Genomic DNA, 110,241 nt, shown 5'->3' with positions numbered 1-110,241 from the left:
GTGGCGGGCCAGTGTTCCAGCGCGGCCACCAAAGCGTCTTGCGCCAGCTCCTCGGCCCGGCCCACGTCGCGCGTCATGCGCGCCACGCAGGCGATGATGCGCGCGGCCTCGATGCGCCACACCGAGTCAATGCTGCGGTGCAGGGCGTCACGGTCGGGCAAGGCGGGCGCGCTCACCGGCCGTCAGCCCAGGGCTTGGCTGGCGTCCACCATGTGCACAAACTCCCAGGTGTGGCCGTCCAGGTCGTCAAAGCTGCGCGAGTACATGAAGCCCAGGTCCTGCGCCGGGCGCGGCGTGGTGGCGCCTGCGGCCACGGCCTTGTCCACCAGGGCATCGACCTCTTCCCGGCTGCTGCACGACAAGCACACCAGCACCTCCGACGTGGTGCGTGCATCGGCAATCGTTTTGTCGGTGAAGGTTTGGTAGAAGCTCTTGACGAGCAGCATCACGAAGAGGTTCTCGCCCACCACCAGGCAGGCGCCCTGGTCGTTGGTGAACTGGGGGTTGAACTCGTAGCCCAGCGCGCGGAAGAACGCCTGCGAGCGGGCCATGTTGTCGATGGGCAGGTTCACGAAAATCTGTGCATGCATGACGACTCTCCAGAAGGGTGATGACGGTAAAGGGAAACGATGGGTTTGGCAAAGGTGAAGGGGCGGTGGCGCGCCTTCATGGGGCGGGCTTCTGCGCCACGGCCTGCAGGTTGGCCAGGCCCTCCTCAAAGTCCTGCCCCACCATGCGGTCCATGTTGAACACCAGGTGGGCGATCTTGGCCAGGTAGGGCACGGGGCCCTGCATGGCCCAGGTCACGCGCGTGGCCCCTGCACCTTCGGGCTGAAGGGTGAATTCCACCTGGTTGTGCGCTTCAAAGGGCTTCACAAAGTCGAGCTTCATGCCCACGCGGCGGGGCGCAGTGGCCTCGACGATCTCCATGCTGCCCACGCCCACCTTGTCGCTCTGCCAGGCGTAGCGTGCGCCAGGGCCGCGGGTGGCGGCGCTGTACTGGCCCTGGATGGCCGGGTCCTTGCGTTCATACGGGTTCCAGGTGTTGAACTGGCGCAGGTCGTGGATGAGGCCGAATACGCGCTCGGGCGGGGCCGAAATGACGCGGCTGCGTTCCACGCGAAAGGTGTCGGGGCGGGTGGCGGCAAACGCCAGCAGCAGCGCCAGGGCCGCCAGCAACACGAGGACGATGGTTTTGACCATGGGGATGTCCTTCACGCCGCGCATCAGCCGCGCAGGGTTTCGAGGTCGCGGAACTGCTCGACGCCATCCACGCCGGCAAAGTCTTCCATTTCGTACAGCTGTCGCACCTCGATCTCGGCCTCCAGGCCCTCGCCGCGCGGATTGGGAAAGCGGCGGGTCCATTCCAGCGCCTCGTCGCGGCTGCGCACCTGGATGAGGGTGTAGCCCGCGATCAGCTCCTTGGTCTCGGTGAAAGGGCCATCGGTGACGGTGCGCGTGCCGCTGGCGCTGTAACCCACGCGCCAGCCTTTGGCGGACGGCTGCAGGCCGCTGGCGTCCAGCAACACACCGGCGCGTGCCAGTTCCTCGTGGTAGCGGGCCATCGCGGTCATCAGGGCTGCGGTTGGCATGCAGCCTTGTTCGGATTCGGTGGTGGCCTGGATGATGATCATGAAGCGCATGGGGTTCTCCTCGGGGCAGTAAAAAACTCGGAAGCGCCAACGGTCCTTGCCAGGTGCTTCACTGTGACGACGAATGGGAGCGCCCGAAATCGACATCCCGATGGGGAAGCCCACGTAAAACAAGGGTTAACACCTATCCTGGGCAGTGGGCGCGCGGGGCGGGCGAGGGGCCGCCATAGGGAGACTACTGAGCGCCCGCACTGGGTTTTGCAACCCCTGGTCGATACAATTTGTAAAGATTGATTCATCGATCTTGAGACTTCGCCTTCCCTTGCCCCTGCCAGCGGAGTCCCCAAGGGGGACCACCGCCCGCCACACGCAGTGCCTTTGCCATGAAACGAGGATCGACCGGTCGACGAAGGCCGTACCGCCCATGGGTGGTCTTGGGCCTGTGCGCTGGCATGGCGGCAGCGCACGCGCAGTCCGACATCGCTGCCATGGCCGACCTGCCGCTGGAGCAACTCATGCAGATGCAGGTCACCACGGCCAGCCGCTATGAGCAGACGGCCCTGGAGGCCCCGGCGGCCGTGAGCGTAGTGACCGCCGATGACATCCAGCTGTTTGGCTACCGCACACTGGCCGACGTGCTGGCCAGCATGCGCGGGCTGTATGTGTCGTACGACCGTAGCTACCACTACCTGGGCACACGGGGTTTTGCCACGCCGGGCGACTACAACACGCGGGTGCTGCTGCTGGTCAACGGTGTGCGCTTCAACGACAACCTCTATGACCAGGCGAGCATCGGCACGGACTTTCCCATCGACCTGGATCTGGTGGAACGGGTGGAGTTTGTGCCGGGCCCGGGGTCGGCGGTGTATGGGGCCAATGCTTTTTTTGGCGTGATCAACGTCATCACCCGCGATGGTCGCCAGCTGGGTGGGCCCCAGGTGAGCACCGAGGTCGGCAGCCATGGCTACGCCAAGCTGCGCTTCTCTGTCGGCGCTACGGATGCACAGGGAGGGGACTGGCTGATCGCAGCCACGCGCTCCACCGCACGGGGTGCCGACCAGTACTACCCCGCGTTCGATGCGCCCGCCAGCCACCAGGGCGTGGCGCACGGCCTGGACTATGACCGCAGCACGCAGCTGTTCGCCCGCATGCGGCGCGATGGGCTGACGCTGACACTGGCCCACGGCGAGCGCACCAAGGGCATCCCGACGGCAGCGTTTTCGCAGGTTTTCAACGACCCGCGCTCGCGGTACATCGACACCAGCACGCGCATGGCTGCCGAATACAACGCGCAATGGCAGCCCACGCTGGCCTTCACTGCGCGCCTGCATGCAGGGCGCTACCAGTACGTGGGCGACTACGTGTACGACTACCCGCCCGTGACGGTGAACCGCGACGTCGGCACAGGCCAGTGGTGGGGCACCGAGTGGCAGTGGGTGAGCACGGCCCTCGCGCAGCACAAGCTGTCCTGGGGGCTGGACTACCGGCGCGATACCCGCATTGCACAGCGCAATGACGACCTGGACCCACCGGCGCAGTACCTCGACACACGCCGCAACGGCAATGTGCTGGGGGTCTATGTGCAGGATGAGTTTGCGCTGCGCCCCAACCTCACGCTGCACACCGGCCTGCGCTGGGGACAGCAGTCGGGCAGCGCGGGCGCCTTGCACCCCCGCTTGGGGCTGGTGTACTGGTGGGACGCTGCCACCGCCGTCAAGCTGCTGCACGGCACCGCCTACCGCCCGGCCAATGCCTACGAGCGCGACTACCGCGTGAACCTGCCCGGCGGTGTGGTGGATACCACCAACATCCGGTCCGAGCGTGTGCGCACCACCGAACTGGCCGTGGAGCATGCACCGACCGGGGCCACGCGCCTGCTGCTGACGGCGTTCCGGTCGGGGGTGAGCGACCTGATCTCGCTGGACAGCCTGGGCAACTCAGACCGCCTCACGTTCAACAACACCCGCACCGTCAAAGTGCATGGCCTGGAGGCCGAGGCCGAACAACGCTGGGCGGGCGGGCGGCGCCTGCGTGTGGCCTACGGATGGCAAAAGGCGCGGGACCCGTCAACGGACGCAGCGCTGACCAACTCGCCCCGGCACCTGCTCAAGCTGCAATGGTCCGACGTGCTGCACGCGCCTGCGGGCTGGGGCTGGAACCCGGGCCGCTACGCCATCGAGGCCATCGGCATCGGCCCGCGCAACACTGTGCTCAACGCCCGCCTGCCCGGGCATGTACTGACCCACGTGACCTATTCCACGCGGATCGCGGACGTGGATGTATCGCTGGGGGTGTACAACTTGTTCAACCGCCGATATTCCGACCCCGCTTCGTTTGAGGTGCGGGAAGACGCGCTCCGGCAGGACGGGCGCACGTATCGCGTCAAGCTGACCTACGCGTTCTGAGCCATGGCCAACACCCAGCGATGGCATGCACTGCTGGCGATCTGCCTGTGGTGGGTGTGCGGGTTGGGCACCAGTGCAGCGCATGCCAATGAGCCCGTGGCCGACCTGGACCTCAAGGCCGCCTATATCTTCAACTTCATCCAGTTCATCGACTGGCCCGATAGCGATGGTGCGCCCGGCAATGACGTCACGGTGTGTGTGTCTGCGTTCAGCCCGCTCAAGCGCGCCTTGACAGCCCTTGATGGCAAACAGGCCACCAAGGGCCGCACCGTCCGCGTGCGCTTGCTGGATCTGCCGGCGATTCGTGGCTGCCGCGTGCTCATCGTCCACAACGCGGAAGTGGAACCTGTTCTGCGGCTGCTGCGTACCCTGCCTCCATCCCACGGCATCCTCACGGTGTCGGACGAAATCACCTTTGTGAATCCCGAAATCGTCATCGCCCTGGCCCAGCAGGAAGGACGTGTGGTGTTCGGCATCAGCCCCGACGCCGCCAACAAGGCCGGCCTCATCATCAGCTCACGGCTGCTGCGGCTGGCCAGGGGAGGCCGGTGAAAACACGCCCCTCTGAAGCCGGCACCGCAGCGCCCGCAAGCCCGGCGACACATCGCCTGCTGTCATCGCGCTTGGTAGTCACCGGCATCCTTGCCGCAGGCATGGCGCTACTGACCGTGGTGCTGGCGCTCACCGGCGTGGACTACTGGAGCACCCGCGCGTCCATGCTGCAAGACAGCCGGGTGGAAGCTGCCATCGTGGCCGACAACATCTCGGCGGCCGTGGTGTTCCGCGACACCAGCACCGCCAACGAAATGCTGGGCGCGCTGCGGTCATCGTCCATGGTGATCAGCGCCACGGTGTACGACAAGGATGGCGTGCTGTTCGCCCACTACGCGCGCGACCGCGACCCGGACTTTCCCACCACGCTGCGTGCCACGGGCTTGGATGGCGCCGCAGAGCGCGCAGGCTGGCACATGCTGGAGATCGCCAGGCCCATCGAGGCGTCTGGCACCACCTGGGGCACGCTATACATCCGAAAGTCGATGGCGGCCTTGTACATGCGCCTGGGTATCCGGTTTGGCACTGCCTTGCTGATCGCCATCTGCGTGATGGCCATGGCCACCGCCATGGTGCTGCGCAGCCGCGCCGCAGTGCGCGATGCCGAAAACCGCCTGCATGAGCTGGCCCACACCGACGCGGTCACCGGCATGGGCAACCGGCATGCATTCAACGAGAAGCTGGCCGCAGAGCTGCAGGGCGCACGTGGCGCTGGCTACCGGGTAGCGCTGGTGTACATCGACCTGGACAACTTCAAAACAGTCAACGACACCTTCGGCCATGCGGCGGGGGACGGGCTGCTGCGCCAGGTGGCCAAGCGCCTGCAATCTGTGGTGCACAGCACCGATACCATCTCGCGCCTGGGAGGCGACGAGTTTGCATTGATCCTGCGGCTGGACATGGATGACGCAGCGCTGGAGAAATACGCACAACGCATCGTCAGCGTTTTCCAGGCCGCTTACACCGAGGTCGGCCAGCAGGTGAATGTGACCTGCAGCGCAGGCATTGCCACGTTTCCGGACGATGCGATGGACATGGACGCGCTGGTGAGCAACGCCGACACCGCCATGTACCGCGCCAAGGAGATGGGCAAGAACCGCTGCGTGCGGTTTGATGCGTCGATGAACCTGGCCGTGGTGCGGCGCCAGGCCATTGAACAGGCGCTGCGTGCCGAGCTGGAGCAGGGCACCGGTTTGGCGCTGCACTACCAGCCCCTGTTTGCCGCCAGCGACCGGGCCCTGGTCGGCGCCGAGGCCTTGCTGCGGTGGACGCATGCGGAGCTGGGCTCCGTGTCGCCGCTCGAAGCCGTGTCGGTGGCCGAGGACTGCGGACTCATTGCCCCGCTGGGCTACTGGGTGATGCGCACCGCCTGCCGCGACGCCGCGCAGTGGAAAGGGGGCCCGCCCCTGCGCGTGGCCGTGAACATCTCGGCACGGCAGCTGGGTGACCCACAGTTTCTGGAACGCGTGATGGACATCCTGCGTGAAGAAGGCCTGCCCGCGCACCTGCTGGAGATCGAGCTGACCGAAACTGTGCTGATGGAAAACATGGAGGCCGGCGCCCACACGCTGCACCGGTTGAGCCAGTTGGGTATTCACCTGGCCATAGATGACTTCGGCACCGGCTACTCATCACTGGCGTACCTGCGCCAGTTGCCCATGCGGCGCTTGAAGATCGACCGCAGCTTTGTCAAAGATTTGCCAGGGCAAGAGCACAGCCGCGCCATCGTCACAGCCATCGTTGCACTGGCACACAGCCTGGGTCTGCAGGTGACCGCCGAGGGCGTGGAAACACAGGAGCAGGCCGACTACCTGGTGCGGCAAGGCTGCGATGTGCTGCAGGGCTATGTGTTTGCGCGCCCCATGCCTGCGCCGCAGTTTCTGGCGCTGCAGGCGAGTGCATCGGCTTGATTCAGTCCACAGCGCCGTGGTAGCAGGGCGCCAGCTCGCGCACCTCTACCGTAGCCCACTCGGCGGCTGGGCATTCGCGGGCGATGGCAAGGGCTTCTTCGCGCGTGGCGCAGTCGATGAGAAAGAAGCCGCCCACCATTTCCTTGGTCTCGGCAAACGGCCCGTCGGTCAGGCGGGTCTGCCCATCGCGCACCTGCAGCCGTACGGCCTGCTCGGTCGAGGCCAGTGACTCGCTGGCGCGCAACAGGCCCCGGGCCTGCAGACCCGCCCCAAAACGCTGCATGCGGGCATAGGCCTCCTGGCCACCGGCCAGGCCCCGCTCGGCGCGCTGGCCGTGGGGTTCCATGATGAGCAACAGGTAAGGCATGGGATCTCCAGAATCGGGGCCAATCGTGCCAGCCGCCATGGGCAGTGGCAGAGCTGGGGGCATTCAAGGGCGTCATGCTACCAGCCTCATTTGCTACATATTTGATAGCTAATTAGGCATATATAACCGGCGCCATAGGCAGATTTCATGCAAATGGTTGCGCACCGCAGCATCGCTGTGCTATCTTAGGCTCCCTATGCAACGCAGCATGTTCCTATCCACCCTATCGCTAGGCCTAGTGCCTGGCCGGGGTCTGCCTGCGTTCGCCACCGTTGCCGTTTTGCGCAACACCTGATCTCCCCCTGACCCCGGCCCGCGAACCAGCCTTTGCACACGCAAAGGGCTGCAGGGGATGTCATTCGTTTTGATTTCTTTCGATTCCGATTGACCCGTGCACCGTGCCTGATTGGCACACCGCACACACCGTTCGTGGAGCCCCTCATGATTGCCAAGCCCGCCACCAAGTACCAGCCCATCGCCCCCATTGCGCTCGCCGACCGCCAATGGCCCAACCGCAGCATCACCCAGGCGCCCGTGTGGCTGTCCACCGACCTGCGCGATGGCAACCAGGCCTTGTTCGAGCCGATGAACGGCGAGCGCAAGATGAAGCTCTTTCACGAGCTGGTGCGCATCGGCTTCAAGGAGATCGAAGTCGGCTTTCCGGCCGCGTCGCAAATCGATTTCGACTTTGTGCGCCGCCTCATCGACGAAAACCTCATCCCCGACGACGTGACCATCATGGTGATGACCCAGTCGCGCGAGGACCTGATCGCACGCACCGTGGAGGCCGTGAAAGGCGCACCCCGCGCCATCGTCCACTTGTACAACGCCACCGCGCCCGCGTGGCGCCGCATCGTGTTTGGAATGAACGTGACGCAGGTGATGCAGCTCATCGCACACCATGTGGGCTACCTCAAGCAGCTCACCGACGCCCAGCCCGAAACGCAGTGGACCCTGCAGTACTCGCCAGAAACCTTCAGTGCCACCGAGCTCAGCGTGTCGCTCAAGGCTTGTCAGACCGCCATCGCCACCTGGGGCGCAGGCCCTGGCCGCCCCATCATCATCAACCTGCCCACCACGGTGGAAAACGCTACGCCCAACGTGTTTGCCGACCAGATCGAGTGGATGGATCGCCACTTGTCGCCACGCGAGCACATCGTCTTGTCGGTGCACCCGCACAACGACCGGGGCACAGGCGTGGCGGCGGCCGAGTTGGCCATGATGGCCGGTGCCGACCGTGTGGAAGGCTGCCTCTTTGGCAACGGTGAGCGCTGCGGCAACGTGGACATCGTGACCTTGGCGCTCAACATGTACACGCAGGGCGTGCACCCGAACCTTGACTTCTCGGACATCACCTCGGTCGCGCGCATTGCCGAAGAATGCACCTCGCTGCCCGTGCATCCACGCCACCCGTATGCGGGCGACCTGGTGTTCACCGCGTTCTCGGGCTCGCACCAGGACGCGATCAAGAAGGGCTTTGCTGCGCAAGACCCGAACGCCTTGTGGGAAGTGCCCTACCTGCCCATCGACCCGGCCGACCTCGGCCGCACGTATGACAGCGTGATCCGGGTGAACAGCCAGTCGGGCAAGGGCGGCATCGCGTTCTTGCTCGAACGTGAACATGGCGTGGTGATGCCGCGCCGCATGCAGGTGGAGTTCAGCGCCGTGGTGCAGCGCCAGACGGACGCGAGCGAAAGCGAGATGACGGGCGATGCGTTGTGGAGCCTGTTCCAGGCCACTTACCTGCAGGCACCCGTACACGCCACAGTACAGGCCGCCATCACCTGCCACAGCCACCGCATCGATGAAGAAGGGCAGGGCATCGAGCTGGACGTGACCATCGACGGCACGCGCCATACCCTGCGCGGCCAGGGCAACGGGCCGATTGCCGCGACGGTGGACGCGCTCGGCCTGCCACTGCGCGTAGACCACTACGAAGAACGCGCCACCGGCACGGGCGCCAACGCCCAGGCGCTGGCAATTGTGGAAGCGGCCATGGACGGCGTGGCGGGCTCCACCTTTGGCGCAGGCGCCAGCCACAACATCGTGACCGCCTCGGTGAACGCCATCGTGAGCGTGGCCAACCGGCTGATGGCACGGCGCATGGCGGCCCAAGCCGTGGCGGTGGCATAAGCGGCTGCGGTATCAAAACGATAGCTGCTGGCGCTTGAAGGACAAGCGCTGGCGGCACTTGGGGCCAATATCCCCTGGCGGCCGGTGGGGTAGGGTGCTGCGCGCCGCCCTATCCGTTACCCTTCGGCCCATGCGCTCTTTTCACCCCCTGGGCCTTGCCGCCGTCTGCACTGCCGCCCTGCTGGTGCTGGCCGGTTGCGGCACGTCGCGGCCTCCGTCCCCTTCTTTCCCTCCATCGGCCTCGGCCCCTTCCCGCACCACGCCACCGCTCACCCCCGAGCAGGCGCACGACATCGCCATCCACGCGCTGGGCCTGGTGGGCACGCCGTACCGCTACGGTGGCAATACTCCCGACTCGGGTTTTGATTGCAGCGGGCTGATCGGCTACGTGTACCGCAACCAGGTGGGCACACCACCGCCGCGCACGGTGGCGCAGCTCAATACCTGGGGCTATCCCATCGACGGCAGCGAGCTGCGCGCGGGCGACCTGGTGGTGTTTGGCACGGGCCGCCAGCCCAGCCATGCGGGCATCTATGTGGGCGAAGGGCGGTTTGTGCATGCGCCGTCCACGGGCGGCACGGTGCGCATGGACCACCTGCAGTCGCGCCACTGGGCGCGGCAGAATGCGGCGTTCCGCAGGCCGTAGCTAGTTCCCCCCCTGAGGCGCTGCGCGCCTTCCCCCCAAGGGGACGACGCACTCGCTGCGGGGCGGCCCTTGCTCTGCGTCTCTCGCGCTGGGCCGCGCCAGTGGTGACGGCCATGCCCTGGTTCTGTCACCAAAAGGGGCCGGAATCCAGCTCCGCGACAATCGGGGCCACCATGACCCACGCACACCGCTCCGCCACCCCCATCTCCACCCACGACACCACCCGCATTGATGACACGCGCATCAAGGCTGTGCGGCCGCTGATCACACCAGCGCTGCTGCAGGAATGGCTGCCCACGCCCGATGCGGCGCTGACCCTGGTCGAATCCAGCCGTGCCGCCATTTCGCGCATCTTGCATGGGCAGGACGACCGGCTGGTCGTCGTGGTGGGGCCTTGCTCCATCCACGACCATGGCCAGGCCATGGACTACGCGCGCCAGCTCAAGCAGCAGGCGGACGCGCTGCAGAACGACCTGCTCATCGTGATGCGGGTGTATTTTGAAAAGCCGCGCACCACCGTGGGCTGGAAGGGCTACATCAACGATCCGCACCTCGATGGCAGCTTTGCCATCAACGAAGGGCTGGAGATGGCGCGTGCGCTGCTGCTGGATGTGCTGGCGCTGGGACTGCCGGTGGGCACCGAATTTTTGGACCTGCTCTCGCCGCAGTTCATCAGTGACCTGGTGAGCTGGGGCGCCATCGGCGCGCGCACCACCGAGAGCCAGAGCCACCGCCAGCTGGCCAGCGGGTTGAGTTGCCCCGTGGGTTTCAAAAACGGTACCGACGGCGGCGTGAAGGTGGCGAGTGACGCCATCCTGGCGGCCAGCGCCGCGCACGCCTTCATGGGCATGACCAAGATGGGCCAGGCCGCGATTTTTGAAACGCGCGGTAACCAGGACTGCCACGTGATCCTGCGCGGTGGCAAGCAGCCCAACTACAGCGCTGCCGATGTGGATGCGACCTGCGCTGTGCTCAAGGCCGCCGGCCTGCGAGAGCAGGTCATGATCGACGTGAGCCATGCCAACAGCAGCAAGCAGCACCAGCGCCAGATCACCGTGGCGGCAGAAGTGGCGCAGCAGATTGCCGCAGGCGACGCACGCATCACCGGCCTGATGATCGAGAGCCACCTGCAGGAAGGCCGCCAGGACATCGTGCCCGGCCAGCCGCTGGCGCAAGGCGTGTCGGTGACCGATGCCTGCATCAGCATGGCGCAGACCGTGCCAGTGCTCGAAGGGCTGGCGGCGGCCGTGCTGGCACGGCGCCAGAAAGCCTGACGGGCACCGCAGCAGCGGTCAGCCCCGGGGCGGGCGTGGGGCGCCGGTGTCGATGTTGCGCGCCGTGGCGAGCAGCGTGGCGCACAGCCGCTCCTGCCCCGCGGCATCCACCGCCCACACATCGGCCGCACAGACGGTGAGCAGGCGCCCCGCATCCACCACACGGCCGCGCGCCCGCAGGCATTCGCCCTGCGCGGGGGCCACAATTTTCAGGGTGGTGTCCACCGTGGCATTGGTCCAGCCGGGCGGCAACACACTGCCTGCCGCGGCCACCGCCGCAAAGTCGGCCACCGCAAACACGGCCGTGGCCTGCAACTGACCGGGGCGAAAGCTGAAGGCCTCGCTCACCGGTATCTCCACCTCCACCCGCCCGGGCTCGGCATGCACAAAGCGCAGCCCCAGCGTGCGGGCCATGGGCATGGCCAGCACCATGCCTTTCAAGGCTTCCATAATGGCTTGGGGTGGGTGGGACTCGGTATAGCTGGACTGGGGTGTCGGTGGAACAGTCATGGTGGTTGTCTCCTGCTGAGGGGGTTGTGCGGGCCCGAGGGCTAGGGCTTGCGGGCTGCCGGGCCGCGCACACGCGGCCAGGGCCTGGCGGGCGTGGTGGCTGGGCCCGAGCGGGTTTGCCGCGCCGCAGATGACGACCGCTGCGGCTGCTGGCGCAACGGGTTGCGCAACCAGGCCTGGTGCGCCTGCACCGTGGATTTTTGGGACTGCAGCGCAGCGATCTGTTGGTCGATGGCGTCCACACGTTCCTGCAAGGCCTGCACCATGTCATCAATGCCCAGGGTACCGGCGCGGTATTCGTCCAGGCGCAGCGCTATCTGCGGCAGGCTGAAGCCCAGCTGCCGCGACATGGCAATGAACACCACCTCGCGCCGCATGCGGGCCGGGTAGTCGCGATAGCCGTTGGCCCGGCGGTCCGGGCGGATGAGGCCCAGCCGCTCGTAGTGGCGCAGCGCGTGGACGGACACCGAGGCCTGTTGTGCGAGTTCGGAAATCTGCATGGGGCCACGTTAGCAAGCCTCGCGTTGCGCGAAGGTTGCCTGGGTGACTGCGCAAGGTCAGAACACTGTGTTTTTTTGGGGCAAACCCCCATGGGCGCAGATCGCCAGCAAGGGCTGTGCGGTGTAGCATTCACACTCTTTGCCGCAGTGCCTGTGGCACTGTGACCCTGAGCGCGCGGTGCAGCCGCATTGCACGCTCCCTCTACTGCCCGATTGCCTTGCCGACGCTACTCCGCCCCGCCACCCATGGCCTGGTCGCACTGACCAGGCTGGGCAGCTGCGTGCGCAGCGGCGCCACGGTGGACTGACCATGCCACCAGCGCAAGCCACCGCAGAGGCCGCACGGCTCCAGGCGCTGCAGTCTTACGCGATCCTCGACACCCCGACGGAAGACAGCTTTGACCAGCTGGCCACCCTGGCCGCGCGCGTGTGCCAGTGCCCTATGGCGGTGGTCAACTTCGTGGACAGCGACCGGCAGTGGTTCAAGGCCGCAGTCGGTGTGCCGTTCAGGGAGACCGAGCGCGCGATAGCGTTCTGCGCACATGCGCTGAGCGGCAGTCGCGAGCCGATGGTGGTTAACGACACGCACAAGCACCCGGTTTTTGCCCACAACCCGCTGGTCACGCAGGACCCCCATGTGCGCTTTTATGCCTGCGTGCCGCTGGTCACGCCCGAAGGGCAGGCGCTGGGCACGCTGGCGGTGTTGGACTCCATCCCCCGGCACATCGAGGCCGAGCAGCTGGAGGGCCTGCGCATACTGGCCGAGCAGGCCATGGTGCAGCTGGAACTGCGCCGCCAGAAGCAGGTGCTGGCCGACCTGGTGCAGCAGCGCGACAAGATGCACGCCGAGTTGCTGGCCCAGAGCGAGACCCTGCGCGTGGCCGGGCAGATGGCCCGCATTGGCGGCTGGATTGTGGAGCTGCCCAGCCTGCAGCTGAACTGGTCGCAGGAGATCGCCGCCGCCTTCGGCATTGCGGGGCGTGTGGGCTCGGTGGAACAGATCATGGAGCTGTACCTGCCCCCGCACCGGCAGGCCATGCAGGCAGCGTTTGAGAGCTGTATCCGCCACGGCACACCGTTTGACCTGGAAGCCGAACTCGTCACACCGGCAGGGCGGCATTTCTGGGTGCGCACCACAGGGCAGGCGGTGCGCGACGCTGACGGCCAAATCATGCGGGTTCAGGGGGCGTTTCAGGACATCTCGGCCCAGCACCAGGCCCGGCAGGCCCGCCGTGAAAGCGAAGAGCGCTTTCACCTAGTCTCACGCGCCACGGCCGACGCGGTGTGGGACTGGAACCTGCACACCGATGCCATGTGGTGGAACGAGGGCATGCAGACCCTGTTCGGCGTGCCGCTCGACCAGTTGCCGCCGGACAGCACCTCGTGGACCTTGCGGCTGCACCCCGATGACAGCGAAGAAGTGCTTGAAGGTATCCATGCCGCCATCGACGGCACGGCCAACCACTGGTCGGATGAGTACCGCTTTCGCCGCCAGGATGGCAGCTATGCCTGGGTGCTGGACCGGGGCTTCCTGATCCGCGACCTGCAGGGTAAGGCCGTGCGCATGGTGGGCGGCATGACCGACATCAGCGCGCAAAAGCTGGCCGACCTGGACGCCCAGCGCGACGCACAGAACCATGCCGAGCTGCTGCAGGTGCAGCAGCGCATCTCGTCGCTGGACATGCCGCTGCCTGAGGTGCTGCAGCTGGTGGCCAGCACCGTGCTGCGCCAGACCGAAGCGCGCGGCGCCATGGTGGAGCTGCTGCAAGGCCGCCAGCTGGTGGCGCAGGCGTCGGCCGGTGACCACGTGCGCCCGGTGGGCAACCTGCTGGCGGTGGACCAGAGCCTGCTCTGGCCCGCGCTCAGCAAGGGCCAGACCGTGGTGTGCAACGACACCGAGGCCGAGGGCTGGGACATGGCGTCGATGCCCCACCGCCACGGCGTGCGGTCGGTGATGGCGGTGCCGCTGCGCAGTGGCGACGCCATCGTCGGGTCGCTCAAGGTCACATCGGACAAGGTCAATGCGTTTTCACGCCGCGATGTGGCGCACCTGGAGATCCTGACCGAGTCGCTGGGTGCCATGGTGCAGCTGCGGCACGTGGCCGGGCAACTGCATGCGTCCGAGCAGCAATACCGCATGCTGTTTGACGAGCACCCGCATCCCATGTGGGTGTACGACCGCGAAACCCTGCAGCTGCAGGCTGTGAACCGATCGATGGAGCGCCACTACGGCTACACCGAGTCCGAGCTGCTGACCATGTCAATGCTGGATCTGTGGCCCGCTGACCGGCGCCCCAACGTCGAGGCCAACATCCGCGCCGTTCCGATGGACCAGCGCAACAAGCCCGTCATCAGCCGCCACATCAAGAAGGACGGCAGCTTCATGGATGTGGAGATCACGGCGGGCAGCATCAGCTTCAACGGGCGCCCGGCCCGCCAGGTGCTGGCCACCGACGTGACCGAACGCCTGCGCACCGAGCGCGAGCTGGCACGCATGGGCCGCGCCCAGCGCCTGCTGAGCGCGTGCAACGAGACCCTGGTGCGCGCCACGTCCGAGACCGCGCTGCTGCAGGCCATCTGCCAGATTGCGGTGGACATCGGCGGCTACCGCATGGGCTGGGTGGGGTTTGCCATGGACGATGAGCGCAAGTCCATCCGCCCGGTAGCCCATGCGGGCTACAACCAGAACTACCTGGAAAACCTGCACCTGAGCTGGTCGGCCGACGATCCCTATGGCCGGGGCCCGGCGGGCATTGCGGTGCGCACCGGCCAGCCGGTGATCGTGCAGGACATCCGCACCGAAGGGGACTTTGCTGATTGGACCGAGCGCATGCTGGAGCATGGCTTTCACGGGGTGATCTGCCTGCCGCTGCGCGAGCATGCGCGCGACCATGCACAAGAGCGCAGCTTTGGCCTGCTGTACCTGTACGCTCCCGACGTGCTGCAGATCAGCCCCGAAGAGGCCGCGCTGCTGCAGGAGCTGTCCAACGACCTGGCCATCGGCATCACCAGCCTGCGCGCGCACAAGGCGCAGCAGCGGCTGCAGGCCTCGGTGCTCAAGGTGGCGGCCGCCGTGTCGGCCAGCACGGGCACCGAATTTTTTGTGCAGCTGGTGCGCAACATGGCCGATGCGCTGGATGCGCAGGGCGGCTGCGTGGTGCGGCTGCTGCCGCAGTCGCAGGGCCAGGCGCCTCGGGTCGTCACGCTGGCGGCCGTGCTCGACGGCCAGATGCTGCCCAACGACGAATACAGCCTGGATGGCACACCGAGCCTGTTGCTGATGTCGCAGCGCACCCATGTGGTGACCGACAAGGTGCAGCAGCTGTACCCCGAAGCCCCCGTGCTGCGCGCGGTGGGTGCCCAGGCCTATGTGGGCCAGCAGCTGTGCAATGCCGACGGCGAGGTGGTGGGCATCGTCTTCGTGCTGTTCCGCCACGCGATTGCGGACACGGACTTCATCACCTCCACGCTGCAGATCTTCGCCTCGCGTGCGTCGGCCGAGATCGAGCGGCAGCTGGCCGACATCCGCATCCGCCACCAGGCCTCGCTGCTGGACAAGGCGCAGGACGCCATCCTGGTGCGCGACCTGGACCACCGCATCATCTTCTGGAACAAGAGCGCGGAGCGCCTGTACGGCTGGTCGCAGCTGCAGGCGCTGGGGCAGTCCATCGAGACGCTGCTGTACGAAGACCCCACGCACTTCCGGCACGCCACGCAGACGGTGCTGGAGCAGGGCGAGTGGACGGGCGAGATCGTGCAGCGCCACCGCGATGGCAGCACCATCGAGGTGGAAGGCCGCTGGACGCTGGTGCGGGGCGACGACGGCCAGCCTCAGTCCATCCTTGCCATCAACACCGATATCCGCCAGCGCAAGGCCAGCGAGCGCGAGATCCAGCGCCTGGCGTTCTACGACGCGCTCACCGGCCTGCCCAACCGCATGCTGCTCATGGACCGCATGCACCAGGCCCTGGCTACCGCGCAGCGGCGCCAGCAAGGCGGGGCGCTGCTGTTCATCGACCTCGACAACTTCAAAACCCTGAACGACACCCTGGGCCACGACCAGGGCGACCTGCTGCTGCAACAGGTAGCGCAGCGCCTGAACACCTGCGTGCGCAGCGTGGACACAGTGGCCCGACTGGGGGGCGACGAGTTTGTGGTCATGCTGGAAGAACTCAGCCCCAAGCCGCACGAGCTGGCGCTGCACGCCCGGGGCGTGGGTGAAAAGATCCTGGCCATGCTGGCCGTGCCCTATGCGCTGCAGGGCTACCAGTACCGCAGTACGCCCAGCATCGGCATTGCGCCCTTCACCGGCGAGCGCACCACGGTGGGCGAGCTGCTCAAGCAGGCCGACCTGGCCATGTACCAGGCCAAGACGGCGGGCCGCAACACGCTGCGCTTTTTTGACCCCGACATGCAGGCCGTGGTCACGGCGCGCGCGGGGCTGGAAACCGACCTGCGCTCGGCGCTGATGCAGGAAGAGTTTTTGCTGCACTTCCAGCCGCAGATCCACCAGTCGGGCCGCTGCGTGGGGGTGGAGGCACTGGTGCGCTGGGCCCACCCGCAGCGCGGCATGGTGTCGCCCGCACAGTTCATCCCGCTGGCCGAAGAAACGGGTCTGATCCTGCCACTGGGCCGCTGGGTGCTGCACACCGCGTGCAAGCTGCTGGCCAGCTGGCAGAGCGACCCGGCCCTGTCGCACCTGACCATGGCCGTGAACGTGAGTTCGCGCCAGTTCCGCCATGCCAGTTTTGTGGACGACGTGGCCCGCGTGCTGGCCATCACCGGCGCACCCTCGGCCCAGCTCAAGCTGGAGCTGACCGAAAGCCTGCTGGTGGAAGACATGGAAACCACCATCGCCACCATGACCGCGCTGCGGTCGTATGGGGTGGGCTTCTCGCTGGATGACTTTGGTACGGGTTACTCCAGCCTGAGCTACCTCAAGCGCATGCCGCTCGACCAGCTCAAGATCGACCAGAGTTTTGTGCGCGACCTGCTGACCGACCCCAACGACGCCGCCATTGTGGACACCATCATCGGCCTGTCACGCAGCCTGGGGCTGGAAGTGATCGCCGAAGGCGTGGAAACGCCCGAGCAATGCGCGCTGCTGGCCCGGGCTGGCTGTCAGCTCTACCAGGGCTACCTGTTCAGCAAGGCGCTGTCGGTGGACGTCCTGGACAGCTTCCTGCGCACCTCGCAGGCGTAAGCGGCGCCCGCCGGGTGTTCCCGGCGCTTGTCCACATCCCAAGCCTCTTAACCCCCTAACTCCCTTCTGAGGGCCTCAGGAGGCCCGTGAGCGGCCTGTGGGTCTGTTTCGGCCCCCCCTGGGCCTGCTTTTGCGCCCAAGGCCCTCCACGGCCTTCTGGGCGGTTCCAGATCGCATCTTGGATCCTGGGCCAGCACTGGTACGCCCGGCATGTGGGTGCGGCTTTCATCCAACCCAGCCGTTTGCGTGGCCCCAGTTGTCCTCTGTCTTCTTCTTATGTCTTTTATAAATACATAGTCGTAGTAGTAGAGGGCGGCCCGGCGTGTGGACAACTGCATTTTTGCCAGCGCTGGCGCGCACTTAGTCCGCTGCCAACCCTGTGTACCCCGCCCTGCTCCCGTTGTCTCCCGAGCGGGGACAAAAGCGGTGCCACGCAGTTTTCTGTGGATAAGCACCCAGTTGTGCCAAAACTATCCCCAGTTTTACGCACCGCGGGCATCTGTGGCAGGAAATGGACCCAAAACGACGGGGAGCGCTACAGCTTCATGCCCTGAATGCTCATTAATTGATAGCAAATGAGTGGAAACCATGCTCCTTCTCCTTGGCTGCAAGGGTTCGGGCGAAGCTGGTGGGACAGGGCCCTCCCTCCTGGCTGAAGGCGGATGGGGTGCCCCAGGTGGCGGAAGCATTGCATCCGCTGGTGTGGCGTGAAAGGCATCGGACCCCACCAGCAACTTCTTTTGCAGCCTCTCAACGGTGTGAGCGATCCACCGGACAGGACCGCACAGGCTGAGCCGTTACTGCTCCATTCCGGCAGCAATCGCCTGTCTGTCAGGTTGTCCAGTCGGCCGATGGGCCGGTCACCGGCGGTGGACAGGTGCCCAGATTGGGAGTTCTGGTTATTCTTTAAAGGCTTTATATATAAATAGCAGTAGTAGTAGAGAACGCCTGTTTGTGTGGACAAGCGCTTTTTCTTCAACGCTGGCGCGCACTTGCGTCGCTGCAAAGTATGTGGGGCGGCGCGCGCAAAGTGTGGGGCTCGCCGACAACAACTTTCGGGCGGCGGCGTTTTGTGTGGATAACTGCCTGGTTGTGCCAAAAATGTGCCCAGGGTTATCCACAGTCGCGTGGGGTTGTGCTCCCTGGCTCGTCTCATGGCCCTGTACGGCACCCTCCGAAGCGGGACTGTCCAAGAAAAAACCCGGCGTTCTTTGTAGAACGCCGGGTTGGCAGGGATAGGAATGACAGAGGGATTTAAAACATTCCCCGGGTGACGATAGGCTCCAGCGCCTGTCGCCCCAGTTCAGGGCTATGCCTTACTTGGCGGGCGCAGGCGTGGGGGCAGGGCCCGGACGGCCTTCGCCTCCGCGCATGCCGCCATGGTGGTCGCCATGCCCGTGGCGGCCCTCACCGTCCCGCATGCCCCCCATGGGGCGGCCGCGGTGGGCCTGGGCATCAAAGGTCTTTTGCTGCTCGGGCGTCAGCGTGGCGTAGAAGGCCTTGGTGGCCTCGCCACGGCGGTCGGCTTCGGCGGCATGCTGGGCGCGCATTGCGCGCATGCGGTCGATGCGTTCCGGCGTGGTCAGCTTGTCCATGTCCTGGCGGTCCAGGCGCGCGGGGCGCTCGCCGGGCTGCATGGCCGTGGTGAAGGTGGTCCAGGCCGATTCCTGGGCAGGGGTCAGCTTGAGCTGGGCTTTCAGGTCTGCCAGCCGCTTGGCATGGCGCTGCGCCATGTCGCCGTGGTGGCGTTCATGGCGGCCATCAGCAGCCTTGGCGGGCGCGGTGGGTGCAGCAGGCGCTGCAGGGGGTTGCTGGGCCAGCACCGGCAATGCCATGGCGGCGAGCAGGGCAGTGGCAGCAATACGGTGGGAGAGGGGGTGAGAGAAACGGGAGGCCATGGTGGAAGTCCTTTCGCGGTGGTGAGCTCGCTGCAACGATCGTTTCAGCGATTGGAGTCCAGTGTCTGCCGCCCACGTATCGCCACCGTGCGTGTTGGGTGAGGCTGTGTAAAGTTGCGGCGAACGCTTGCAAAGCAGCCTGCAGCATCATTTGGGGCAAATATTGGACGATGCGCTGGTGCCATATGCCCCGATTGCTATTGATTGTGTAGCTTTTTCAGTCCCCCAAGGGCTGTCCGTGTCCCAGCGGCCCGGCGCCAGGGTGGCGACCGCCGACAATGGCGGGTTCTGTGTCCGTGTCGTTGTTCGCAGCGACCCCAACCAAAGGTTTTCCGTGTTCAAGAACATGATCGTGTACCGCATTGCTCCGCAATGGCAGGTCGAGTTGACGCAAGTGGAAGAAGCGCTGGCCAAGGCCCCTTTCCAGGAATGTGGCGCCACGCAGGAGAAGTCGCTGGGCTGGGTGCCCCCCCGGGGTGAATTGCACGGCCCCCTGGTCGAGTCGGTGGGCGGGCAGTGGATCCTGCGCTTCATGGTCGAGACCAAGGTGCTGCCCGGCAGCGTGTTGGCGCGCAAGGTCAAGGAGAAGGCCGAACGCATCGAAAAGGAAACCGGCCGCAAGCCCGGCAAGAAGGAAAGCAAGGAGCTGAAAGACGAGGCCAAGCTGGACCTGCTGCCCATGGCCTTCACCAAGCAGGGCTCGATGTGGATCTGGATCGATACGGCCTCGCGCCTCTTGGTGCTGGACACGTCCAGCCAGGGCCGCGCCGATGAAGTGGTGACCCTGCTGGTCGAATCGCTGCCCGGCCTGTCGGTGTCGCTGCTCGACACCCAGACCAGCCCCCAGGCTGCCATGGCCCACTGGCTCAAGGAACAGGAGCCGCCCGTGGGCTTCACGGTGGACCGTGAGTGCGAACTCAAAAGCGCTAACGAAGAAAAAGCCGTGGTGCGCTACGCCCGCCACCCGCTCGACATCGAGGAAGTGCAGGCCCACATCGACGCCGGCAAGCTGCCCACCAAGCTGGCACTCACCTGGGACGACCGCGTGAGCTTCATGCTCACCGAAGGTCTGCAGATCAAGAAAGTGTCGTTCCTAGACACCGTGTTTGAAGGCACCAAGGCGGACGACGGCGGCTTTGACACCGACGTGGCGATCGCCACGGGCGAACTGGTCAAGCTGATTCCGGACCTGATCGAGGCGCTGGGAGGTGAGTCGGAGAGTGGGGTGGCGAGTGCGGCGCAGGCCGTGGCCAGCGACCAGGCTGAAACTGCTCCAGCGGCATCACGGCCACCAATGGCTGCACCAGCACCCTCTGCCCCGGCGCGCAAAGTGGCTGGGGGTGGGGTGGTGACCGGTCCCCGCGAAGTGCCCGTCGATACCGACCCGGAATCGGCGCCGTTCTGACATCGTGGCCCGCCGGGCCACTGTGGCTTCAGCGGCTGCGGTCGCAGGCAGCTTCCACCAACGCCGCCAGCTCACGCACATAGGCATCTTCAATGCTCAGTACCTCGCACTGCTGCATCAGTTGCTCCAGATAGTCCCGGTTGCTGCCAATGCGCCCGCAGGCGGTGGCAATGGTCGCGGCCGTGGCCTGCAGGGACAGGTCGCCCCGGTAATGGGTGTGGGCCGTGTTGGCGACCAGCACCAGCGCCTGCACCTCGCCTTGTGGCGTTGGCAACGGCAGCAGTTGCGGGCAGTAGGCACCCGTGATCATCTCGCGCCGCCACAACATGCGGGACTCGTCCTCCACCAGCGGTGCCGGAATGCGGAATGCGAGGCCCTCGCAGCCCACCTGACCAGCGTCGTTCGTGCGCTGCAAGGTCAGCACCAGGCCTGGGCAATCGGGCGTGCCCCGGCCGATGGTGGTGCTCAGCGCAAAGCGGCGTGCAAACCCGGGCAGGCAGGCGCGGCGCACTTCGCCAAAGTGAAAGCCCGGGTTCCACATCAGCGAGCCATAGGCAAACACCCACAGATCCTTCTGCTGTGCCGTGATGGTGGAAAGCACCTCGTGGCGGGATTGCTCGACCTTGTGGTCTGGCAAGCGCCAGTGGGCGGGCAGGCCCTGGCAGCGCGCCTGGGCGTCCCATTCGGCCAGCACCTCATCGGTAAGGCGCAGGCCCGAGGCATGGGCGGGGGTCAGCCGGCCTTGCAGTTCGGGCAGGTGGAGGAAGGCGTTGTCGGGGGTCATGGGGGGCAGTTCCGTGCGCTGGTGGAGCGTCAGGCGTCTTAACGCCGCGCCAGGTCAAACACCAGCACCTCGGCGTCGTGGCCGTCGTGCAGGGTCAGCGTGGTTTCGCCGTCCAGCAAGGCGCCATCGCCACCAGACAGTGCGATGCCGTTGACTTGCAGCGCGCCCCGCGCCACGTGCACATAGGCCAGGCGTTCAGGGTTCAGCACTTGGGTGGCAGTTTCGCTGCCGTCCAGCAGGCCTGACCAGATGGAGGCATCGGCGTTCATGCTCACTGAGCCGTCCTCTCCCCGGCGCGATGCAATGCGCACCAGGCGGCCCCGCCGGTCTGCGGGCGGGAAGTGCTTTTGCGCGTAGCTGGGCCGGATGCCGGTGAACAGGGGCTTGATCCAGATCTGCAGGAAGTGGGTGGGCTGGTCAGGCAGCGCATTGAACTCGCTGTGCCGCACGCCCCAACCGGCGCTCATGCGCTGCACGTCGCCGGGGCGCAGGATGCCGGTGGGAGCTGTTGGTGGTGTATCGCCTCGAGCCCCGGAGGCCCCCGGGCCGCCAGCGCGTTCGTGCAGGTTGTCCTGGTGGGCGAGGGCGCCGTCGAGCACATAGCTCACGATCTCCATGTCGCGGTGCCCGTGTGTGCCAAAGCCTTTGCCAGGCGCCACCGTGTCGTCGTTGAGCACTAGCAGATTGCCATGGCCCTGGTGGCGCAGGTCAAAGTAGTCGCCAAACGAAAAGCTGTGGGCACTGTGCAGCCAGCCGGTGGAAGACCGGCCCCGTTCGGAGGAGGGACGGACGGTGATCATGGCCTTGTTGCTGGGGTGCCCGTCCCCGCGTCGCGCCGCAGGGGCCAGAGAGTGCGTGGAGCCGTGTAGGTGGTCGTCGCCATGGCGTCACTCTAAGGGCCGACGGGTTCGCCATCAATGGCTGGCGGCTCAACTCACTGTTCCGCGATTCAGTCCAATGCTGTGGGCCGGGGCGTTCACCCAGCACCGCTCCGTGCACAAGCGTGTGCGGTGCAGAAGGTTGGACCGCCGATCAGGCCAGCAGCAGGGCTGCCAGCATCAATGCACCGCCCACTGCCACCAGCGTCCATGAAGACTGCTGCTTCACAAACACAAAGCTGCTGGGGTCGTTGGGCATGTAGGCGATCTCGACCGGGCGATGGGCCTTGAATTCGGCCAGGATTTCTTCCGGGAAGCTGTGTTTCACCACCATTTGCTGGCCGCTGTCGGTCTTGTAGTGGAACTCGGCGGTGTACGTGGAAGAACCGCTTTTCTTGAACTCCGTGTACTGCGTGATGGGCTCCACCACGGCGTGTTTTCCGAGCTTGAGCGTTCTGGAAAGCTCAGACCGCTCCTGCATTCCAAAAGCAACGAACACGACCCCGGCGAGAACACCCGCGATTTTGAACAGCAGCTTGCCTTGTTGGCGTGATGGTTTCATACCCTCTCTCCCTCCGTTTTGGCGGGAGTGTAAGGGCTCTGCTTGAAGATAAGAAAGAGGCTGCCGGCGATGCAGTTGCGCTTGCTCTACCGCCCCACAAACTGCGGGCTCTGGCGCTGGTGAAACGCCTCCACCCCCGCGCGGAAGTCTTCGGTGCCCGCGCAGTGCACAAAGGCGTCTTTTTCAGCGGCCAGTTGCTCGGGCAGCGTGTGGTCCATCGACGCGCGCATCAGGCGCTTCATCGCACCGTAGGCCAGTGTGGGGCCGCTGGCCAGGCGCTGGGCGAGGGCGGTGGTGGCACTGTCCAGCTCGGCGCCGGGCACCACGCGGTTGACGAGGCCCAGGCGCAGCGCATCGTCCGCGGTGAAGGCCTCGCCCAGCAACGCAATCTCCAGCGCCTGGCGCACGCCCACGATACGCGGCAGCGCCCAAGATGCGCCCACGTCGCAGCTGGTGCCGAGGTTGATGTAGGCCAGGTTGAAGCGCGTGCCTTCGGCAGCGATCACGTAGTCGGCCATCAGCACCAGGCTCAAGCCTGCACCGGCGGCCGCGCCGTGCACCTGGGCGATGACCGGCGCGTTCATCTGCGCGAGCAACTGCAGGGCGGCATTGAGTGGCGTGAGGATGTCGATGGCGCCCTGCACCGGATCGGCGCGCAGCGTGGCCAGGTCGCCCCCGGCCATGAAGCCCCGGCCGCTGCCACACAGCACCACCGCACGCACGCCGGGGTCAGCGGCGATAGACTGCACAGCGGCGAGAAAAGCGTTAGCCATGGGCACATCGATGGCGTTGAGCGACTCGGGCCGGTTGAAGCGGAGCGTGGCGATGGCGCCGTTGCGCTCCAGCAGCAGGGGCGGCTGTGGAGAGGGCGCGGACGGTGCGGTAGCGGCTGCCGCAGGGTCTGTGGCGGTATTTTTCATGTCAAATCCGCTTCAAGCGCCAGTGGATATTGCGCTATCAGCTCCTGTTTTGATAGTGAATAGGTCCCAATGCGCTGAGCCCTGGGCTATTGGTACAGCGCCTCGATCTCGGCCGCATAGGTTTTGTAGATGCTTGCGCGGCGCACCTTCATCGTCGCGGTCACCTCGCCGTCGTCGTGGTCCAGCTCTTTGGTCAGCAGGTGGAACTTGCGAATCTGCGAGACCTGCGCGAGGCGCTGGTTGCCCTGGTTGATTTCGGCGTCGATGAGGCCACGCACCTCGGGGTGCTCCACCAGCGAGCGAAAGTGCGTGAACGGAATGCGCCGTGCCTCGGCCCACTTGCCCACGGTCTCGTAGTCGATCATCACCAGTGCGCCGACGAACTTGCGCGCCTCGGCCACGATGATGCATTCCTTGATGAAGGGGCTGCCCTTCATGGTGTTCTCGATCTCGGACGGTGTGAGGTTCTTGCCACCCGCCGTGATCATGATGTCCTTGAGGCGGTCCACGATCTGGATCTGGCCTTGCGATTCACGCACCACATCGCCGGTGTGCAGCCAGCCGTCGATGATGCTGCTGGCCGTGGCCTCGGGGTTCTTGTAGTAACCCGCAAACACCATGTCGCCTCGCAATTGCAGCTCGCCGTTGTCCGCAATGCGGTGCTCCACGCCCAGCGTGGGCACGCCGACGGTGCCCACCACCACATGATCGAGCCGGTGGCCCGTGACCATACCGGTCGATTCCGTCAGGCCATACACCTCGATGAGCGGCACGCCCAGCACGCGGAAGAAGCGCACCACGTCGGGCGGAATGGGCGCGGCGCCCGTGAGCGCCACATGGGCATTGCGCAGGCCGATAAAGTTCTGCAGCGCGCGGAACACCAGCCAGTAGCTGGCGGCAAAAGTCAGCTTGTCGGCAGCGCTCCAGGCACTGCGCGGCTTTTCGGCCAGCGGCTTGCATGCGTTGTAGGCCTTGTGGAACAGTGCGCGGCGCAGGCCACCGGTCTCTTGCAGCTTGATGTGGATGGCCGCGTGCAGCTTTTCCCAGATGCGCGGCACACCCAGGAACATGGTGGGCGCGACTTCGCGCAGGTCTTCCTGCACGGTGCGGATGGACTCGCCAAAGTTCACCTGCGAGCCGATGTACACCGGCACAAAGCTGGTCAGCATCTGCTCGGCCACATGGCACAGCGGCAGGTACGACAGGTGCGTGGTGCCTTGCGACAGTTCCAGTCGGTCCACGATGCCGGGCACCACGCCCCGGATGTTGCGGTACGAAATCATCGCGCCCTTGGGCTTGCCGGTGGAGCCCGAGGTGTAGATCATCAGGCCCACATCGTCGAGCCGCTGGCGCGCCAGCGCATCGTCGATGATGGCCTGTTGGCCCGACGCTGCGCCCAGCTGCTCGACCTCGTCAAAGGTGGTGATGAACTGCCGCACTTCGGGCGAAAAGCTGCGCAGGCCCTTGGTCTCCATCACCACGATCTTTTTCAGGCGCGGCAGATCGGGCAGCGCGGCCAGCAGCTTGTCGGTCTGCTCTTGGTCTTCGCAGACCATGATCTCGATGTCGGCATGGCCGACCACATAGGCCACCTCGTTGGTGGGGCTGGTGGGGTACACACCCACGGTCACCGCGCCCACTAGGCCTGCGCCCATCTGGGCCAGCACCCATTCGATGCGATTCTCCGAAATCACGCCCACATGCCCACCTGCAGGCAGGCCCAGAGCGCGCAGCCCCAGGCCGAAGTGGCTGGCGCGCTGGTGGTACTGCGCCCAGGTGAAGGGCTTCCAGATGCCGAAGTCCTTTTGCCGGATGGCGATGCGCTGCGCGTCGGTGCGTGCGCGTTCGCGCAGCATCTGGGGCAGGGTGAGGTCGGGGAGTTTCATCATGTCAACGGTCCGATGCGCGTTGCGTCAACAGTGGCTTGTGATACTGGCGCGGCGCAGGCCAAGGCAGCCGTGCAAGGGCCGCCCCGCCGCACTGGCTGCGTCCCCCTTCCCGAATGGCGCAGCCATTCGAGAGAAGGGGGAGGGCGCGAAGCGCCTCAGGGGGATGTACTCTTATGACAGCCATCTTTTGCGGCGCTTGTAGTGCTTGATCTCTTTGAAGCTCTTGGCCTCGCCGCCACCGCCCATGCCCAGGTAGAACTCGCGCACATCGGGGTCGTTGGCCAGGCGCTCGGCCGTGCCGTCGATCACGATCTTGCCGTTCTCCATGATGTAGCCCCGGTGCGCCACGGCCAGGGCTATGGTGGCGTTCTGCTCCACCAGCAGCATGCTGGTGCCGCGCTCGGCATTGATGCGCGCGATGATGGTGAAGATGTCTTCGACGAGCTTGGGAGACAAGCCCAGCGAGGGCTCGTCAAGCAGGATGAGCTGGGGCTGCGCGATGAGCGCGCGGCCAATGGCCAGCATCTGCTGCTCACCGCCCGATAGATAACCGGCCAGGCCCTTGCGCCGCTCGTGCAGGCGCGGGAAGTAGCTGTAGACCAGATCAAAGTCCGGCGTCGCATCCTTGCGCCCCGTGAGCGCATAGGTCGCTGCCACCAGGTTCTCTTCGACCGTGAGGTCTTCGAACACGCGGCGGCCTTCCATCACATGGCTCAGGCCGTTGCGCACCAGCTGCTGCGGTGCGAGGGCCGCTGTAGGCTGGCCGTTGAAGTGGATGCTGCCGCTCTCGACCACGCCATCCTCCAGCGCCAGCAGGCCCGATATGGCCTTGAGCGTGGTGCTTTTGCCGGCCCCGTTGCTGCCCAGCAGCGCCACGATCTGCCCCCGCGGCACGGCCAGCGACAGGCCGCGCAGGGCCTGCACCACCTTGTTGTAGATGACCTCGATGTTGTTGACTTCGAGGACGTGGGCAGCTGCGGTTTCGTTCATGTGCATGGGTCGAACAACGCAACGGGTGTGGAGTCAGCGGTGGTTGTGATCGCAGGGCCTGGGCGCGGGGCACCGAGCAAGGGCCGCCCCGCAGCGAGGGTGCCGTCCCCCTTCCCGCAGCGCGCAGCGTTGCGAGAGAAGGGGGAAGCGGCGCAGCCGCTCAGGGGGATGGTCCGCATCAGAGCTTGATCCAGTCGGAGGCGGCGACCATCTTCTGGGCCTTCATGTCCGCGCGGTACACACGGCCCACGGGGATCGAGTTGCCACTGATGGTGATCGGCACACCAATCAGTCCGCCCGTGTCGAAGTCCTTGATGGAGTTGAGCGCGGCCTTGAGGTTGGCGCCGGTGAGTGGCTTGCCCGCATCCAGCGTGCGCTTGGCTGCCTCGGTGAACAGCATCGCGGCAAGGAAGCCCTGGATGTAGGCTGTGCTCTGGTACTCGGGCCGCATGGCACGGATCTTCTCCAGCATGGGCGCCTTCTCGGTGTCGTAGTAGTAGCGATACGGCATCACGCCCATAAAGCCGTCGGCGGCCTCGCCCATCTTCATGACGGTGGAGCTGTCCATGGTCCAGAACGTGCCCATCCACTTGCTGGTCATGCCCTGTTGCTTGCCCTGGGTGATGAACTCGGGGATGGGGGCGAGGATGTAGCCGTGGAAGATGGTGTAGTCCGGCGCTGCGCGGCGCAGCTTGATGACCTCGCCCGATACGTCCACGCTGCCGGCGGGCGTCATGATCTTGATCGGTACCGACAGGCCGAGCTTCTTGGCTTCGGCCTCGCTTTTCTCGATGGGGTCGCGGCCGAATTCCGAATCGGAATAGACGAAGGCTACCTTGGCGCCGGGCTTTTCCTTGGCGATGTGCTTGAGCAAGATGCCAAACATCTCGGTGTAGTCGGGGCCCACGAGGAACTGGTTGGGGTACTTCTTGGGGTCGTTGAGTTCGGTGGCAAACGACGCGCCCGCCATCAGGATGTTGCCGTTGCGGTCCAGCTCGGGGTTGATGGTCTTGGAGAAGCCCGTGGAGTCCCCGTAGTACAGGTTCACCTTGTTCTGGCTGGTGATCTTCTTGAACGCAGCCACCGACACATCGACCTTGTAGCCCGTGTCTTCAGGCACGTACTTGACCTTGCGGCCCTTGATGCCGCCCGCGTCGTTGAGCATCTTCACGTAGTCGCCCATGCCCGCGTTGATGCCGACCCCCGCAAACGCGAACACGCCGGTGAGCGGGATGGAGCCGCCGATCACGATCTCTTCGGCGCCTTGGGCCAGCACCGACAGCGGGCTGGTGAGGGCGGCGGCGCCAGCAGCTGCCAGCAGGGTGCGGCGGCGTGGGGAGGTGGGGGTGGGCTGCATGCGTGTCTCCTTGGGGGTTAGTTTCTGAAAGGCCAGAGATGGAAGAAACGACGGACGCGCCGCCACACTTCGGCCAGGCCATGGGGCTCGAAGACGAGAAAACCGATGATGAGCAGGCCAAAGATGACGGTGCGCACGGGCGAGAGGAACACGGTGAGTTCCGCACCCCCGGGCAGCAGGCCCACCACGAGCTTGAGCAGCTCGGGCACCATGGTCATGAACACCGCGCCCAGGATGCCGCCCAGAATGGATCCCATGCCGCCGACGATGATGGCCGCGAGGAAAAAGATGGACATCAGCAGCGGAAAGCTCTCGGGCGTGACCACGCGAAAGAAGTACGCCCACAGCCCGCCCGCTACCCCCGCATAGAACGACGACAGGCCAAACGACAGCAGCTTGTAGCGCAGCAGCGGTATGCCCAGCACCTCGGCCGAGATGTCGCGGTCGCGAATCGCGATGAACGCACGGCCCACGCGCGTGCGAAACAGGTTGGCCGCGCCCAGCAGCATGAGGAGGGTGACCGGCACGATGAGCCAGTACAGGCGGAACGAGGTGTCGAGCGCCATGCCAAACAGCTTGGCGGGTGGCACGCTCAGGCCCCCGGTGCCGCCAGTGAACTTCCAGTTGGCAAAGATGAAGTGCGCGATGAACGATGCGGCAATGGTGGCAATCGCCAGGTACAGCCCCTTCACGCGCAGCGAAGGGATGCCCACGACGATGCCGCCCAGCATGGCGACAAAGCCACCGGCCAGCAGGTTGAGCACAAAAGGCGTGCCCACCTTGGTTTCCAGCACGGCCACGGTGTAAGCCCCCAGGCCCATGAAGGCGGCCTGCCCCAGGCTGACCAGCCCCGTGTAGCCCGTGAGGATGTTGAGGCCCGTGGCGCTGGCCACGTTGATGCTGACCAGGCAGGCCAGGTACAGCCAGTAGTCGCTGGCCATGAACGGGAACAGCACCAGCAGCGCGGCGCCCACGGCCAGCCACACTTTTTGCGTGCGCGAGTCGAACAGTGCCGCGTCGGCGATGTAGGTTTCCTTGAGGGTTCCGATGCGCATGCTCTAGAGCCTTTCGATCTCGTGCGTGCCGAACAGACCGTAGGGCCGCACCAGCAGCACCGCGACCAGCACGATGAACGTGGCCAGCAGCTTGTATTCGCCACCCAGGTAGGCCCCGGCCAGCGCCTCGATCAGGCCGATGAGGATGCCGCCGACGAGCGCGCCCAGCACGCTGTCGAGCCCGCCCACGATGACGACCACCAGCACCGACAGCCCGAACACGCCCATGCTGGACGAGATGCCGCCAATCGAGCCGACGATGATCCCGGAGATGGCCGCCAGCATGGCCGAGGCCACCCAGGCCAGCGAGAACACACGCGGCACGTTGATGCCCACCGAATACGCGGCGGCCTGGTCGCTGGCCGTGGCACGCAGGGCCACGCCGCCGCGCCAGAAGCGGAACACCACCAGCACGGCCGCGATGAACACGATGGCAATCACGGCGCCCCAGAACACTTTGGGTGCGAGGAAGGCATCCCCCACCATGATGGGCTGCGTGGGCATGAACTCGGGCAGGCGGCGCTGGTCGGCGGTCCAGATCATCTCCACCAGGCCCACCAGCACCGAGGCCAGGCCCACCGTGACCATGAAGACGGAGATCGGCGGCTCGCCCAGCAGCGGGCGGATCATGGTGCGCTCGATCACCGCGCCCAGCAGGCCCGTGCCCAGCACGGCGGCCGGGATGGCCAGCCACAGCGGCAGCGCAAACATCGATGCAAAGGTGAAGAACAGGTAGGCGCCCACCATCAGCAGCTCGCCAATGGCGATGTTGACCACGCGGGTGGCCTTGTAGACCATGACGAAAGCCAGTGCGGCCAGCGCGTAGAGACCGCCACCGGCGATGCCGGTGAGGCTGATCTCAAACAGGTAGGCCCAGTCGAAGTTGCCGGTCATGCGGTGGTCACTCCCTGCAGCTTGGCGCGCAGGTCGCCCACGTCGCCCGCGCCCAGGTAGGCGCGGATGACCTCGGGGTCCGCCTGCACCTGCGCGGGCGTGCCCTGCGCGATGACCTGGCCGAAGTTGAGCACTACCACGTGGTCCGACAGGTCCATCACCATGCCCATGTCGTGCTCCACCATCAGCACAGTCACGCCCCACTCCTCGCGCACGTCGAGGATGAAGCGCGCCATGTCTTCGGTCTCTTCACGGTTCATGCCGGCCACGGGCTCGTCCAGCATCAGGATCTGCGGCTGCATGGCGAGCGCGCGGGCCATCTCCACGCGCTTTTGCAGACCGTAGGGCAGGGCCGAGACGGGTGCGTTGCGGATGTGGTCGATTTCGAGGAAGTCGATGATGCGCTCCTCGATGTCGCGGCGCAGTTCGGCCTCTTCGCGGCGCGCGCGGCCGAAGTACAGCAGCGCGTCGAGCACGTTGGTTTTGAGGTGCGCGTGGCGGCCCAGCTTGATGTTGTCGAGCACCGTCATGCCGCGAAACAGCGCGATGTTCTGAAAGCTGCGGCCCAGGCCCAGCTTGGCGCGCTGGGGCGCGGGCACGCGGGTGATGTCCTGCCCCTGAAAGCGGATCGAGCCCTGGCTGGGCCGGTAAAAGCCCGAGATGGTGTTGAACAGCGAGGTCTTGCCCGCACCGTTGGGGCCAATGACGGCGGTGATGGAGCCGGGCAACACGTCAAAGCCTACGCCGGTCAGCGCCTTCACGCCACCGAACGCCAAGGTAACGCCCTGCACCTGCAGCAGGGGCGTGGCAGCAGCGGGGCCGGAAGGGGTTGTCTCCATTGGCTTTCTAATACGGGTTGACTGCAGCTTTTGACAGAAATTTCGATGGAACCCAGCAGAAATTTCCTACTTGTGCGTAAACTGTTTACTCGCAAGTAGATTCTGGAAGCCGCGACCCTCATCAGCATCCGTACTTTCCCGAGGAACTGCCATCCATGCCCCACGCCAAAGTGGCACCCCGCCGCCGCAGCGCCACCGCCACCGCCGCAGCCCCGTCTTCGCCACCCGCTGCCAAGCGAGCCACGCCGGTCAAAGCGGCCAAGCGGGCCAAGGACACGCCCGCCCCGACCGCCGCGGCTTCTCCCTGGCCCCCGGTGTCACACCGCGAGCGCCAGCGCGAGGCCAAGCGCAATGCCGTGCTGCAGGCAGCGGCCCAGTTGTTCAATGAGCGGGGCTTTCACGCGACGTCGCTCGACGACATCGCCGCGCGCCTGAACGTGACCAAGCCCACGCTGTACTACTACGTGAAGAACAAGGACGAGATCCTGCTGCAGTGCGTGAGCAAGGGCCTCACGATGATGCTGGAGGGGATTGATGCCTCGCGCGCTGCGGGCGGCAAGGCCATTGACCAGCTCATGACCTGCATGCAGGTGTATGCGCGCATCGTCACCATGGACTTCGGCATGTGCCTGATCCGTGTGGGCGATGAGCAGCTGCCCCCCGAAAGCCGCAAGGAGCTGCGCCGCCTCAAGTCCGCCATCGACCAGGAGTTCCGCCGCCTCGTGGCCGAGGGTGTGGCCGAGGGATCGCTGCAGCCCTGCGACCCGAAGATGACGGCCTTTGTGATTGCCGGAGCGCTCAGCTGGATCGGCCGCTGGTACCAGCCCGATGGCGAATACACGCCCGAGCAGGTGGCGCAGCAGTGCATTGCGACGCTGTGTGAGGGGGTGCTGCGGCGGCCTGGGCAGACTCCGGTGTCAACCGCCGAGGCGGGGACTGCACCGGCGCTGCCAGCACGCCGAAAGGCCGCCGTTGGCAAAGCCAAACCCCCTGCGCGGTCGGCGGGCGCCTGAAGGGCTTGGCAGCGCAGGTTTCAAGCAAAAACTGCTCCAAGCGCTAGTGGAATATGCGCAAACAGCTATTGATTTGGTAGTGTTTTGCGCAAGGCCCGGGGGGCGTGTTGTTCTGCCTGCCCGGAGGCCAGATCGTCCAGGATGGGGCAGTCCGGCCGGTCGTTGCCCTGGCAGCAGGACACCAGCGTTTGCAGGCTGCGCTGCATGGCCTGCATCTGGGCGATGCGTTCGCTCAGGTCGTCAATATGCTGCTGCGCGATGCGCTTGACCTGGCTGCTGGCGCGGCTGCGGTCGTGCCACAGGCCCAGCAGTTCGGCGATTTCTTCCATCGAAAAGCCCAGGTCGCGGCTGCGGCGGATGAAGTGCAGGGCGTGCACGTCGGCCTCGGTGTACTGGCGGTAGCCGCTGTCGGTGCGCGCCACGCCGTTGATGAGGCCCAGCGATTCGTAGTGCCGCACCATGCGCGCCGAGATGCCTGCGCGCTTGGCAGCGACGCCGATGGGCACAGGCCAGGCGATGGGGCGGGGTGCTGCGGCCTTGGCGCGCGTGGTCGGCGCGGCATCTGGGGAATGGGGCGTGGTCATGGTGTGGCCCTCGCTGGGTGCGTGGTGGCGTGGCGCTCAGGCCGCGACGGTGTAGCCTTCTTCGGCAATGGCGGCGGCCAGGGCCTCGCGGGGGGCGGTGCTGTCCACGTCCACCTTGCCGCTGGCGCGGTCGATGCGCACCTGGGCGTCGGGATCTATCTGCTGCACGGCCTGGGTGACGGCGCGTTCGCAGTGGCCGCAGGTCATGCCCTGCACTTGGAAAGTCGTGGTGGTGGTTGCCATGGGGTGTCCTTGTTGGGTTTGGAAATGTGGCCGTGGATGCGACCGAAGCGAATGTTGAAGCTTGACATCGTGGCAGAGTCAAACACCGCTCAAGACACTCATGATGTGAGGGTTGATCAATATCAATGCTTGACCTTGCCATCACGTCAAGGATCAGCATCCCGGCCATGAACACCATCACCACCCCCCTCAACACCGCGCCCGGGTCTGTGCACTCGCTGGACCTGGGCATTTCTGGCATGACCTGCGCAAGCTGCGTGGGCCGCGTGGAGCGCGCGCTGCGCAAGGTGCCGGGCGTGCAGGAGGCCTCGGTCAATCTGGCGACCGAGTCTGCGCGCATTGCCTTTGTCACGCAGGTAGGCGCTGACGCCGCGGCCATGGAGGCGGTCCTGCGCCGCGCGGTGCGCAATGCGGGCTACGAGCCGCGTGCGGCGGGGCAGGAGGACGCGCCTGAGGACTTGTCACCCTGGGCGGGCTTCATGCCCGTGGGCATTGGCCTGCTGCTGTCGGCGCCGCTGGTGCTGCCCATGATCGGTGACCTGCTCGGCCAGCACTGGATGCTGCCCGCCTGGGTGCAGTTTGTGCTGGCCACGCCGGTGCAGTTCATCCTGGGGGCACGGTTTTACAAGGCGGGCTGGCATGCGGCCAAGGCGCTGAGCGGCAACATGGACTTGCTGGTGGCGCTGGGCACCAGCGCGGGTTGGGGCCTGTCGATGTGGCTGTGGCTCACGGCGCCCACGGACCACCCGGGGCATGTGCCGCACCTGTACTTCGAGGCGTCGGCCGTGGTGGTCACGCTGGTGCTGCTGGGCAAGTGGCTGGAGGCGCGCGCCAAGCGCCAGACCACGGCGGCCATCCGTGCGCTGCATGCGCTGCGGCCCGATGTGGTGCATTTGCTCACCAAGCAGGGCGAGGTGGATGTACCCGTGTCCGAGGTGCTGGTGGGCGACCAATTGGTCGTGCGGCCTGGCGAGCGCATCCCCGTGGATGGCACGGTGCACGAGGGCCACACGCAGGTGGACGAATCCATGCTGACCGGTGAGCCCCTGCCGGTGGCGCGCGACGTGGGCGCGGCGCTGACGGGTGGCTCGATCAACGGCGATGGCCGCATCGTGATGGCGGTGACGGCCGTGGGTGCCGAGACGGTGCTGGCCCAGATCATCCGGCTGGTGGAAGACGCGCAGGCGGCCAAGGCGCCCATCCAGCGGTTGGTGGACCAGGTGTCGGCCATTTTTGTGCCGGTGGTGCTGGTGGTGGCGCTGGTGACCCTGGCGGGCTGGCTGGCCATGGGTGCGGGGTTGGAGGCGGCGCTGATCCACGCCGTGGCCGTGATGGTGATTGCCTGCCCCTGTGCGCTGGGGCTGGCCACGCCCGCGGCCATCATGGCGGGCACGGGCGTGGCGGCCAAACACGGCATCCTGATCAAGGACGTGCAGGCGCTGGAGCTGGCGCACAAGGTGGACACGGTGGCCTTTGACAAGACCGGCACGCTGACCGTGGGCCAGCCCCGGCTCACGGCGTTTGAGGTGGTGCCTGGCCTGGATGACAGCGCGGTGATGGCGGCGGTGGCCGCTGTGCAAAGTGGCAGTGAACACCCGCTGGCGCGCGCGGTAGTGGCGGCTGCGGGCGAGCGGCAGATCAACGTGGCCACCGCGCAGGATGTGCGCGCCGTGCCCGGGCGCGGCACCGAGGGCGAGGTGGACGGCGAGAGCTACTTGGTGGGCAGCCTGCGCTGGATGCAGGAGCTGGGGGTGGGCCTGGGCCCGCTGTCAGACCGCGCGGAGGCGTTGCAGCGCGAAGGCGCCACGGTGTCCGCCGTGGCCCAGCGGGTCACGGAAGGGTTGGCGCTGCGGGCATTGATGGCCTTTGGCGACGAGCCCAAGCCGGGCGCGCGCGAGGCGCTGGCGGCGCTCAAGGCGCGCGGCATTCGCACCGTGATGGTGTCGGGCGACAACCGGGGCGCGGCCGAGGCCATGGCGCGTCGACTGGGGCTGGACCCGGCCGCGGGCGAGGTGATGGCCGAGGTGTTGCCGGGCGACAAGGCGGCCAAGGTGGCTGCGTTGCAACAGGGCACCGATGGCAAGCACCATCATGTGGCGATGGTGGGCGACGGCGTTAACGATGCCCCCGCGCTGGCGGCGGCCGATGTGGGCATGGCCATGGGCAACGGGACTGATGTGGCCATGCACGCAGCGGGCATTACGCTGATGCGCGGCGACCCGATGCTGGTGGCGGCGGCGCTGGATATTTCGCACCGCACGGTGATGAAGATCCGCCAGAACCTGTTCTGGGCGTTTGCATACAACGTGGCGGGCATTCCGCTGGCGGCGCTGGGTTACCTGAACCCGGTGGTGGCGGGCGCAGCCATGGCGCTGAGTTCGGTCAGCGTGATGGCGAATGCCCTCCTACTCAAGCGGTGGCGCATGTGATAAATACGTACAGCACGGTCATCGATGTCTGGCAAACTGCAACGATTTGTTGCGAATCCGTCGCCTCGGGGGAGGTGCGGCGACCGCATTGGCATAGCTATATCAAGGACGACAGATCATGAATCTCTTCTCGCTCATGCGGCAGTTCACCATACGTTTGCGCATGCTGGGCGCCATTGGCGTGGTGCTGGGCCTGCTGGGGCTGCTGGGGGGCGCGGGCATGCTGGGCATGTTCCGCATCAACGACATGAGCCAGAACTTCATGGACCACTCGTTCGCCAAGGTGAGCAGCATGGCCGAGCTGCGGGGCGAGATGGGGGCCATCCGCCAGTACGAGAAGGACATGATCATTGGCTACGAAAAGCCCGAAGCCGTGAAGGCCGCCCATGCCAAGTGGGTGGAGAGCCAGGACAAGGCCAAGAAGATTGCCAACAAGTTCCTGGAAGGCGGGGAAGACTCTGACAACGCGGTGGTGCGCAACATCGTCAAGCGCCTGGACAGCTATCGCGAGCTGTTTGCGCACGTGGCGCGCCAGCTGGAGGCGGGCGGCTACGACACCGCCACCATTGCCAACCGCATGAGCGGCAAGGCCGTGGCCGAGTTTGCCGAGGCCGACAAGCTGATGGCCGAGCTGGACTCGGTGCTGCGCGCCGAGGTGTCCAAGTCGGTGGCGCAGCAGAGCGAGGTGTCCAACCAGACCAAGTGGCTGTTTGTGCTGGCGGTGCTGATCACCGTGGTGGTGGTGGTGCCCACCACGCTGATGAACATGAACTCCATCTGCAAGCCCCTCGAAGAAGCACGCAAGATGGCCCAGGCCATTGCGGGCGGCGACCTGTCGCAGCACATTGCTGCCGAGGGCAAGGACGAAGTGGCCGACCTGCAGCGCGCGCTGCGCGACATGCAGCAAGGCCTGAGCGCACTGGTGGCGCAGGTGCGGGATGCCAGCGGCAACATCGCCACGGCCAGCCAGGAGATCGCTACGGGCAATCAGGACCTGTCGCAACGCACCGAGCAGACGGCCAGTAACGCGCAAGAAGCTGTGTCTTCGCTGTCGCAGCTCACGTCCACGGTGCAACAGACGGCGTCGTCGTCGCAGATGGCGAACCAGCTGGCCGCGTCGGCCTCGCAGATGGCCACCCACGGTGGCGGCGTGGTGCAGCAGGCCGTAGCCAGCATGCACGAGATTTCGACATCGAGCCGCAAGATCGGCGACATCATCGGCCTGATCGACTCCATTGCCTTCCAGACCAATATCCTGGCGCTGAACGCGGCCGTGGAAGCGGCCCGCGCAGGCGAGCAGGGCCGGGGCTTTGCGGTGGTGGCCAGCGAGGTGCGCAGCCTGGCGCAGCGCAGTGCGGCGGCGGCCAGCGACATCAAGGGACTGATCCAGAGCAGCGTGACGGCTGTGGACGGCGGCGTGCGCCACGTGGAAGAAGCCGGCACGGCCATGAAGGACATCGTGAGCAGCGTGCAGCGCGTGGGCGACATCATTGGCGAGATCACGGCCGCAGCGTCCGAGCAATCGGCCGGCATTGGCCAGGTGAACAGCTCGGTGGGCGAGATCGACCGCATGACGCAGCAGAACGCGGCGCTGGTGGAAGAGTCCGCCGCCGCTGCCGAGTCGCTGCGCGAGCAGGCCGCGCGCCTGTCGCACGTGGTGCAGCAGTTCCGTCTGGCCGAATCGGCCGGTGGCTATGGCCACGGCGGCGCAGTGGCTGCCCCCTATGCAGACCAGGCGCCCCAGGCGCTGGCTGCAGGCCCTGCGCAGGCACGCCTGACGCACTGACCGCACCAGGCCTTTCCTTTCGACGAGCCCCGCAGGCCTGGTCTGCGGGGCTTTTTTGTGGGCGGTGCTGCCCGGCGGTTTATTGACCTGCGTCATGGGCGCACCGGGGAGCGCGTGGCACCCTTGGGGCCTTGTTGAACCTGGGGAGTGCGCCATGCCGTCGATCAGTCTGCGAACCATTCGCGAGGAGCATGCGTCGCTCGCAGCGGTGCTGCACTCGCTGCGCCTGATGCTGGACCAGGGCCCAGGTGACGAGCCCGCTGCGTTCTTTGACGTGATGCGGGCGATGCTGTTCTACATCGATGAGTTTCCCGAGCGGCAGCACCACCCCAAGGAGTCGCAGTGGCTGTTCCCCAAGGTGGCCGAGCGCTCACCCCAGGCGGCCGAGGCCATCGCCCAGCTGGAGCGAGACCATGCCGGCGGCGAGGCCGCGGTGCGCGAACTGCAGCACCTGCTGCTGGGCTGGGAGCTGATGGGCGATGCGCGCCGCGAGGCGTTTGCGCTGGCGCTGGAGCGCTACATCCGCTTTTACCTGGAGCACATGCGCCTGGAAGAAACCGTGGTGCTGCCCGCCGCGCAGGAGGCCCTGCAGCCGAGCGACTGGACCGCCATCGACGCGGCCTTTGCCAGCAACACCAACCCGCTGGCCCCCGGCAAGCCGCGCGATGCGGCGTATGACCGCCTGTTCACCCGCATCGTGATGCGGGCGCCGAGCCCGATCGGGCTCGGTTCACCCTCCTGAGCGGCAGCGCCGCTCGGTGGGGACTCAGGCGCTGAGCGCCGGGTAGTCCGTGTACCCCTCGGCCCCGCCGCCGTACAGCGTGGCCCGGTTCACCTCGTTGAGCGGGGCGTTGGCTTTCAGGCGCGCCACCAGGTCGGGGTTGGCGATGAAGGGGCGTCCAAAGGCCACGATGTCGGCACCGTTGGCCAGGGCGGCATCGGCCAGTTCGCGCGTGTAGGCGTTGTTGACCATCCATGCACCCTTGCCACCCGCTGCGCGGTAGGCGGCCTTGAGGGCGGCGTAGTCAAACGGGCGGCCTTCCACCTCGCGCGGGCCGCCGGTGGCGCCTTCGATCACGTGGATGTAGGCAAGGCCCAGGGGCGCCAGCTGGCGCACCACATGGTCGAACAGCGGCTGCGGATCGGCGTCCACGATGTCGTTGGCGGGGGTGACGGGCGACAGGCGGATGCCGGTGCGGCCGCCGCCGATTTCCTCGACGATGGCGCGGGTCACTTCCAGCAGCAGGCGCGCGCGGTTGGCGATGCTGCCGCCATAGTCGTCGGTGCGCTGGTTGGCGCCGGTCTTGAGGAACTGGTCGATCAGGTAGCCGTTGGCTGCGTGGATTTCCACACCGTCAAAACCCGACGCAATGGCGTTGCGCGCGGCGTGGCGGTAGTCCTGCACGATGCCGGGGATCTCTTCGGCGTCGAGTGCGCGGGGCATGGAGGTGGGCGTGAAGGTGGGCACGCCGTCCTTGATGAGCACGGTCTTGGTGTTGGCCTGCACGGCCGAGGGTGCGACGGGTGCAGCATTGCCCGGCTGCAGGTCGGTGTGCGAGACACGGCCCACGTGCCACAGCTGCACCACGATCTTGCCGCCGGCGTCGTGCACGGCGCGGGTCACCTTCTTCCAGCCGTCCAGCTGTTCGGTGCCATAGAGGCCCGGCACATCGGCATAGCCCTGGGCTTGCGGGCTGATGGCTGTGGCCTCGGAAATGATGAGACCGGCACTGGCGCGCTGCGCGTAGTAGGTGGCGACCAGGTCGGTGGGGATGGCCTCGGGCGAGCGGTTGCGCGTGAGCGGCGCCATGGCAATGCGGTTGGCCAGCTGGAGGTCGCCCGCGCGGGTGGGTTCAAACAAAGAGGTCATGTTGAAGGTGTCCTGTAGAGGTACGTGCAAACAAAGCAGCCTTGCAGCTTAATGCTGCAGCGCAAAACGTGCAGCACACTGGCGTCAACAAGGGCTCCGGTTTTGTGTTAACCCCGTGCTGTCCCGGCGGCGCAAGCGGCGCGGGTGCGGTTGCATGAGAATGGACCGCCATGCCCTCGCCACCGCCCTCCGCACCGCTTTCCATCTCTCCGTTGCGCAGCCTGTGGCTTGCCGTGGCCCTGTCGATGGGGGCCGCCATTTCGCTGGGCATCACGCGGTTTGCCTATGCCCTGTTGCTGCCGCCCATGCGAGAAGACCTGGGCTGGTCTTACACGCTGGCAGGGGGCATGAACACGGCGAATGCGCTGGGCTACTTGCTCGGTGCTCTGGTCACGCCCTGGCTGTTGCGGCGCGTGGCGCCGGGGGCAGTGCTGCTGGTGGGCGCGGTGATGGCTACGGTGTTCATGGGCCTGAGCGGGTTTTTCACGCAGGCAACGCCCTTGCTGGCGCAGCGCCTGCTGGCTGGTGGGGCCAGTGCGCTGGTGTTCATTGCCGGGGGCTTGCTCGCGGCGCGGCTGGGTGCGCAGGTGCCGGGGCGCAGCGGATTGCTGCTGGGCCTGTACTACGGCGGCACGGGTTGGGGCATCAGCCTGTCGGCGCTGCTGGTGCCCGCGGTGCTGGGCGTGGCGCCTGCGCCGCATGGCTGGACCTGGGCCTGGTGGGCGCTGGCGTTGGCCTGTGTGGCGGCCACGCTGGCGCTGCTGTGGCCGGCGCGGGTGTTGAGCGGGCTGGCAGCACCTGTGGCGGCTGCATCCGCGACCACACCGGCGGCTGCAGCGCCCGACCGCGTGCGCTGGCGGGCCTTGGCCCCTGCGCTGCTGGGTTACGGCCTGTTTGGCGTGGGCTACATCGGCTACATGACCTTTGTGGTGGCGCTGCTGCGCGAGCAGGGCCGGGGTGCGGGCGAGGTGACTCTGTTCTACGCCCTGCTGGGGCTGGCCGTGGTGCTGTCGTCGCGCATCTGGGCCGGGCTGCTGGACCGCAGCCGGGGCGGCGAAGCCCTGGCGCGGCTCAATGCGCTGCTGGGCGTGGCCACCATCCTCCCCGCCATCACGGGCGCGTGGCCGGTGGTGCTGGCCTCGGGGCTGCTGTTTGGCGGGGTGTTTTTGTCGGTGGTGGCATCGACCACGGCGCTGGTGCGGCACAACCTGCCGCAGTCGCTGTGGGCCAGCGGCATCAGCGCGTTCACCATCGTGTTTGCGGCCGGGCAGATCGTGGGGCCCACGGTGGTGGGCTGGATCGCCGATGGGCCTGGAGGCCTGGCGCGCGGGCTGGTGTTCTCGGCCTGCGCGTTGTGGGTGGGGGCGCTGGTGGCGTGGCGGCAGCGCCCCTTGTAGCCCCAGCCTTACTTCAGCAAGCCTTCTGCCTTCATGGCCGCCTGCACTGCGGGGCGGGCGCCCACGCGTTCGCGGTAGGCCGCCAGGTTGGCCAGGCCGGAGATGTCGAGCTTGGTGGGTTGCGTCCAGTTGGTCACGGTGAACAGGTAGCCGTCGGCCACGGTGAACTGGTCGCCCATCAGGTACTGCTTGCCGGCGAGCTGGCTGTCCACCCACTGCAGGCGCTGCAGCAGGCGTTCGCGCACCATGGGCTTGTACTCCTCGGGGGTGGCGGGGTTGAACAGGGGGCTGAAGCCCTTGTGCAGCTCGGTGCCGATGAAGGTCAGCCACTCTTGCAGGCGGTAGCGCGCCAGGGTGCCGTTAGCGGGGGCGAGCTGCTTGTCGGGCACTTGATCGGCAATGTATTGCACGATGGCGGGGCCTTCGCGCAGGCGCTCGCCGTTGTCCAGCTCCAGCACGGGCACGTAGCCCAGCGCATTGATGGTGTAGTAGTCGGTGCCGTCCTGCAGCTTGTGGCTCTTGGTGCTGGCCAGCACGGGGGTGTAGGCCAAGCCGGCCTCTTGCAAGGCGATGTGGGGGGACAGGGAGCAGGCGCCGGGGGAGTAGTAAAGCTTCATGGATCGGTCCTTGAAAACGGTCGGAAACCGCCGATCCTATGCGCTGCGCCGGATTCTTGCAGGCGCCGGGGCGCAATCCCGGCGCCCGCTGCGTGGTGCAGCGGGGAGGGGTCGCGTCAGCTGTCGAATCCGGGCAGGTCGCGCTGCACCTTGCGCAGCAGCGCGGGCCAGGCAAAGGCGCCGCCCAGGCCGCCGGTCTGCACGCGCATGGCCTGGGCCACGCCGGTCACGATCTGCGGGTTCACCTGCGTCAGTTCGCCGCCGGCCTGCGCGTCGATCTGGATGCGGCAGGTGTTCTCGAAGGTGTACATGGACAGGAAGGCGTCGGCAATGGTCTTGCCCACGGTGAGCAGCCCGTGGTTGCGCAGCATGAGGAAGTTGGCATCGCCCAGGTCGGCCTGCAGGCGCGGCTTTTCCTCGTCGCGGAAGGCCACGCCTTCGTACTCGTGGTACGCCAGCGAGCCCAGTACAAAGGTGCTTTGCTGGCTGATGGGCAGCACGCCGCCCTTTTGCGCGCTGACGGCCACGCCGGCGCGCGTGTGGGTGTGCAGCACGCAGCCCGCCTCGGGCCGGGCCTCGTGCACGGCGCTGTGGATCACGAAGCCGGCAGGGTTCACGGGGAAGGGCGAGTCGTGCAGCTTGTTGCACAGCATGTCCACCTTGATCAGGCTCGACGCCGTGATCTCGTCGAACATGAGGCCGTAGGGGTTGATGAGGAAATGGTGCTCGCCCGGGCCTGACACCGACTCGGGCAGCTTGGCGCTGATGTGGGTGAAGACCAGGTCGCTCCAGCCGTACAGCGCGACGAGCCGGTAGCACGCGGCCAGGTCGCAGCGCAGCTGCCATTCTTCAGGGCTGACGCTGCCTTGCAGCGAGGGGATGTTGAGCATGGGTGGGTGTCTCCGGTGTTGTGGGTGGGAAGACAACACTGTATGGCGGGGCGGTGGCTGGGTCTGTCAGGCAGGCTACACCCGTGGCCATGTGTCGGGTGCCTTGCGCTTCTTTATTGATAGCAAAAGAGGCATGACTCACTAGCGCTACCAGCCATTTTGACCCGAATCTTTGGTGCATGGCGCCCGCAGCGGGCCCCACGGGCCGATGTCCCCTTCACCGGCCCGTACCCCTCGTCGGCCAGCGCTCAGCCGGCCTGTGGAATCGGTGCGCGCATGCCCGCGTTCAGCAGGTTCCAGGCGTTGATGATGGCGATGGCAAAGCCCAGGTCGGAAATCTCGGCGTCGGAGAACAGGGCCTTCAGCTTGGCGTACTCGTCATCGCTTGCGTCGCTGTGGGGCGTGGCGGTGATGATCTCGGCCCAGCGGAAGGCGGCGCGTTCGCGTTCGTTGAAGAACGGTGCCTCGCGCCAGCCAGCCACAGCGTTGAGGTGGCGCGGATCGGCGCCGTCCTTGACGAGCGCGCTCCAGTGCATGTCCATGCAGTAGGCGCAGCCGTTGATCTGCGAGATGCGCAGGAACACCAGCTCGGCCAGCCGGGTGCCCAGCGGGCCTTTCTTGATGGTTTCAGAGACGTTGACCAGGCCCATGAAGGCCTTGGACGACAGTTGGTGGTAGGGCAGGCGGGCGCTGTGTTGCGACATGGAAAACTCCTGGTGTGAAAGGGTGTTGATAACGGCGGTGAAAGACGGCGCTCGTGTGTAGCCTTGTGGCCTTGCTACCGTGTGGCCACACTGCCGTCTTCCATACCCTTCAAGACGCTGCGCCGCGCCCGGTTGTGACAGGTGGCCTGCGTTTTTTCTGCCCTGGCGCACTCGCCGGAGGTGCCCGCGTGATGGTCTGCGCGAACGGTGCTATGCCCGTGTCTTTACAGCGGCAGCATGGCCGGGATGCCGGCCAGCTTGTCCGGGTTGCGCACAGCGTAGATGGCCACGATGCGCTCGCCATCGGTCACAAACGCCTGGGCCGACTCTATGCGCGCGTCCACATAGCGCAGCAGGCCCGGCTCGCCGTTGATGAGCGCCATGCGGTACACCACCTGCGCGCCCAGGCGCCGGAACACCGCCCAGTACAGGTTGGTGATGCGAAACGGCCCCACCAGCGGCTTGGGAAACGAGGGCACGATGCCACCGCCATCGCCGATGAGCTGGGCGTCTTCGCTCAGCAGCGCCTCAATGGCATGGCGGTCGCCGCTTTGGGCGGCTTTCATGAAGCGTTGCAGCAACTGGTGGTGCACCGCCTGCGGCACCTCGAAGCGGGTGCGTGCCTGCTGCACACGCTCGCTGGCGCGGTGCACCATCTGGCGGCAACTGGCCTCGGTCTTGCCCAGCTGGGCGGCGATCTCGGGGTAGTCGTAGTCGAACACCTGGCGCAGCAAAAAGGCCGCGCGCTCCTCGGGCCCCAGCCGCTCCAACACGTACAGAAAGGCCACCGACAGCTCGCCCGCCAGCTCGGCGGCCGACTCAGGCGTGTGGGCGTCCAGCTCCACCAGCGGCTCGGGCAGCCACCAGCCCACATAGGCCTCGCGCTCGGCCTTGAGCGCCCGCAGCCGGTCAATGGACAGCCGCGTGACGATGGTCACCAGCCAGGCCTCGGCCGACTGCAGGGTGCTGGCATCGGTGCGGCTCCAGCGCAGCCAGGCGTCCTGCAGCACATCCTCGGCGTCGGCCCGCACGCCCAGCATGCGGTAGGCAATGCCGAAGAGGCGAGGGCGCAGGGTGGTGAAGGGGTCGGTAGAGGTGGTCATGGCAATGGCGGCGGTGGAGTGCTTTCAGTGAAGCACAGACGGCGCACACCTGCGGTTTGTGACAGCCTGGCTTGGAACTATCGTTTTTATAGCTGCTAGTGCATGTGGCACTGGCGCTTGAGTTCACTTTTGGGCTTGAAACGCCTGCAGTGTCCCTCCGAGGCCTCGCGAGACAGGCTACGGGCGTGCGGCCGGCTGCGTGAGCGATTCCAGCCGGTACAGGTAGTGCAGGGCGTGTGCCTGGTTGCTGCCGCACATCTCGGCAGAGGGCATCAGCCCTGCGCACACCGCCGGGCGCTCGGGTTGGCCAAAGATGCGGCAGCGCGCATCGTCCCCCAGCTGAATGCAGCGCACCCCGGCCGGTTTGCCCTGGGGCATGCCGGGGATTGGCGAGCTGATGGAAGGGGCGGTGCAGCAGGCGCCGCAACCGGGGCGGCAGTCCACGGGCGGGCCGCCTTATTGGCCGCCAGCGGGCTGCAGGCGGCTGGCGCCCCACAGCACCTGGTCCACCACGGCACGCACGCGGTCGCGGTGGGCTGGCTGGACGAGGGCGCCGCTGTCGTCAAACGCGCTGCCTGCCGAGCCCAGGGCAAACGCTTTGGGCGCCAGCCAGCATTCGGCATTGATCAGCAGGGGTGCCAGGTGGCTTTGCGAGCGCAGGCCACCCAGGGCGCCGGGCGAGGCACTCAGCATGCCCACGACCTTGCCGCGAAAACTCTTGCCACCGTCCTGCCAGTCGGGGTTGCCCTTGACGGGGCTGGAGGCCCAGTCGATGGTGTTCTTGAGCAGGGCGGTGTAGCTGCCGTTGTACTCTGGCGAGCAGATGATCCAGGCCGGGTGCTGCCAGAGGATTTCCTTCAGCCGGATCACGTCGGCGGGCGTGCCCTGGACTTCGAGGTCGGCGTTGTACAGCGGGATGTTGAAGTCCGACAGCTCCATCAGCGTGACGCTGGCCCCTGCATCGCGCGCGATGGCAGCGGTGGCGTGGGCCAGTTTGCGGTTGAAGGATTGCTGGCGGGTGCTGCCCGCGAAGATGAGAAGTTGGGTGGTCATGCGAACCATTGGAGCACAAAGCCGGGGCAGGAATACTGCAAGCTGCCGCTCTCCGTCGCGTGGGGGTGGGTGCTTGTTTCACGTGGAACATCTGCCCCAGGCAGCGGCGGCCATCCGCACTGCGGACGGTTGGTGCAGCCGCTGTGCCCAGGGCTTTGCACAAAAAGCATGCAAAGGTGGGAAAATCGCGGGTTTCCCCTTGCACCCTTGCCGCCCTGGTGGGCCGGTAGTGGCGCAGCCCGCCGCCGTGCGACCCGCTCTTGTGGGGCCGTCGCAGGACGGCAGACGGTTTTGAATGTCGGGCCCACCGTGGCCCCGGAGTGTTCCCCATGTTGTACCCCCAGGAATTTGATGTGATCGTTGTCGGCGGTGGCCATGCTGGCACCGAGGCCGCGCTGGCCGCTGCGCGCATGGGCAGCAAAACGCTGCTGCTGACCCACAACATCGAGACGCTGGGGCAGATGAGCTGTAACCCCAGCATTGGCGGTATCGGCAAGGGCCACCTGGTGAAAGAGGTGGATGCGCTCGGCGGCGCCATGGCGCTGGCCACAGACGAGGGCGGCATCCAGTTCCGCATCCTCAACAGCAGCAAGGGCCCTGCGGTGCGCGCTACGCGGGCGCAGGCGGACCGCATTCTGTACAAGGCCGCCATCCGCCGCATGCTGGAGAACCAGCCCAATCTGTGGCTGTTCCAGCAAGCGGTGGACGACTTGATGGTGGAGGGCGACCGGGTGGTGGGCGCCGTCACGCAGGTGGGCATCCGTTTCCGCAGCCGCACCGTGGTGCTGACGGCGGGTACCTTCCTGGACGGCAAGATCCATGTGGGGCTGAACAACTACGCTGCGGGCCGGGCAGGGGACCCGCCCGCCGTGTCGCTGTCGGCACGCCTCAAGGAGCTGAAGCTGCCCCAGGGGCGCCTGAAGACCGGCACGCCGCCGCGCATTGACGGGCGCAGCATCGACTTTTCGAAGTGCACCGAGCAACCCGGTGACGGCATGCCCGGCGGCGTGAACGAGGGCACCGTGCCCGTGTTCAGCTTCATGGGCAATGCACAGATGCACCCCCAGCAGGTGCCCTGCTGGATCACCCACACCAACGAGCGCACGCACGAGATCATCCGCAGCGGCTTTGACCGCAGCCCCATGTTCACCGGCAAGATCGAGGGCGTGGGTCCGCGCTACTGCCCGAGTGTGGAGGACAAGATCAACCGCTTTGCGGACAAGGACAGCCACCAGATCTTTCTGGAGCCAGAAGGGTTGACCACGCACGAGTACTACCCCAACGGCATCAGCACCAGCTTGCCGTTCGACATCCAGTACGACCTGGTGCGCAGCATGCCCGGCCTGGAGAACGCGCACATCCTGCGCCCCGGCTACGCCATCGAATACGACTACTTCGACCCGCGCTCGCTCAAGAGCAGTTTCGAGACACGGCAGATCCAGGGCCTGTTCTTTGCCGGGCAGATCAACGGCACCACCGGCTACGAAGAGGCGGCAGCCCAGGGCCTGTTCGCGGGCATCAACGCCGCGTTGCAATGCCGGGGCGATGCCCCTTGGCTGCCCGGCCGCGACGAGGCCTATTTGGGCGTGCTGGTGGACGACCTGATCACCAAGGGCGTGACCGAGCCCTACCGCATGTTCACCAGCCGGGCCGAGTTCCGCCTGCAGCTGCGCGAGGACAACGCGGACATGCGCCTGACCGAAATAGGGCGCCAGATGGGTCTGGTGGACGATGCGCGCTGGGATGCGTTCAGTCGCAAGCGCGATGCGGTTTCACGTGAAACAGAGCGACTGAAAGCCACCTGGGTGAACCCGCGCAACCTGCCTGCCGCCGAATCCGAGCGTGTGCTGGGCAAGAGCATTGAGCACGAGTACAACCTGTTTGAACTGCTGCGCCGCCCGGATGTGGGCTATGCCAACCTGATGTCGATGGACGGCGGCAAGTACGCAACCGCCGATGTTTCACGTGAAGCCCTGGGCGACCTGAGCGAACCGGTGGTGGAGCAGGTGGAGATTGCCGCCAAGTACGCGGGCTACATCAACCGCCAGAAGGATGAAGTGGAGCGTGCCGCGCATTTTGAGAAGCTGCGCTTGCCGCCCGACCTGGACTACATGCAGGTCACCGCCCTGAGCATCGAGGCACGCCAGGTGCTCAACCGCCACCGGCCCGAGACCTTGGGCCATGCCTCGCGCATCACGGGCATCACGCCCGCATCGATCTCGCTGCTGATGGTGCACTTGAAGAAGGGCGGGTTCAAGGAGTTCGCCGTGGCTCCGACAACGCCCGCCAAGGCAGAAGGCGAAGTGGCGGCATGACGATGGCGGTGAATACCAACCACGACAACCTGCGCCAGCAACTGCAAACCGGGGCCGATGCGCTGGCGCTGGACCTGAGCGATGCGCAGGTCGGGCTGTTGATGGACTTCCTGGCGCTGCTGCAGAAGTGGAACAAGGTCTACAACCTGACCGCCGTGCGCGACCCGCAGGAGATGATGACGCACCACCTGCTGGACAGCCTGGCCGCCGTGGCGCCGCTGCGCAGGCATGTGGCAGGCCTGCAGCAGGGCGGGGTGGCGGCGGTGAAGCTGCTGGATGTCGGATCGGGCGGCGGCCTGCCCGGCGTGGTGTTTGCCATCTGTTGCCCGGACGTGGATGTGAGCTGCGTGGACACCGTGGGCAAGAAGGCAGCCTTCATCCAGCAGGCGGCGGTGGCGCTCAAGCTGCGCAACCTGCATGGCGTGCATGCGCGGGTCGAGACGCTAACCACGCCGTTCGACCTCATCAGCTGCCGCGCGTTTGCCTCGTTGCCGGACTTTGTCACCTGGTCTCGCAGCGCACTGGCCGCGCCCCACGGTGTGTGGCTCGCCATGAAGGGCAAACACCCGGAGGACGAAATCTCCGCACTGCCTGCGGATGTGTCGGTGTTTCACGTGGAACAGCTCACGGTCCCGGGCCTGGATGCCGAGCGCTGCATCGTCTGTATGAAGCCCACCTGATCACCCGGACCACCGGGCTGCCGACTTTTCGGCAGCCAGGGCAGGGGGCTCGCGTAAACTCGGCTGCTCACCCGGGTGCTTCTTCCCATCGCACCCTCCCCGCGCACCAGGAGAAACCATGTTCGGCATCGCAGACTACGGCGCCTTTGTCGCTGCCATTGTGTTGTTTCTGCTCATCCCAGGTCCTGGCAATCTGGCGCTCATCACCTCTACCAGCAAGGGCGGCATCCAGGGCGGTTTGGCCGCCACCATGGGCGTGATTGCGGGTGACCAGGTGCTGATGTGGGCGGCGGTGGCCGGTGTGGCCACGCTGCTGGCCACGTACCCGGCGGCCTTCAACGCCGTGCAATGGCTGGGCGCGGCCTACCTCGCGTGGCTGGGCTTCAAGATGGTCACGGCCAAGCCGGGCGCCCAGCCCATCCTGAACATCGAGCCGCGCCACTACTTCAAGCAGGCCGGGCTCATCACTTTGCTCAACCCCAAAGCCATCGTGTTTTACATGGCGTTCTTTCCGCTGTTTGTCGACCCGGCCCGGCACCAGGGCATGCTGACCTTTGGCGTGATGGCGGCCACGGTGGCGGCACTGACGTTTCTCTATGGCCTGATCGCCGTGCTGCTCACGCACCACCTGGCCGAGCGCATGCGCGCCAACCCGCGCATCGGCCGCGCGCTGGAAAAAGTCGCGGGCATCTTCCTGATCGGCTTTGGCATCAAGCTCGCCATCTCCAAATAACACCACACGAACTGCAGCACCCACATGGCCAAGATCTTTTGCGTTGCCAATCAAAAGGGTGGGGTGGGCAAGACCACCACCACCGTCAACCTCGCTGCCGGCCTGGCCAAGATCGGCCAGCGCGTGCTGATGGTGGACCTGGACCCGCAGGGCAATGCCACCATGGGCTCGGGCGTGGACAAGCGCAGCCTCGACCTCACGGTGTACGACGTGCTGCTCGAATCCGCCTCGGTGAAGGAGGCGGCCGTGCTGTCGGACAAATGTGGCTACTGGGTGCTGGGCGCCAACCGCGAGCTGGCGGGTGCCGAGGTGGAACTGGTGACGCTGGAGCACCGCGAAAAGCGCCTCAAGGCCGCGCTGGCCGAGGCGGATGCCGACTTCGACTTCGTGCTCATCGACTGCCCGCCGTCGCTCTCCATGCTCACCCTCAACGGCCTGTGCAGCGCCCACGGTGTGATCGTGCCCATGCAGTGCGAGTACTTTGCGCTGGAAGGGCTCACGGACCTGGTCAACACCATCAAGCAGGTGCACGCCAACCTCAACGCCGACCTGCAGATCATCGGCCTGCTGCGGGTGATGTTCGACCCGCGCATCACGCTGCAGCAGCAGGTGAGCGACCAGCTCAAGGGCCACTTTGGCGACAAGGTGTTCAACAGCGTGATTCCGCGCAACGTGCGCCTGGCCGAGGCGCCCAGCTACGGGCTGCCCGGTGTGGTGTTCGACCCGGCCGCCAAGGGCAGCCAGGCCTTTGTGGAGTTTGCCGAGGAGATGGTTGCGCGTGTGAAAACCATGCCCCCAGCCGCAGCCTCCATGGCCAAAATGGCCGCAGGCGCTTGAATGATATGCGCTGCTAGCTATTAAATTGATAGTAATGAAAGCCTCCAACATCCTGCTGCTGCCCGGCTGGCAGAACTCTGGCCCCGACCACTGGCAAAGCCGCTGGGAGGCCGCACATGGTTACCAGCGCGTGGAGCAGCACGACTGGATGCGCCCGCTGCGCGGCGACTGGTCCGCGCGCCTGGAAGAGACCGTGGCCGATGCCGACGGCCCGGTGGTATTGGCGGCGCACAGCCTGGGCTGCATCCTGACGGCCTGGTGGGCAGCACACACCCGCCATGCGGCCAAGGTGCGCGGCGCGCTGCTGGTGGCCCCGGGCGATGTGGAGCGGCCCGACCTGGCCGCGCAGATCCACGGCTGGGCGCCCATTGCGCGCCAGCCGCTGCCATTCCCGGCCGTGCTGGTGGGCAGCCGCAACGACCCGTACTGCAGCTTCGAGCGTGCCGAGGGGCTGGCGCAGGCCTGGGGTGCGCGGTTTGTGGACTATGGCGAGCGCGGGCACATCAATGCCGAATCCGGGCTGGGCGACTGGGACGAGGGGCAGGGCTGGCTGCTGCAGCTCGCCACCCCGGCATGAGCCGCTGGGTTTTTTGGCGCAAGCGCCCGCCGGTGATGGCGGACGGCGCTGTCCCTCCACCTCGGCGGGTCACGGCTGACTTCTACTGGCTTGGCGATGCCTTACAGGTGGTGCTGGCCTGGCTGCTGCCCAGCAGCGCAGTGGTGGTGGGCGCGCTGGGGCAGTTCATGCTGGCCCTCGTGCTGCTCGCGGTGGCCTTCGGTGTGTGGTTGCGCCTGTGGCGCAGCCGCAAGCGGCGCCGCGTGGCGAGCCGCTCCGCACTGTGACGTTTTGAACCCTGGCCAACGACCCATGACCAAGATCAGCCTGTCTGCCCTTGCCGACCAACTGCCCCGCGCCTGGAACTCCACGGTAGTGGGCCGCGCTGCAGGTGCCAACCTCAAGGTGCTGCGCATGGATGACGCGGCCTACCCCGACGAGTCGCACGACTTTGACGAAGCCCTGCTGGTGCTGGACGGCTGCATGCGCCTGCACCTGCAAGGGCAGGTCACCGAGGTGAACGTGGGCGAGGTGTTCATCGTGCCCGCAGGCGTGCCCCACGCCGTGGCGCCGGGCAGCCACGGCACGCTGGTCATCATCGACCGCTGATTCTTCCTCCTTTCCTTTTTCCTTTCGCGAGACGCATTTCATGGTCACCAAAAAACCCAAGGGCCTCGGCCGAGGCCTGGAAGCCCTGCTGGGCCCCAAGGTCGAAGACAAAGTGGAACAGGCCCAGGCCGCCGAAGCGGGCCTGCCCAGCAGCCTGCCGCTGTCCGAACTGGTGCCGGGGGTGTACCAGCCGCGCACGCGCATGGACGAGGGCGCGCTGTACGAGCTGGCCGAGTCCATCAAGGCCCAGGGCATCATGCAGCCCATCCTGGTGCGGCGCCTCACGGGCGGGGAGCACGCGGGCAAGTACGAAATCATTGCGGGCGAGCGGCGCTTTCGCGCCTCGCGCCTGGCGGGCCTGGCCGAGGTGCCGGTGCTGGTGCGCGATGTGCCCGACGAGTCGGCCGCTGCCATGGCGCTCATCGAAAACATCCAGCGCGAAGACCTCAACCCGCTGGAAGAAGCCCAGGGCCTGCAGCGCCTGGTCAAGGAGTTTGGCCTCACGCACGAGCTGGCTGCACAGGCCGTGGGCCGCTCGCGCAGCGCCGCCAGCAACCTGCTGCGCCTGTTGAACTTGGCCGAGCCCGTGCAGACCATGCTGATGGCGGGCGACATCGACATGGGCCATGCGCGCGCACTGCTGTCGCTGGACCGCGCCGCACAGATCACGGCCGGCAACCAGATCGCGGCCAAGAAGCTGTCGGTGCGCGAGGCCGAGGCGCTGGTCAAGAAGATCGGCGCCGAGTTCAGTCTGGTGCCACAAAAGCCTCAGAAGGAAAAGTCGCGCGATTTGAAGCGCGTGGAAGAAGAGCTGTCGGACCTGCTGATGGCCGAGGTCGAGGTGCGCGTGAAAAAGCGCGTCAAGCGCAACGGCCGGGTGGAGGACATGGGCGAGCTGGCGATCCAGTTCGGGTCGCTGGAGGCGCTCAACGGGCTGATCGACCGCCTGCGCGGTTGACCCGCTCATCGCTCCGGGGCGCGGCGTTGTCGCCGCGCAAGATGGCGTGAAATAGCGCACAGAAACGGTTTCCACAAGTAACTTGCACGGGCAAAATGCGTCCTTGCGGGGCCTACACTGCGCTGCGTTCAACACACCCGGATTGACCGCAAGGCCTCTTCACAGGGCGGCGACGAAGCCGCTTTGCGGCCCACGATGGTTTGCCGGGTGATCCACGTATCTCCTGGAGCAGACCCGATGACAACCCCTTTGCGCTATCTGACCCCCGCCTGCCTGGCCGCCGGCCTGTGCATTGCCAGCCTGGGCGCCCAGGCCCAAAACACCAAGGCCCCCAAGGTGCAGCTGTGGATGGACCTGTCCACCGGCACCATGGCCGGCATGCCCGAGATGGACAGCCTGCCCGGTGGCGGCGGCATGCTCGGGGGCCTCATGGGGGGCATGGGCGGCGGCGCTGCGCCGGGCATGGGGGGCGGCAGCAACACGTCGTATGGCAACGCCCGCGCCATGTCCATCATGCCGCCGCGCGTCATCGATATCGCCTTGCACAACAGCCTGCGCCCCGGCGTCGAGGCCAGCCAGTCCATCCCGCACGGCATGCGCATGGGCGAGTCCCTGCCGCTGATCCCGCCGCGTGCCCAGCCCACGCAGACCGAGCCGGGCGAAGTGCCGCGTGAGTACCAGCAACAGCAGCCCAAGGGCCGCATCCTGCTGTACTGGGGCTGCGGTAGCGCGGTGCGTGCGGGCCAGCCCCGCGTCATCGATCTGGCGCGTTCCAAGCCCTCTGACTACGCCCAGGCCTTTGCAGGCCGTGCCGTGCCCGACCGGGGCCCGCGCGTGGGCCCGGCCTATGCGCTGTACCCCAACGAACGCAACCAGGTCAGCCTGTCGCGGGACAGCTCGGTGGTGGGCGAGCACCAGGTGCGTGGCGACGGCGTGCCTGCCTCGATGAAGTTCACGCTGGGCGCGGCGCAGGACCTGATGCCCGCCATCGACCTGCGCACCACCGGCAAGCCGCAGGACAGCATGGGCACCAGCTGGCAGCCGGTGCGCAATGCGCGCGCCTATTACCTGCACGCCATGTCGCAAAGCGGGGACGACCTCATCATGTGGTCCAGCGCCGAAACGCCCGACACCGGCATGGGCCTGTTTGACTACCTCTCGCCCGCCACCATCGACCGCTGGCTCAAGGAGCGCGTGCTTCTGCAGCCCGAGACCACGCAGTGCGCGATCCCCCAGGGCATCTTTGCGGGCGGCGGGCGCGATGCCACGCCCATGCTGCGCATGATGGCCTACGGTGGCGAGAGCCACATCGTGTATCCACCCCGTCCGGCCGACCCCAAGGCCGCGTGGGAGCCCGAATGGTCGGTGCGCGTGCGTGTGAAGTCGCACGCCATGGCCATGCTGGGCGAGGAGATGCAGGGGCGCCGTGGCGGCATGGGCGCAGCACCCGCTGCACCGTCGGGCGGCACAGGCGCTTATTCCAGCGGCATGGGTGGTGCGCCCGCAGGCCAGCCGCCCGCAGGCGACGGCGGCACGGACGCGGGTAACGTGGTCAACCCCGTCAATCTGCTGCGCGGCATTTTTGGCCGCTGAGAACGGAGAACCATGCTCGCCCTGCGCATGCCCTGGCCCCTGCCCGCACTGGCGGCGTGGGCGTGCGCGTGGCTGATCTTTGTGGCGCTGCAGCGCGCGGTTCCACCGGTGGCCGCCTTGCTGGTGGCCTGCCTGCTGGGCACGGCGGCCAGTGTGCTGGGTGACAGCTGGTGGCGGCGCGGGCTGATTGCCGCCGGGTTCCCTCTGTCGCTGGCGCTGCTGGGGGCAGCCAGCCTGCCCACGTGGGCGTGGCTGGTGCCGCTGTCGTTGTTGTTGCTGGTCTACCCGCTCAATGCGTGGCGCGATGCGCCCCTGTTTCCCACGCCGCGCCACGCGCTGCAGTCTCTGGCCGTGCAGGCGCCGCTGCCGCTGGGCGCGCGCGTGCTCGATGCGGGCTGTGGCCTGGGCGATGGCCTCAAGGCGCTGCGCCATGCCTACCCCGCTGCCCAGCTCGACGGGCTGGAGTGGAGCTGGCCGCTGCGCCTGCTGTGTGCCTTGCGCTGCCCTTGGGCCCGGGTGCAGCGGGCCGACATGTGGAAGGCCGACTGGAGCGCCTACCAGATGGTGTACCTGTTCCAGCGGCCCGAAAGCATGGCCCGCGCGGCCGCCAAGGCCCAGGCCGAGCTGGCGCCCGGTGCCTGGCTGGTGAGCCTGGAGTTTGCGGTGCCCGGCTGGCTGCCCAGTGCGCAGCTGCGCGCGCCCGGTGGTCGGGTGGTGTGGCTGTACCGCATGCCGCGCCAGCCGCAGGAGGGATGACATGCCCACCATGCAATCCATGCGCCCGCACCTGTGTCCGTCTGTGTCGCCGGCCCCACACGGTTACAGAAAAGATACAAGCTTTTGCTACATTGCGCGGCTGGCTACAACCCCATACACAACAACCAAGAAACTCACAGCCAGAGGGGGTCGCACACAGCACGTAACCGCGCCGGGAGGGGGCGCACGGGCTGCCAGCACCCGCCTTGACCGGACTTCCACCACGCACGCCGCATTCGCCGCACCCTCCTCTGGGTGGGGCTGCTGCGCGGCTGCGCGTGGGAAGCGCGGGGTGTTTCTGGTGAGCAACCGACCGATCTGCAAGGAGCATCCATGACCGCCCACCCATCCCGTTTCCGTCCGCGCCTGCTGTGGGTGCTGGCGCTGAGCGCTGCCCTCACCGGCTGCGCCACCATGCAGAGCCACGACAAAACGGCCACCGACATGCAGACCGCCGGGCGCAGTGGCGGCATCCCCGCCGCGCTGGCCAGCCTGGAGAGCACGGCCAAGACCGAAGAAGAAAAAACGGCGCTGCTCTTCAACATGGAGCGCGGTGAGCTGCTGCGCATGGACCGCCGCTACCCCGACAGTACCAACGCCTTCCTGCTGGCCGACAACAAGGTCAAGGAATGGGAAGAAACCGCCAAGACCAACCCTTCCAAGCTGATGGGCACCGTGGGCGCGGCCCTGGTGAGCGAGCGCCTGAAGGTCTACGAAGGCCAGGACTATGAAAAGGTGTGGCTGACCACGCGCCTGGCGCTCAACCGCATGGCCGTGGGCGATTTTGAAAACGCCCGTGTGGACATCAAGCGCACGCACGAGCGCGAAGCCATCATTGCCGAGTTCCGCGCCAAGGAAACCCTGGCGGCCGAAGAAGAGGCCAAGTCCAAGGGCGCCACATCGGGCGGCAAGGAGCTGAATGGCTACCCGGTCGAAACGCTCAACGACCCCGAAGTGCTGGCCCTCAAGAACGGCTACTCCAACGCGCTGTCCCACTACCTGGCCGGCTTCCTGTACGAAATGCTCAACGAGCCTGGCCTGGCTGCGCCCGGTTACCGTAAAGCCATCGAGCTCAAGCCCGACACCCCCGTGCTGGAAGAAGGCCTGCGTGGCCTGGACAACCGCACCGGCTTCACTTGGAAGCGCCGCCAGCGCATGACCGACGTGCTATTCATCGTCGAGGCCGGTGACGCTCCCGCACGCAAGCCCAAGGCCTTCACCCTCCCCGTGCCCACCGGCCGGGGCATGGTCACCGCCAGCATTTCGTACCCCGTGATCGAGCCCTCCAAGGACGCACCCCTGACGGTGGTGTCGGCCGCGGGCACCGACCTCAAGCTCGAAAAAGTGGTGGACGTGAACGTGATGGCCCGCCGTGCGCTCAAGGACGAAATGCCCGGCATGGTGCTGCGCGGCTTCACCCGCGCCGTGGCCAAGGGCGTGCTGCAGAACGAGCTGCAAAAGCGGGGCGGCCTCATCGGCGGCCTGATTGGCGCCGCAGCCTCGGTGGCCACCGAGCAGGCCGACGACCGCATGTGGCGCATGCTGCCCGGCCGCGTGTATGTGGCCCGTGGCTACCTGCCCCCTGGCGAGCACACTGTCTCCATCAACGGCCGCCAGTTGCCCCAGCCGATCAAGATCGACGGCCAGTACGCCCTGGTGCCCCTGCGCATGTATGACAACAGCGTGCTGATCGGCGATGTGGCCATGCTGGGCCAGCTGCCCACGGTGGCGGCGGCACCCCAGCCGGCCCCTGCAGCCGCTGCTGCGGCGCCCGCCGCTCCGGTGCGTACCACCAACAACAACCGCGCCCGCACCGTGCCCTCGTCCACCGTCAAGCCCACGGCCGCCCAGCCCGCTGCGGCCGCCAAGAACTGACCCCTGTTTCTGACCCCATTCAAGGAGCCTCTGGCATGAGAACCCGTTTTGTCCCCGCCGCGATCCCTGCCGTGCTGTGCGCGGCCCTGATGACCCTGGCTGGCAGCGCCAGCGCCCAACTGCATGACCCTGCCACACCGCTGGCCGTGGCCGCCAAGGTGGCCCTGCGCGGCGAGGCCAACAGCATCGCCGTGCGCGAGATGCGTATCGTGCGCAAGAACGACATCCTGGTGGTGCAGGCCGATATGGCCAACATGGGCCGCACCGACCGCACCGTGTTCTACCGCTTCAAGTGGCTGGACAACGTGGGCAACCAGGTGGGCGACGGCGAGTCCTGGAAGCAGATGACCGTGCTGGGCCTGGGCCAGCAGACCGTCAAGAGCGTGGCGCCCACCAGCGCCGCCGTGGACCTGCGCCTGGAAATGAATGTGGAGCCGCGCTGATCGCGCCGCGCCAGTCCCTGTTTGAGTGAGGAGTAAAACCATGACAACCAAGAACCGCATCCAGCGCAGCGCGCTGATCCTGGCCTTTGCCGCCAGCACCCTGGCCCTCTCGGCCTGCCAGAACCTGTCGTCGCCCACCGTGCGTTTTGACCGCCAGGTCAATTACGGTGATGCCAAGGCCGTCGAGCTGGTGACCAACGAATTCGGCTCCACCGACCTGCAGATGATTGCCGAGAAGATGACCGGCGGCTTGCTCGAAACCGGCATCTTCCAGGGCCGCCCCACGGTGACCATTTCCACCGTCAAGAACAAGACCAGCGAGTACATCGACACCACCAACGTGATGAACTCCATCCAGACCGCGCTGGTCAAGTCCGGCAAGGTGCGCTTTGTGCGCTCCATCAACGAGATGCAGGCTGGTGTGGACGAGCTGCAGCGCCAGAACCAGAGCGGCCTGTACAAGCAGGGCACCACCGCCAAGGTCGGCCAGATGACCGCCGCCAAGTACAGCATGGAAGGCGAGCTGACCAGCATCGTCAAGCAGAACAACACGACCAAGGACGTGTACTACAAGTTCACGCTGAAGCTGTTTGATGTGCAGGAAGGCACGATCGAGTGGCAGGACGAAAAGGAAATCCGCAAGACAAGTAAGCGGTGACATCCCCCTGAGGCGCTGTGCGCCTTCCCCCTTCTCTCAGCTTCGCCGGGAAGGGGGACGCCGCCAGTGCGGCGGGGCGGCCCTTGCACGGCGGCCGCTGGCCTGGGCCGCGCCAGTTTCGAAGGATGTCGGTGCTGAAGCCACATCGCTCGATGAATTCATGACTTTCCGTTAGCTCACAAGGAGCACACCATGCAACGCAGAATCACCCTCCACACGGCCCTGGCCGTGATCGCGGCCACCACGCTGGCCTGGGGCACCGGCGCGCAGGCGCAGCAGCCCGGCGCCGCGCCCAAGATCGCCGTGACCGACTTGGCCTACGCTCAGCGTGTGTCCGAGTACTTCATGGCCGGCACCTACCAGCGCAGCAGCCAGATGAGCGCGCAGGGCAGCCAAGGCGGCAGCCACAGCCACGGCATGTACGGCGGCGGGGGCTCGTACTCCGGCCAGCAGTCCATGCAAGCGTCCGAGCAGGCCAGCGGCACCTATGTGGCCGGGCGCTACAGCTACATCGAGCAGCGCGAGCTGGGCGGCTACACCAACGACATCAAGGGCGCCATCCTGCAGGGCACGTACTTTCGCCTGGTGCAGGGCAAGGGCTTTGACGCGGGCAAGCCTCAGCCCAGCAAGGCCGAGCAGGTGCTCAACCAGGTGCAGGGCGGCAAGATGGCCACGCCCCAGGCGCAGCCCCAGGTCAACGATGTGATCACCCGCATCAAGAAGGGTGAGTTCAACGGCGCCGACTACGTGCTGTTTGGCGTGGTGTCCAGCATCGAGTTCACCGATGCGCTCTCGCCCCTGCAGGGCACCACCAGCGCCACGCGCCAGTACGGCCTGCAGCTGCTGGCCGACTTCTCGCTCATCAACACCAAGACCTACGAGATCAAGGCCGCGTTCTCCGCCCAGGGCGAAGGCAACGACACCAAGATCCTCTCGATCCGCGGCGACATTGCGCCCCCCAACCGGGCCAAAGTGATGCGCGAAACCTCGCTGTCGCTGGCGCAGGACGTGTACCAGCAGCTCGCGGTGCAACTGGGCTACACCGATGCCAACCTGGCGCGCGGCGTGCGCCCACCGGTGGTGTACCAACAGGGCGGCCAGCCCATGCCCGTGCCGCAACCGCAGCAGCCTGAGCAGGTGCTGATCCTCAAGTAAGCCGCCGTGCGCCCCACCGTGCACCCGCAGCCCTCGCGGGCCCCGGCCCGTGCGGTGCCTGCCCTCCCCAAGGCCAGCCCAGCGCTGGCCTTTTTTGCGTCTGCCGTCCTGGCCTTGACGCTGCCTGGTTGCGTGGCCCCCCACGCACATGGGGGCGCGAGTGCGGCACAGCCGAACCCTGCGATGCCCGCTATAGAACAGGGCCTGGCGCCGGGCGCTGGATTTATCCAGCGGGCCGTGCCGGGCGTGGGCGGCGCCGTGCTCCAGACCCTGCAGCGAGCGGAACGCACCGCGCCGCTGCGCTACCGTGTGATAGTCATCCCTGGCTCGGGCTGTGCAGGCATGGGGCCCATCGCGGACCGCTACTTTGGGGGCCTGCTGCACGCGCAGGTGCTGGTGCTGCACAAGCCGGGCGTAGACCCTGGAGCCCGCACCGCCCCCGCCGACTGCCCGCACAGCTTTGTTTCGCTGGACCGGCATTCCACCTGGCTCGCACACGCCCGTGCGGCCCTGCGTGCTGATGCCTCGGAGCGTCAGGGCCAGCCAGCCGTGCCGCAGCTGCTGGTGGGCATCTCTGAAGGGGCCGAGCTGCTTCCCGCGCTGGCCCCTGAGGTGCCGCACCTGGCCGGATTGGTGCTCATCGGCTCCAGCGGGTTGGACCCACAGGAGGCAGGGGCATTGCAGGCCCGCCGCCTGGGCGTGCAGGGCGACTGGGCAGCGCTGGGCCAGATCGTGGCGGGCGCTCCGCACGACCGCGTGGTAGTGCAGGGGCGCAGCCTGGGTTACTGGCGCGACCTGTGGAACTGGCCGCTGACCCTGCCCCTGCTGCAAGGTCCCTGGCCGCTGCTGCAGGTGTGGGGCAGCGACGATGCGCTGGTGCCCGCCGTGGCCTACACACGTTTTGCGGAGCTGGCCGCCTTACGCACCGCGCCCTACTGCGCGCGGCGCATCGACGGTGCCGACCACGGCCTGCAGCGTGCCGCCGCAGGGATGGACGGCGTGCAGCAGGTGTGGGCCTGGACCGAGCAATGGGCCCGTCAACCGGCCGCCGGGCTGTGTGCGCCACTGCGACTGCTGCGAGAGCAGCAGGCTCCTAGCGCGGCCGGTACATCCTGAACAACTGCTCCGGCCCCACCGTGAAATAGTCCGCCGGGCCGCCGCCGCGCAGGATGTGCCCCGCATTGGCGGTGTCGTAGACACCGTCTTTCAGCAGGGCGGTGTCGATGTGCACAGCCACCACCTCGCCCAGCACCAGCCAGGTATCCACCGAGGCTCCATCCACCCCCTGCAGCTGCAGGATCTGCGTGCTGCGGCATTCAAAGGTGACCGGGCTTTCGGCCACGCGCGGCGGGCGCACGCGCGTGGAGGGCAGGGGGGTGAGGCCGGTCAGGTCGAACTCGCTCACTTCAGGTGGCACGGCGGCGCAGCTCTGGTTCATCACCTCGGCCAGGTCGCGGGTGGCCAGGTTCCACACAAACTCGCCCGTGGCCTGCACGTTGCGCACCGTGTCCTTGTAGCCAATGCTGGCAAAGCCCACGATGGGCGGCACGTAGTTGAAGGCATTGAAGAAGCTGTAGGGCGCTAGGTTGGTGGCGCCGGTGGTGCTTTGCGTGGAGATCCAGCCAATGGGGCGTGGCCCCACGATGGCGTTGAACGGGTCGTGTGGCAGGCCGTGGCCCTGGCGGGGTTCGTAGCTGTGGAAGGTGCGTGCGGGCGGTGGAGTGGTCATGGGGCTTTGCGGGCAGTGACAGACAGCCAGTACCTTAGCGGTAGACGCAGCACGCTGCGGTCACGGGGGTATCAATGCGCTCACCTTTTAATAGCTGTTAACGCTTGTTGGATGGGCGGAAAGGGCTTGTTGGAGTGCTGAAGCACCGACCCTTGGCTCAGCGGGTCGGGCTGGGCGCGGCGCAGATGCCGGGGGTGGCGCGCGGCGGAACGGTGCACACCATGCGCAGCTGTGCGGAGAACGTGCCCTGGCCGATGCCGGAGCTCGACGCCGTCAACCAGGAGACCTGCTGGCGCACGCGCTCCAGCGCCGCGCGGACCTCCGCCTCGCTGCCGCTTCCCTCCAGCTCGACCAGCTGGCCGCGCTTGCCGTCGCGCAGCACCAGCTTGGTCAGCGTTACCCCGTTGCCCAGCACCGGGCGCAGCGCGTCTTCCACCTGTTGTTGGGTGTAAGCGCTGCCCGTCGCTGGCAGGCACACGCTGCGGTCACCCGGCGCTGCGCACAGAAAGGTGACGAGCACGCGGTAGGCCACCTGGTCTGCCTCGCGCCGAACCCAAGCCACCTGCGAACTGCGCACCTCGCCCGAGCGCTCCAGCGCCTGTGCCCACTCGCGCACGGCCGCGTCATCGGGTGCGCGGCCTTCCAGCGCCGCACCGTCCTTCCACAGGTCGATCTTGCCCAGGGTCACGCCGCGTGGCAGCAGCGGCTGCAGCACATCGCTGACACGCTGGCGCGGCGAGACGGGCTCACCGCTGGCAGCCTGCGCGCCCGAGGGAGGCGGAGCGCCAGGGTCGGGCGTCGGCAGTACCGGCCGGGGGCCGGCAAGGCCCATCACCTCCTGTTGCAGAGCGTGGGTTTCATCCCGCAGGGCGCTGGTCAGGGGCATGGGGTTCACGCGGCCCGCAGGCACTTTGAGCGCGCTGACGGGGCCATCGATCCAGATCGGGTATTCCAGTGCGATCTTGCCCGGCGCGCTGGCCGGCTGGTAGTAGCCTGCTTCTGTGTCTGCGCCAATGCGGATGGAAAACCGTGCCCGGGTGGTGGTGGCTGACACCCCCACGTGGCGCGCATCCATGTCGTGGAACAGCAGCGCTGTGCTGCGTTGCGAGCTGGCCAGCCGCAGCCACTGGACCTGCCCTGTACCACCCGCCACCACCGATGCGTTGGAGCTCACGCTCAGCAGCCCCAGGCGCGCCTCATGGAACCACAGCTTCATGCCGTGGCTGGGGTTCAGGCTCATGCGCAATACCGGCAGGTCCACCCGGTCAAAAAGCACCTTCAGGTTGTCACCGCGTAACAGCAGTTCGTGGGCTGTGGCCAGCTGCAGCGTGAAGCACACGGCAGAGTTGTCAGCGCCCACGCGCGGGATGGTCGACGCACCCTGTGTGGCGCTGATCGTCACGTCGTACGGCCTGGGGCGGCTGCCACCCTGGCGGTCCGCACTGTAGGTGGTGTCGGCGATCTGGAACGTCGCCCCTTGCCCGAGGAACAGCCGGTTCTCAGCACCCGACACCACGCGCACCGTGCAGTCGTTGGCGATGATGTGCACATGCCGCAAGTTTCCCAGCCGGCCCGTGGCCGGGTCCCAGGGGCGCTCGCGGGCGTCACGCAGCAGGTTGGCGCGTTCGATCAGCGTGTCGGGTGTGACGTCCAGCGGCGCGGCGTGGGCCAGTGCAAGGGGCGCGCACACCAGCGCGACCAACATCAGGGAACGAAGAGTGCGTGGAGTGCGAAGGGGTGTCATGTTGTTCCATGGTACCGATGCACTGGCACCCTGTACTCACCTCCCTCACTGCGGTACCGGCTGCTGCTGCCCCAGAAACCGCCCCGGCGGCTGCCCCACCGACTTGCGCACCATGGCGCTGAAGGCGCTGGGGCTGTAGCCCAGTTCGGCGGCGATCTGGCCCATGGGCATGCGGCCGGCGGCCAGCGACACGGCCTTGGCCAGGATGACTTGCTGGCGCCACTGGGTGAAGGTGCTGCCCAGCTCGGAGCGGAACAGCCGCGCCACGGTGCGGGGGCTGGCACCCGTGTCCTGCGCCCAGTCGGCCAGGGTGTCGTGGCGCGTGGGGTCGGCCAGCACGGCCTCGCACAGGTGGCGCAAGCGTTTGTCCTGGGGCAGGTCCACGCCCAGCTTCACGGCGGCGGCGCGGGCCAGTTCGCCCCTGACCAGGGCGCTCAGATGCTGTTCGCGCCGCAGGTCGGCGGTGCTGATCGTGGGGCCGCCGTCGGGCGTGGTGGGCATCTCGCGCACCAGGGCGCGCAGCAGGTCGGACACCTCCAGCACGCGGCACTGGCGCCAGGCGTCTTCCTGGTCGCGCGGCACGCCGGGGCCACAGCGGCCCCGGGGCTGGTGGAAGTAGAGCGTGCGCAGGTCGGCGTCTTCGACCATGGTCACGGCATGTTCCACGCCGGGCGGAATCCACAGCGCGCGCGATGGCGGCACGATGTAGGTGCCGTGGTTCACCGTGAGGCGGATCACGCCCGTGGTCGATATCGCCACCTGAGCCCACGGGTGGCTGTGGGGCATGACCTGCGTGTCGGCGGCCAGCCAGCGCAGCTTGGCGCGCACCGGGCGGGCGGCTGTGGGCACAAACAGCTCGGGCGTGAGCGAGTCCACGTACGACATGCCGCGCGGCTTGCCGGCAGGCGCGCGGGACACGGCCTGGGCCGCAAAGTGCTCCACCCCCGGTTCGGCGGGCACGGCGAGTTCGGTGGGCGGGTTTGGCATGTTTGCGATAGAAGTTGTCTGCCTATCGTAAACCTGCCGAGGCCATGCTGCCTAAGATCGAGCCCATGACTGCTTCTTCCTCCAGCACCCTCGCCAACCCTGTCCCCTTGCGGCAGGACGCCCGCACCATTGGCCTCATCGGCCTGGCCCACGGCAGCTCGCACTTCTTTCACATGCTGCTGCCGCCGCTGTTTCCGTGGCTGATCGGGGAGTTCGGCTTCAGCTATTCCGAGCTGGGCCTGCTGGTGTCGGTGTTCTTCGTGATCTCGGGCGTGGGCCAGGCGCTGTCGGGCTTCCTGGTGGACCGCGTGGGCGCGCGGCCGGTGATGTTTTTTGCGCTGTCGAGTTTTGCGGCCGCAGGCCTTGCGGCGGGCACGGCGCAGGGCTACACGGGCCTGCTGCTGGCGGCGGCTTTGGCCGGGCTGGGCAATGCGCCGTTCCACCCGGTGGACTTCACGATTCTGAACAAGCGTGTGTCGCCGCAGCGCCTGGGACATGGCTTCTCGGTGCACGGCATCAGCGGTAACCTGGGCTGGGCGACGGCGCCGGTGTTCATGGCGGGCATTGCCACCGCCACGGGCTCGTGGCGCACGGCCTGCCTGTGCGGCGGCCTGCTGGCCCTCACCGTGCTGGCCATCATGGTGTGGAACCGCGACGCGATTGACGACCGCCAGGGCGCCTGGGCGCACCAGGCCAAGGGCGGTGCAGCGGCGGCGAAGCCCGAGCACCCCATGGCCTTCCTCAAGCTGCCCTCGGTGTGGCTGTGTTTCTCGTTCTTCTTCTGGAGCACCTGTGCACTCAGCGCCATCCAGAGCTTTGCCAGCCCGGCACTGCAGTCCATGTACGGCCTGCCGCTGAGCGTGACGGCCATGGTGGTCACGGGCTACATGCTGTGCGGCGCGGCGGGCATGCTGGTGGGCGGCTTTCTGGTGGGCCGTGTGCAGCGGCTGGAGAAGATCATCTCCGTGTGCCTGCTGGGCTCGGCCGCGTTGCTGGTGGTGGTGGCCTCGGGGCTGCTGCCGGGCATGGTGGCGCTGGTGGTGGCCTCGGTGGCAGGGCTGGGCACAGGCCTGGCCGGGCCTTCGCGTGACATGCTGATCAAACGCGCCGCGCCCCCCGGCGCCACGGGCCGCGTGTATGGCACGGTGTATTCGGGGCTGGACCTGGGCTTTTGCCTGGCGGCGCCGGTGTTCGGCGCCATGCTGGACCACGGCATGACCGCCGGCATCTTCTACGGCTCGGCCCTGACCCTGGGCCTGAGCGTGGTGTCGGCGGCGCTGGTGGGGGTGGGCGTGGCCGCACGGGCGGCGCGGCCCGTGCCTGCAGCGGCCTGAAGGGTCCACGGGGAGGGGATACGCACAGCGGCCAGCACGCCGCGCGGGCCTGTGTTGCAATCGCGGTCGGTGGCGCAGGGGCCCTGGTTGGCAGGGCCCGGAGCGGCGCCCTCTGTTTTCAACACACTTCCAGGACCCCGCCCATGACGAACCCCATGTACAACGCCAGCATTCCCGTCTTTCGCCAGATGCTGGGCTCGCTCCAGGACATCCTGGCCAAGACCGAGGCCCATGCCACAGCCCGCAAGATCGAGCCGGACGCGCTGCTGCAGGCCCGCCTGTTCCCCGACATGTTCCCCATGGCCCGCCAGGTGCTGATCGCCTGCGACTTTGCCAAGGGCGTGGCCGCGCGCCTGGCCGGTGTGGAGGTGCCTTCGCTGCCCGACGCCGAGCGCCCCGGTTTTGCCGACCTGAACGAGCGCATCAGCACCGTGCTGGCGTTCATCGAAGGCCTGCCGCAGGCCGCGTTTGCCGAGGCCGCCACGCGCCCGATCACCATCCAGCCCGGCACGCCGCGCGAGAAGCAGTTTGTGGGCGAACACTACCTGCTGCACTACGGCCTGCCCCAGTTCTTCTTCCACGTGAACGCAACCTACGCCATCGCGCGCCACAACGGCGTGGAGCTGGGCAAGCGCGACTACATGGGCAAGTTCTGACCCTGGGCCCTTTCCCGGGGCGCCAAGGTGCCCTGGGGGCTGCCGTGTGGGGCCAGGCACGCAGATGTTGGGTCAAAATGGCCCGTAGCGCTAGTGAAACATGCCTGATGTGCTATCAAAATAGCAGTATTGGACACGACGCCCAGCGCGGACAAAAAAGAGAACGGAGACCCGACCCATGCCTATCCTCCATGCCACACCACGCACCCTGCCAGCCCTGGCGCTGGCAGGCGTGACCTGCCTGCTTTCGGCCTGCGCGCCGGTGCCTGTACAACCACCAGCCTCGGCGCCGGTGAGTGCCGCTGCTGAGGCCGCGCCCACGGCCACCCCGTGCCCCAAGGACCTGGCGCCCATCGCCCGCTGCCAGTCGGGCAAGGATTCGGCCGGTGCGTACTACCTGGTGGCCGTGCCGCAGCAGTGGAACGGCCACCTGGTGCTGCACGCCCACGGCGGCCCGGCCCTGGGCGCGCCGAAGATGGAGCGGTCGGTGGAAGACCTGGAGCGCTGGGCCATCATGGTTCGCGCGGGGTATGCGTGGGCGGGCAGCACCTTCCGCCAGGGCGGCGTCGAGGTGCGTGCCGCCGCCGAGGACACCGAGCGGCTGCGCCAGATCTTCGTGCGCCATGTGGCCCAGCCGAAGCGCACCATCCTGCACGGCCAGTCCTGGGGCGCCAGCGTGGCGGCCAAGGGGGCCGAGATGTTCCAGACCACGGCAGATGGTAAGCGCCCGTATGACGCCGTGTTGCTCACCAGCGGCGTGCTGGCGGGCGGCACCCGCTCGTACGACTTCCGCACCGACCTGCGCGTGGTCTACCAGTACCTGTGCAACAACCACCCCCGGCCCACCGAGGCGCAGTACCCGCTGAACATCGGCCTGCCTGCCGATGCGGCGATGACGCAGGCGGACCTGGCCGCGCGCGTGAACGAATGCCTGGCGCTGAACAAGCCGGTGGCCGAGCGCACGCCCGAGCAGCAGTGCAAGGTCCAAACCATCGTGGACGTGATCCGCATCCCGGCCAGCTCCATCCAGGGCCACATGAACTGGGCCACCTTCCACTTCCGCGACGTGGTGCAGCATCGCACGGGCGGCGCCAGCCCGTTTGGCAACCGGGGCGTGTTGTACCGGGGCTCGCCCGACGATGCCGCGCTGAACGCCGCCGTGCTGCGCTACCGGGCCGACCCTGCTGCCGTGGCCCGCTTTGCGCAGGACACGGACCTGACCGGCCGCATCCCCGTGCCGGTGCTCACCGTCAAGGGCGTGGACGACCCCACGGCCTTTGTCGAACTGGACGCGGCCTTTCAGGCCACCATGGCGCAAGGCGGCAGCGCGGAGCGCCTGGTGCAGACCTTCACCCAGCACAACACCCACAGCTACCTGAGCGACCCCACCTACCCCACGCTGTTGACCGCGCTGCTGCGCTGGGTGGACGAGGGCGCCAAGCCCACGCCCGAGGGCATTGCCCAGCAGTGCCCGGCCAACGAGGCGCGTTTTGGCAAGGGCTGCGCCTTTGTGCCGGCCTATGTGCCCAAGCCCCTGAGCAGCCGCGTGGCAGACCGCGACCGGCCCTGAGAACGTGGCTCTGGGGGCTGCGCGGCAGACGGAGCATCGACTGCGGCGCACGGCCCTCGGTGGTCGCGCTAACTCCCAGGTCCCGAAATAAAAAAGGCCCCGCAGTGCGGGGCCTTTGCGTTGGAGCGGCCGAAAAGGATCAGGCCACCGAAGCCAGCGCCTTGTTCAGCGTCTCGCTGGGGCGCATCACGGCGTCCAGCTTGGCCACATCGGGCAGGTAGTAGCCACCGATGTCGGTGGGCTGGCCCTGCACGGCGTTCAGCTCTTGCACGATCTTCTGCTCGTTCTCGGTCAGCTGCTTGGCCAGGGGCGCGAACTTGGCCGCCAGTTCGGCGTCCTCGGTCTGTGCGGCCAACTCTTGTGCCCAGTACAGGGCCAGGTAGAACTGGCTGCCGCGGTTGTCCAGCTGGCCGGTCTTGGGCGAGGGGTTCTTATTGTTGTCCAGCAGCTTGCCCGTGGCGGCGTCCAGCGTCTTGGCCAGCAGCTTGGCGCGGGGGTTGTTGTTCTTGAGGCCCAGGTCTTCCAGCGACACGGCCAGCGCCAGGAACTCACCCAGCGAATCCCAGCGCAGGTGGTTTTCTTCCACCAGCTGCTGCACGTGCTTGGGGGCCGAGCCGCCCGCGCCGGTTTCATACATGCCGCCACCGGCCATCAGGGGCACGATGGACAGCATCTTGGCCGAGGTGCCCAGTTCCATGATGGGGAACAGGTCGGTCAGGTAGTCGCGCAGGATGTTGCCGGTGGCGCTGATGGTGTCCAGGCCACGGATCACGCGCTCGAGCGTGTAGCGCATGGCACGCACCTGACTCATGATCTGGATGTCCAGGCCGGTGGTGTTGTGCTCGTGCAGGTACATCTTCACCTTGGTGATCAGCTGCGCTTCGTGCGGACGGTACGAGTCGAGCCAGAACACCACGGGCATGCCGGAGTTGCGGGCGCGGTTCACGGCCAGCTTCACCCAGTCGCGGATCGCGGCGTCCTTGACCTGGCACATGCGCCAGATGTCGCCTTGCTCCACGTTCTGGCTCAGCAGCACTTCGCCAGTGGCCAGGTCGGTGATGTTGGCCACGCCGTCTTCAGGGATCTCGAAGGTCTTGTCGTGCGAGCCATACTCTTCGGCCTGCTGCGCCATCAGGCCCACGTTGGGCACCGTGCCCATGGTCTTGGGGTCGAACGCGCCGTGCCACTTGCAGAAGTTGATGATCTCCTGGTAAATGCGGGCGAAGGTCGATTCGGGCATCACGGCCTTCACGTCCTTCAGGCGGCCGTTGGCGTCCCACATCTTGCCGCCGTTGCGGATCATGGCGGGCATGGAGGCGTCCACGATGATGTCGTTGGGCGAGTGGAAGTTGGTGATGCCCTTGGCCGAGTCGACCATGGCCAGCTCGGGGCGGTGCTCGTGGCAGGCGTGCAGGTCACGCTTGATCTCGTCGCGCTGGCTTTGCGGCAGCGTCTCGATCTTGGTGTACAGGTCCACCATGCCGTTGTTCACGTTCACGCCCAGTTCTTCAAAGGTCTTAGCGTGTTTGGCGAACGCGTCCTTGTAGAAGATGCGCACGCAGTGGCCGAACACGATGGGGTGGGACACCTTCATCATCGTGGCCTTCACGTGCAGCGAGAACATCACGCCCGTCTTGCGTGCGTCTTCGATTTCCTTCTCGTAGAACTCCAGCAGCGCCTTCTTGCTCATGAACATGCTGTCGATCACTTCGCGGTCGAGCAGGCTGACCTTGGGCTTCAACACGATGGCCTTCCCGCTCTTGGTGATCAGCTCCATCTTCACGTCACGCGCCTTGTCCAGCGTCATGGACTTTTCGCCGTGGTAGAAGTCGCCGGCGTGCATGTGCGACACGTGCGAACGTGAGGCCTGGCTCCACTCGGCCATGCTGTGCGGGTTCTTGCGGGCGTATTCCTTCACGGCCTTGGGCGCGCGGCGGTCGGAGTTGCCTTCGCGCAGCACAGGGTTCACGGCCGAGCCGGTGCACTTGCTGTAGCGGGCCTTGATTTCTTTCTCTTTGTCGTCCTTGGGCTGATCGGGGTAGTCGGGCAGTGCGTAGCCCTTGGATTGCAGCTCGGCGATGGCGGCCTTGAGCTGTGCGACGGACGCGGAGATGTTGGGCAGCTTGATGATGTTGGCATCGGGCTGCAGCGTCTTCTTGCCCAGCTCGGCCAGGTTGTTGGGCACGCGCTGTTCTTCGGTCAGGTAGTCGGGGAACTCACCCAGGATACGTGCCGCCACCGAGATGTCGCTCTCCAGCACGTTGATGCCTGCCGGCGCCGCAAACGTGCGGATGATGGGCAGGAAGGAAGCCGTGGCCAGACGGGGTGCCTCGTCGGTCAGGGTGTAAATGATGGATGGTTGCTGGGTCGTCATGGCTTGTCTCACGAAACAGAGTAGGTAGATGCCCCCGGCTGCGTCGCAGCGGGGCCAAACGCGGATGCTCTCTGATTCTCCTTGCTCGGGGCTGTCACAGCCCGCTGTTTTTGCAATCGAATCTCACAATGCAAAATTATCATAAGCCCAGGGCACTTTTTTTCACCAAATAGGTGGTAACCACCCTGCGGCCCCCTGCAGTTTGATCGTCTTGGCGCCCGCGCGCCACCCCCTGCAGACCCTACGAAAAAGTCCCTGGAACAGCTACCACCCGGCCCGGCAGCACCGCAAACTGCGCCCAGTGCGCGGGCAGGGTGTCGGGCGCCGTGCCGGTGAAGGCCCCGAAGGCGGGCAGGACCAACTGCCCGTCACCCCAGCCAAAGCAGGGCGCCCGCAGCGCATCCCGCGCCGGGCCGCGCAGCCGCAGCGTGGGGTGCAGGTGCCCGGCAATCACCGTGTGGCCCGCCACGGCCTGCGGGTGGTGGCAGGCCAGCACCGGCGCATCGGCACAGGGCAACCAGGGCTCGTTGACCTGCGCCAGTGCCAGCGCCGCCGGCGGGTCGCCCGCATGCATGTCGTGATTGCCGCGCACCAGGGTCATCGCCACATGCGCATGACGCTGGCGCCAGGGCAGCAACTGCCGCCACAGCGCATCGGCCGCGCCGCTGCGTGCGTGCAGAAAGTCCCCCAGGAACACCAGGTGGTCAGCACCGGTGGCCGCCAGCAGTGCATCGAGCCGCGCCAGGTTGTCGGCCGTGGTGCCATGGGGCACCGGCTGGCCCGCGCGGCGGAAGGTGGCCGCCTTGCCGAAATGCACATCCGCCACCATCACCATGAGCGCGGCGGGCCACCACAGCGCGCGCTCGGGCAGTAGCTGCAGGGCCGTGCCGCAGGGCAGGGTGATGGCGTGCGCACCCATGGGGAGCGCAGGGACGGCCTGCGTCTCGGGGGTGGATATGTGAAAGGGAAGCGTGGTCATCGTGCTCAGAATCCGTGGCGTCTGCGGGCGCGGCGGGGGGCGTCCCCAGCCGCAGCCTGGCGCGCGCGTGGTGTGCGGCGCCCAGAGCTTTCGGGCAGGTCCCACACCATGTCCGTGGGCTGCACGGCGTGCTGCGCCAGGTGCGTGCCCGTGGTGGCGTCGGCCGCTTGCTCCAGCGCTTGCACCATGCGCGCCAGCCGGTCGGCCAGGGTCTCGGTGCTCAGGCGTTCGCGAAAGCGCTCCACCATCAGCGGCAGGGCGAATGGGGTGGGGCGTTCCAGCGCGTGGATGGACAGGGTCTGCGCCTGCATGCCGCGCAGTGTGTGCGCCAGGCGGTCCATGTCCAGCTCGTTCGCCAGCAGCTCGGCACGGGCCTGCGCCAGCAGCAGGTTGCCCGGGTCGTACTGCGCAAACACGTCGTAGTAGAGCGACGACGAGGCCTGCAGCTGGCGGCTGCTGCGCTGCTCGCCCGGGTGGCTTTGAAAGATGAGCCCTGCAATGCGCGCGATCTCGCGAAACCGCCGGCGCGCCATCTCGGTGGCGTTCAGGCTGGCCAGCACTTCCTCTTCGAGCCCGCTGCCCATGGTGGTGTGCGTGCCTTCGCCAATCAGGCGCGGCAGCAGTGTGGCCCAGTCCACGGGCTTGGCCGACAGCAGCTCCAGCCCGTAGTCGTTGACTGCGATGGAGAAGGTGTTGGGCACCTGCTGCGACGCGCGCCAGCCCAGCAGACCGGCCAGGCCCAGGTGCACCAGGCGCCCCGCCAGCGGGTACAGGTACAGGTGCCATCCCTCGCGGGTGTGCAGGGTCTCGGCCACCAGGCGGCTGGGTGTGGGCAGCGCCGACCAGGCCTGCTGCAGCTCCAGCAGCGGCTGGGCGCAGCGCATCTCTGGCGTGCTGAATTCGCCGCGCTCCGCCTGCGCCAGCTGCTCGAGCATTGCATCGGCCAGCGTGTTCGACAGCGGCATGCGCCCGCCGCTCCAGCGCGGCAGGGCGGCGCTGCCCTTGGGGGCGATGCGCACATAGGCCGTCATCTGCTGGGTGCGCACCAGCTCCAGCAGGCGGCCCGCGAACATGAACACATCGCCCTTGCGCAGCCGCGCGATGAAGCTCTCTTCCACCGAGCCCAGGCGCCCGCCGCTCACAAACTGCACCTGCATGGCGGCGTCGCTCACGATGGTGCCGATGTTGCTGCGGTGGCGGCGCGCCAGACGGGCATCGGGCACGCGCCACACGCCCTCGTCGTCCGGCACCACGCGATGAAAGTCCGGGTAGGTGGCCAGCGATGCGCCACCCTGGCGCACGAACTGCAGCGCCCACTGCCAGTCGTTGTCAGTCAAGCCAGCGTAGGCCGGTGCGCGGCGCACTTCGGCCAGCAGTGCATCGGGCACAAAGCCGCCGCCCAGCGCCACGGTGACCAGGTGCTGTACCAGCACATCCAGCGGCGCACGCGGCGTGTGCCGGTCTTCGATGCGGCCCTGCGCCAGCGCATGGCGCGCGGCGGCGGCTTCCACCAGCTCCAGGCTGTGCGTGGGCACCAGTGTGATGCTGGAGCTGCGCCCCGGCGCATGGCCCGAGCGGCCCGCGCGCTGCACCAGCCGCGCCACGCCCTTGGCCGAGCCGATCTGCAGCACCTGTTCCACCGGTAAAAAGTCCACGCCCAGGTCCAGGCTCGATGTGCAGACCACGGCCTTGAGCTGCCCGGCCTTCAGGCCTTGCTCCACCCAGTCGCGCACCTCATGCCCCAGCGACCCATGGTGCAGTGCGATGGTGCCCGCCCAGTCGGGCCGCGTCTCCAGAAGCGCCTGGTACCAGCGCTCGGCTTGCGACCGGGTGTTGGTGAACACCAAGGTGGACGCGGCCGCTTCGATCGACTGCACCACCTGCGGCAGCAGACTCAGCCCCATGTGGCCCGCCCACGCAAAGCGGTCGGCCCGCGCGGGCAGCATCACCTGCACCTCCAGCCGCTTGTCGATGCGGCCCTGCACCAGCACGGCGGGCGGTGGGTGCGTCACGCCGGGTGCACTGGGCATAGGTTGGGGCAGCAAGGTGTGCAGGGCCTCCTCCAGGTTGCCCAGCGTGGCCGACATGCCCCACACCTGCAGCGCTGGGTTCCAACCCGACAGGCGCGCCAGCGCCAGTTGCACCTGCACGCCGCGCTTGTTGCCCACCAGTTCATGCCACTCGTCCACCACCACCAGGCGCACGCTGGCCAGCCGCTCACGCGCATCGGCGCGGGCCAGCAGCAGCGAGACGCTTTCGGGCGTGGTCACCAGCAGCGTAGGCAGGCGGCGGTCTTGCGCGGCGCGCTCGCCGCTGGCGGTGTCGCCCGTGCGCAGCCCGCTGGTCCAAGTGGGGGCCAGGTCGGGCAGTGGGGCCTGCAGGGCGCGCAGCGAATCGGCAGCGAGTGCGCGCATGGGCGTGATCCACAGCACGGTGAGGGGTGGTGCCGCAACGCGGCGCGTGCGCAGGGCGGTGCGGGCGTTGTGGGCTTCTTCAGGCTCCGGTGCAGCATCGGCCCGCGCCAGGTACTGCAGCGCGCCCAGCCACACCGCATAAGTTTTGCCCGCGCCCGTGGTGGCATGCAGCAGGCCCGAGCGGCCCTCGCCTATCGCACGCCACACGTCGTGCTGGAAGCCGAAGGGCTGCCAGCCGCGTGCGGCCATCCAGGCGGCTGCGGCACTCGGTGCCACCGTGGGCAAGGGCTTGCGCGGGCGACGGGTGGTGCTCATGCCGCAACGTCCTGCCCGGGCAGCAGTGCCATCAGCGTTTGCAGGGTATCGGCCTCGGCCACGGGTTTGTCCTGCCGCCAGCGCAGCATGCGCGGAAAGCGCACGGCAATGCCGCTCTTGTGGCGTGGGCTCTGTGCGATGCCTTCAAAGCCCAGCTCAAACACCAGCGTCGCGTCCACGCTGCGCACCGGCCCAAAGCTCTCGCGCGTGGTCTTACGGATGATGGCGTCCACCTGCGCAATCTCGGCATCCGTGAGGCCCGAATAGGCCTTGGCAAAAGGCACCAGCTGGCGCTCCGGGTCGTCCTGCGGGCCGGTCCACACGGCAAAGGTGTAGTCGGTGTAAAGGCTCGCACGGCGGCCGTGACCGCGCTGGGCGTAGATGAGCACGGCGTCCACGCTCATGGGGTCGATCTTCCACTTCCACCACACGCCCACATCCTTGGTGCGGCCCACGCCGTACTGCGCGCTGCGGTGCTTGAGCATGAAGCCCTCGGTGCCCATGCTGCGCGCTGCCTCGCGCAGGCGGGCCAGGTTGTGCCAGTCGGCGCCGTGCAGCAACTCGCTCAGGTGCAAGGTCTTGTGCGCTGCGGGTGCGATGGTGGTGTCGTCAGGCCGTTGCAGCGTGGCCTCCAGCAGCGCGCGGCGGGCCTGCTGCGGCTCTTGGCGCAGGTCTTGCCCGGCGTGTTCGAGCAGGTCGTAGGCCACCAGCACCACAGGCAGCTCGCGCAGCAGCTTGGGGGTCAGCGTCTTGCGACCCAGGCGCTTTTGCAGGTCGGCAAAAGGGCGGGGTTGGGGCTCATCCGGCAGCCACACCAGAATCTCGCCATCGACCACCGTGCCATCGGGCATTTGCGCCATCGCGGCTTCGGCCAGCTCGAGGAAGCGGTCGGTCACCAGCTCCTCCCCGCGCGACCACACCCACACCGCGCCCGCACGCCGCACGATCTGCGCGCGGATGCCGTCCCACTTCCATTCCACCAGCCAGTCGCCGGGCGCGCCCAGCAGTGCAGGCATCTCGCCCACGGGCTGGTTGAACGGGTGGGCCAAAAAGAAGGGGTAGGGCTGGCCCGCATCGGCAGCATCCTGCGTATTGGCATCGTCGTCCACCGGCGCGATCAGTGCCTGGTAGTCGCTGGCCTGCGGCTGCCGGCCGATCTGCGTGTAGCCCATCAGCCGGTGCGCGATGCGCTTGGGGTCCAGCCCGCTCACCGTGGCCAGCGCCTGCGTCACCTGCAAGCGCGACACCCCCACGCGGAAGTTGCCGGTGATGAGCTTGAAGTACACAAAGCGCTGCTCGGGCGCCAGCCTGTCCCATTGCGTGCGCAGGCGGGCGTCGGCCTCGTCGGGCGGCAGGGCGCGCAGGGGGAGCAGCTGGGCCATCCATTCGGCCAGCGTCAGTTCGGTGGGTTGGGTGGGTGGGGGCAGCAGAAGCGCCAGGGTTTCGGCCAGGTCGCCCACGGCCTGGTAGCTTTCTTCGAACAGCCACTCGGGCAGGCCGGCAGCCTCTTGCGCCAGCGCCTTCAGGCGCTTGGTGGGCACCATCTGGCGGGGCTTGCCGCCTGCCAGAAAGTAGGTCGCCCAGGCCGCATCGGCGGGCGGTGCAGCACGCAGATAAGCCACTAGCGCTGTCAGTTTGGCTGACTGCGAGGTGGTCGCGTCGAGCGCCTGGAACAAATGGGCAAAAGCCTTCATGCCGTCCCCTCGGGTGCGGGTTGCCCGCTTGATTCGGGCACAGCGCCTGCATCGTCCTCGTTGTCATCGGCACCGTATTCGGTCGGAAACACCTGGGCGTCCAGCCCCTGCTCGCACAGCCAGCGCACCATCACGGCCGTGCTGCCGTGCGTCACGATGACGCGCTCCGCGCCCGTGGCGCCAATGGCTTTCTGCAGGCTCGGCCAGTCGGCGTGGTCGCTCATCACAAAGCCCCGGTCCACGCCCCGGCGGCGGCGCGCGCCGCGCACCAGCATCCAGCCGCTCGCAAACGCGTCGGAGTGTTCGCCAAACCGCTTGAGCCACGGTGTGCCCGCAGCCGATGGCGGGGCCAGCACCAGTGCGCGTTTCAGGTCCCCCTTGGTCAGGCCCGGGTCCGTCGCACGCAGCGTGGGCGGCAGCTCCACACCGGCCGAGCGGTATACGGCGTTGAGCGGCTCCACCGCGCCATGCACCACAATGGGCCCGATGCTGGAATCCACCCCGTGCAGCAGCCGCTGCGCCTTGCCGAAGGCATACGCATACAGCACGCTGGCCTTGCTCGCCGCCGCATTGGCCGCCCACCAGGCATTGATGTCGGCAAATAGCGTGGGCTGCGACGGCCAGCGGTAGATGGGCAGACCAAAGGTCGATTCGGTGATGAAGGTGTGGCAGCGCACCGGCTCGAACGGCGTGCAGGTGCCATCGTCTTCCAGCTTGTAGTCGCCCGAGGCCACCCACACCTGGCCGCCATGTTCGATGCGCACCTGGGCCGAGCCCAGCACATGGCCCGCAGGGTGCAGCGACAGGCGCACGCCATGGTGGTCGATGGTCTCGCCGTAGGCCAGCGTCTGCAGTGCGATGTCCGCCCCCAGCCGGTTGCGCAGCGTGCCCGCGCTGCCCTCGTGTGCCAGGTAGTGGGCCGAGCCCATGCGTGCGTGGTCTGAATGGGCATGCGTGATCACGGCCCGCTCCACCGGCCGCCAGGGGTCGATGTAAAAGTCGCCAGGCGGGCAGTACAGGCCTTCGGGGCGGTGGACGATCAAGTCATTGCGGAGCATGCGTGTGGCATCGTAGGCGGCAAGGCAAAGTCGGTGGGGCCGCCCGGGTTTGCGCGGCCGGCTGTTGCAGGCCTTTTGGGCATTCAATCTGCTGCATGCGCCGGTGTTATATACATTATTTGCTATCAATAGTGAAGCGTTTGGTCTGCGGGGTCGTCCCGCTGCCGGAGCATGCCCTCCATCATCTAGTTGTGGACTGGACCGTCTGCAGGACTGCGCCGCGTTCTGCGTACCGGCGTCTGTCTTTACTGCAGAACACCACGCCCGTAGGATGGTGTCGCCTGCGGCGCTGGCCCGCAGCCGGGGATTCATCCATGCGCTTGTATCCGTCGTATCGGTCGCTTTGTGCCCTGCTGGGCGGCTCGGCCATGGCCCTGTGCGCTGCAGGGGTCGCCGCCCAGGCCCCTGCCGACGGCTCGCCGCGCACCAACGCCTTCAACGACCCCTTCGTTCAGGTGACCCATGCCATCGACCAGTGCCCCGTGCCCGAGGGCCCGCTGTACACCGAGGCCGAGGTGCGCGAGCTGGCGCATGTGCGCTCCCAACATGGCGGCAGCTGCCACCGCGTGGGGCGCTGTCGCCTGCCCAACTCTTACCTGTACGACGCCGAGATCATCCCGCGCGTGCAGCGCTATATCCAGCAGGACGGCCGCTTTGACGACACCAGCGTGTGGGTGCTGGGCGAGCGGCGATTGGTGACGCTCAAGGGCTGCGTGCAGTCGCAGGCGCAGTCCGACGCGCTGGAGAAGGCCGTGTGGCTGGTAGACGATGTGATGGGGGTGATCAACCTGCTGCAGGTGGGGACGGATGCAGCGGCGGCGCGGTACCCGCTGGCTGTGCCGCAAAAGCCGTGACATGCACGGCCAGTTGGCGGCGCGTATCCCAGGCGCGGTGATTGCGCGATGGTCCTAGCGCCAGCGATGAATCACCGGCACCACACCGCTTGCCAAGCGCTTGGGCTGGTGCGCGTCCTGCTGCATATTGCCGGTTCGTCACGCTTCATTGATGAGGGAGTTTTCATGCCATTCAAGTTTTCGTTGCCGGCGGCAGCCACCCTGGCCTTGGCTGTCGTTGTTTCCCCCGCCGTGTTGGCCAAGCCCTTCAAGTGGTCCGGCTCCAGCGACATCCAGACCATGGACATCCATTCGCAGAACAGCGCCTTGGGCAACGGCATCCATGCAGCGGTGTATGAATCGCTGGTGATGTTCAACAGCCGCACGCTCAGGGTGGAGCCGTTGCTGGCCACGTCGTGGCAGCCGGTCAGCCCCACGCAGATGCGCTTCAAGCTGCGCCAGGGCGTGAAGTTCAGCGACGGCTCGCCCATGACGGCGGACGATGTGGTCTATTCGCTGCAGCGCGCGATGGGCAAGACCTCCACCTACGCCATCTACACCCAGGGCATGGACCGCATTGCCAAGGTGGATGGCGAGACCATCGACATCTTTTTGAAGAACCCCAACCCCGTGCTGCTCAACCAGCTGACCGAGCTGCGCGTGATGAGCAAGGCCTGGGCCGAGAAGAACAACTCCGTGGAGCCCAAGGACATCAAGGCCAAGGACGAGACCTTCTCGCACCGCAACGCCATGGGCACCGGGCCCTTCGTGCTCAAGGAATGGGTGCCCGACCAGAAGATCGTGTTTGCCGCCAATCCGAACTGGTGGAACGCGGGCAAGGCGGAAGGCAACGTGACCGAGATCACCTATCTGCCCATCAAGTCCGAGGCGACGCGCATTGCCGCGTTGCTGTCCGGCGAGGTGGACATGGTGCGCGACACCAGCATCCAGGACCTGGGCCGCATCAAAGCCAACCCGAACCTCAAGGTCATGGAGATGGTGGAGAACCGCACTGTGTACCTGGCCATGGACCAGTTCCGCGACGAGCTGCCCGGCAGCAACATCAAGGGCAAGAACCCGCTGAAGGACCTGCGCGTGCGCAAGGCGCTGTACCAGGCCATCGATGGCGCAACGCTGCAGCGCGTGACCATGCGCGGCATGTCCAAACCCACGGGCGCGATGGTGTCGCCCCTGGTCAATGGTTGGACCGAGGCGGTGGACAAGCGTCTGCCCTACGACCCCAGTGCCGCCAAAGAGCTGCTGACGCAGGCCGGCTACAGCGATGGCTTTGAGGTGGACTTTGCCTGCAGCAACAACGCCATCGTGCAGGACGAGCAACTGTGCCAGGCGATCACCGCCATGTGGTCACGCATCGGCGTCAAGGCCAAGCTGCGCACCATGCCCGCCGTGAGCTACTACCCCATGGCCCAGCGGCACGAGGCCAGCATCGCGCTGCTGAGCTGGGGCGTGCCCACGTTCGATGCGCTGTACACGCTGCAGTCGCTCACCCGCACCAAGACCACGGGCGGCGACGGCAACTACAACCTGGGCCGCTACAGCAACGAGCGCATGGACTACATCGTGGACCGCGTGAAGACAGAGACCGACCTGCCCGTGCGCAACCGCCTGCTGACCGAAGGCCTGCAGCTGCAGAACGACACCGTGGCCCACATCCCCCTGCACAACCAGATGCTGGCCTGGGCCATGAAGAAAAACGTGGAGCTGGTGCAGCGGCCGGACAACCGCATTGACTGGCGGTTGATCAAGGTGAACTGAGTCGCTTCCTGAGGTACTGGCCTGCGCCCTGCCCACGGCGCAAGTCTGCGTCAGCGCGCAGGTTGCAGCATGATGATCGCCATGCCCGCCAGCGCCACCAGCACGCCCCCCACATCCCATGGTGTGGGGCGGATGCCATCCACCGCCCACAGCCAGGCCAAGGCCACCCCGATGTAGACCCCGCCGTAGGCCGCATACACGCGGCCTGCGCCAGTGGCGTCGTGCAGCGTGAGCAGCCATGCGAACAGCGCCAGGCTCGCGGCCGCAGGCAACAGGAGCCACAGGGGCTTGCCATGCTTGAGCCACAGCCAGGGCAGGTAGCAGCCCACGATTTCGGCGAGGGCCGTGGCGATGAAAAGCAGCAGGGTATTCAGCATGGTGCGGGGCCTTGTGCGGCACGGGAGTTCGGGGCATCCGGGTGGGTGGCTAGCCACTGGCGCAGCGCCAGCTCGCCCTGGGGGGTGAAGTGCACCACGCGCGAGTCCTGGGCGCGTTGGGCCCATCCCCCGTCGAAGAGGCGCTGCAGCAGCGCCGCGCCCAGGGCGCCGCCCAGGTGGTGGCGACGCTCGCTCCAGTCCAGGCAGGGGCGGCACACCATGCGCCGCTGCTGTGCCAGCGTGGATGTGTCGATACCCACGTGCGCAAACCACTGCGCGCCAGCGGGTGTGATGGCCGCCCCTTGGGGCGTGGCCTGCAGCATGCCCTGGCGTACCAGTGCTTCGTAAAACTGCACGCCCACCTCGCCCGCCAGGTGGTCGTAGCACATGCGCGCGCGGCGCAGCGCAGGCTCCCGGGGGCTGGCGCGCAGCCGCACGGCACCGGCGCGAAACGCCACGTTCATCAGCGACTCCAGCAAGTGCGCCACATCCCGGTCTGCCAGCCGGAAGTAGCGGTGCCGGCCCTGGCTCTCCACGGCGATCAGGCCCGCATCCAGCAGCTTGGCGAGGTGGGCGCTGATGGTCTGCTTGGTCACGCCCGCAATGTCGGCCAGCTCGGTGGCCGTGAGCGCGCGGTCTGCCATCAGGGCGGTGAGTACTTCGGCGCGTGCGCTGTCGCCGATGAGCGCGGCAATGCGCGCAATGTGGGGGCCGTCTTTCATGGTTCGATCTTGGGCGAACCATTGAGCGCCGTCAACCGCCTATCGTGAAGCCCTTGTCCACCAACCACTCCAGAGCTTCATGATCACCTGCTTCATCCGCTACGACATCGACCCCTTCCAGCGCGAGGCGTTTGCCGAATACGCGCGCCGCTGGGGCCAGATCATTCCCCGCTGCGGCGGCCACCTGCTGGGCTACTTCCTGCCACACGAAGGCAACAACTACGAGGCCTGGGGCCTGATCGGCTTTGACTCGCTGGCCGCCTACGAGGCCTACCGCGCCCGCCTGCGCGCCGACCCCGAAGGTCGCGCCAACTTTGCGCTGGCGCAGGAGAAACGCTTCATCCTGCGCGAGGAGCGCACGTTCACGCAGGGGGTGGAAGGCACATTGGGCTTGCCTGCCCACCGCCAGGAGCCTGCTGCATGATGGCCGTGATCTTTGAAGTTCAACCAGCGCCCGGCCAGCAGGACGCCTACCTTCAAGCGGCTGCAGCGCTGCGTCCGCTGCTGGAGCAAGTGGATGGCTTCATTTCCATTGAGCGCTTTCAGAGTCTGACCGAGCCAGGCCGTTTGCTGTCGCTGTCCTTTTGGCGCGACGAGGAAGCCGTGGCCCGTTGGCGGCAGACTGAAGCCCACCGCCACACCCAGCGGCTGGGCCGCGCCAGCATTTTCCGTGACTACCGTTTGCGCGTGGCCGCTGTGGTACGGGACTACGGCATGCACGACCGGGAAGAAGCGCCGCTGGATTCGCGCGCCACGCTGGAAACTGGCATGCCGTAAGCCTTTGCATTCAGCCGAAAGTACATGAATCGCTTGGTGATCTTCACGTTAGCGCGCCGCACTCATCCAGCAGCGGCAGGCCGGGTGACCGGCGCAACTCCATGCCCGCTTCTGCGCTTTCTAGATGCGCGGGCACATTTTCTCAGTCACTCTGCGTTCTGATCTCATGACCGCCTTGGCTCGCCATGCTGAAAAAGGGCAACAAACGAACGACGGTGTTCACCAGGGACTTGTTGGCGCTACCGCCGTTGATAGCCAGCAGCGCGATCAGTTCATGCAACAGTGCGCTGGCTTGTGCGGATGAGATACGGGGATCGTCGTAGTACGCCTCCCATAGCGCTGAAAGTGCCGGGAACTGAGGAGCGTTGGCCTGGGCCAGCGCAAAGATGAACTCTTCCTGGTGCTGGATGGCTTCGTGCTGGCCGTTGGCGTACATGTCAAATGGCATAGGTTTTTTGTGCACTGTGAGAACGCTCTCGGAGGGGCGCAAAAACCGTCAGGGGATGGTTTTGGTGCTATGCACGCGCAGGCTCGGCAGACATGTGCGCGTCGATTTCTTTGGCAATGCGCCCCAGGGCCAACCACACCGTACGGTCGCGTTGGTAGGGCATGGCGCCAGCCACCGGGATACTGGTTTGCACCAGCCCTGAAAGTATGTTCTTTCTTTCGTCCTTGGGAAGAATGGCGACGTGTTGATAGGGCTGATAAGAGGTCTTTGAAAGCACCAGCGTCGCATCGCTCTCGGTAACCTGTGCGGGCATCTCTGATGGCGAGGCAAAGCGCTGGCCGAGGACCGAAAAGACGGGATCCACGCTGTTCTCCAGCTCCGCAAACCCCACCAGCACCAGCAGGGCCGAGCCTCCCAGGGGCAGGTCCAAAGAGAAAACCGTTCCCACAGGGGCTGTGGTCCTGGTCTTCTTTGGCTGCGGTGGTGAAACCCGAATCGGCTTTTCAGGCGGTTGGGGCGTGTGGAGGCGGGCCTCCAGTGCCTGAAGGGTTTTGCGGCGCAATGCGACATCGTCAGGTGCATCCCGCTCCCACACATCAATATCGCCACCCGCCTGCAGCAGCGAAAGGGCTATGTCTTTCAGTGCCTGATCCAGTCGCCCATAGCGCCATGCGGTGTCGGCCAGGGAGAGGTACACAAGGCAGGCGATTTCCGTGTTGGCGAGCAGATCGCCGTACCGGACCAGGATCTTCTGGCACGCCTCCTCAGCAGAGAGTCCGTGCTTCAGATGCCGGACATAGTCGTCGCGAACATCACAGCTTGTGTCGTTGGCAAAGAGACCCGCTCCCCAAGCACCCACGTTGACCTCTCTTGTTGTTCATTGATGGTACGGAGATGCACCCGGTGGCAACCCCGCCATCTTTTTGCGGCTCGATCGGCCATGGGTCTCTGCCGTCCCGGGGGACGGCCCCATGCCCTCACATCGCAAAAATCTTGCCGGGGTTCAGGATGTTCTTCGGGTCCAGCGCGCGCTTGATGGCGCGCATCATGTCTACCGCGCCGGTGCCGGTTTCGTCCAGTAAAAAGCCCATCTTGTGGATGCCCACGCCGTGTTCACCCGTGCAGGTGCCCCCCATGCTCAGGGCGCGGGCCACCAGGGTGTGGTTCATGGCTTCGGCCTTGGTGCGTTCTTCGGCGCTGTTCGGGTCGATGAGGTAGCCGAAGTGGAAGTTGCCGTCGCCCACGTGGCCGACGAGGAAGTAGGGGATGCCGCTGGCTTCGACCTCGTCCACCGATTCGAGTAGGCAATCGGCCAGGCGGCTGATGGGCACACAGGTGTCGGTGCTGATGGCGCGGCAGCCGGGGCGGCTTTGCACGGCGGCGAAGTAGGCGTTGTGCCGGGCCGTCCACAGGCGGGTGCGTTCCTCAGGCGTGCTGGCCCATTCAAAGGCCTGGCCACCAAACTCGCTGGCGATGTCTTGCACCATCTCGGCCTGTTCTTTCACACTGGCAGGTGAGCCGTGGAACTCCATCAGCAGCATGGGTTCCTCGCGCAGGGTCAGCTTGCTGTGCGCGTTCACCATGCGCACGGTGTGGTGGTCGATGAGTTCCACGCGCGCAATCGGCACGCCGATCTGGATGATCTGGATGGTGGTGCGCACGGCCGCTTCGATGCTGGGGAAGGAGCAGATGGCGGCGCTCACCGCTTCGGGCAGCGGGTACAGGCGCACGGTGATCTCGGTCATGATGCCCAGCGTGCCTTCGCTGCCCACCATCAGGCGCGTGAGGTCGTAGCCCGCGCTGCTTTTCTTGGCGCGGGTGCCGGTGTGGATGACTTCGCCGCTGGCGGTCACCACCTCCAGCGCCAGCACGTTCTCGCGCATGGTGCCGTAGCGCACGGCGTTGGTGCCGCTGGCGCGCGTGGCGCTCATGCCGCCAATGCTGGCATCAGCGCCAGGGTCGATGGGGAAGAACAGGCCCGTGTCCTTAATGGCTTCGTTGAGCTGCTTGCGCGTGATGCCGGGCTGCACCGTCACGGTGAGGTCTTCGGCGTTGATGCTGAGCACCTGGTTCATGCGGCTCACATCGATGCTGATGCCGCCCTGCACGGCCAGCAGGTGGCCTTCGAGCGACGAGCCCGCGCCGTAGGGGATCACGGGCACGTCGTACTGGCTGGCCAGCTTGACCGCGTCGGCCACATCTTGCGTGCTTTCGGCAAACACCACGGCGCTGGGCGGCGGGGCCTGCAGCGAGCCCTCGTCGCGCCCGTGCTGCTCGCGCACGGCCTGGGCCAGCGAGCACTGCGCGCCGAAGCGGGCCTGCAGTGCATCGATGAGGGCCTGGGGCACGTCGCGCAGTTGGATTTCGGGCAGCAGGTGGGCGGCAGCGGTGGGGGCGTTCATGGTGTGTGTCTCCGGTGGGTGCGGTCAGTGAGAAGCATTCTAGGTTCGGCCCCGTGGACAGGTCCTGGCTCGCCCAGCTTGAGCCCGGGTGGGGATGCGGGTATTCACGGACTTGTGGGTCTGCGTCTGCATAAATACATTACGTTTGAAATGTATATTGTGAAAACGCCATGAACCACCGTGTTTCCCCCAAGGCCGGGGCGCGACGCACCCATGCCGAGCGCAGCGCCGCCACCCGGCAGCACCTGATTGCCACGGCCATCGACGTGATCCAGCACCGCAGCCTGGAGGAGATGTCCATCCACGAGCTGGCCAAGTCGGCGGGCATGACCTCGGGCGCGGTGCAGCACCACTTCGAATCGAAAGCGGTGCTGATGATGAATGTGCTCAGTGAGCTGATCGAGTCCACCGTGCGTTCGGGCGAGCTTTGGCCCAGCCCGGCGCTACCAGCGCGCGAGCGGGCGGCGAAGTTTGTGCAGGCGGTGTGGATCCTGGTCTATGCGCAGCCGCGCTTTATCGTGGCCTGGAACATCTACCTGGGCTGCCGCAACCAGCCCGAAGTGTTGGGCCACATTGCCGAGCTGCGCCAGAGCGTGCAGGCGCGCATGCACGAAGGCTTCTTCGGCGCCTTCCCCGAACTGGCGACAGAGCCCGACCGCGATGGCCTGCTGGGCCTGGTGCTGTCGTCGCTGCGCGGGCTCGGGCTGTTGCAGCTGTTTGCTCCCGCATCGCCCTCCGTGCCCGATGCCGCCCAGCAGGCGCAACTGGACTGCCTGGCCGAATGGATCGCCACCCGGTGCGAAGCCGCTGCTGCGCCTCCAAAGGCGCGCACACGCCGCCGCTGATCCCCCATTTGTCTATTTGTCTGCTTGTTGTGGTGTGCGGCATCTCCCGCCTGCACGCCACGCAACGCGTACATCTATCGAAAAAAATCACCAGGAGACACACCATGACCTCAGCATTCACGCGCGTTCCACGCACGGTCGCGCTGGCCGCACTCGCCTGCCTGGCCGGTGGGGCCCTGGCGCAGCAGCCCGCAGCCTACCCGGCCAAGCCCATCCAGCTCATCGCCCAGCAGCCGCCGGGCAGCGGTTCGGACGCGATGACGCGCGTGTGGGCTGATTGCGCCGCGCGCGAGCTGGGCCAGCCCGTGGTGGTGCAGAACAAGCCCGGGGCCAACGGCATCCTGGCCGTCAACTACCTGAAGGCCCAGCCTGCAGATGGCTACAACCTGCTGAGCATCGGCATGTCGCAGATGACCATCACGCCCTACGTCTACAAGCAGCAGCCCTACGACCCGCTGCGCGACTTTGACGGCGTGGCCGTGCTGGGCACGTCACCGCTGGTGCTGGCCGTGCCAGCGGGGCAGGGCATTGCCAGCTTGGCGGATCTGCAGAAGCTGGCGCGCTCCACGCCGGGCGGTATCAACTTCGGTTCGCCGGGCAAGGGCAGCCCAGCGCACCTGCTGACCTCCGCACTCGTCGAGAAGCTGGGCGTGCCTGGCACCCATGTGCCCTTTGTGGGCGAGGGCGCGGGCCTGACCGCACTCATGGGCCAGCAGATCCACGCGATGACGCTGGTGATTGGCACGGCGGCTGCGCAGGTCAAGGCGGGCAAGCTGGTGCCGCTGGCACTGTTTGGTGCGCAGCGCTCCCCGTTGCTGCCCGATGTGCCCACCATCGCCGAAGCCCTGCCCGCCGCCAGCGACCTGGCGCGGCCCGCGTGGATTGCCGTGGTGGCCAAGGCAGGTACGCCGCCCGAGCTGCTGAACCGGCTCAATGCCGTCACAGAGAAATGCCGGGGCGGCGATGCGCAGTACAAGTCCCGCCTCGAAGCCATGAACGTCACGCTCACTGCCACCGCGCCGGCCGATGCGCGCACCTGGGCGGCACGCGATGCCGCCGTGTGGCGCCCACTGATCGACAAGCTGGGACTGGCCACCGAATGACGGTGGGCACTGCGGAGCCCCGGGTCACGCTGGCCCACGGCGGGCAGCTGCGCGGCCTGTGGGAGGAGGGCGTACGTGTCTTCCGTGGCATGCCCTGCGCGCAGGCGCCACGCGGCGCGCTGCGGTTTGCGGCGCCGGTGCCTGCCTCGCCATGGTCCGGTGTGCGCGATGCCACGGCGTTCGCGCCCATGGCGCCGCAGCTGCCCCGCGCCGCGCGTGCCGATGCGCCCATGCTGGGGGGCGACGACTGCCTGGCCGTCAACGTGTGGGCGCCGCCCGCTGAACCTGGCGCGCATCTGCCCGTGATGGTGTGGGTGCATGGCGGCGGCTTCTTTCGCGGTGCGGCCAGCGAGCCCCTGTACGACGGCGCGGCGCTGGCGCGGCGGGGCGTGGTGTTGGTGTCGGTGCAGTACCGGCTGGGCATAGACGGTTTTTTGCACTTCGACGGCGAGGAGCAGGCTGCGCCTGCCAATCGCGGCCTGCTGGACTTGATGTTGGCACTGCAGTGGGTGCGGGACCATATCCACGCCTGGGGCGGCGATGCAGCGCGCACCACCGTGTTCGGCCAGTCGGCCGGCGCCGGGGCCGTGGCCTGCCTGATGGGAATGCCCGTGTCGCGCGGGCTGTTCCAGCGCGTCATTCTGCAAAGCCCCAGCGTGGCCTGCCAGACCTTGGAGGAAGCCGCCGCCGCGCGCCGCGCCGTAGCCACGCTGGCCGGGGTGGAGCCCACCCTGGCTGCATTGGGAGGAGCGCCGCAGACCGCCGTGCTGCACGCTGTGCACCGGCTGGCGTCCGAGCCTGCGCTGCGGCAGCAGCACGGGCTGGGCGGGCGCAACTTTTTTCCCCTGCGGCCCGTGGTCGATGGCCAGGTGCTCACCGCGCCGCCGCTGGAGGCGCTGGCGCAGCAGTGGGCGGCCCAGTCGCCCGACCTGCAGGTGCTGGTGGGCAGCAACGCGCAGGAGATGCGCCTTTACCACGTGCCCGGCGGCGCCATCGACCGGGTGACGGAGGCGCAGGTCCATGCCTTTGCGCAGGACGTGGACTTGACCACCGATGCCGCAGAAGCTCTGCGCCACATGCTGCCGCCCGCGCAGCAGACGCACGGGGAGTGGCTGTGCGCGCTGCAGTCCGACTACTACTACCGCGTGCCCGCTCAGCGCATTGCCGCGCTGGCCAGCCGCTGGGCCCGCAGCGCCTATGGCTATGAGTTCACCTGGCCCTCGCCGCAGTGGCGCGGGCGCTTGGGCGCAGCGCACGGTGTGGAGCTGCCATTTGTGTTCGGCAATCTGCACACGCCCACGGGGCAGGAGCTGGCAGGGCCCGCGCCGCCCGCTGCGTTGTCCGAGGCGCTTCAGCAGCGCTGGGTGGCGTTTGCGCGGGATGGCCACCCTGGATGGGCGCCGTATGCCGGCGCACAGCCGCCGGTCGAGCATGTGGGCGAGACACTGTTCTGTGCGCCCCACACGCAGCCTGAGCGGTTCGCGCTGTGGGAGGGCGTGCTGTAGCGATCCGCTCACTGGGATCCCTCGCCAGGGGGTACCACAGCAGCAGCTGGCTCGCTACACTGGGCCGGCGCTTGTGCGCGACCAACCAACTACAGAGAGAGGGATTGCCATGGCTTCAGCCAGTGTGGGAGATTGCCTGTCGGGTGCCTGGGGCACCTTCAAGAAAAACGTGCTCACCCATGTGGTGTGCACCTTGCTGGTGATGGTGGTCGCCGGCATCAGCGCGGGCCTGTTGGCCGGGCCCATGATGGTGGGCTACATGCGCATGATCGAGCGCGAGACGCGCGGCGAAGCGGTGCAGATCGGCGATGTCTTTCGGGGCTTTGATGACTTTGTGCCCGCGTTTGTGGCGGGGCTCATCAGCTCGCTGGTCGTGTCGCTGGGCTTCATGCTGTGTTTCATTCCCGGCCTGCTGATCATGGCGCTGCCCCCGGTGGCGTTGTTTCTGGTGGCGCGCGGTGAGCGCGACGGTGTGGCCGCTTTCAGCCAGGCCTGGAGCATCGTGACCAAGAACTTGGGCTCGGCCTTCTTCTGCTCGCTGGTGCTGGGCATTGTGGGCTCGCTGGGTTTCCTGCTGTGCTGGGTGGGTGCGCTGTTGACGTTGCCGTTGTCCACCATCGGCTCCTACTACATGGCACGCCAGCTGGTGGGCGATGAACCGGTGGCACTGCCTCCCCTCTGACCCCGGCGCTGCAATGGTGCCGGTGAGTGGATCGCCCGCCTGGCAGCCGCTGGATGGGAGCGCGCGGCGGTTGCGGCTGGCGTTGGGCCTGGGCTGGCCGCTGGCCATGGCCGCCACGCCCTGGTGGCTGGGACAGGACGGGCTGGGCGTGGGCTGCGGGTTTCGCGCGCTGACGGGCATGCCTTGCCCGCTGTGCGGCGGCACGCATGCGTGTGCAGCCCTGGTGCAAGGCGATTGGACGGCCGCCTGGGCCGCCAGCCCGGGTGCGCTGGTGTTGCTGCTGTGGCTGGTGCTGCTGGCGGGCCAGGCGGTGGTCGAAGGCGCCCAGGGCCGCCGCCGCGTGGCGCGCTGGCCGTGGTGGCACCCGGCGGTGCTGGCAGCGGTGGGCGGCGGGCTGGTGCTGTCCTGGGTCTTGCGCCTGGCGGGGCTCGTATAGCGGCTTGCTGGGCCCGAAAGGGCTTTGTTGCTTCCCTACAGGCAAAAGCGATAGCTTTCTGCGGCCGTTAGGGTGCCCTGCGTAGTTAGTGGCCCGCCAGCGCGGGAGCTGCACCACATCCATGCACCAGCATCCCCTTGGGTCGGCTTGGCGCAGCCCTGCGCCTCTTTGCGGGGCAGGCCGCCCCATGGTGCACAGCCTCCGTGCGCCAGGCTGGTGCATTGAGCTTGTATACCAGTTGGCACGGAACCTGCGATACCGCAGGCAATGACCACCGCCACCGAGATCAGCAACCGCATCATCGAAGCCGTGATGGCGCAAAAGCTCGCGCCCGGCTCGCGCCTGGGCGAGCAGCAACTGGCCATGCTGTTCGACTGCAGCCGCACCATCGTGCGCGAGGCGCTCACGCGGCTGGCCACACGCGGCATCGTCACCGTGAGTGCCCGGCGCGGCTGGTATGTGATTGAGCCCTCGCAGGACGAAGCGCGCGAGGCCTTCGAGGCGCGCCGCGTGATCGAACTGGGTTTGCTGCACCAGCTCAAGGTGGTGGACAAGGCGGCGCTGCGCCAGCTCAAAAGCCACCTGCAGCGCGAAAAAGCTGCGCTGGCGGGCACCGATGTGGGCATGCGCAGCTTTCTGCTGGGCGACTTCCATGTGTGCCTGGCCGAATGCCTGGGGAACAGCTTGCTGGCCGACACGCTGCGTGACTTCACGGCGCGCACCACGCTCATCGCCATGCTCTACCAGTCGTCGCACGATGCGGCGCAGAGCTGTGCCGACCATGTGCGCATCGTCGAGGCGCTGGAGGCGGGCGACATTGCCGGCGCCGAGGCACTCATGTCCGAGCACATCGGCACCGTGCAGTCGGCCCTGCGTCTGCAGGTCAGCAGCGACCCGCTGGCCGGGCTGCGCGACGCACTGGCGCCGGTGAGCAAGAGCCCGGCACCAGCCACCCCACCAGCCCGCGCGCGCAAGCCCCGCGCGGCCAAGAGTTCCCCCTCCCCTGCGTCTGACCCAGACGCACCTGCCGACGCATCCACCTACCTAGGAGCCCTGCTATGACCACCGTCCGCACCGTCACCTCGTCCACCCGCCGCCTGACCCTGGGCGTGCTTGCCGCCACCGGCCTTGCAGCCGCATTGATGGCGCCCGCCGCCCACGCGCAGAACGCGCTGGACAACATCCTCAAGGCCAAGGAAATCAAGATCGCCATCCCCACCGACTACCCGCCTTACGGCTTTGTCGGCACCGACCTCAAGCCCCAGGGCCTGGACGTGGAGATGGCCAACTACATCGGCGCCAAGCTGGGCGTGAAGGTCGAGCTGATCCCCGTGACCAGCGCCAACCGCATCCCCTACCTGCAGACGCAGAAGGCCGACCTCGTGATCTCCACGCTGGGCAAGAACCCCGAGCGCGAGAAGGTGATCGACTTCACCGCCGCCTACGCGCCGTTCTTCCAGGCCGTGTTTGCGAGCAAGACCTTGAACATCAAGAGCTTTGCCGACTTGGCAGGCAAGACCGTGGCCGTGACGCGCGGCGCGATGGAAGACCAGGAGCTGGCCAAGGTCGCGCCCCCCGGCGTGGACGTGAAGCGCTTTGAAGACCACGCCGCCAGCATTGCGGCCTTTGTGTCGGGCCAGACGCAGGCCATTGCCACCAGCGCATCGACGGCGGGCACCATCATGGTCAAGAACCCCAACCTGCAGACCGAATACAAGCTGCTGCTCAAGGACAGCCCCAACTTCATCGGCGTGGCCAAGGGCGAAGACAAGCTGCGCCTGCGCGTGAACGAAATCATTGCCGAGGCGCGCAAGTCCGGTGACATCGACAAGCTGTCGAACAAGTGGCTGGGCCGCCCTGCTGGCGACCTGCCTCTGTGATGCTGCGCACCGGATGAACTGCTGAAACCCAAGGGCCTGGGGCGCGACAAGCGCCGCAGGGCACAAGCATGCTGATTGCGCTCGATTTTTCTGCTGTCCTCGTGTCGTGGCCTTTGTTGGTGCGCGGCGTGGTCTGGACCATTGGCCTCACCATCGTGGGCACCGTGCTGGGCCTGCTGCTGGGCACAGCCTGCGCCTGGGCGCGTGCGCGCAACCTGGGCCACCGGCCCACTGCGCTGCGCTGGGCCGTGGCCAGCTATGTGGAGCTGGTGCGCAACACGCCCTTCATCGTGCAGCTGTTCTTCCTGTTCTTTGGCCTGCCCGCGCTGGGGCTCAAGCTCTCGCCCGAGTTCGCGTCGGTGCTGGCCATGGTGATCAACCTGGGCGCGTATTCGGCCGAGATCATCCGCGCGGGCATCGAGGCCACGCCCCGTGGCCAGATCGAGGCCGCGCACAGCCTGGCGCTCACACCGGGCCAGACCTTCCGGCGTGTGGTGCTGCCGCCCGCGCTGCAGAAGGTGTGGCCTGCCATGGTCAGCCAGATCATCATCGTGATGCTGGGCTCGGCCGTGTGCGGACAGATCTCCACACCCGAGCTGAGCTACGCCGCCAACCTCATCTCCAGCAACACCTTCCGCGCGTTCGAGGCCTTCATCCTGGCCACGGCCGTGTACCTGGTGCTGTCCATGTTGACCCGCCGCCTGCTGATGTGGGTGGGGGCGCGTTTCTTGGTGGGGAGGTAAAGAACGTGTTTACCGCTTATTCGAAGCCGCGCAAGTGCCTTGCCGGGATGGGGTGCAAGGCGCGGTGCGCTGTTGAGAGCTCGGCTATCAACAAGCGCCGCAACGCCGCAGACCGCCCGGCAAGGCACTTGCCCGAAGGGTTGGAGCGAAATCGGGCGATTGGACGCCCCGACTGCTTGCATGGGCGCGAGCCCATGCGGCGCATCCGAAACATCCACTCATCCCGATTGCGCGCCAACGCGGCATCGAATAAGCGGTAAACACGTTCTTATCATGGTTGAATTTTCTCTCTGGGACATCCTGCGCAACCTGCTGCTCGCAGGGCGCTGGACGGTGTCCCTGTCCCTTATCGCCTTCATTGGTGGCGGCCTGGTGGGACTGGTGCTGCTGGTGCTGCGCCTGTCCAAAGTGCGTGGCGTGGACCGCGCGGTGGGCGCCTATGTGCAGGTGTTCCAGGGCACGCCGCTGCTGATGCAGCTGTTCCTGGCCTACTTCGGCATTGCGCTGTTCGGTATCAAGACCTCGCCGTGGACGGCTGCTGCGGTGGCGCTCACGCTCTACACCAGTGCCTACCTCACAGAGATCTGGCGCGGCTGTGTGGCCTCCATTCCCAAGGGGCAGTGGGAGGCCGCGCAGAGCCTGGCGCTCAACTTTGGCGAGCAACTCCGCCATGTGGTGCTGCCGCAGGCACTGCGCATTGCGGTGCCGCCCACGGTGGGTTTTCTGGTGCAGGTGATCAAGGGAACGGCGCTGGCCTCGGTCATCGGCTTTGTCGAGCTGACCAAGGCGGGCAGCATGATCTCCAACGCCACCTACCAGCCCTTCCTCGTCTACGCCTGCGTGGCGCTGCTGTACTTTGCCCTGTGCTTCCCCGTGAGCCTGGTGGCGCAATCGCTTGAAAGGAAACTCCATGGCAACCGCCGTTGAAACCACCCCGGTCCCCGCGCACGACGGCATCGTGGTGGGCGAGCCCCCCATCGTGGACATCACCGCCCTGCGCAAGTCCTACGGCAGCAACGAAGTGCTCAAGGGCATTGACCTCAAGGTGCAGCGCGGCGAAGTCATCGCCATCATCGGCAAGAGCGGCTCGGGCAAGAGCACGCTGCTGCGCTGTGTGAACGGGCTGGAAGAGTTCCAGGAAGGCGCGCTCAGCGTCAACGGCCAAAAGCTGCTGCACGACAGCCCCGCAGCCATGCGCGCGCTGCGCCAGCAGGTGGGCATGATCTTCCAGAGCTTTAACCTGTTTCCGCACCTCAGTGTGGGCCGCAACATCATGCTCGCGCCCACGCTGGTGAAGGCCCGCGACGCCAAGGCCGCCGAGGCGCAGGCGCGCCAGCTGCTAGCCCGCGTGGGGCTGGCCGAAAAGTTTGACGCCATGCCCGACCAGCTCTCGGGCGGCCAGCAGCAGCGCGTGGCCATAGCCCGCGCGCTGGCCATGGAGCCGCAGGTCTTGCTGTGCGACGAAATCACCTCGGCGCTGGACCCCGAGCTGGTGGGCGAAGTGCTGCGCGTGGTCGAGTCACTGGCGCAGGAAGGCATGACGCTGATGATGGTCACGCACGAGATGGCGTTTGCCCGCAAGGTGAGCGACCGCGTGATCTTCATGCACCAGGGGCGGGTGCACGAGCAAGGCGCACCTGCTCAGCTGTTTGGTAGCCCGCAGACGCCGGAACTGCAGCAGTTCTTGTCGTCGTTGCACGACTGAAATCGATCTGTCGCTGTTCGTACGCACAAAGGCCTGCCCGCGCCCTGGAGTTCCAGCGCGGGCAGGCTTTGCATTTTGGTAGTTGCGCCTACTCAGGCCTCTGGCTCAGGGCAGGCAAGCGGGGGGGCAGGGTCAGGACTGCACCCCCTTGTCGAATTCTGCGCGGGACAGCGATCCGTTCTTGTCCGTATCGAGTTCCTTGAAACGTTGGCTGATGGCTGGCAGCGTGGCGGCCTCTTGCGCGCTCAATTGGCCGTCCTTGTTGCTGTCGGCCTTGTCAAAGGCGGCGGCCGCTGCGGTGGAGACGCCGCCACTGCTGGGCCCCACCGAAAAACCTGAGCCTGACTGTGCAGTGCCCTTGCTCGCAGGGCCAAATTGGGGGGGCGACAAGGTGGAGGGAGTTTGTGCCTGCAAAGCCCCTGCACCCCCCAAAGAGAGTGCAGCGAAGAGCATCACGCTGCGGGTGTCGAACGAGTAGTTGCGTCGTTGCAGTGCTTTCATGAAGCGAAGCTCCTTTGAAGTTGAACAGGCTTGCATTGCACCGCAGCCAGCGGCCCCACGCCAGCACTCTTGCCTGCTGTTGCCTCGCTCTACATTTGCCTGCGCTGTGTAACGCCGCGGCCGTGTTTTGTGTCTGGGCGCGCTGCGGATGTAGCCAAAAGTAGGCGCAAACCAGGGCCTCGTTCCGCGCTGCGCCCTACGCGCCGGGACGATGGGGGGATGACCGGCAGGCCCGTGCGTGTCCTACAGCGTCTGCCCGCACTCCTTCCAACAATGAATCGCATGTGTCCTCCGGGATGCTGTTGTTCAACTTCCACCAAGGAGCCATTCCATGCAAAAGCAAACCGTTCTCGCCGCACTCGCTGCCTTCGCCTGTACCGCCGCACTGGCCCAGGCACCTGCCAACAACACGGCCCGCCCACCCTCTGAAGTGAACCCCACGGCATCGGGCGGTGTGGCAGCCTCTGCGGCCCAGAACAAGGTCGACCAGCGTGCCAGCCGCAGCACAGCGGCTCCCGCTGACCCCGCTGCCGGCAATGGCCGTGCAGCCCCCGTGGCAGAGATCAACCCCAGCGCAGCCGGCGGCAAGGCCGCTGCCAAGGCCGATATGCGCGTGAACGCGCGGCTGATGGACACCAATGGCGACGGTATGGTGTCGCGTGCTGAATGGGATGCCTACCACGCACAGGCGTGGAACCAGATGCAGCCCACCAACACGGGCGTGTCCACGGCAGACATCGATAAGCTGAACCGCACGTCGGCAACCCACTGATAACCCCGGCGGCTTCGCTCGCCAACTGTGGGGAAACCTGTGGGGAAACTTCTCCACGCCCCAAAGCGCCCCTACGTCCCGCCGCGCAGGGGCGCTTTGGCGTCTCGACCGTGCGGGCAAAAGGGGGATGGCCGGTCGGGGGACAATCCGGCATCTTCCGTTCGCTCACCCGCACCCATTCACATGGCCAACCGACTTTCACAGATCGCCACGCGCACCGGCGACGCCGGCACCACCGGCCTGGGCAACAACCAGCGCGTCTCCAAAAACAGCCTGCGTATCCACGCGATGGGCGATGTGGACGAGCTCAACTCCCACATCGGCCTGCTGCTGTGCGAGCCCATGCCCGATGAAGTCCGCACCCTGCTGGTCGAGGTGCAGCACCAGCTGTTCAACCTGGGCGGTGAGCTGTCTATCCCGGGCTTTGAATTGCTCAAGGCCGAAGCCGTGCTGGCTCTGGACGAAGCCTTGGCCCACCACAACGCCGCGCTGCCGCGCCTGCAGGAGTTCATCCTGCCCGCAGGCACGCGCGCCGCATCGCAAGCGCACATCTGCCGCACCGTGGCCCGCCGCGCCGAACGCGCCGTCGTCGCTCTGGGCAACGAAGAGGCGCTGAACGACGCGCCACGCCAGTACCTCAACCGCCTCTCCGACCTGATGTTCGTGCTGGCCCGCGTGCTCAACCGCATGGATGGCGGGGATGACGTGTACTGGAAAAGCGAGCGCTTGGCGCAGCAGAATGCTACTGAATAAATAGCGGTTAGCGCATATTCATCTAGCGCTTGGAGCCGATTTCATCAAACAACACCTCCAGCTTTTGCCACGGGCGCGTTGCCAGACCAGGACCGCCGCGCAAGGGCCGCCCCGCCGCGCTGGCGGTGTCCCCCTTCCCGGAGCGCGCTAGAGATGCGAGAGAAGGGGGAAGCGGCGAAGCCGCTCAGGAGGGGGATGACCCCTACCGGGGGGCAAGGATCGCCATGGTGAGGCGTGACACGCAGGTCAGCTCGCCCGCTTCATTGTGCAGATCGATGTGCCACACATGCGTGGTGCGGCCGATGTGTACCGGCTTTGCAGTACCCGTCACCCAGCCGCTGGTCGCAGAGCGCAGGTGGTTGGCGTTGATGTCCAGGCCCACGGCGCGGTAGCCCTCGGGCAGGGCGTAGTAAGCGCCGGTGGAGCCCATGGACTCGGCCAGCACCACGCTGACGCCGCCGTGCAGCAGGCCAAAAGGCTGGATGGTGCGGTGGTCCACCGGCACGCGGGCGCGCAGAAAGTCGTCACCCACCTCGACAAATTCGATACCCAGGTGCTCTACGGCGGTGTTGCGGTTGGCGGCCTTCAGCAGGGCCAGGTCGATGGGTTTCTTCCAAATGGGCATGGTGTTCACGGGGCAGGGCCAAGTCAGTGCAAGCCACAGATTGTGCCAAGGCCCGTGGCGCCGCCCTGTGCCGCAGGCGCCTAGGAGCCTGTCCGACTTGGAAGTCGTCGGCTGCGAATCGGCCGCAGCGGTCCATTTTTTACCGTCTTTTTGCCCCATAGCTGGGCTATGGGTCTGCAAATCCGGCAAAAACTGTCCTCGCTGGGGCCCATTCTCGCTATCGACGCTCCAAGTCCGACAGGCTCCTAGCCTCAGCCCACAAACTTCCCGTTGGCGCCCATCACCCCCAGGTCCAGAAAGCGCGAGCCCACGTATGGCGCGCCGCTGGCGTAGTCGATGGACAGGCCGCCCAGGTCGTTGCTACGGATGCCTGCGAGGGCGTTGCGCAGCTTGGCGCGGGTCAGGTCGCGGCCGGCGCGCTCCAGGCCCTCGGCCAGCACGCGGGCGTTCACATAGCCTTCAAAGCTGCGGGCCGAGAACTCCTGGTAGCCCAGTGCGCGCATGGCCTTCTGGTAGTCGCGCACCACGGCAAAGCTGGTGCGGGCTGCGTCGGGCAGCACCATGGACAGTGCAATGCCCGAGGCCTTGCCGCCCAGCTGGCGCAGGTTGTCGCCCGACAGCGCCACGCTGGTGGCGGCCAGTGGCGTGCTGGGCGAGACTTTCTTGAACTCGTTGACCAGCGTGGCGGTGATGTCGCCCGCCGTGCCCAGCAGCACGGCGTTGGGCTTGGCGGCCACGGCCTTGCCCACCACGTCGGCCACCTGGGCGCCTTGGGCGTCGAGCTTGAAAGCCTTGGGCGCGGGCTGCTTGGCGGCCGCCATGGCCTTGCTCACATCGGCCAGAAACTCGCGGCCAAAGGCGGTGTCCTGGTACACGACGGCCAGCTCGGTGATGCCCATGGACACCAGCTTTTGGGCCAGGCGCTGGGCTTCATCGGTGTAGCTCGCGCGCACGTGGAACACCGAGCGGTACTCGGCCTTGCGCAGCGAGGTGGCGCCGCTCTGGGGGGCCACATAGGGGATCTGCGCCTCGTCCACCAGCGGCAGGATGCGCTGGTTGTTGGCCGTGCCCATGCAGGAGATCAGCGACACCACGTTGGCATCGGCAATCAGCTTGCGCACGTTGTCTTCCGATCGCGCGGCGTCATAGCCGTCGTCCAGGGCCAGCAGCTTGATTTCGCGGCCGTGGATGCCCTTGGCGTTGGCCTGCGCAATGCCCGCATCCAGCCCCTGCTTGAGTTCCTTGCCCAGGCTGGCCAGGGCGCCGGTGGTGCCCAGCGAGCAGCCAATGGTCACGCTCTTGGCGTCCATGGGGTCTTGCACGCCCACGGCGCGCGACGAAGTGGCAAGCAGCAGGCCGGTGCTGGCGGCCACGAGGGATTGGGTGAACTGACGGCGTTGCATGGTCATCAAGAAAACTCGCAGGCAAAAATGCCACCAGCCCCGGACAGGGGCTGGTGGATGTTGAACAGGGGAGGTTGTGAAACCTAGGGTTAACCCTGATTTTATCTGCCCAGGCTGCCAATTGGCTGTCAAAGGCCTGCGGGCTCTGGGGTGAGAGCCGCGCCCTCTCACGCCCCTCACGCCCTTCGCTCTTTACCCCGCGCTGGCAGGGCCTGCAGGCGCGCGCATGCTGCCCGTCTCCACGTACCGCTGGTGCCACGACAGCGCCTCGTTCAGCAGGTGCGGCGTGTGCTGGCCCACGGCGCCGCGTTTGGCGCGGGCCACATAGTCGTGCAGCGCGGGCCGGAAGTCCGGGTGCGCGCAGCGGTCGATGATGATTTCGGCGCGCTGCGAGGGCGAGTGCCCGCGCAGGTCGGCCAGGCCTTGTTCGGTGACGAGGATCTGCACATCGTGCTCGGTGTGGTCCACATGCGAGGCCATGGGCACGATGCACGAGATGCTGCCGTTCTTGGCCAGCGAGGGCGTCATGAAGATCGACAGATACGCATTGCGCGCAAAGTCGCCCGAGCCGCCAATGCCGTTCATGATGGCCGAGCCCATCACGTGGGTGGAGTTCACGTTGCCGTAGATGTCGGCCTCGATCATGCCGTTCATCGCGATCAGGCCCATGCGCCGGATCAGCTCGGGGTGGTTGCTGATCTCCTGCGGACGCAGCACGATGCGCTGCTTGTAGTAGTCGATGCGGTCGTTGAAGTCCTGCATGGCGGCCGGGCTCAGCGACAGCGCCGTGGCCGAGGCGCTGGCCAGCGTGCCCGAGCGCAGCATGTCCAGCATGCCGTCCTGCAGCACCTCGGTGTAGGCCGTGAGGTTCTCGAACGGGCCGTTGTTCAGCCCCGCCAGCACCGCATTGGCGATGTTGCCCACGCCCGACTGCAGCGGCAGCAGGTCTTTGGGCAGGCGGCCCTTCTTCACCTCGTGCTGCAGGAACTCGATGATGTGCCCTGCGATGCGGTTCGAGGTGTCGTCGGGCGCGGCGTACACGCTGTTGCGGTCGGGCTGGTTGGTCATCACCACCGCAATCACCTTGCTCGGATCGCAGCGCAGGTAGGGCTCGCCAATGCGCTCGTCGGGCCGCGTCATGGGGATGGGCTTGCGGTGCGGCGGCCGGTCGGTGCCGTAGTAGATGTCGTGCATGCCCTCTAGCTGCGGGTTGTGCCAGGCATTCACCTCCAGGATGATTTTGTCGGCCTGGTCCAGCCAGGTCTTGTTGTTGCCCACCGAAGACGACGGGATCAGCCGCCCGTCGGGCAGCACGCCCGCCACCTCGACCACCGCCACATCCAGCTTGCCCAAAAAGCCAAACCACACAAACTGTGCCACATGCGACAGGTGGATGTCCACATACTGCATCTGCCCCGCATTGATCTGGCGGCGCACCGTGGGGTCGGACTGGTAGGGCAGGCGCATCTCGATGCCGTCCACCTGCGCGAGAGCACCGTCCAGCTCGGGCGCGGTGCTGGCCCCTGTCCACAGCCCGATCTTGAAACCATGGCCCTGTGCGTTCAGGCGCTCGATGCGGCGCGCCAGCGCGCCGGGCACGGCCTTGGGGTAGCCCGCGCCGGTGAATCCGCTCATGCCCACATGGGCGCCGGCAGGGATCAGGGCGGCCGCCTCGTCGGCGGTCATGGTGCGGGAGAGAAAGTCGGGGTACAGCACCCGATCGGCCAGGGACATGAACAAACTCCGCAAAAAAGAAAAAGGCCACCCGCCCGGTGAGCGGATGGCCCTGTGGACAAAACCCAGGATGCTAGCCTTCGTTCCTTACAAATTAAGGGTTAACCCTTACAAATGCCATCAGGCCGGGCCACATCCACAGATTACGCCGCTTTGCGGTTGAGCAGTGCGTAGAGCAGGATCGCACCAAAGGTGGCGGTGCCGATGCCGCCCAGCGCAAACTGGCCGAACTTGAGCGTGAAGTCGCCCGTGCCCAGGATGAGGGTGATGGCCGCCACGATGAGGTTCTTGTTCTGCGAAAAGTCCACCTTGTTGTCCACCCAGATCTTGGCGCCCGCCACCGCGATCAGGCCAAACACCACGATGGACACGCCGCCCATCACCGGCAGCGGAATGGTCTGGATCAGCGCGCCGAACTTGGGAGAAAAGCCCAGCACCAGCGCAAACACGCCGGCCAACAGGAACACGGCGGTGGAGTAGATCTTGGTCGCCGCCATCACGCCGATGTTCTCGGCATAGGTGGTCACGCCCGTGCCGCCCGCGCTGCCGCTGACCATGGTGGCAATGCCGTCGCCGATGAATGCGCGGCCCATGTAGCGGTCCAGGTTCTGGCCGGTCATGGCCGTCACGGCTTTCACGTGCCCCAGGTTCTCGGCCACCAGGATGATGGCCACGGGTGCAATCAGCAGCATGGCATTGCCGCTGAACACCGGCGCGGCAAAGTTGGGCAAACCAAACCACGCGGCGTTGGCCAGTGCGGTCAGGTCCACGGGCTTGCCCAGGCCCAGGCCGTTGGTCAGCACCGCGTAGATGATGCTCGCCACGATCAGGCCCACCAGAATCAGCAGGCGCTGCACCATGCCGCGCGTGAGCACGGCCACCAGGCCCACGCTCACAAAGGTCACCACCTGCATCCAGCTGTCAAAGTTGCTGGCCGCCATGTTCTTGATGGGGATGCCCGCCAGGTTCAGTCCGATCACCGCCACCACCGAGCCGGTGACCACGGGCGGCATGAAGCGCTCGATCCAGCCCGTCCCGATGGCCTGCACCAGCGCGCCGATGAGCGTGTAGACCAGCCCGCAGGCGATGATGCCGCCCAGCGCCACGCCGATGTTGGCGTTGGCTCCCTGGCCCGCATAGCCCGTGGCCGCAATCACCACGCCGATGAACGCAAAGCTCGACCCCAGGTAGCTGGGCACCTTGCCGCCGGTGACGAGGAAGAAGATCAGCGTGCCGATGCCACTCATCAGGATGGCCACGTTCGGGTCAAAGCCCATCAGGATGGGCGCCAGCACCGTGGCGCCAAACATCGCAATCACGTGCTGCACGCCCATCACCGCCGTCTGCGGCCAGGGCAGCCGCTCGTCCGGCGCGATCACGCCGCCTTGTTGCAACACCTCAGCGCTTTTCACGCGCCAGTTCATGAATCCCATCTTGTTGGTTCCTTGTTGTTGAGGCGCGAATGCTAGTGGATGGGGATGGCCTTGCCGTGAACCTGCGCGTCAGTTGCCAGGCGTCCACCCGCTTTGTGCCGGGTTAGCATCTGCGCCAACCTCTGCTCTGCCTGCCACAGGCACCGCCGCCATGCACCCTCAGCCGTCCTGCCCCTCTTGCCGCCAGCCCATGGAGGCGCACCGGTTCACCAGCAACCAGGGGCACACGCTGGAGCTGGACATTTGTTTTGCCTGCCAGGGCCTATGGTTTGACCGGCACGAAAACCTCAAGCTCTCGCCCCAGTCGGTGGTCGAGCTGTTCCGCCTGCTGCACGAGCACCGTACCGACCAGCACCAGCCCTTGGCCGAGAGCATGGCCTGCCCGCGCTGCAACACCAGCCTGACCAAAGGCTTCGACGTGGTGCGCAGCGGCCGCTACATGATCTACCGCTGCGGGCGCCAGCATGGCCGCTTTAGCAGCTTCTCGTCCTTCATGGTCGAAAAGGGCTTTGTGCGCCACATGACGCGCCCCGAGATTGACGACCTGGCACAACGCGTGGGCGCCATCTACTGCACCAGTTGCGGCGCGCCCGTGGACATCCGCAAGGACCACGCCTGCCCCTATTGCCGCGCCGCGTTCTCCCTCATCGACCCCCAGGCCGTGGTGCGCGCCATGGAGGGTTATGCCGCCGCCAGCGCCAAGGCACCGGTGGCGCCGGCATCGCCCGTGGACATTGGCGACGCCCTGGTGGCCCTGGAGCGCGACCGCGCCCGGGCCGAGCGCGAGCGCCAGAAGCGTGCGTTCACCACGGCCAGCAGCGATGCCAGCGACAACTCGTTCACCGGCGATCTGCTGGCGGCCGGGGTGGCGCTGGTGTGGGCGCTGATGAAGGACTGAGAACGTGAACACGTGCTGAGGGGCCCGCCAGCGTATTGACATACCGCAGTACGCGCTGCGGTCATTCACGACAGACTGGGGCCGACCCTTCAGAATGGTCGCAGGCCCTTGCCCTGACCTTGGGCCCCCGCATCCCACCCAACCGTGGCGCCCGCTGCCACCGGAGGAGCGCCCCGTGCCGCAGTCCCTTGCCCGACGCCGTGTTGTCCGACCGCCGCGCAGCGCTGCGCCATCAGAGGGCGCGACCCGTTGTACTGTCAGCCTGCCGTTGCAGCGCGCGCAGCTGCCCCCCGTCCCCAGCACCCTGCTTATCCCGTTGGCGGCGCGTGCCCATGGGGGCCGCTATTTTCCCTGGCTGGACTGCCATGATGCCGTGGCCCCGGCGCTGCTGGCGCAGATGGATGCCGATGTGAGCGGTACCCTGGACGACCTGCACACGGTGCTGCACGTGCTGTGGCGCACCCGGGCCATTCAGGAGGCGGGGCGCGCCTTTTTTGCCACGCACACGCAGACCCTGGGCGTCAACCTGGGGTGTGGGCTGACCCACTATTTCCAGTGGCTGGACGGGGGGGCCAACCAGTGGCTCGATGCCGACCTGCCCGAGGTGATGGCGCTGCGCCGGCCGCTCTTACCGCCGCCGTGCCCGCGCATGCGCCACGCCGATCTGGACCTGTCACACCCCGGCTGGTGGCAGCGGCTGGGGCTGCACACGCAGCGCAGCGCCACGCCGGTGCTGCTGGTGTGCGAAGGTGTGCTGATGTACCTGCCGCCCGCGCAGGTGCACGCCGTACTGGCCGAGTTTGCGCAGCACGCGCCGCCGGGCTCGCGCATGGTGCTGGACGTGATGACGCGCCGGGCCGTGGGCTGCGCGGCCCGCCACGCTAGCGTGCGGGCCACGGGTGCGGAGTTTCGCTGGGGCGTGGGCCGCATGGCGGAGCTGGAGGCCGTGCACCCGCGCCTGCAGTTGCTGCGCGAGCAAAGCGTGGCGGAGGGCTATGGCTGGCCGGGCATTGCCATGGACTTGCTGTTGCGCCCGTGGCTGGGTGCACCGCTGTATGGCCTGGCGACGCTCGGAATCAGGGAATGAAGTCCCACTGAGTCGTCTTTGGCGAATTGGCCGCAGTGTGCTCCACCCGTTACCCGCACTGCGTCAGTTGAAGGGTAGGGCGCGGCTACGGCCTCAGCGCCAGTGCGCGCATCCATTGGGGTGGCTGGCCCGTCAGCTGCCCCACGATGGCCGCCTGCAGTGGCGGCAGGCGCCGCGCCCCCTGCAGCACCAGCTGGCGCAGCAGGCGCGGCACCGGGCGGGCGTCGGTGTACAGACGCACGATGGCGTTGGTGCCCTGGTAGATAGGCCAGGCGTGGCGGTGGTGGCCCTGGGCGTAAGGGGTCAGTGCGTCGGCGCTGCCCATGTCCTGCCCGCGCTGGCGCGCACTCACCAGCGCGGCCGTGAGCCGTTCCACCCCCGCCAGGCCCAGGTTGTAGCCATGGGCTGTGACCGGGTGCATGCCCACGGCGGCGTCGCCCAGCAGTGCGCAGCGGTGGCCTGCAAAACGTTGCGCATACACAGCCACTAGTGGGTAGGCATGGCGTTCGCCCACCAGCGCCATCGCCCCCAGCCGGTCGTTGAACTGGGCCTGGACCTGAGCGGCAAAGGCTTCGGGGCTCTGGGCCATCAGCGCCGCCGCGTCGGCCGCGCCCGCCGTCACCACGACCGAGCACAGCGCGCGCCCCTCTTGCGGGTCATCGGGCAGGGGCAGCACGGCCAGCGTGCAGTCGTAGCCAAAACACTCGTGCGCCACGTTGCCGTGGGGCAGTGCGTGGCGCATGCGGCAGACGATGACGGTGCGGCCAAAGTCACTCATCTGCGCGCCGATGCCCAACTGCCGGCGCGTGGCCGAAAAGCGGCTGTCGGCGGCCACCAGCAGCGGGGCCGTCAGGCGCTGGGCTGGCGCCCCAGCGGTACCGGCCGGCACATAGTCCAGCTCTGCATGCCCGGCCAGCGTGGCTGCGCGCGTGACCTGGGCCTGGGTGACGATTTGAACCCCCGGCGTGCGCGTCGCCACGGCGTAGGCGGTGCGGCGCAGCGCATGGTTGGGCACGATGAAGCCCAGCGCGCCGGGCGCTGCACCCTCCGGGGTCTGCGGGGTGCTCAGTTGCAGCGCGCTGTGCTGGCCCAGCGGGCCGTCGTGTACCTGGGCTTCGCAGATAGTGCCCACCTCATGCGCGGCCAGCAGGCCCCAGCTGCCCAGGCGCTGCAATGTGTCGCCACTGGGGTGGGTCAGCGCGATCTCGCGGCCGTCCGGCGCGGGCGCGGCCAGCGCGCTGTCGCTCTGCTGCTCGACCACGGTGGCGGTGAACCCGGCTTGCGCCAGGGAGGTTGCCAGCGACAGGCCCGCCGGGCCTGCGCCGACGATGAGGACGTCGCTGTGGTGGGTGGTCATGGCGGGAGGAATGCAGGGTGACAAGGTGCCCGCCCCGGGACGGGGGGCCGCGCGCCATTGTGGGCGGGCGGGGTGGGGCACGCTTTGCCCTGCGTCAAGCCATGGCGTGGTGGTGCTATATAAACAATAGCTACTCAGGCATGTGGTTCTAGCGCCTGGGGGCTAAAACAATCGAAACTCAGTCTCTGGCTGCCTTGCGCGGGGTTTTGCTGGACTTCTTTTTGGCCGGGCCTGCCTTCTTGCCGCGCAGGTGCAGCACCCAGGTGACCAGCAGCCACAGGTAGCCCGCCGGGATGCTGTACGCCGCAAAAGCCGCCAGCGACAGTGGAGATGCGGTGATGGAGCGCGGGTTGGCAATGGTCTCCAGCAACTGGCGCGTGCCGGTGCCCAGCGTGGGCGTGGCGTGCTGGCTGCCCGAGCGGGCCATGAGGGCGCCCATGAAGGTGAAGAACTCCATCAGCAGCGCGCCGATCAGAAAGCAGGCCAGCAGGGCCATCAGCTGTGCAAACGCCCGCCGGTTGCCCTTGGCCAGGAACACGATGGCCGACACCAGCCACAGCGCGGGCAACAACAGGACCAGGGCGGGCCAGGCGGACAGGAGAGTGGACATGGGAGACACGGCAGGTAGCAACAGGCAGCAGGGGCCGCTGGTGCGGACACCAGCGATTCATCGGCAGGGCGCCTCCAGGAAGGCGCTCGAGTGCGGATGATAGAGGCTGCCTGTCACCGGCTGATTCCGGCGGGTCGCGCGACCCGTCTGCCACCACCGGCCGACGCTTACGCCGCCACAAAGTCGGCCACGGCCTGCAGCACCTCCGCCTGCTGCAGGATCTTGCGGTGCCCCAGCCCCTCAGTGGCCAGCAGCGCGGCACCCGGAATGTGGTCGCGGTAGGCCTCGCCGTCGGCAAAGCGGTTGATGCGGTCGCCCCGGTCGTGCACCACCAGCGTGGGCAGTGCAATGCGCGGGCCCACGGCCGGGGGCTCGAACTGGCGCATCAGGATGCCCTCGCGCGCCTCGATGCGCCGTTGCATGGCGGCGCGGGTGCGTTCGGACAGGCCAAACACCTGCGCGAACAGGCGCGTGTATTCGTGCGGCGAGGTGGGCGGCGCCAGCAGCACCAGCCGCCCGGTGGCCAGGCCCCGGCTGGCCGCATGGGCCGCTGCGTTGGCCGCCAGCGAATGGGCCACCACGGCGTGGGGCGCCGAGTCCTGCGCGTGCAGGCGGGCGGTGGCGTATTCGATGGCACGGGCGAACTGCGGCAGGTTGCTCACGCGGCCCCGGCTGCCGCCGTGTGCGGGCAGGTCCACCAGTACCGGGCGCAGGCCGCGCGCGGCCAGGGCGTCGGCCAGCGGCAGCATCTGGCGCGCATGCCCGCCCCAGCCGTGCAGCAGCAGCACCGTGGGGCCGTGCGGCTGGGCCTGGGGCAGGTACAGCGTGATCTCGGCGTCTTCAAACGCCAGGCGCTCCGTGCGCCAGTGGCCCGGTGGCACGGCGCTGCGGCCCGGTTTGCGCAGAGGCAGGGGCGTGCCAAACAAGCGGTAGGCCGCGCGCACGGCCAAGGTGGGCCACAGGCGTTCGGCCGTGCCCAGCGCCACACGCAGCAGGCGCATGCCGGGGTGCTCGCCGTAGAAGCTGGACGTGGCCTGCAGCGCGGCGGATGGGGAGGTGTTCATGGTGGGGCTCCAGGAGGGAGATGGGGGTAGATGGGGGAGGTGGACCGGGCGGACGGTCAGTAAAAGATCCAGTCCCGGTTGCTGCGCGGGAGGCTGGTGAGGGTGCTGCGCAGCGACCGGATGGCGCCCACTGCGGCCGCGATGGCGGCGATGCCCAGGATGATCAACATGGTGGTTCCTTTCTTCGCACGGTTGTGCGAAATTGGGACATAAAAAACAAGAGCACTCCCTGGCACACCACCGCGTATCAAGCGGGGGAGGGGAGGTAACTCTTGACGAGGCGCGCCCAGGACGCCTCGGTGCGTGCCACTGCCTGCGGATCGCGCAGGAAGCGAACGTCGTGCAACAAGCCCATGATCAGGCCATAGATCTCGCCCACCAGCTGGTCGGGGGATGTGTCGGCCGCCAGGTGCCCGGCCTCGATGGACTGGATCACGGTGCGGCGCAATGCGGCGCGCCAGCGGGTGATTTCAGCGTGCAGCAGGTCGCGCAGCTCGCCCTCGCGGTCGTCCAGCTCGAAGGCGCCTGCGGTGTAGATGCAGCCCGTGAAGGCCTCCACGTCGCGCGTGCGGGCAATCCAGCGGCGCAGGATCTCCTGCAGGCGCGGCAGGCCCTTGGGCTGCTGCATGGCGGGTACGAACACATCGGCCAGAAAGCGGCGGCCAAACTCCTCGATCACCGCTTTTTGCAGCGCCTCGCGCGAGCCGGCCCGCGAGAACACGCCGCTCTTGGACAGGCCCACGCGGTCTGCCACGGCCTGCAGCGTGATCGACTCCAGCCCCTCGGCCGCAGCCAAGTCCAGCGCCGCGCCGACGATGGCGGCGCGGGTGAGTTCGGCTTTCTGGGTTTTGGCGTCCATGGGTGCAATTTAGCACGATTGTGCGAAACAGGGCAATCCCCGCGCTGTCAACCGGGCGACGGGTGTGGCTGGCCTCTGCCGGGCGCCGCTGGTACGCTGCGTCGCCATGGAGACAACACACAACACCCCGCCCTACATTCCCCAGATCCGCCTGTACCAGAACTGGCTGCGCGACCAGCGCGGTCTGCAGTTCGACAGCTACGACGCGCTGTGGCGCTGGTCCACCACCGACCTTGACGCCTTCTGGCAGAGCATCTGGGACTACTTCCAGCTGCAGTCGCCCACGCCCCACACGGCCGTGCTGGCAAAGAACACCATGCCCGGCGCTTTGTGGTTCCCCGGTGCGCAGGTCAACTACGCACGCCAGGCGCTGCGGCATGTGGATGCCGCCCACGCGGCGGGCCTGCCCGCCATCATCAGCCGCAACGAAAAGGGCCAGCACCGCGAGCTGAGCTGGCCCGAGCTGCGCCGCCAGGTCGCGTCGCTGGCGCTGCACCTCAAGGCCCAGGGCGTGTTGCCCGGCGACCGCGTTGCGGCCTACCTGCCCAACGTGCCCGAGGCCATGATCGCCTTCCTGGCCACGGTGAGCATCGGCGGCGTGTGGAGCATCTGCGCGCCGGACATGGGCACGCATGCGGTGCTCGACCGCTTTCGCCAGATCGAGCCCAAGGTGCTGATCGGCGTGGACGGCGTGAGCTATGGCGGCCGTGACCACGACCGCCGCCCCGTGCTGGCCGAGCTGCGCGAGGCCCTGCCCAGCGTGCAGCACGCGGTGCTGCTGGGCAATCTAAATGCTTCTGTTTCGATAGCTGGCTGGGCAAGCTGGACGAACGCTACCGCCCGAAATGATGCAGAAACGGCTGCCTTCGAGCCGATGTGGCTCCCGTTTGACCACCCCCTGTGGATCGTCTACTCCAGCGGCACCACCGGCCTGCCCAAGCCCATCGTGCACGGCCACGGCGGCACGGTGCTGGTGGCGCTGCAGCTCAAGGTGCTGCACAACGACATCGGCTGCAGCTACGAGGCCAACAGCTTTGGCGAGCGCTACCACTGGTACAGCTCCACCGGCTGGGTGATGTGGAACGCGCAGCTCAGCGGCCTGCTGTCGGGCACCACCTGCGTGATCTATGACGGCAACCCCGGCGGCAGCAAAGAGAACCCCGATTGGGGCGTGCTGTGGCGGTTTGCGGCCGAGACGGGCGTGACCTTCTTTGGCGCGGGTGCGGCGTTCTTTGCCAACTGCATGAAGGCGGGCATCACGCTCAGCGCCTTTGGCGACCTGACGCGCATCCGCGCGCTGGGCACCACGGGCTCGCCGCTGTCGCCCGAGGTGCAGCAGTGGGGCACGGCGCAGTTTGAAGCCATCGGCACCCATGACATCTGGTGGAACAACATCTCCGGGGGCACCGACTTTTGCGGAGCCTTCATCGGCGGCAACCGCGAGATGCCGCAAGTGCCGGGCGAGATGCAATGCCGCATGCTGGGCGCGGCCGTGGAGTCGTGGGATGCCGAAGGCCGCCCTGTGCAGGATGCGGTGGGCGAGCTGGTCTGCGCGCAGCCCATTCCATCCATGCCGCTCTACTTGTGGGGCGACAAGGACGGTTCGCGTTATCTGTCGAGCTACTTCGACATGTACCCCGCAGGCCACGGCCGCCAGCCCGGCGGTGGCGACGGCCCCGCCAGCATGGGCGCGGTCTGGCGCCACGGCGACTGGCTCAAGATCGGTGCCAACGGCGGCTGCGTGATCTATGGCCGCAGCGACGCCACCATCAACCGCCACGGCCTGCGCATGGGCACGAGCGAGATTTACAGCGCGGTGGAGGCGCTGCCCGAAGTGCTAGACAGCCTGGTGGTGGACCTGGAATACCTGGGCCGAGAGAGCTACATGCCGCTGTTTGTCGTGCTGCGCCCGGGCTACGCGCTGGACGATGCCCTGCGCGCGCGCATCAACGGCGCCGTGCGCACGGCACTGAGCCCACGTTTTGTGCCCGACGACATCTTTGCGGTGGCCGAGGTGCCACGCACCTTGAGCGGCAAGAAGCAGGAGCTGCCCATCAAAAAGCTGCTGCTGGGCCAACCCATCGAAAAGGTGGTGAACAAGGACGCGATGGCCAACCCGGGGTGCTTGGACTGGTATGTGGCGTTTGCGGCGCAGCGGGCGAGTACGCTGCAAAAATAATAGCTGCTAGCGCTTATTCAATAAGCGCTAGAGCCTTGTTTGGATGCAAGAGTGAGTGCGGCGCCGAGGCGTGCTGCACCCCAGGGGGTCAGTCCAGCTTCGCGCCCGATGCCTTGATCAGCCGCTCCCACACCGGGCGCTCCTTGTTCATGGCCGCGGTGAACAAAGCCGGTGAGCTCTTTTGCACGTCAAAACCCATGGCCGTGATGCGCTGGGCCACATCGGGATGCTCGGTGGCTTTGCGCACCTCGGCCGCAACGCGCTCCAGGATGGCGGGCGGGGTGCCTGCGGGGGCGCCAAACGCCAGCCAGCCCGCCACGCGGTAGGCCTCATCGTTCAGGCCCTGTTCGCCCAGCGTGGGCACGTTGGGCAGCGTGCCCATGCGGCGCTCGCCGCTCACGCCAATGGCCTTGAGCTTGCCGGCATCGATGTGCGCTTTGACCTGCAGTGCGCTCGCAAAAGCAATCTGGATCTGCCCGCCCAGCAGGTCCTGCACCATGGGCGCTTCGCCCCGGTAGGCCACGTGGCTCATGTCGGCGTTCTGCGACTGGCTCATGTACGCGCCGGCCAGGTGCGGGTAGGCGCCCGTGCCGTACGAGCCATAGGCCACCTTGCCTTTGTTGGCGGCGATGTACTTCAGCAGCTCGGGCCCCGTGGCCACGGGCACGCTGGGGTGGGCCACCAGCACCAGGGGCGCGATGGCGATCTGGTAGATGGGCGCGATGTCTTTCTCGGGGCTGTAGGGCAGCTTGGTGTACAGGAACTGGTTGGTGAGCATGGAGTTGCTCAGCGCCAGCAGCAGGGTGTAGCCGTCCGGCGCGGCCTTGGCCACCGCGTCGGTGCCGATGATGCCGGCCGCGCCGGGCTTGTTGTCGATGACCATGGGCTGGCCAAGACCCACGGCCATCTTCTCGGCCAGCACGCGCGCCAGCACGTCGGTGGCGCCGCCGGGGGCGAAGGGCACCACCACCTTGATGGGCTTGTTGGGGTAGGCAGCCTGCGCCCAGGCGGCGGTGCCGGTGCAGGTGGTGGCAGCGGCCAGCGCGGCGGCGCCGAGCCAGGAACGGCGGGTGAGGGCGTGGAAGGGCATGGGTTTGTCTCCTGTCATGGTTATAAAAATCACTCAGCGGGCTCCGCGATGCATGGTGGCGGGCCGGGGCCTGGCTGTCACGCCATGGGCTTATGCGGTCTGGGGGCTCCCTGCGGCGGGGGCGCTGGTGATGCGCACGGTGAGGGGCAGGGGCGCGAGCACTTCGTGCAGGCGGGCCTGCAGCGCGTCTGCGTCAGGGCCTGGGGCCACGGTCACGCGCACGGCGTTGTCGCCCTCGGGCTGCACCTGGGGGCGGGGGCTGCCTGGGGCTTCTGCGCACACGCCATCGACCAGTGCTTGCACCGTGTGGCAGGCCGCGCGCTGGCGCAGCTCGGGCTTGTAGATCTTGCCCACGTTGGTCACGGGCATGGTGTCCAGCACCTGTACCCAGCGCGGGCGGGCCACGGCCTCGTCCACGCGTTCGGCGGTGAAGGCCATCAACTCTGCTTCGGTCACCTGTTCGCCGGGCCGCAGCGTGGCGTACACCACGGGCAGCTCACCCGCATAGGCATCGGGCGCGCCCACGGCGGCGCACAGCTGCACGGCAGGGTGGGCGCCCAGCGCGTCCTCGATCACCTTGGGGTCGATGTTGTGGCCGCTGCGGATGATGAGGTCTTTGGAGCGGCCGCTCAGGTGCAGGCGGCCCTGGTCGTCCACAAAGCCCAGGTCGCCCGTGGCCAGCCAGCCTTCGTGCGTGAAGGCCTTGGCCGTGTCGGCCGCGTCCAGGAAGCCCGAGAACAGGTTGGGCGACTGGAACAGCACCATGCCCGGCTGGCCCGGCGGCAGGTCCTGGTCTGACGAATTGCCCTGCGCATCCAGCGCCACCACGCGCAGTTGGGTGTAGGGCAGCCGCCAGCCCACGCAGCCTGCGGGCGCGTTCACGCCGGGGGGCGTGATAGTCGAGATGCCTGCCATCTCCGTCATGCCCAGGCTTTCGTGGATGTGCAGGTTGAACAGGCGCTCAAACCGCGCCGCCAGCTCGGGCGCCAGGATGGCCGCACCGGTGCGGCAGTAGCGCAGCGTGGAGATGTCGGCCCCGTCCAGCGGCACATTGGCCAGCGCTGCCAGCACCGTGGGCACGGCCGAGAGGTAGGTGCAGCGGTAGCGCTCCACCAGCCGCCAGTAGTTGGCAATCACCTCGCGGTTGCGGAAAAGGCCGGTGGTGGGGATGATGGTTTCCACCCCCGCCGACAGCGCCGCCAGCGAGCCCGGCAACACGCCCGCCACGTGGAACAGCGGGTAGCCGTTGATGCCCACGTCCTCGGGTCGTATGCCCTGCATCTGCACGCTGCCCCAGGCGGTGAACACCTGCGCGCCGTGGCTGTGGCGGGCCAGCTTGGGTGCGCCGGTGGTGCCGCCGGTGTGGAAGTACGCGGCGATGTCCGTGGCTGCGATGCGGCGGCCGCTCACCAAGTGGTCGCCCGGGTGCTGATGGCGCGCGGCCAGGTCCAGCACGCCAGCGGGCAGGGCGGGCGCGGCTCCCGGCGCCTCATCGTGCGGGGCCACGCGCAGAACGGTGGTCAGCGTGGGCACCAGGACGCGCAGGCGCAGGGCCTTGCTCCAGTAGCCCAGGTCGCCCTCGCCGCCGTAGGCAATAAGCACCTTGGCGCGGGCCAAGGTCATCATGGCCGCGATCTTCTCGTCGGTGAGCATGGGGTTGAGCGGCTGCACGATGCCCGCCGCTTCGCCGCCCCACAGCGCCAGGTGGTATTCGAGGCAACCGGGCAGCAGCACCGCCACGGCGTCTGCAGGCCCCACGCCCAGGTGGTGCAGAAGGTTGGCCGTCTGGTGGATGCCGGTGAGCAGCTGCGCGTACGACCAGCGGATGGGCTCGGCTGCCGGGTCGGCGGTGGGCAGAAAGGTCAGCGCCGTTTTGTCGCCAAACGCTGCCGCCGAGTTCACAAAAATCTCGTAGGTGCTCTGCACCGGCAGCGCCTCGGCCAGGGGGCGGGCTTCGATCCGTTCCACGTCCTGCAGGCTGCGCACCGGGGCACCGGGGGCAAAAGGCAGGTGGAGCGGGGGCATCTGAGGGAGGCGCATGGCGTGTCTCGGGTCTTATCTCGGGTCTTGTGGGGGAGGTCGGGTCGGTCACAGGGCGGATGCGGCATCGTCCTACCCTGCCGCGCCCGCCGCGTGGCCACAGTCTGTCTGTGTGTCCGCGCAAAAGCAGTCACGCAGATGTCAGAGAGGGTTAACGATCCCCTGCGGTGCGGCACACCCATAATGGACCTTGTTGATTGCCACTGCGCGCGCCGCCGCGCGCCCTTCCTCCATGAACACTCCGCAGCCGCCCAAACGTTTTTCGATGATCCGTGAGTTCCACCTTGCCGACTGGTTCACGCTGGGCAATGCGGTCTGCGGCGTGGGCGCGCTGTTCTCGGTCATGTCGTACCTGGAGACCAGCAATGTGGTGCACGTGTACTTTGCATGTGCCCTGGTGCTGGCCGCGCTGATCTTTGATGTGCTGGACGGCCGCATCGCCCGCTGGCGCCAGAAAAGTTCGGCCATGGGCCGCGAGCTGGACTCGCTGGCCGACGTGATCTCCTTCGGCGTGGCCCCGGCCATCATTGCCTATGGCTGCGGCATGCAGGGCCTGTACGACCGCATCGTGCTGGCCTACTTTGTGGCCTGCGGCGTGTCGCGCCTGGCGCGCTACAACGTCACGGCCGAAACGCTGTCGGGCGACGATGGGAAGGTCAAATACTTCGAGGGCACGCCCATCCCCACCTCCATCGTGCTGGTGGGCCTGCTGGCCCTGGCCGCCTGGCTGGGCGCAGTGCGCGAGAACCTGTGGTTTGGCAAGCTGCTGATCGGCGGCTTCACACTGCACCCGCTGGTGCTGCTGTTTGCGCTGTCGGGGTCGCTGATGATCAGCCGGATTCGCATTCCCAAGCTCTGAGTCACTCGCGGGGGCGTCCCCTGTTTCTGCACGTTGAACCCCATGGCACTTCAAAAAATCGCAGCGTTCTCCGACGGCACCCAGGGCGGCAACCCTGCCGGCGTGTGGATCGGTGGCGCGTTGCCCAGCCCCGCCGACATGCAGCGCATTGCTGCCGAGGTCGGTTTTTCTGAAACCGCGTTTGCCGCCCCTCTGGGCGATGGCCGCTGGCGGGTGCGCTACTTTGCACCCGAGAGCGAGGTGCCCTTTTGTGGTCACGCCACGATTGCCCTGGGCGCCGCGCTCGCGCAGCGCGAGGGCGACGGCGTGTTTGCGCTGTCGCTGAGCCAGGCCGAGATCACGGTCGAAGGCCGTCGCGCGGGCGATCTGGTGCAGGCGGCGCTGCAGTCGCCCCCCACGCGCAGCGGGCCTGTGCCTGCTGGGCTGCTGGCCGATGCGCTGGCCCTGTTTGGCCTCAGCGCGGCCGATC

General features: G+C 66.9%; 103 protein-coding genes (2 of these 103 cut by a window edge). 52 read left to right on the top strand and 51 right to left on the bottom strand.

Annotation, left to right across the window (positions count from 1 at the left end; translation table 11 throughout):
* The 4 genes from DNK89_RS14235 to DNK89_RS14220 all read right to left on the bottom strand — a co-directional run.
* On the bottom strand, window positions 1-161 hold the beginning of the coding sequence (locus DNK89_RS14235) for an RNA polymerase sigma factor (protein ID WP_110960934.1). 1,117 nt of this gene lie to the left of the window's left edge; the window shows 161 of its 1,278 coding nt (coding positions 1-161); the start codon lies at window positions 159-161; its stop codon lies beyond the left edge, outside the window.
* A 21-nt stretch (window positions 162-182) separates the two neighbouring features.
* A complete protein-coding gene (locus tag DNK89_RS14230; RefSeq protein WP_110960628.1) occupies window positions 183-590 on the bottom strand; it encodes a VOC family protein in 408 nt (135 codons plus the stop codon).
* A 76-nt stretch (window positions 591-666) separates the two neighbouring features.
* Window positions 667-1,203, bottom strand: a complete 537-nt coding sequence (locus DNK89_RS14225) for an SRPBCC family protein (protein WP_043565848.1) — start codon at window positions 1,201-1,203, stop codon at window positions 667-669.
* 23 nt (window positions 1,204-1,226) lie between these two features.
* Window positions 1,227-1,643: a YciI family protein gene (locus DNK89_RS14220; protein ID WP_015011869.1), complete on the bottom strand. Its 417-nt coding sequence runs from the start codon at window positions 1,641-1,643 to the stop codon at window positions 1,227-1,229.
* Window positions 1,644-1,975: 332 nt separating this feature from the next.
* Here DNK89_RS14220 and DNK89_RS14215 point away from each other — a divergent pair, with 332 nt between their 5' ends.
* The 3 genes from DNK89_RS14215 to DNK89_RS14205 are packed head-to-tail and all read left to right on the top strand — an operon-like array spanning window position 1,976 to window position 6,459.
* Window positions 1,976-3,997, top strand: coding sequence for a TonB-dependent siderophore receptor (locus DNK89_RS14215; protein ID WP_238990819.1), 2,022 nt, complete (start codon window positions 1,976-1,978; stop codon window positions 3,995-3,997).
* Window positions 3,998-4,000: 3 nt separating this feature from the next.
* Window positions 4,001-4,549, top strand: coding sequence for a YfiR family protein (locus DNK89_RS14210; RefSeq protein ID WP_110960627.1), 549 nt, complete (start codon window positions 4,001-4,003; stop codon window positions 4,547-4,549).
* Entirely contained in the window at window positions 4,546-6,459 is a 1,914-nt protein-coding gene (locus tag DNK89_RS14205; protein WP_238990818.1) for a bifunctional diguanylate cyclase/phosphodiesterase, read from the top strand. The genes DNK89_RS14210 and DNK89_RS14205 overlap by 4 nt, the downstream gene beginning before the upstream one ends.
* Window position 6,460: 1 nt before the next feature.
* Here the strand turns inward: DNK89_RS14205 and DNK89_RS14200 are convergent, their stop codons facing one another.
* Window positions 6,461-6,826, bottom strand: coding sequence for a YciI family protein (locus DNK89_RS14200; RefSeq protein WP_110960626.1), 366 nt, complete (start codon window positions 6,824-6,826; stop codon window positions 6,461-6,463).
* Between the two features lie 441 nt (window positions 6,827-7,267).
* On the opposite strand from DNK89_RS14200, the gene leuA reads away from it, so the two are divergent.
* The 3 genes from leuA (at window position 7,268) to DNK89_RS14185 (ending at window position 10,879) form a co-directional block, all read left to right on the top strand.
* Window positions 7,268-8,959 carry a 2-isopropylmalate synthase gene (leuA, locus tag DNK89_RS14195; protein WP_110960625.1) on the top strand — a complete coding sequence of 564 codons (1,692 nt, stop codon included), beginning with the start codon at window positions 7,268-7,270 and terminating at the stop codon, window positions 8,957-8,959.
* A 130-nt stretch (window positions 8,960-9,089) separates the two neighbouring features.
* Window positions 9,090-9,605: a C40 family peptidase gene (locus tag DNK89_RS14190; RefSeq protein WP_110960624.1), complete on the top strand. Its 516-nt coding sequence runs from the start codon at window positions 9,090-9,092 to the stop codon at window positions 9,603-9,605.
* Between the two features lie 173 nt (window positions 9,606-9,778).
* Complete coding sequence (locus DNK89_RS14185) at window positions 9,779-10,879, top strand: 3-deoxy-7-phosphoheptulonate synthase (protein ID WP_110960623.1); 1,101 nt, start codon at window positions 9,779-9,781, stop codon at window positions 10,877-10,879.
* Between the two features lie 18 nt (window positions 10,880-10,897).
* Here the strand turns inward: DNK89_RS14185 and DNK89_RS14180 are convergent, their stop codons facing one another.
* Both DNK89_RS14180 and DNK89_RS14175 read right to left on the bottom strand, forming a co-directional pair.
* Window positions 10,898-11,329, bottom strand: a complete 432-nt coding sequence (locus DNK89_RS14180) for a PaaI family thioesterase (RefSeq protein WP_015011881.1) — start codon at window positions 11,327-11,329, stop codon at window positions 10,898-10,900.
* A gap of 101 nt (window positions 11,330-11,430) precedes the next feature.
* Complete coding sequence (locus DNK89_RS14175; protein ID WP_110960622.1) at window positions 11,431-11,889, bottom strand: MerR family DNA-binding transcriptional regulator; 459 nt, start codon at window positions 11,887-11,889, stop codon at window positions 11,431-11,433.
* 310 nt (window positions 11,890-12,199) lie between these two features.
* On the opposite strand from DNK89_RS14175, the gene DNK89_RS14170 reads away from it, so the two are divergent.
* Entirely contained in the window at window positions 12,200-17,092 is a 4,893-nt protein-coding gene (locus DNK89_RS14170) for an EAL domain-containing protein (protein WP_110960621.1), read from the top strand.
* Between the two features lie 1,316 nt (window positions 17,093-18,408).
* Here DNK89_RS14170 and DNK89_RS14165 read toward each other — a convergent pair.
* A complete protein-coding gene (locus DNK89_RS14165) occupies window positions 18,409-18,990 on the bottom strand; it encodes a Spy/CpxP family protein refolding chaperone (RefSeq protein ID WP_110960620.1) in 582 nt (193 codons plus the stop codon).
* A gap of 334 nt (window positions 18,991-19,324) precedes the next feature.
* Between DNK89_RS14165 and DNK89_RS14160 the strand changes: the two genes are divergently transcribed.
* Window positions 19,325-20,395 (top strand): recombination-associated protein RdgC, encoded by a 1,071-nt coding sequence (locus DNK89_RS14160; protein WP_110960619.1) that lies wholly within the window; start codon window positions 19,325-19,327, stop codon window positions 20,393-20,395.
* Window positions 20,396-20,423: 28 nt separating this feature from the next.
* Here DNK89_RS14160 and DNK89_RS14155 read toward each other — a convergent pair whose 3' ends face one another.
* The 10 genes from DNK89_RS14155 to DNK89_RS14105 form a co-directional block, all read right to left on the bottom strand.
* Window positions 20,424-21,179: a gamma-glutamylcyclotransferase gene (locus DNK89_RS14155; RefSeq protein ID WP_110960618.1), complete on the bottom strand. Its 756-nt coding sequence runs from the start codon at window positions 21,177-21,179 to the stop codon at window positions 20,424-20,426.
* Window positions 21,180-21,217: 38 nt separating this feature from the next.
* Window positions 21,218-21,979 (bottom strand): pirin family protein, encoded by a 762-nt coding sequence (locus tag DNK89_RS14150; protein ID WP_110960617.1) that lies wholly within the window; start codon window positions 21,977-21,979, stop codon window positions 21,218-21,220.
* Window positions 21,980-22,211: 232 nt separating this feature from the next.
* Entirely contained in the window at window positions 22,212-22,619 is a 408-nt protein-coding gene (locus DNK89_RS14145; RefSeq protein ID WP_060987259.1) for a DUF3592 domain-containing protein, read from the bottom strand.
* Between the two features lie 86 nt (window positions 22,620-22,705).
* Complete coding sequence (locus DNK89_RS14140) at window positions 22,706-23,539, bottom strand: enoyl-CoA hydratase/isomerase family protein (protein WP_238990817.1); 834 nt, start codon at window positions 23,537-23,539, stop codon at window positions 22,706-22,708.
* A gap of 86 nt (window positions 23,540-23,625) precedes the next feature.
* Window positions 23,626-25,428, bottom strand: coding sequence for a long-chain fatty acid--CoA ligase (locus DNK89_RS14135; RefSeq protein WP_110960616.1), 1,803 nt, complete (start codon window positions 25,426-25,428; stop codon window positions 23,626-23,628).
* Between the two features lie 171 nt (window positions 25,429-25,599).
* Window positions 25,600-26,418: an ABC transporter ATP-binding protein gene (locus DNK89_RS14125; protein ID WP_110960930.1), complete on the bottom strand. Its 819-nt coding sequence runs from the start codon at window positions 26,416-26,418 to the stop codon at window positions 25,600-25,602.
* Between the two features lie 178 nt (window positions 26,419-26,596).
* On the bottom strand, window positions 26,597-27,775 hold the full coding sequence (locus DNK89_RS14120) for an ABC transporter substrate-binding protein (protein ID WP_110960614.1): 1,179 nt from the start codon (window positions 27,773-27,775) through the stop codon (window positions 26,597-26,599).
* A gap of 17 nt (window positions 27,776-27,792) precedes the next feature.
* Window positions 27,793-28,830: a branched-chain amino acid ABC transporter permease gene (locus DNK89_RS14115; RefSeq protein WP_110960613.1), complete on the bottom strand. Its 1,038-nt coding sequence runs from the start codon at window positions 28,828-28,830 to the stop codon at window positions 27,793-27,795.
* A gap of 3 nt (window positions 28,831-28,833) precedes the next feature.
* A complete protein-coding gene (locus DNK89_RS14110) occupies window positions 28,834-29,724 on the bottom strand; it encodes a branched-chain amino acid ABC transporter permease (RefSeq protein ID WP_110960612.1) in 891 nt (296 codons plus the stop codon).
* Window positions 29,721-30,563 (bottom strand): ABC transporter ATP-binding protein, encoded by an 843-nt coding sequence (locus DNK89_RS14105; protein ID WP_110960611.1) that lies wholly within the window; start codon window positions 30,561-30,563, stop codon window positions 29,721-29,723. The genes DNK89_RS14110 and DNK89_RS14105 overlap by 4 nt, the downstream gene beginning before the upstream one ends.
* A gap of 155 nt (window positions 30,564-30,718) precedes the next feature.
* Here DNK89_RS14105 and DNK89_RS14100 point away from each other — a divergent pair, with 155 nt between their 5' ends.
* Window positions 30,719-31,576: a TetR/AcrR family transcriptional regulator gene (locus DNK89_RS14100; RefSeq protein ID WP_238990816.1), complete on the top strand. Its 858-nt coding sequence runs from the start codon at window positions 30,719-30,721 to the stop codon at window positions 31,574-31,576.
* 65 nt (window positions 31,577-31,641) lie between these two features.
* Here the strand turns inward: DNK89_RS14100 and cueR are convergent, their stop codons facing one another.
* Together cueR and DNK89_RS14090 are read right to left on the bottom strand one after the other, a co-directional pair.
* Window positions 31,642-32,160: a Cu(I)-responsive transcriptional regulator gene (gene cueR, locus DNK89_RS14095; RefSeq protein WP_203422278.1), complete on the bottom strand. Its 519-nt coding sequence runs from the start codon at window positions 32,158-32,160 to the stop codon at window positions 31,642-31,644.
* A 36-nt stretch (window positions 32,161-32,196) separates the two neighbouring features.
* On the bottom strand, window positions 32,197-32,403 hold the full coding sequence (locus DNK89_RS14090) for a heavy-metal-associated domain-containing protein (RefSeq protein WP_056056939.1): 207 nt from the start codon (window positions 32,401-32,403) through the stop codon (window positions 32,197-32,199).
* Window positions 32,404-32,570: 167 nt separating this feature from the next.
* On the opposite strand from DNK89_RS14090, the gene DNK89_RS14085 reads away from it, so the two are divergent.
* The 3 genes from DNK89_RS14085 to DNK89_RS14075 all read left to right on the top strand — a co-directional run bounded on the left by DNK89_RS14085 (window position 32,571) and on the right by DNK89_RS14075 (window position 37,360).
* The gene (locus tag DNK89_RS14085; protein ID WP_110960610.1) at window positions 32,571-34,832 is read left to right on the top strand and encodes a cation-translocating P-type ATPase; all 2,262 of its coding nucleotides are present in this window, start codon (window positions 32,571-32,573) and stop codon (window positions 34,830-34,832) included.
* 118 nt (window positions 34,833-34,950) lie between these two features.
* Window positions 34,951-36,618 carry a methyl-accepting chemotaxis protein gene (locus DNK89_RS14080; protein ID WP_110960609.1) on the top strand — a complete coding sequence of 556 codons (1,668 nt, stop codon included), beginning with the start codon at window positions 34,951-34,953 and terminating at the stop codon, window positions 36,616-36,618.
* A gap of 154 nt (window positions 36,619-36,772) precedes the next feature.
* On the top strand, window positions 36,773-37,360 hold the full coding sequence (locus DNK89_RS14075; protein ID WP_110960608.1) for a hemerythrin domain-containing protein: 588 nt from the start codon (window positions 36,773-36,775) through the stop codon (window positions 37,358-37,360).
* 24 nt (window positions 37,361-37,384) lie between these two features.
* On the opposite strand, the gene DNK89_RS14070 is transcribed toward DNK89_RS14075, so the two are convergent.
* Window positions 37,385-38,488: an alkene reductase gene (locus tag DNK89_RS14070; protein ID WP_110960607.1), complete on the bottom strand. Its 1,104-nt coding sequence runs from the start codon at window positions 38,486-38,488 to the stop codon at window positions 37,385-37,387.
* Window positions 38,489-38,658: 170 nt separating this feature from the next.
* On the opposite strand from DNK89_RS14070, the gene DNK89_RS14065 reads away from it, so the two are divergent.
* Window positions 38,659-39,885 carry a YbfB/YjiJ family MFS transporter gene (locus DNK89_RS14065; protein WP_110960606.1) on the top strand — a complete coding sequence of 409 codons (1,227 nt, stop codon included), beginning with the start codon at window positions 38,659-38,661 and terminating at the stop codon, window positions 39,883-39,885.
* An 8-nt stretch (window positions 39,886-39,893) separates the two neighbouring features.
* Here the strand turns inward: DNK89_RS14065 and gstA are convergent, their stop codons facing one another.
* The 6 genes from gstA to DNK89_RS14035 form a co-directional block, all read right to left on the bottom strand.
* Complete coding sequence (gene gstA / locus DNK89_RS14060) at window positions 39,894-40,502, bottom strand: glutathione transferase GstA (RefSeq protein ID WP_015011911.1); 609 nt, start codon at window positions 40,500-40,502, stop codon at window positions 39,894-39,896.
* A gap of 116 nt (window positions 40,503-40,618) precedes the next feature.
* Window positions 40,619-41,392, bottom strand: coding sequence for a class II aldolase/adducin family protein (locus DNK89_RS14055; protein ID WP_110960605.1), 774 nt, complete (start codon window positions 41,390-41,392; stop codon window positions 40,619-40,621).
* 248 nt (window positions 41,393-41,640) lie between these two features.
* A complete protein-coding gene (locus DNK89_RS14050) occupies window positions 41,641-42,096 on the bottom strand; it encodes a carboxymuconolactone decarboxylase family protein (protein WP_110960604.1) in 456 nt (151 codons plus the stop codon).
* A 224-nt stretch (window positions 42,097-42,320) separates the two neighbouring features.
* The gene (locus DNK89_RS14045) at window positions 42,321-43,199 is read right to left on the bottom strand and encodes an RNA polymerase sigma-70 factor (RefSeq protein ID WP_110960603.1); all 879 of its coding nucleotides are present in this window, start codon (window positions 43,197-43,199) and stop codon (window positions 42,321-42,323) included.
* Between the two features lie 177 nt (window positions 43,200-43,376).
* On the bottom strand, window positions 43,377-43,643 hold the full coding sequence (locus DNK89_RS14040) for a YkgJ family cysteine cluster protein (RefSeq protein ID WP_110960602.1): 267 nt from the start codon (window positions 43,641-43,643) through the stop codon (window positions 43,377-43,379).
* A 12-nt stretch (window positions 43,644-43,655) separates the two neighbouring features.
* The gene (locus DNK89_RS14035; RefSeq protein WP_110960601.1) at window positions 43,656-44,252 is read right to left on the bottom strand and encodes an NADPH-dependent FMN reductase; all 597 of its coding nucleotides are present in this window, start codon (window positions 44,250-44,252) and stop codon (window positions 43,656-43,658) included.
* Window positions 44,253-44,581: 329 nt separating this feature from the next.
* On the opposite strand from DNK89_RS14035, the gene mnmG reads away from it, so the two are divergent.
* The 15 genes from mnmG (at window position 44,582) to DNK89_RS13960 (ending at window position 58,536) form a co-directional block, all read left to right on the top strand.
* The gene (gene mnmG / locus DNK89_RS14030) at window positions 44,582-46,567 is read left to right on the top strand and encodes a tRNA uridine-5-carboxymethylaminomethyl(34) synthesis enzyme MnmG (protein WP_110960600.1); all 1,986 of its coding nucleotides are present in this window, start codon (window positions 44,582-44,584) and stop codon (window positions 46,565-46,567) included.
* Window positions 46,564-47,247, top strand: a complete 684-nt coding sequence (gene rsmG, locus DNK89_RS14025; RefSeq protein WP_203422276.1) for a 16S rRNA (guanine(527)-N(7))-methyltransferase RsmG — start codon at window positions 46,564-46,566, stop codon at window positions 47,245-47,247. Before mnmG ends, rsmG begins: the two co-directional genes overlap by 4 nt.
* Before the next feature lie 118 nt (window positions 47,248-47,365).
* Window positions 47,366-47,980 carry a LysE family transporter gene (locus DNK89_RS14020; protein ID WP_110960598.1) on the top strand — a complete coding sequence of 205 codons (615 nt, stop codon included), beginning with the start codon at window positions 47,366-47,368 and terminating at the stop codon, window positions 47,978-47,980.
* A gap of 24 nt (window positions 47,981-48,004) precedes the next feature.
* Window positions 48,005-48,817, top strand: a complete 813-nt coding sequence (locus DNK89_RS14015; RefSeq protein ID WP_110960597.1) for a ParA family protein — start codon at window positions 48,005-48,007, stop codon at window positions 48,815-48,817.
* A gap of 34 nt (window positions 48,818-48,851) precedes the next feature.
* Window positions 48,852-49,394: an alpha/beta hydrolase gene (locus DNK89_RS14010; protein ID WP_110960596.1), complete on the top strand. Its 543-nt coding sequence runs from the start codon at window positions 48,852-48,854 to the stop codon at window positions 49,392-49,394.
* Window positions 49,391-49,660 carry a hypothetical protein gene (locus tag DNK89_RS14005; RefSeq protein ID WP_110960595.1) on the top strand — a complete coding sequence of 90 codons (270 nt, stop codon included), beginning with the start codon at window positions 49,391-49,393 and terminating at the stop codon, window positions 49,658-49,660. The genes DNK89_RS14010 and DNK89_RS14005 overlap by 4 nt, the downstream gene beginning before the upstream one ends.
* A gap of 25 nt (window positions 49,661-49,685) precedes the next feature.
* Complete coding sequence (locus tag DNK89_RS14000) at window positions 49,686-49,982, top strand: cupin domain-containing protein (RefSeq protein WP_110960594.1); 297 nt, start codon at window positions 49,686-49,688, stop codon at window positions 49,980-49,982.
* 40 nt (window positions 49,983-50,022) lie between these two features.
* Window positions 50,023-50,940: a ParB/RepB/Spo0J family partition protein gene (locus DNK89_RS13995; RefSeq protein WP_110960593.1), complete on the top strand. Its 918-nt coding sequence runs from the start codon at window positions 50,023-50,025 to the stop codon at window positions 50,938-50,940.
* Between the two features lie 237 nt (window positions 50,941-51,177).
* Complete coding sequence (locus tag DNK89_RS13990) at window positions 51,178-52,533, top strand: hypothetical protein (RefSeq protein WP_110960592.1); 1,356 nt, start codon at window positions 51,178-51,180, stop codon at window positions 52,531-52,533.
* Window positions 52,534-52,545: 12 nt separating this feature from the next.
* Window positions 52,546-53,289 carry a class I SAM-dependent methyltransferase gene (locus DNK89_RS13985; protein ID WP_060984339.1) on the top strand — a complete coding sequence of 248 codons (744 nt, stop codon included), beginning with the start codon at window positions 52,546-52,548 and terminating at the stop codon, window positions 53,287-53,289.
* Between the two features lie 333 nt (window positions 53,290-53,622).
* Window positions 53,623-55,164, top strand: a complete 1,542-nt coding sequence (locus DNK89_RS13980) for a COG3014 family protein (RefSeq protein ID WP_015011926.1) — start codon at window positions 53,623-53,625, stop codon at window positions 55,162-55,164.
* 35 nt (window positions 55,165-55,199) lie between these two features.
* The gene (locus tag DNK89_RS13975) at window positions 55,200-55,607 is read left to right on the top strand and encodes a YcfL family protein (protein ID WP_015011927.1); all 408 of its coding nucleotides are present in this window, start codon (window positions 55,200-55,202) and stop codon (window positions 55,605-55,607) included.
* A 40-nt stretch (window positions 55,608-55,647) separates the two neighbouring features.
* Window positions 55,648-56,265, top strand: a complete 618-nt coding sequence (gene lpoB / locus DNK89_RS13970) for a penicillin-binding protein activator LpoB (protein ID WP_110960591.1) — start codon at window positions 55,648-55,650, stop codon at window positions 56,263-56,265.
* 192 nt (window positions 56,266-56,457) lie between these two features.
* The gene (locus DNK89_RS13965; protein ID WP_056056992.1) at window positions 56,458-57,420 is read left to right on the top strand and encodes a hypothetical protein; all 963 of its coding nucleotides are present in this window, start codon (window positions 56,458-56,460) and stop codon (window positions 57,418-57,420) included.
* Window positions 57,421-57,603: 183 nt separating this feature from the next.
* A complete protein-coding gene (locus DNK89_RS13960) occupies window positions 57,604-58,536 on the top strand; it encodes an alpha/beta hydrolase (RefSeq protein WP_238990815.1) in 933 nt (310 codons plus the stop codon).
* On the opposite strand, the gene DNK89_RS13955 is transcribed toward DNK89_RS13960, so the two are convergent.
* The 3 genes from DNK89_RS13955 to DNK89_RS13945 all read right to left on the bottom strand — a co-directional run bounded on the left by DNK89_RS13955 (window position 58,514) and on the right by DNK89_RS13945 (window position 61,880).
* Complete coding sequence (locus DNK89_RS13955) at window positions 58,514-59,149, bottom strand: flavin reductase family protein (RefSeq protein ID WP_110960589.1); 636 nt, start codon at window positions 59,147-59,149, stop codon at window positions 58,514-58,516. The two genes, DNK89_RS13960 and DNK89_RS13955, sit on opposite strands and share 23 nt — an antisense overlap.
* A 157-nt stretch (window positions 59,150-59,306) precedes the next feature.
* On the bottom strand, window positions 59,307-60,854 hold the full coding sequence (locus tag DNK89_RS13950; RefSeq protein ID WP_110960588.1) for a hypothetical protein: 1,548 nt from the start codon (window positions 60,852-60,854) through the stop codon (window positions 59,307-59,309).
* Between the two features lie 84 nt (window positions 60,855-60,938).
* Window positions 60,939-61,880: a helix-turn-helix domain-containing protein gene (locus DNK89_RS13945; protein WP_203422274.1), complete on the bottom strand. Its 942-nt coding sequence runs from the start codon at window positions 61,878-61,880 to the stop codon at window positions 60,939-60,941.
* Between the two features lie 65 nt (window positions 61,881-61,945).
* Between DNK89_RS13945 and DNK89_RS13940 the strand changes: the two genes are divergently transcribed.
* The 3 genes from DNK89_RS13940 (at window position 61,946) to DNK89_RS13930 (ending at window position 65,440) form a co-directional block, all read left to right on the top strand.
* A complete protein-coding gene (locus DNK89_RS13940) occupies window positions 61,946-63,214 on the top strand; it encodes an MFS transporter (RefSeq protein WP_110960926.1) in 1,269 nt (422 codons plus the stop codon).
* 143 nt (window positions 63,215-63,357) lie between these two features.
* The gene (locus DNK89_RS13935) at window positions 63,358-63,870 is read left to right on the top strand and encodes a DUF1993 family protein (protein ID WP_110960587.1); all 513 of its coding nucleotides are present in this window, start codon (window positions 63,358-63,360) and stop codon (window positions 63,868-63,870) included.
* Between the two features lie 178 nt (window positions 63,871-64,048).
* Window positions 64,049-65,440, top strand: a complete 1,392-nt coding sequence (locus DNK89_RS13930) for a hypothetical protein (protein WP_110960586.1) — start codon at window positions 64,049-64,051, stop codon at window positions 65,438-65,440.
* Between the two features lie 139 nt (window positions 65,441-65,579).
* Here DNK89_RS13930 and DNK89_RS13925 read toward each other — a convergent pair whose 3' ends face one another.
* From DNK89_RS13925 to DNK89_RS13905, 5 genes are all read right to left on the bottom strand, one after another.
* A complete protein-coding gene (locus tag DNK89_RS13925; protein ID WP_110960585.1) occupies window positions 65,580-67,814 on the bottom strand; it encodes an NADP-dependent isocitrate dehydrogenase in 2,235 nt (744 codons plus the stop codon).
* A 241-nt stretch (window positions 67,815-68,055) separates the two neighbouring features.
* Window positions 68,056-68,793, bottom strand: a complete 738-nt coding sequence (gene pdeM, locus DNK89_RS13920) for a ligase-associated DNA damage response endonuclease PdeM (protein ID WP_110960584.1) — start codon at window positions 68,791-68,793, stop codon at window positions 68,056-68,058.
* 5 nt (window positions 68,794-68,798) lie between these two features.
* Window positions 68,799-71,522, bottom strand: a complete 2,724-nt coding sequence (locus DNK89_RS13915) for a ligase-associated DNA damage response DEXH box helicase (protein WP_110960583.1) — start codon at window positions 71,520-71,522, stop codon at window positions 68,799-68,801.
* On the bottom strand, window positions 71,519-73,216 hold the full coding sequence (locus DNK89_RS13910) for an ATP-dependent DNA ligase (RefSeq protein ID WP_110960582.1): 1,698 nt from the start codon (window positions 73,214-73,216) through the stop codon (window positions 71,519-71,521). The genes DNK89_RS13915 and DNK89_RS13910 overlap by 4 nt, the downstream gene beginning before the upstream one ends.
* Complete coding sequence (locus DNK89_RS13905) at window positions 73,213-74,274, bottom strand: ligase-associated DNA damage response exonuclease (protein WP_110960581.1); 1,062 nt, start codon at window positions 74,272-74,274, stop codon at window positions 73,213-73,215. Before DNK89_RS13905 ends, DNK89_RS13910 begins: the two co-directional genes overlap by 4 nt.
* A 314-nt stretch (window positions 74,275-74,588) precedes the next feature.
* Here DNK89_RS13905 and DNK89_RS13900 point away from each other — a divergent pair, with 314 nt between their 5' ends.
* Both DNK89_RS13900 and DNK89_RS13895 read left to right on the top strand, forming a co-directional pair.
* Window positions 74,589-75,128: a BON domain-containing protein gene (locus tag DNK89_RS13900; RefSeq protein WP_110960580.1), complete on the top strand. Its 540-nt coding sequence runs from the start codon at window positions 74,589-74,591 to the stop codon at window positions 75,126-75,128.
* A 165-nt stretch (window positions 75,129-75,293) separates the two neighbouring features.
* Window positions 75,294-76,883, top strand: a complete 1,590-nt coding sequence (locus DNK89_RS13895; RefSeq protein WP_110960925.1) for an ABC transporter substrate-binding protein — start codon at window positions 75,294-75,296, stop codon at window positions 76,881-76,883.
* Between the two features lie 50 nt (window positions 76,884-76,933).
* Here DNK89_RS13895 and DNK89_RS13890 read toward each other — a convergent pair whose 3' ends face one another.
* Both DNK89_RS13890 and DNK89_RS13885 read right to left on the bottom strand, forming a co-directional pair.
* Window positions 76,934-77,260: a YnfA family protein gene (locus DNK89_RS13890; protein ID WP_203422272.1), complete on the bottom strand. Its 327-nt coding sequence runs from the start codon at window positions 77,258-77,260 to the stop codon at window positions 76,934-76,936.
* Window positions 77,254-77,982, bottom strand: coding sequence for a helix-turn-helix transcriptional regulator (locus tag DNK89_RS13885; protein WP_110960579.1), 729 nt, complete (start codon window positions 77,980-77,982; stop codon window positions 77,254-77,256). Before DNK89_RS13885 ends, DNK89_RS13890 begins: the two co-directional genes overlap by 7 nt.
* Window positions 77,983-78,061: 79 nt before the next feature.
* Here DNK89_RS13885 and DNK89_RS13880 point away from each other — a divergent pair, with 79 nt between their 5' ends.
* Both DNK89_RS13880 and DNK89_RS13875 read left to right on the top strand, forming a co-directional pair.
* Window positions 78,062-78,406: an NIPSNAP family protein gene (locus DNK89_RS13880; RefSeq protein WP_110960578.1), complete on the top strand. Its 345-nt coding sequence runs from the start codon at window positions 78,062-78,064 to the stop codon at window positions 78,404-78,406.
* Window positions 78,403-78,759, top strand: coding sequence for an antibiotic biosynthesis monooxygenase (locus DNK89_RS13875; RefSeq protein ID WP_110960577.1), 357 nt, complete (start codon window positions 78,403-78,405; stop codon window positions 78,757-78,759). The genes DNK89_RS13880 and DNK89_RS13875 overlap by 4 nt, the downstream gene beginning before the upstream one ends.
* 142 nt (window positions 78,760-78,901) lie before the next feature.
* Here the strand turns inward: DNK89_RS13875 and DNK89_RS13870 are convergent, their stop codons facing one another.
* The 3 genes from DNK89_RS13870 to DNK89_RS13860 form a co-directional block, all read right to left on the bottom strand.
* Window positions 78,902-79,195, bottom strand: coding sequence for a hypothetical protein (locus DNK89_RS13870; protein WP_110960576.1), 294 nt, complete (start codon window positions 79,193-79,195; stop codon window positions 78,902-78,904).
* Window positions 79,196-79,274: 79 nt separating this feature from the next.
* Entirely contained in the window at window positions 79,275-80,066 is a 792-nt protein-coding gene (locus DNK89_RS13865; RefSeq protein ID WP_110960575.1) for a hypothetical protein, read from the bottom strand.
* Window positions 80,067-80,184: 118 nt separating this feature from the next.
* Window positions 80,185-81,609 (bottom strand): FAD-binding oxidoreductase, encoded by a 1,425-nt coding sequence (locus tag DNK89_RS13860; protein WP_060987008.1) that lies wholly within the window; start codon window positions 81,607-81,609, stop codon window positions 80,185-80,187.
* A 170-nt stretch (window positions 81,610-81,779) separates the two neighbouring features.
* Here DNK89_RS13860 and DNK89_RS13855 point away from each other — a divergent pair, with 170 nt between their 5' ends.
* The 10 genes from DNK89_RS13855 (at window position 81,780) to DNK89_RS13805 (ending at window position 90,508) form a co-directional block, all read left to right on the top strand.
* Window positions 81,780-82,454 (top strand): TetR family transcriptional regulator, encoded by a 675-nt coding sequence (locus tag DNK89_RS13855; RefSeq protein WP_110960574.1) that lies wholly within the window; start codon window positions 81,780-81,782, stop codon window positions 82,452-82,454.
* A gap of 104 nt (window positions 82,455-82,558) precedes the next feature.
* Window positions 82,559-83,557: a tripartite tricarboxylate transporter substrate binding protein gene (locus DNK89_RS13850; RefSeq protein ID WP_110960573.1), complete on the top strand. Its 999-nt coding sequence runs from the start codon at window positions 82,559-82,561 to the stop codon at window positions 83,555-83,557.
* Window positions 83,554-85,062 (top strand): carboxylesterase/lipase family protein, encoded by a 1,509-nt coding sequence (locus DNK89_RS13845; protein ID WP_110960572.1) that lies wholly within the window; start codon window positions 83,554-83,556, stop codon window positions 85,060-85,062. Before DNK89_RS13850 ends, DNK89_RS13845 begins: the two co-directional genes overlap by 4 nt.
* 109 nt (window positions 85,063-85,171) lie before the next feature.
* A complete protein-coding gene (locus DNK89_RS13840; protein WP_015011955.1) occupies window positions 85,172-85,744 on the top strand; it encodes a hypothetical protein in 573 nt (190 codons plus the stop codon).
* A gap of 13 nt (window positions 85,745-85,757) precedes the next feature.
* A complete protein-coding gene (locus DNK89_RS13835) occupies window positions 85,758-86,180 on the top strand; it encodes a DUF2752 domain-containing protein (RefSeq protein WP_238990814.1) in 423 nt (140 codons plus the stop codon).
* 267 nt (window positions 86,181-86,447) lie between these two features.
* On the top strand, window positions 86,448-87,242 hold the full coding sequence (locus tag DNK89_RS13830) for a GntR family transcriptional regulator (protein ID WP_110960570.1): 795 nt from the start codon (window positions 86,448-86,450) through the stop codon (window positions 87,240-87,242).
* On the top strand, window positions 87,239-88,060 hold the full coding sequence (locus tag DNK89_RS13825) for a transporter substrate-binding domain-containing protein (protein WP_110960569.1): 822 nt from the start codon (window positions 87,239-87,241) through the stop codon (window positions 88,058-88,060). Before DNK89_RS13830 ends, DNK89_RS13825 begins: the two co-directional genes overlap by 4 nt.
* A gap of 68 nt (window positions 88,061-88,128) precedes the next feature.
* The gene (locus DNK89_RS13820) at window positions 88,129-88,803 is read left to right on the top strand and encodes an amino acid ABC transporter permease (protein ID WP_110960568.1); all 675 of its coding nucleotides are present in this window, start codon (window positions 88,129-88,131) and stop codon (window positions 88,801-88,803) included.
* Window positions 88,804-89,076: 273 nt separating this feature from the next.
* On the top strand, window positions 89,077-89,730 hold the full coding sequence (locus DNK89_RS13810) for an amino acid ABC transporter permease (protein ID WP_110960567.1): 654 nt from the start codon (window positions 89,077-89,079) through the stop codon (window positions 89,728-89,730).
* Entirely contained in the window at window positions 89,714-90,508 is a 795-nt protein-coding gene (locus DNK89_RS13805) for an amino acid ABC transporter ATP-binding protein (protein WP_110960566.1), read from the top strand. The genes DNK89_RS13810 and DNK89_RS13805 overlap by 17 nt, the downstream gene beginning before the upstream one ends.
* A gap of 132 nt (window positions 90,509-90,640) precedes the next feature.
* Here DNK89_RS13805 and DNK89_RS13800 read toward each other — a convergent pair whose 3' ends face one another.
* The gene (locus DNK89_RS13800; protein ID WP_110960565.1) at window positions 90,641-91,009 is read right to left on the bottom strand and encodes an EF-hand domain-containing protein; all 369 of its coding nucleotides are present in this window, start codon (window positions 91,007-91,009) and stop codon (window positions 90,641-90,643) included.
* Between the two features lie 331 nt (window positions 91,010-91,340).
* On the opposite strand from DNK89_RS13800, the gene DNK89_RS13795 reads away from it, so the two are divergent.
* Complete coding sequence (locus DNK89_RS13795) at window positions 91,341-91,781, top strand: hypothetical protein (protein WP_110960564.1); 441 nt, start codon at window positions 91,341-91,343, stop codon at window positions 91,779-91,781.
* Window positions 91,782-91,964: 183 nt separating this feature from the next.
* Entirely contained in the window at window positions 91,965-92,534 is a 570-nt protein-coding gene (locus DNK89_RS13790) for a cob(I)yrinic acid a,c-diamide adenosyltransferase (protein ID WP_015011964.1), read from the top strand.
* 202 nt (window positions 92,535-92,736) lie between these two features.
* Here the strand turns inward: DNK89_RS13790 and DNK89_RS13785 are convergent, their stop codons facing one another.
* The 4 genes from DNK89_RS13785 to DNK89_RS13770 form a co-directional block, all read right to left on the bottom strand.
* Window positions 92,737-93,159 carry a hotdog fold thioesterase gene (locus tag DNK89_RS13785; RefSeq protein ID WP_015011965.1) on the bottom strand — a complete coding sequence of 141 codons (423 nt, stop codon included), beginning with the start codon at window positions 93,157-93,159 and terminating at the stop codon, window positions 92,737-92,739.
* A gap of 251 nt (window positions 93,160-93,410) precedes the next feature.
* The gene (locus tag DNK89_RS13780) at window positions 93,411-94,562 is read right to left on the bottom strand and encodes an ABC transporter substrate-binding protein (RefSeq protein WP_110960923.1); all 1,152 of its coding nucleotides are present in this window, start codon (window positions 94,560-94,562) and stop codon (window positions 93,411-93,413) included.
* A 192-nt stretch (window positions 94,563-94,754) separates the two neighbouring features.
* Window positions 94,755-96,296 (bottom strand): acetyl-CoA hydrolase/transferase family protein, encoded by a 1,542-nt coding sequence (locus tag DNK89_RS13775; protein ID WP_110960563.1) that lies wholly within the window; start codon window positions 96,294-96,296, stop codon window positions 94,755-94,757.
* 143 nt (window positions 96,297-96,439) lie between these two features.
* Complete coding sequence (locus DNK89_RS13770) at window positions 96,440-97,729, bottom strand: solute carrier family 23 protein (RefSeq protein WP_110960562.1); 1,290 nt, start codon at window positions 97,727-97,729, stop codon at window positions 96,440-96,442.
* Window positions 97,730-97,880: 151 nt separating this feature from the next.
* On the opposite strand from DNK89_RS13770, the gene DNK89_RS13765 reads away from it, so the two are divergent.
* Together DNK89_RS13765 and DNK89_RS13760 are read left to right on the top strand one after the other, a co-directional pair.
* Entirely contained in the window at window positions 97,881-98,627 is a 747-nt protein-coding gene (locus DNK89_RS13765; RefSeq protein ID WP_110960561.1) for a zf-TFIIB domain-containing protein, read from the top strand.
* Between the two features lie 175 nt (window positions 98,628-98,802).
* A complete protein-coding gene (locus DNK89_RS13760; protein WP_238990812.1) occupies window positions 98,803-99,714 on the top strand; it encodes a class I SAM-dependent methyltransferase in 912 nt (303 codons plus the stop codon).
* 85 nt (window positions 99,715-99,799) lie between these two features.
* On the opposite strand, the gene ubiM is transcribed toward DNK89_RS13760, so the two are convergent.
* The 4 genes from ubiM to DNK89_RS13740 all read right to left on the bottom strand — a co-directional run bounded on the left by ubiM (window position 99,800) and on the right by DNK89_RS13740 (window position 103,604).
* On the bottom strand, window positions 99,800-101,071 hold the full coding sequence (gene ubiM, locus DNK89_RS13755; protein WP_110960560.1) for a 5-demethoxyubiquinol-8 5-hydroxylase UbiM: 1,272 nt from the start codon (window positions 101,069-101,071) through the stop codon (window positions 99,800-99,802).
* Between the two features lie 178 nt (window positions 101,072-101,249).
* Window positions 101,250-101,681: a hypothetical protein gene (locus DNK89_RS13750; RefSeq protein ID WP_110960559.1), complete on the bottom strand. Its 432-nt coding sequence runs from the start codon at window positions 101,679-101,681 to the stop codon at window positions 101,250-101,252.
* Window positions 101,682-101,848: 167 nt separating this feature from the next.
* Complete coding sequence (locus tag DNK89_RS13745; RefSeq protein WP_110960558.1) at window positions 101,849-102,745, bottom strand: alpha/beta fold hydrolase; 897 nt, start codon at window positions 102,743-102,745, stop codon at window positions 101,849-101,851.
* A 247-nt stretch (window positions 102,746-102,992) separates the two neighbouring features.
* Window positions 102,993-103,604, bottom strand: a complete 612-nt coding sequence (locus tag DNK89_RS13740) for a TetR/AcrR family transcriptional regulator (RefSeq protein ID WP_056057057.1) — start codon at window positions 103,602-103,604, stop codon at window positions 102,993-102,995.
* Between the two features lie 106 nt (window positions 103,605-103,710).
* Here DNK89_RS13740 and DNK89_RS13735 point away from each other — a divergent pair, with 106 nt between their 5' ends.
* Window positions 103,711-105,783 (top strand): acetoacetate--CoA ligase, encoded by a 2,073-nt coding sequence (locus DNK89_RS13735; protein WP_110960557.1) that lies wholly within the window; start codon window positions 103,711-103,713, stop codon window positions 105,781-105,783.
* 88 nt (window positions 105,784-105,871) lie between these two features.
* On the opposite strand, the gene DNK89_RS13730 is transcribed toward DNK89_RS13735, so the two are convergent.
* Entirely contained in the window at window positions 105,872-106,873 is a 1,002-nt protein-coding gene (locus DNK89_RS13730; protein ID WP_110960556.1) for a tripartite tricarboxylate transporter substrate binding protein, read from the bottom strand.
* Window positions 106,874-106,963: 90 nt separating this feature from the next.
* The gene (locus DNK89_RS13725; protein ID WP_110960555.1) at window positions 106,964-108,913 is read right to left on the bottom strand and encodes an acyl-CoA synthetase; all 1,950 of its coding nucleotides are present in this window, start codon (window positions 108,911-108,913) and stop codon (window positions 106,964-106,966) included.
* Between the two features lie 232 nt (window positions 108,914-109,145).
* On the opposite strand from DNK89_RS13725, the gene pssA reads away from it, so the two are divergent.
* Both pssA and DNK89_RS13715 read left to right on the top strand, forming a co-directional pair.
* Window positions 109,146-109,772, top strand: a complete 627-nt coding sequence (gene pssA / locus DNK89_RS13720) for a CDP-diacylglycerol--serine O-phosphatidyltransferase (protein ID WP_043565028.1) — start codon at window positions 109,146-109,148, stop codon at window positions 109,770-109,772.
* A 42-nt stretch (window positions 109,773-109,814) separates the two neighbouring features.
* Window positions 109,815-110,241: the 5' portion of a PhzF family phenazine biosynthesis protein gene (locus tag DNK89_RS13715; protein ID WP_110960554.1), read on the top strand. Its footprint extends 416 nt past the window's final position; only the first 427 of its 843 coding nucleotides appear in the window; it begins with the start codon at window positions 109,815-109,817; the stop codon falls past the right edge of the window.

Source organism: Acidovorax sp. ST3 (genome assembly GCF_003231145.1).
Classification (GTDB): domain Bacteria; phylum Pseudomonadota; class Gammaproteobacteria; order Burkholderiales; family Burkholderiaceae_C; genus Acidovorax.
Note: the sequence above shows the minus strand (reverse complement) of the source record. Positions and strands in the feature narration are given on the sequence as shown.

What these genes read in the sequence shown, in the direction of transcription:
- DNK89_RS13775 (WP_110960563.1), bottom strand. Translation starts at nt 96,296, where the DNA reads ATGTCCCTGGCCGATCGGGTGCTGTACCCCGACTTTCTCTCCCGCACC.
- DNK89_RS14185 (WP_110960623.1), top strand. Translation starts at nt 9,779, where the DNA reads ATGACCCACGCACACCGCTCCGCCACCCCCATCTCCACCCACGACACC.
- lpoB (WP_110960591.1), top strand. Translation starts at nt 55,648, where the DNA reads ATGACAACCAAGAACCGCATCCAGCGCAGCGCGCTGATCCTGGCCTTT.
- DNK89_RS14085 (WP_110960610.1), top strand. Translation starts at nt 32,571, where the DNA reads ATGAACACCATCACCACCCCCCTCAACACCGCGCCCGGGTCTGTGCAC.
- DNK89_RS14105 (WP_110960611.1), bottom strand. Translation starts at nt 30,563, where the DNA reads ATGGAGACAACCCCTTCCGGCCCCGCTGCTGCCACGCCCCTGCTGCAG.
- DNK89_RS13850 (WP_110960573.1), top strand. Translation starts at nt 82,559, where the DNA reads ATGACCTCAGCATTCACGCGCGTTCCACGCACGGTCGCGCTGGCCGCA.
- DNK89_RS13785 (WP_015011965.1), bottom strand. Translation starts at nt 93,159, where the DNA reads ATGCCCATTTGGAAGAAACCCATCGACCTGGCCCTGCTGAAGGCCGCC.
- DNK89_RS13980 (WP_015011926.1), top strand. Translation starts at nt 53,623, where the DNA reads ATGACCGCCCACCCATCCCGTTTCCGTCCGCGCCTGCTGTGGGTGCTG.
- pdeM (WP_110960584.1), bottom strand. Translation starts at nt 68,793, where the DNA reads ATGACCACGCTTCCCTTTCACATATCCACCCCCGAGACGCAGGCCGTC.
- DNK89_RS13820 (WP_110960568.1), top strand. Translation starts at nt 88,129, where the DNA reads ATGCTGATTGCGCTCGATTTTTCTGCTGTCCTCGTGTCGTGGCCTTTG.
- leuA (WP_110960625.1), top strand. Translation starts at nt 7,268, where the DNA reads ATGATTGCCAAGCCCGCCACCAAGTACCAGCCCATCGCCCCCATTGCG.
- DNK89_RS14100 (WP_238990816.1), top strand. Translation starts at nt 30,719, where the DNA reads ATGCCCCACGCCAAAGTGGCACCCCGCCGCCGCAGCGCCACCGCCACC.
- DNK89_RS14225 (WP_043565848.1), bottom strand. Translation starts at nt 1,203, where the DNA reads ATGGTCAAAACCATCGTCCTCGTGTTGCTGGCGGCCCTGGCGCTGCTG.
- DNK89_RS14065 (WP_110960606.1), top strand. Translation starts at nt 38,659, where the DNA reads ATGCCCTCGCCACCGCCCTCCGCACCGCTTTCCATCTCTCCGTTGCGC.
- DNK89_RS14210 (WP_110960627.1), top strand. Translation starts at nt 4,001, where the DNA reads ATGGCCAACACCCAGCGATGGCATGCACTGCTGGCGATCTGCCTGTGG.
- DNK89_RS13825 (WP_110960569.1), top strand. Translation starts at nt 87,239, where the DNA reads ATGACCACCGTCCGCACCGTCACCTCGTCCACCCGCCGCCTGACCCTG.
- DNK89_RS14045 (WP_110960603.1), bottom strand. Translation starts at nt 43,199, where the DNA reads ATGACCACCTCTACCGACCCCTTCACCACCCTGCGCCCTCGCCTCTTC.
- DNK89_RS13935 (WP_110960587.1), top strand. Translation starts at nt 63,358, where the DNA reads ATGACGAACCCCATGTACAACGCCAGCATTCCCGTCTTTCGCCAGATG.
- DNK89_RS14080 (WP_110960609.1), top strand. Translation starts at nt 34,951, where the DNA reads ATGAATCTCTTCTCGCTCATGCGGCAGTTCACCATACGTTTGCGCATG.
- DNK89_RS14120 (WP_110960614.1), bottom strand. Translation starts at nt 27,775, where the DNA reads ATGCAGCCCACCCCCACCTCCCCACGCCGCCGCACCCTGCTGGCAGCT.
- DNK89_RS14055 (WP_110960605.1), bottom strand. Translation starts at nt 41,392, where the DNA reads ATGCTCAACATCCCCTCGCTGCAAGGCAGCGTCAGCCCTGAAGAATGG.
- DNK89_RS13880 (WP_110960578.1), top strand. Translation starts at nt 78,062, where the DNA reads ATGATCACCTGCTTCATCCGCTACGACATCGACCCCTTCCAGCGCGAG.
- DNK89_RS13725 (WP_110960555.1), bottom strand. Translation starts at nt 108,913, where the DNA reads ATGCGCCTCCCTCAGATGCCCCCGCTCCACCTGCCTTTTGCCCCCGGT.
- DNK89_RS14015 (WP_110960597.1), top strand. Translation starts at nt 48,005, where the DNA reads ATGGCCAAGATCTTTTGCGTTGCCAATCAAAAGGGTGGGGTGGGCAAG.
- DNK89_RS14145 (WP_060987259.1), bottom strand. Translation starts at nt 22,619, where the DNA reads ATGAAACCATCACGCCAACAAGGCAAGCTGCTGTTCAAAATCGCGGGT.
- cueR (WP_203422278.1), bottom strand. Translation starts at nt 32,160, where the DNA reads ATGACCACGCCCCATTCCCCAGATGCCGCGCCGACCACGCGCGCCAAG.
- DNK89_RS13875 (WP_110960577.1), top strand. Translation starts at nt 78,403, where the DNA reads ATGATGGCCGTGATCTTTGAAGTTCAACCAGCGCCCGGCCAGCAGGAC.
- DNK89_RS13810 (WP_110960567.1), top strand. Translation starts at nt 89,077, where the DNA reads ATGGTTGAATTTTCTCTCTGGGACATCCTGCGCAACCTGCTGCTCGCA.
- DNK89_RS13950 (WP_110960588.1), bottom strand. Translation starts at nt 60,854, where the DNA reads ATGTTGGTCGCGCTGGTGTGCGCGCCCCTTGCACTGGCCCACGCCGCG.
- DNK89_RS13750 (WP_110960559.1), bottom strand. Translation starts at nt 101,681, where the DNA reads ATGTCCACTCTCCTGTCCGCCTGGCCCGCCCTGGTCCTGTTGTTGCCC.
- DNK89_RS13885 (WP_110960579.1), bottom strand. Translation starts at nt 77,982, where the DNA reads ATGAAAGACGGCCCCCACATTGCGCGCATTGCCGCGCTCATCGGCGAC.
- DNK89_RS13765 (WP_110960561.1), top strand. Translation starts at nt 97,881, where the DNA reads ATGCACCCTCAGCCGTCCTGCCCCTCTTGCCGCCAGCCCATGGAGGCG.
- DNK89_RS13955 (WP_110960589.1), bottom strand. Translation starts at nt 59,149, where the DNA reads ATGACCACTCCACCGCCCGCACGCACCTTCCACAGCTACGAACCCCGC.
- DNK89_RS13915 (WP_110960583.1), bottom strand. Translation starts at nt 71,522, where the DNA reads ATGAGCACCACCCGTCGCCCGCGCAAGCCCTTGCCCACGGTGGCACCG.
- DNK89_RS14010 (WP_110960596.1), top strand. Translation starts at nt 48,852, where the DNA reads ATGAAAGCCTCCAACATCCTGCTGCTGCCCGGCTGGCAGAACTCTGGC.
- DNK89_RS14215 (WP_238990819.1), top strand. Translation starts at nt 1,976, where the DNA reads ATGAAACGAGGATCGACCGGTCGACGAAGGCCGTACCGCCCATGGGTG.
- DNK89_RS14000 (WP_110960594.1), top strand. Translation starts at nt 49,686, where the DNA reads ATGACCAAGATCAGCCTGTCTGCCCTTGCCGACCAACTGCCCCGCGCC.
- DNK89_RS13745 (WP_110960558.1), bottom strand. Translation starts at nt 102,745, where the DNA reads ATGAACACCTCCCCATCCGCCGCGCTGCAGGCCACGTCCAGCTTCTAC.
- ubiM (WP_110960560.1), bottom strand. Translation starts at nt 101,071, where the DNA reads ATGACCACCCACCACAGCGACGTCCTCATCGTCGGCGCAGGCCCGGCG.
- DNK89_RS14090 (WP_056056939.1), bottom strand. Translation starts at nt 32,403, where the DNA reads ATGGCAACCACCACCACGACTTTCCAAGTGCAGGGCATGACCTGCGGC.
- DNK89_RS14220 (WP_015011869.1), bottom strand. Translation starts at nt 1,643, where the DNA reads ATGCGCTTCATGATCATCATCCAGGCCACCACCGAATCCGAACAAGGC.
- DNK89_RS14050 (WP_110960604.1), bottom strand. Translation starts at nt 42,096, where the DNA reads ATGTCGCAACACAGCGCCCGCCTGCCCTACCACCAACTGTCGTCCAAG.
- DNK89_RS13770 (WP_110960562.1), bottom strand. Translation starts at nt 97,729, where the DNA reads ATGGGATTCATGAACTGGCGCGTGAAAAGCGCTGAGGTGTTGCAACAA.
- rsmG (WP_203422276.1), top strand. Translation starts at nt 46,564, where the DNA reads ATGACGATGGCGGTGAATACCAACCACGACAACCTGCGCCAGCAACTG.
- DNK89_RS14150 (WP_110960617.1), bottom strand. Translation starts at nt 21,979, where the DNA reads ATGATCACCGTCCGTCCCTCCTCCGAACGGGGCCGGTCTTCCACCGGC.
- DNK89_RS14230 (WP_110960628.1), bottom strand. Translation starts at nt 590, where the DNA reads ATGCATGCACAGATTTTCGTGAACCTGCCCATCGACAACATGGCCCGC.
- DNK89_RS13855 (WP_110960574.1), top strand. Translation starts at nt 81,780, where the DNA reads ATGAACCACCGTGTTTCCCCCAAGGCCGGGGCGCGACGCACCCATGCC.
- DNK89_RS14175 (WP_110960622.1), bottom strand. Translation starts at nt 11,889, where the DNA reads ATGCAGATTTCCGAACTCGCACAACAGGCCTCGGTGTCCGTCCACGCG.
- DNK89_RS13860 (WP_060987008.1), bottom strand. Translation starts at nt 81,609, where the DNA reads ATGAACGCCCCCACCGCTGCCGCCCACCTGCTGCCCGAAATCCAACTG.
- DNK89_RS13730 (WP_110960556.1), bottom strand. Translation starts at nt 106,873, where the DNA reads ATGCCCTTCCACGCCCTCACCCGCCGTTCCTGGCTCGGCGCCGCCGCG.
- mnmG (WP_110960600.1), top strand. Translation starts at nt 44,582, where the DNA reads ATGTTGTACCCCCAGGAATTTGATGTGATCGTTGTCGGCGGTGGCCAT.
- DNK89_RS13995 (WP_110960593.1), top strand. Translation starts at nt 50,023, where the DNA reads ATGGTCACCAAAAAACCCAAGGGCCTCGGCCGAGGCCTGGAAGCCCTG.
- DNK89_RS13835 (WP_238990814.1), top strand. Translation starts at nt 85,758, where the DNA reads ATGGTGCCGGTGAGTGGATCGCCCGCCTGGCAGCCGCTGGATGGGAGC.
- DNK89_RS14155 (WP_110960618.1), bottom strand. Translation starts at nt 21,179, where the DNA reads ATGACCCCCGACAACGCCTTCCTCCACCTGCCCGAACTGCAAGGCCGG.
- DNK89_RS13925 (WP_110960585.1), bottom strand. Translation starts at nt 67,814, where the DNA reads ATGACGACCCAGCAACCATCCATCATTTACACCCTGACCGACGAGGCA.
- DNK89_RS13945 (WP_203422274.1), bottom strand. Translation starts at nt 61,880, where the DNA reads ATGCCAAACCCGCCCACCGAACTCGCCGTGCCCGCCGAACCGGGGGTG.
- DNK89_RS13805 (WP_110960566.1), top strand. Translation starts at nt 89,714, where the DNA reads ATGGCAACCGCCGTTGAAACCACCCCGGTCCCCGCGCACGACGGCATC.
- DNK89_RS14135 (WP_110960616.1), bottom strand. Translation starts at nt 25,428, where the DNA reads ATGATGAAACTCCCCGACCTCACCCTGCCCCAGATGCTGCGCGAACGC.
- DNK89_RS13795 (WP_110960564.1), top strand. Translation starts at nt 91,341, where the DNA reads ATGCAAAAGCAAACCGTTCTCGCCGCACTCGCTGCCTTCGCCTGTACC.
- DNK89_RS14180 (WP_015011881.1), bottom strand. Translation starts at nt 11,329, where the DNA reads ATGGAAGCCTTGAAAGGCATGGTGCTGGCCATGCCCATGGCCCGCACG.
- DNK89_RS13800 (WP_110960565.1), bottom strand. Translation starts at nt 91,009, where the DNA reads ATGAAAGCACTGCAACGACGCAACTACTCGTTCGACACCCGCAGCGTG.
- DNK89_RS13930 (WP_110960586.1), top strand. Translation starts at nt 64,049, where the DNA reads ATGCCTATCCTCCATGCCACACCACGCACCCTGCCAGCCCTGGCGCTG.
- DNK89_RS13940 (WP_110960926.1), top strand. Translation starts at nt 61,946, where the DNA reads ATGACTGCTTCTTCCTCCAGCACCCTCGCCAACCCTGTCCCCTTGCGG.
- DNK89_RS13910 (WP_110960582.1), bottom strand. Translation starts at nt 73,216, where the DNA reads ATGAAGGCTTTTGCCCATTTGTTCCAGGCGCTCGACGCGACCACCTCG.
- DNK89_RS13845 (WP_110960572.1), top strand. Translation starts at nt 83,554, where the DNA reads ATGACGGTGGGCACTGCGGAGCCCCGGGTCACGCTGGCCCACGGCGGG.
- DNK89_RS14035 (WP_110960601.1), bottom strand. Translation starts at nt 44,252, where the DNA reads ATGACCACCCAACTTCTCATCTTCGCGGGCAGCACCCGCCAGCAATCC.
- DNK89_RS14170 (WP_110960621.1), top strand. Translation starts at nt 12,200, where the DNA reads ATGCCACCAGCGCAAGCCACCGCAGAGGCCGCACGGCTCCAGGCGCTG.
- DNK89_RS14110 (WP_110960612.1), bottom strand. Translation starts at nt 29,724, where the DNA reads ATGACCGGCAACTTCGACTGGGCCTACCTGTTTGAGATCAGCCTCACC.
- DNK89_RS13960 (WP_238990815.1), top strand. Translation starts at nt 57,604, where the DNA reads ATGCCCGCTATAGAACAGGGCCTGGCGCCGGGCGCTGGATTTATCCAG.
- DNK89_RS13740 (WP_056057057.1), bottom strand. Translation starts at nt 103,604, where the DNA reads ATGGACGCCAAAACCCAGAAAGCCGAACTCACCCGCGCCGCCATCGTC.
- DNK89_RS13965 (WP_056056992.1), top strand. Translation starts at nt 56,458, where the DNA reads ATGCAACGCAGAATCACCCTCCACACGGCCCTGGCCGTGATCGCGGCC.
- DNK89_RS14200 (WP_110960626.1), bottom strand. Translation starts at nt 6,826, where the DNA reads ATGCCTTACCTGTTGCTCATCATGGAACCCCACGGCCAGCGCGCCGAG.
- DNK89_RS14165 (WP_110960620.1), bottom strand. Translation starts at nt 18,990, where the DNA reads ATGGCCTCCCGTTTCTCTCACCCCCTCTCCCACCGTATTGCTGCCACT.
- DNK89_RS13870 (WP_110960576.1), bottom strand. Translation starts at nt 79,195, where the DNA reads ATGTACGCCAACGGCCAGCACGAAGCCATCCAGCACCAGGAAGAGTTC.
- DNK89_RS14075 (WP_110960608.1), top strand. Translation starts at nt 36,773, where the DNA reads ATGCCGTCGATCAGTCTGCGAACCATTCGCGAGGAGCATGCGTCGCTC.
- DNK89_RS14115 (WP_110960613.1), bottom strand. Translation starts at nt 28,830, where the DNA reads ATGCGCATCGGAACCCTCAAGGAAACCTACATCGCCGACGCGGCACTG.
- DNK89_RS14140 (WP_238990817.1), bottom strand. Translation starts at nt 23,539, where the DNA reads ATGAAAAATACCGCCACAGACCCTGCGGCAGCCGCTACCGCACCGTCC.
- DNK89_RS13780 (WP_110960923.1), bottom strand. Translation starts at nt 94,562, where the DNA reads ATGCAACGCCGTCAGTTCACCCAATCCCTCGTGGCCGCCAGCACCGGC.
- DNK89_RS14190 (WP_110960624.1), top strand. Translation starts at nt 9,090, where the DNA reads ATGCGCTCTTTTCACCCCCTGGGCCTTGCCGCCGTCTGCACTGCCGCC.
- DNK89_RS14005 (WP_110960595.1), top strand. Translation starts at nt 49,391, where the DNA reads ATGAGCCGCTGGGTTTTTTGGCGCAAGCGCCCGCCGGTGATGGCGGAC.
- DNK89_RS13905 (WP_110960581.1), bottom strand. Translation starts at nt 74,274, where the DNA reads ATGCTCCGCAATGACTTGATCGTCCACCGCCCCGAAGGCCTGTACTGC.
- DNK89_RS13990 (WP_110960592.1), top strand. Translation starts at nt 51,178, where the DNA reads ATGACAACCCCTTTGCGCTATCTGACCCCCGCCTGCCTGGCCGCCGGC.
- DNK89_RS13895 (WP_110960925.1), top strand. Translation starts at nt 75,294, where the DNA reads ATGCCATTCAAGTTTTCGTTGCCGGCGGCAGCCACCCTGGCCTTGGCT.
- DNK89_RS13985 (WP_060984339.1), top strand. Translation starts at nt 52,546, where the DNA reads ATGCTCGCCCTGCGCATGCCCTGGCCCCTGCCCGCACTGGCGGCGTGG.
- gstA (WP_015011911.1), bottom strand. Translation starts at nt 40,502, where the DNA reads ATGAAGCTTTACTACTCCCCCGGCGCCTGCTCCCTGTCCCCCCACATC.
- DNK89_RS13735 (WP_110960557.1), top strand. Translation starts at nt 103,711, where the DNA reads ATGGAGACAACACACAACACCCCGCCCTACATTCCCCAGATCCGCCTG.
- DNK89_RS13840 (WP_015011955.1), top strand. Translation starts at nt 85,172, where the DNA reads ATGGCTTCAGCCAGTGTGGGAGATTGCCTGTCGGGTGCCTGGGGCACC.
- DNK89_RS14125 (WP_110960930.1), bottom strand. Translation starts at nt 26,418, where the DNA reads ATGAACGAAACCGCAGCTGCCCACGTCCTCGAAGTCAACAACATCGAG.
- DNK89_RS13890 (WP_203422272.1), bottom strand. Translation starts at nt 77,260, where the DNA reads ATGCTGAATACCCTGCTGCTTTTCATCGCCACGGCCCTCGCCGAAATC.
- DNK89_RS13900 (WP_110960580.1), top strand. Translation starts at nt 74,589, where the DNA reads ATGCGCTTGTATCCGTCGTATCGGTCGCTTTGTGCCCTGCTGGGCGGC.
- DNK89_RS14070 (WP_110960607.1), bottom strand. Translation starts at nt 38,488, where the DNA reads ATGACCTCTTTGTTTGAACCCACCCGCGCGGGCGACCTCCAGCTGGCC.
- DNK89_RS14020 (WP_110960598.1), top strand. Translation starts at nt 47,366, where the DNA reads ATGTTCGGCATCGCAGACTACGGCGCCTTTGTCGCTGCCATTGTGTTG.
- DNK89_RS13830 (WP_110960570.1), top strand. Translation starts at nt 86,448, where the DNA reads ATGACCACCGCCACCGAGATCAGCAACCGCATCATCGAAGCCGTGATG.
- pssA (WP_043565028.1), top strand. Translation starts at nt 109,146, where the DNA reads ATGAACACTCCGCAGCCGCCCAAACGTTTTTCGATGATCCGTGAGTTC.
- DNK89_RS13790 (WP_015011964.1), top strand. Translation starts at nt 91,965, where the DNA reads ATGGCCAACCGACTTTCACAGATCGCCACGCGCACCGGCGACGCCGGC.
- DNK89_RS13975 (WP_015011927.1), top strand. Translation starts at nt 55,200, where the DNA reads ATGAGAACCCGTTTTGTCCCCGCCGCGATCCCTGCCGTGCTGTGCGCG.